General features: G+C 60.8%; 108 protein-coding genes, 3 tRNA genes and 1 pseudogene (2 of these 112 cut by a window edge). 66 read left to right on the top strand and 46 right to left on the bottom strand.

Annotation, left to right across the window (positions count from 1 at the left end):
• Both DWB67_RS03665 and DWB67_RS03660 read left to right on the top strand, forming a co-directional pair.
• Positions 1–763, top strand: the 3' portion of a protein-coding gene (locus DWB67_RS03665) for a GSCFA domain-containing protein (RefSeq protein WP_119806104.1). Its footprint begins 335 nt before the window's first position; the window shows 763 of its 1,098 coding nt (coding positions 336–1,098); its start codon lies beyond the left edge, outside the window; the stop codon is at positions 761–763.
• On the top strand, positions 747–1,490 hold the full coding sequence (locus tag DWB67_RS03660; protein WP_119806103.1) for a hypothetical protein: 744 nt from the start codon (positions 747–749) through the stop codon (positions 1,488–1,490). Before DWB67_RS03665 ends, DWB67_RS03660 begins: the two co-directional genes overlap by 17 nt.
• A gap of 50 nt (positions 1,491–1,540) precedes the next feature.
• On the opposite strand, the gene opgC is transcribed toward DWB67_RS03660, so the two are convergent.
• The 8 genes from opgC to DWB67_RS03620 form a co-directional block, all read right to left on the bottom strand.
• The gene (gene opgC / locus DWB67_RS03655; protein WP_119806102.1) at positions 1,541–2,701 is read right to left on the bottom strand and encodes an OpgC domain-containing protein; all 1,161 of its coding nucleotides are present in this window, start codon (positions 2,699–2,701) and stop codon (positions 1,541–1,543) included.
• Positions 2,698–4,791, bottom strand: coding sequence for a glucans biosynthesis glucosyltransferase MdoH (gene mdoH / locus DWB67_RS03650; protein WP_119806101.1), 2,094 nt, complete (start codon positions 4,789–4,791; stop codon positions 2,698–2,700). Before mdoH ends, opgC begins: the two co-directional genes overlap by 4 nt.
• The gene (locus DWB67_RS03645) at positions 4,767–6,335 is read right to left on the bottom strand and encodes a glucan biosynthesis protein (protein ID WP_119806100.1); all 1,569 of its coding nucleotides are present in this window, start codon (positions 6,333–6,335) and stop codon (positions 4,767–4,769) included. The genes mdoH and DWB67_RS03645 overlap by 25 nt, the downstream gene beginning before the upstream one ends.
• Positions 6,336–6,466: 131 nt before the next feature.
• A complete protein-coding gene (gene ptsP, locus DWB67_RS03640) occupies positions 6,467–8,713 on the bottom strand; it encodes a phosphoenolpyruvate--protein phosphotransferase (protein ID WP_119806099.1) in 2,247 nt (748 codons plus the stop codon).
• 67 nt (positions 8,714–8,780) lie between these two features.
• On the bottom strand, positions 8,781–10,037 hold the full coding sequence (locus DWB67_RS03635) for an aspartate kinase (protein ID WP_119806189.1): 1,257 nt from the start codon (positions 10,035–10,037) through the stop codon (positions 8,781–8,783).
• 84 nt (positions 10,038–10,121) lie between these two features.
• Positions 10,122–10,541: a DUF1178 family protein gene (locus tag DWB67_RS03630; RefSeq protein WP_119806098.1), complete on the bottom strand. Its 420-nt coding sequence runs from the start codon at positions 10,539–10,541 to the stop codon at positions 10,122–10,124.
• A gap of 35 nt (positions 10,542–10,576) precedes the next feature.
• Positions 10,577–11,770, bottom strand: coding sequence for a 3-deoxy-D-manno-octulosonic acid transferase (locus DWB67_RS03625; protein WP_119806097.1), 1,194 nt, complete (start codon positions 11,768–11,770; stop codon positions 10,577–10,579).
• Positions 11,771–11,798: 28 nt separating this feature from the next.
• A tRNA-Cys gene (locus DWB67_RS03620) sits at positions 11,799–11,872 on the bottom strand.
• 149 nt (positions 11,873–12,021) lie between these two features.
• Here DWB67_RS03620 and DWB67_RS03615 point away from each other — a divergent pair.
• Genes DWB67_RS03615 through DWB67_RS03605 form a run of 3 tightly spaced genes read left to right on the top strand, consistent with a single transcriptional unit; the run spans position 12,022 to position 14,590 of the window.
• Positions 12,022–12,675, top strand: a complete 654-nt coding sequence (locus tag DWB67_RS03615; RefSeq protein WP_119806096.1) for a protein-L-isoaspartate O-methyltransferase — start codon at positions 12,022–12,024, stop codon at positions 12,673–12,675.
• On the top strand, positions 12,663–14,057 hold the full coding sequence (locus DWB67_RS03610; RefSeq protein WP_255418536.1) for a TolC family outer membrane protein: 1,395 nt from the start codon (positions 12,663–12,665) through the stop codon (positions 14,055–14,057). Before DWB67_RS03615 ends, DWB67_RS03610 begins: the two co-directional genes overlap by 13 nt.
• 23 nt (positions 14,058–14,080) lie before the next feature.
• Complete coding sequence (locus DWB67_RS03605; RefSeq protein WP_119806094.1) at positions 14,081–14,590, top strand: hypothetical protein; 510 nt, start codon at positions 14,081–14,083, stop codon at positions 14,588–14,590.
• Positions 14,591–14,596: 6 nt separating this feature from the next.
• Here DWB67_RS03605 and DWB67_RS03600 read toward each other — a convergent pair whose 3' ends face one another.
• Genes DWB67_RS03600 through surE form a run of 3 tightly spaced genes read right to left on the bottom strand, consistent with a single transcriptional unit; the run spans position 14,597 to position 17,215 of the window.
• A complete protein-coding gene (locus DWB67_RS03600) occupies positions 14,597–15,700 on the bottom strand; it encodes a LysM peptidoglycan-binding domain-containing protein (protein ID WP_182911471.1) in 1,104 nt (367 codons plus the stop codon).
• A 37-nt stretch (positions 15,701–15,737) separates the two neighbouring features.
• A complete protein-coding gene (locus DWB67_RS03595; protein ID WP_119806093.1) occupies positions 15,738–16,394 on the bottom strand; it encodes a protein-L-isoaspartate(D-aspartate) O-methyltransferase in 657 nt (218 codons plus the stop codon).
• A complete protein-coding gene (gene surE, locus DWB67_RS03590; protein WP_119806092.1) occupies positions 16,391–17,215 on the bottom strand; it encodes a 5'/3'-nucleotidase SurE in 825 nt (274 codons plus the stop codon). The genes DWB67_RS03595 and surE overlap by 4 nt, the downstream gene beginning before the upstream one ends.
• Before the next feature lie 189 nt (positions 17,216–17,404).
• Here surE and DWB67_RS03585 point away from each other — a divergent pair, with 189 nt between their 5' ends.
• Together DWB67_RS03585 and DWB67_RS03580 are read left to right on the top strand one after the other, a co-directional pair.
• Complete coding sequence (locus DWB67_RS03585; protein WP_119806091.1) at positions 17,405–18,319, top strand: sulfite exporter TauE/SafE family protein; 915 nt, start codon at positions 17,405–17,407, stop codon at positions 18,317–18,319.
• Positions 18,319–19,212: a TIGR02186 family protein gene (locus DWB67_RS03580; protein ID WP_255418528.1), complete on the top strand. Its 894-nt coding sequence runs from the start codon at positions 18,319–18,321 to the stop codon at positions 19,210–19,212. Before DWB67_RS03585 ends, DWB67_RS03580 begins: the two co-directional genes overlap by 1 nt.
• Before the next feature lie 102 nt (positions 19,213–19,314).
• Here the strand turns inward: DWB67_RS03580 and DWB67_RS03575 are convergent, their stop codons facing one another.
• Positions 19,315–20,271: an L-malyl-CoA/beta-methylmalyl-CoA lyase gene (locus DWB67_RS03575; protein ID WP_119806090.1), complete on the bottom strand. Its 957-nt coding sequence runs from the start codon at positions 20,269–20,271 to the stop codon at positions 19,315–19,317.
• Between the two features lie 168 nt (positions 20,272–20,439).
• Here DWB67_RS03575 and DWB67_RS03570 point away from each other — a divergent pair, with 168 nt between their 5' ends.
• The gene (locus DWB67_RS03570) at positions 20,440–21,300 is read left to right on the top strand and encodes a D-amino-acid transaminase (RefSeq protein WP_119806089.1); all 861 of its coding nucleotides are present in this window, start codon (positions 20,440–20,442) and stop codon (positions 21,298–21,300) included.
• Between the two features lie 69 nt (positions 21,301–21,369).
• On the opposite strand, the gene DWB67_RS03565 is transcribed toward DWB67_RS03570, so the two are convergent.
• Complete coding sequence (locus tag DWB67_RS03565) at positions 21,370–22,110, bottom strand: N-formylglutamate amidohydrolase (RefSeq protein ID WP_119806088.1); 741 nt, start codon at positions 22,108–22,110, stop codon at positions 21,370–21,372.
• A gap of 114 nt (positions 22,111–22,224) precedes the next feature.
• Here DWB67_RS03565 and pyk point away from each other — a divergent pair, with 114 nt between their 5' ends.
• From pyk to DWB67_RS03520, 9 genes and pseudogenes are all read left to right on the top strand, one after another.
• On the top strand, positions 22,225–23,670 hold the full coding sequence (gene pyk, locus DWB67_RS03560; RefSeq protein ID WP_119806087.1) for a pyruvate kinase: 1,446 nt from the start codon (positions 22,225–22,227) through the stop codon (positions 23,668–23,670).
• On the top strand, positions 23,667–23,900 hold the full coding sequence (locus DWB67_RS03555; RefSeq protein ID WP_119806086.1) for a hypothetical protein: 234 nt from the start codon (positions 23,667–23,669) through the stop codon (positions 23,898–23,900). Before pyk ends, DWB67_RS03555 begins: the two co-directional genes overlap by 4 nt.
• 112 nt (positions 23,901–24,012) lie before the next feature.
• On the top strand, positions 24,013–24,213 hold the full coding sequence (gene rpmI, locus DWB67_RS03550) for a 50S ribosomal protein L35 (protein ID WP_119806085.1): 201 nt from the start codon (positions 24,013–24,015) through the stop codon (positions 24,211–24,213).
• Positions 24,214–24,228: 15 nt separating this feature from the next.
• Positions 24,229–24,588 (top strand): 50S ribosomal protein L20, encoded by a 360-nt coding sequence (rplT, locus tag DWB67_RS03545; protein WP_119806084.1) that lies wholly within the window; start codon positions 24,229–24,231, stop codon positions 24,586–24,588.
• A 124-nt stretch (positions 24,589–24,712) separates the two neighbouring features.
• On the top strand, positions 24,713–25,813 hold the full coding sequence (locus DWB67_RS03540; protein ID WP_119806186.1) for a calcium:proton antiporter: 1,101 nt from the start codon (positions 24,713–24,715) through the stop codon (positions 25,811–25,813).
• Positions 25,813–27,156, top strand: coding sequence for a cytochrome P450 (locus DWB67_RS03535; RefSeq protein ID WP_119806083.1), 1,344 nt, complete (start codon positions 25,813–25,815; stop codon positions 27,154–27,156). The genes DWB67_RS03540 and DWB67_RS03535 overlap by 1 nt, the downstream gene beginning before the upstream one ends.
• A 68-nt stretch (positions 27,157–27,224) precedes the next feature.
• A pseudogene (locus DWB67_RS03530) lies at positions 27,225–28,627 on the top strand (alanine/glycine:cation symporter family protein).
• A gap of 86 nt (positions 28,628–28,713) precedes the next feature.
• Entirely contained in the window at positions 28,714–29,796 is a 1,083-nt protein-coding gene (gene pheS, locus DWB67_RS03525; protein WP_119806082.1) for a phenylalanine--tRNA ligase subunit alpha, read from the top strand.
• A complete protein-coding gene (locus tag DWB67_RS03520; protein ID WP_119806081.1) occupies positions 29,793–30,083 on the top strand; it encodes a YrhK family protein in 291 nt (96 codons plus the stop codon). Before pheS ends, DWB67_RS03520 begins: the two co-directional genes overlap by 4 nt.
• 8 nt (positions 30,084–30,091) lie before the next feature.
• Here DWB67_RS03520 and DWB67_RS03515 read toward each other — a convergent pair whose 3' ends face one another.
• Both DWB67_RS03515 and DWB67_RS18250 read right to left on the bottom strand, forming a co-directional pair.
• The gene (locus DWB67_RS03515; protein ID WP_119806080.1) at positions 30,092–30,403 is read right to left on the bottom strand and encodes a TM2 domain-containing protein; all 312 of its coding nucleotides are present in this window, start codon (positions 30,401–30,403) and stop codon (positions 30,092–30,094) included.
• Between the two features lie 94 nt (positions 30,404–30,497).
• On the bottom strand, positions 30,498–31,778 hold the full coding sequence (locus DWB67_RS18250; protein WP_255418527.1) for a pre-peptidase C-terminal domain-containing protein: 1,281 nt from the start codon (positions 31,776–31,778) through the stop codon (positions 30,498–30,500).
• A gap of 205 nt (positions 31,779–31,983) precedes the next feature.
• Here DWB67_RS18250 and pheT point away from each other — a divergent pair, with 205 nt between their 5' ends.
• Entirely contained in the window at positions 31,984–34,371 is a 2,388-nt protein-coding gene (pheT, locus tag DWB67_RS03505) for a phenylalanine--tRNA ligase subunit beta (protein WP_119806079.1), read from the top strand.
• 102 nt (positions 34,372–34,473) lie between these two features.
• A complete protein-coding gene (locus tag DWB67_RS03500) occupies positions 34,474–35,331 on the top strand; it encodes an exonuclease domain-containing protein (protein ID WP_119806078.1) in 858 nt (285 codons plus the stop codon).
• Positions 35,332–35,345: 14 nt separating this feature from the next.
• On the opposite strand, the gene DWB67_RS03495 is transcribed toward DWB67_RS03500, so the two are convergent.
• Together DWB67_RS03495 and DWB67_RS03490 are read right to left on the bottom strand one after the other, a co-directional pair.
• A tRNA-Gly gene (locus DWB67_RS03495) sits at positions 35,346–35,419 on the bottom strand.
• 45 nt (positions 35,420–35,464) lie between these two features.
• The gene (locus DWB67_RS03490; protein WP_255418526.1) at positions 35,465–35,896 is read right to left on the bottom strand and encodes a nucleoside deaminase; all 432 of its coding nucleotides are present in this window, start codon (positions 35,894–35,896) and stop codon (positions 35,465–35,467) included.
• A gap of 139 nt (positions 35,897–36,035) precedes the next feature.
• Between DWB67_RS03490 and DWB67_RS03485 the strand changes: the two genes are divergently transcribed.
• Complete coding sequence (locus DWB67_RS03485; RefSeq protein WP_119806076.1) at positions 36,036–37,559, top strand: pseudouridine synthase; 1,524 nt, start codon at positions 36,036–36,038, stop codon at positions 37,557–37,559.
• A 33-nt stretch (positions 37,560–37,592) separates the two neighbouring features.
• On the opposite strand, the gene hemP is transcribed toward DWB67_RS03485, so the two are convergent.
• Both hemP and DWB67_RS03475 read right to left on the bottom strand, forming a co-directional pair.
• A complete protein-coding gene (hemP, locus tag DWB67_RS03480; protein ID WP_119806075.1) occupies positions 37,593–37,772 on the bottom strand; it encodes a hemin uptake protein HemP in 180 nt (59 codons plus the stop codon).
• A gap of 147 nt (positions 37,773–37,919) precedes the next feature.
• Positions 37,920–38,960 carry a zinc ABC transporter substrate-binding protein gene (locus DWB67_RS03475; RefSeq protein WP_119806074.1) on the bottom strand — a complete coding sequence of 347 codons (1,041 nt, stop codon included), beginning with the start codon at positions 38,958–38,960 and terminating at the stop codon, positions 37,920–37,922.
• 111 nt (positions 38,961–39,071) lie between these two features.
• Here DWB67_RS03475 and DWB67_RS03470 point away from each other — a divergent pair, with 111 nt between their 5' ends.
• The 4 genes from DWB67_RS03470 (at position 39,072) to DWB67_RS03455 (ending at position 41,526) form a co-directional block, all read left to right on the top strand.
• Positions 39,072–39,566 (top strand): Fur family transcriptional regulator, encoded by a 495-nt coding sequence (locus DWB67_RS03470; protein WP_119806073.1) that lies wholly within the window; start codon positions 39,072–39,074, stop codon positions 39,564–39,566.
• Positions 39,563–40,348 carry a metal ABC transporter ATP-binding protein gene (locus DWB67_RS03465; protein ID WP_119806072.1) on the top strand — a complete coding sequence of 262 codons (786 nt, stop codon included), beginning with the start codon at positions 39,563–39,565 and terminating at the stop codon, positions 40,346–40,348. The genes DWB67_RS03470 and DWB67_RS03465 overlap by 4 nt, the downstream gene beginning before the upstream one ends.
• The gene (locus DWB67_RS03460) at positions 40,341–41,123 is read left to right on the top strand and encodes a metal ABC transporter permease (protein WP_119806071.1); all 783 of its coding nucleotides are present in this window, start codon (positions 40,341–40,343) and stop codon (positions 41,121–41,123) included. The genes DWB67_RS03465 and DWB67_RS03460 overlap by 8 nt, the downstream gene beginning before the upstream one ends.
• Before the next feature lie 199 nt (positions 41,124–41,322).
• Entirely contained in the window at positions 41,323–41,526 is a 204-nt protein-coding gene (locus DWB67_RS03455; RefSeq protein WP_370453559.1) for a hypothetical protein, read from the top strand.
• 157 nt (positions 41,527–41,683) lie between these two features.
• Here DWB67_RS03455 and DWB67_RS03450 read toward each other — a convergent pair whose 3' ends face one another.
• From DWB67_RS03450 to DWB67_RS03440, 3 genes are all read right to left on the bottom strand, one after another.
• Complete coding sequence (locus DWB67_RS03450) at positions 41,684–42,346, bottom strand: YjbF family lipoprotein (RefSeq protein WP_119806069.1); 663 nt, start codon at positions 42,344–42,346, stop codon at positions 41,684–41,686.
• Positions 42,343–44,550: a YjbH domain-containing protein gene (locus DWB67_RS03445; protein ID WP_119806068.1), complete on the bottom strand. Its 2,208-nt coding sequence runs from the start codon at positions 44,548–44,550 to the stop codon at positions 42,343–42,345. The genes DWB67_RS03450 and DWB67_RS03445 overlap by 4 nt, the downstream gene beginning before the upstream one ends.
• A gap of 126 nt (positions 44,551–44,676) precedes the next feature.
• Positions 44,677–45,234, bottom strand: coding sequence for a COG3650 family protein (locus DWB67_RS03440; protein WP_119806067.1), 558 nt, complete (start codon positions 45,232–45,234; stop codon positions 44,677–44,679).
• A gap of 290 nt (positions 45,235–45,524) precedes the next feature.
• Between DWB67_RS03440 and DWB67_RS03435 the strand changes: the two genes are divergently transcribed.
• Positions 45,525–46,610 (top strand): sensor histidine kinase, encoded by a 1,086-nt coding sequence (locus DWB67_RS03435; protein ID WP_220475090.1) that lies wholly within the window; start codon positions 45,525–45,527, stop codon positions 46,608–46,610.
• Here DWB67_RS03435 and DWB67_RS03430 read toward each other — a convergent pair.
• The gene (locus tag DWB67_RS03430; RefSeq protein WP_119806066.1) at positions 46,607–47,989 is read right to left on the bottom strand and encodes an L-serine ammonia-lyase; all 1,383 of its coding nucleotides are present in this window, start codon (positions 47,987–47,989) and stop codon (positions 46,607–46,609) included. The two genes, DWB67_RS03435 and DWB67_RS03430, sit on opposite strands and share 4 nt — an antisense overlap.
• A gap of 242 nt (positions 47,990–48,231) precedes the next feature.
• Between DWB67_RS03430 and dusB the strand changes: the two genes are divergently transcribed.
• The 9 genes from dusB to hflX all read left to right on the top strand — a co-directional run bounded on the left by dusB (position 48,232) and on the right by hflX (position 60,362).
• On the top strand, positions 48,232–49,236 hold the full coding sequence (dusB, locus tag DWB67_RS03425) for a tRNA dihydrouridine synthase DusB (RefSeq protein WP_119806183.1): 1,005 nt from the start codon (positions 48,232–48,234) through the stop codon (positions 49,234–49,236).
• Positions 49,233–50,345 carry a nitrogen regulation protein NR(II) gene (locus DWB67_RS03420; protein ID WP_119806065.1) on the top strand — a complete coding sequence of 371 codons (1,113 nt, stop codon included), beginning with the start codon at positions 49,233–49,235 and terminating at the stop codon, positions 50,343–50,345. Before dusB ends, DWB67_RS03420 begins: the two co-directional genes overlap by 4 nt.
• Positions 50,346–50,356: 11 nt before the next feature.
• Entirely contained in the window at positions 50,357–51,808 is a 1,452-nt protein-coding gene (locus DWB67_RS03415) for a sigma-54 dependent transcriptional regulator (protein ID WP_119806064.1), read from the top strand.
• A 74-nt stretch (positions 51,809–51,882) separates the two neighbouring features.
• A complete protein-coding gene (locus DWB67_RS03410) occupies positions 51,883–54,144 on the top strand; it encodes a PAS domain-containing sensor histidine kinase (RefSeq protein ID WP_119806063.1) in 2,262 nt (753 codons plus the stop codon).
• Positions 54,141–55,532 (top strand): sigma-54 dependent transcriptional regulator, encoded by a 1,392-nt coding sequence (locus DWB67_RS03405; RefSeq protein WP_119806062.1) that lies wholly within the window; start codon positions 54,141–54,143, stop codon positions 55,530–55,532. The genes DWB67_RS03410 and DWB67_RS03405 overlap by 4 nt, the downstream gene beginning before the upstream one ends.
• Positions 55,533–55,634: 102 nt before the next feature.
• Entirely contained in the window at positions 55,635–57,011 is a 1,377-nt protein-coding gene (gene trkA, locus DWB67_RS03400; RefSeq protein ID WP_119806061.1) for a Trk system potassium transporter TrkA, read from the top strand.
• A gap of 9 nt (positions 57,012–57,020) precedes the next feature.
• Positions 57,021–58,652 carry a potassium transporter TrkG gene (locus tag DWB67_RS03395; RefSeq protein WP_255418525.1) on the top strand — a complete coding sequence of 544 codons (1,632 nt, stop codon included), beginning with the start codon at positions 57,021–57,023 and terminating at the stop codon, positions 58,650–58,652.
• A 120-nt stretch (positions 58,653–58,772) separates the two neighbouring features.
• Positions 58,773–59,006, top strand: coding sequence for an RNA chaperone Hfq (gene hfq, locus DWB67_RS03390; RefSeq protein WP_020949330.1), 234 nt, complete (start codon positions 58,773–58,775; stop codon positions 59,004–59,006).
• Positions 59,007–60,362, top strand: coding sequence for a GTPase HflX (hflX, locus tag DWB67_RS03385; protein ID WP_119806060.1), 1,356 nt, complete (start codon positions 59,007–59,009; stop codon positions 60,360–60,362). It abuts the gene before it with no gap.
• A gap of 31 nt (positions 60,363–60,393) precedes the next feature.
• Here hflX and DWB67_RS03380 read toward each other — a convergent pair whose 3' ends face one another.
• The 11 genes from DWB67_RS03380 to DWB67_RS03330 all read right to left on the bottom strand — a co-directional run bounded on the left by DWB67_RS03380 (position 60,394) and on the right by DWB67_RS03330 (position 72,805).
• Positions 60,394–61,308, bottom strand: coding sequence for a carbohydrate kinase (locus tag DWB67_RS03380; RefSeq protein WP_119806059.1), 915 nt, complete (start codon positions 61,306–61,308; stop codon positions 60,394–60,396).
• A gap of 30 nt (positions 61,309–61,338) precedes the next feature.
• The gene (locus DWB67_RS03375) at positions 61,339–62,490 is read right to left on the bottom strand and encodes a zinc ribbon domain-containing protein (RefSeq protein ID WP_119806058.1); all 1,152 of its coding nucleotides are present in this window, start codon (positions 62,488–62,490) and stop codon (positions 61,339–61,341) included.
• Complete coding sequence (locus tag DWB67_RS03370; RefSeq protein WP_119806057.1) at positions 62,490–63,599, bottom strand: SPFH domain-containing protein; 1,110 nt, start codon at positions 63,597–63,599, stop codon at positions 62,490–62,492. The genes DWB67_RS03375 and DWB67_RS03370 overlap by 1 nt, the downstream gene beginning before the upstream one ends.
• 48 nt (positions 63,600–63,647) lie before the next feature.
• Positions 63,648–64,670 (bottom strand): DUF2927 domain-containing protein, encoded by a 1,023-nt coding sequence (locus tag DWB67_RS03365; RefSeq protein ID WP_119806056.1) that lies wholly within the window; start codon positions 64,668–64,670, stop codon positions 63,648–63,650.
• A complete protein-coding gene (locus DWB67_RS03360) occupies positions 64,667–65,851 on the bottom strand; it encodes a toxic anion resistance protein (protein WP_119806055.1) in 1,185 nt (394 codons plus the stop codon). The genes DWB67_RS03365 and DWB67_RS03360 overlap by 4 nt, the downstream gene beginning before the upstream one ends.
• Positions 65,852–66,011: 160 nt before the next feature.
• Positions 66,012–68,198 carry a 3-hydroxyacyl-CoA dehydrogenase NAD-binding domain-containing protein gene (locus DWB67_RS03355; protein ID WP_119806054.1) on the bottom strand — a complete coding sequence of 729 codons (2,187 nt, stop codon included), beginning with the start codon at positions 68,196–68,198 and terminating at the stop codon, positions 66,012–66,014.
• 11 nt (positions 68,199–68,209) lie between these two features.
• Complete coding sequence (locus DWB67_RS03350) at positions 68,210–69,421, bottom strand: acetyl-CoA C-acetyltransferase (protein ID WP_119806053.1); 1,212 nt, start codon at positions 69,419–69,421, stop codon at positions 68,210–68,212.
• On the bottom strand, positions 69,418–70,059 hold the full coding sequence (locus tag DWB67_RS03345; RefSeq protein WP_119806052.1) for a glutathione S-transferase family protein: 642 nt from the start codon (positions 70,057–70,059) through the stop codon (positions 69,418–69,420). The genes DWB67_RS03350 and DWB67_RS03345 overlap by 4 nt, the downstream gene beginning before the upstream one ends.
• Positions 70,060–70,131: 72 nt before the next feature.
• A complete protein-coding gene (locus tag DWB67_RS03340; protein ID WP_119806051.1) occupies positions 70,132–71,910 on the bottom strand; it encodes an acyl-CoA dehydrogenase C-terminal domain-containing protein in 1,779 nt (592 codons plus the stop codon).
• A gap of 4 nt (positions 71,911–71,914) precedes the next feature.
• Complete coding sequence (locus DWB67_RS03335) at positions 71,915–72,313, bottom strand: MerR family DNA-binding transcriptional regulator (protein WP_119806050.1); 399 nt, start codon at positions 72,311–72,313, stop codon at positions 71,915–71,917.
• Between the two features lie 114 nt (positions 72,314–72,427).
• Complete coding sequence (locus DWB67_RS03330; protein ID WP_119806049.1) at positions 72,428–72,805, bottom strand: MerR family DNA-binding transcriptional regulator; 378 nt, start codon at positions 72,803–72,805, stop codon at positions 72,428–72,430.
• Between the two features lie 132 nt (positions 72,806–72,937).
• Here DWB67_RS03330 and DWB67_RS03325 point away from each other — a divergent pair, with 132 nt between their 5' ends.
• Genes DWB67_RS03325 through DWB67_RS03315 form a run of 3 tightly spaced genes read left to right on the top strand, consistent with a single transcriptional unit; the run spans position 72,938 to position 75,217 of the window.
• Positions 72,938–73,390 carry a PaaI family thioesterase gene (locus DWB67_RS03325; protein WP_119806048.1) on the top strand — a complete coding sequence of 151 codons (453 nt, stop codon included), beginning with the start codon at positions 72,938–72,940 and terminating at the stop codon, positions 73,388–73,390.
• A 2-nt stretch (positions 73,391–73,392) separates the two neighbouring features.
• On the top strand, positions 73,393–73,893 hold the full coding sequence (locus DWB67_RS03320; RefSeq protein WP_370453558.1) for a PaaI family thioesterase: 501 nt from the start codon (positions 73,393–73,395) through the stop codon (positions 73,891–73,893).
• Position 73,894: 1 nt separating this feature from the next.
• Entirely contained in the window at positions 73,895–75,217 is a 1,323-nt protein-coding gene (locus DWB67_RS03315) for an MATE family efflux transporter (protein WP_119806047.1), read from the top strand.
• A gap of 44 nt (positions 75,218–75,261) precedes the next feature.
• Here DWB67_RS03315 and DWB67_RS03310 read toward each other — a convergent pair whose 3' ends face one another.
• Positions 75,262–75,576 carry a DUF1476 domain-containing protein gene (locus DWB67_RS03310; RefSeq protein ID WP_119806046.1) on the bottom strand — a complete coding sequence of 105 codons (315 nt, stop codon included), beginning with the start codon at positions 75,574–75,576 and terminating at the stop codon, positions 75,262–75,264.
• A 130-nt stretch (positions 75,577–75,706) separates the two neighbouring features.
• Between DWB67_RS03310 and purC the strand changes: the two genes are divergently transcribed.
• From purC to DWB67_RS03275, 7 genes are all read left to right on the top strand, one after another.
• Positions 75,707–76,468, top strand: a complete 762-nt coding sequence (purC, locus tag DWB67_RS03305; RefSeq protein ID WP_119806045.1) for a phosphoribosylaminoimidazolesuccinocarboxamide synthase — start codon at positions 75,707–75,709, stop codon at positions 76,466–76,468.
• A gap of 12 nt (positions 76,469–76,480) precedes the next feature.
• Positions 76,481–76,720, top strand: a complete 240-nt coding sequence (purS, locus tag DWB67_RS03300; protein ID WP_119806044.1) for a phosphoribosylformylglycinamidine synthase subunit PurS — start codon at positions 76,481–76,483, stop codon at positions 76,718–76,720.
• Positions 76,721–76,813: 93 nt separating this feature from the next.
• Complete coding sequence (locus tag DWB67_RS03295; protein ID WP_119806180.1) at positions 76,814–77,614, top strand: ABC transporter ATP-binding protein; 801 nt, start codon at positions 76,814–76,816, stop codon at positions 77,612–77,614.
• A gap of 32 nt (positions 77,615–77,646) precedes the next feature.
• Positions 77,647–78,381, top strand: a complete 735-nt coding sequence (locus DWB67_RS03290; RefSeq protein WP_119806043.1) for a transporter substrate-binding domain-containing protein — start codon at positions 77,647–77,649, stop codon at positions 78,379–78,381.
• Between the two features lie 51 nt (positions 78,382–78,432).
• On the top strand, positions 78,433–79,299 hold the full coding sequence (locus DWB67_RS03285) for an ABC transporter permease (protein ID WP_119806042.1): 867 nt from the start codon (positions 78,433–78,435) through the stop codon (positions 79,297–79,299).
• The gene (locus tag DWB67_RS03280) at positions 79,296–80,120 is read left to right on the top strand and encodes an ABC transporter permease (RefSeq protein WP_119806041.1); all 825 of its coding nucleotides are present in this window, start codon (positions 79,296–79,298) and stop codon (positions 80,118–80,120) included. The genes DWB67_RS03285 and DWB67_RS03280 overlap by 4 nt, the downstream gene beginning before the upstream one ends.
• Before the next feature lie 5 nt (positions 80,121–80,125).
• Positions 80,126–81,460, top strand: coding sequence for a glutamine synthetase family protein (locus tag DWB67_RS03275; RefSeq protein ID WP_119806040.1), 1,335 nt, complete (start codon positions 80,126–80,128; stop codon positions 81,458–81,460).
• A gap of 68 nt (positions 81,461–81,528) precedes the next feature.
• Here the strand turns inward: DWB67_RS03275 and DWB67_RS03270 are convergent, their stop codons facing one another.
• A complete protein-coding gene (locus DWB67_RS03270; RefSeq protein WP_119806179.1) occupies positions 81,529–82,845 on the bottom strand; it encodes an MFS transporter in 1,317 nt (438 codons plus the stop codon).
• A 160-nt stretch (positions 82,846–83,005) separates the two neighbouring features.
• Between DWB67_RS03270 and cyoA the strand changes: the two genes are divergently transcribed.
• From cyoA to DWB67_RS03235, 7 genes are read left to right on the top strand one after another with little or no spacing between them, the layout of a single operon-like run.
• On the top strand, positions 83,006–84,229 hold the full coding sequence (gene cyoA / locus DWB67_RS03265) for a ubiquinol oxidase subunit II (protein ID WP_119806039.1): 1,224 nt from the start codon (positions 83,006–83,008) through the stop codon (positions 84,227–84,229).
• A 12-nt stretch (positions 84,230–84,241) separates the two neighbouring features.
• Entirely contained in the window at positions 84,242–86,251 is a 2,010-nt protein-coding gene (cyoB, locus tag DWB67_RS03260) for a cytochrome o ubiquinol oxidase subunit I (RefSeq protein WP_119806038.1), read from the top strand.
• 3 nt (positions 86,252–86,254) lie between these two features.
• On the top strand, positions 86,255–86,875 hold the full coding sequence (gene cyoC, locus DWB67_RS03255; RefSeq protein ID WP_119806037.1) for a cytochrome o ubiquinol oxidase subunit III: 621 nt from the start codon (positions 86,255–86,257) through the stop codon (positions 86,873–86,875).
• A complete protein-coding gene (gene cyoD / locus DWB67_RS03250; RefSeq protein WP_119806036.1) occupies positions 86,875–87,234 on the top strand; it encodes a cytochrome o ubiquinol oxidase subunit IV in 360 nt (119 codons plus the stop codon). Before cyoC ends, cyoD begins: the two co-directional genes overlap by 1 nt.
• Positions 87,234–87,959 (top strand): SURF1 family protein, encoded by a 726-nt coding sequence (locus tag DWB67_RS03245; protein WP_255418524.1) that lies wholly within the window; start codon positions 87,234–87,236, stop codon positions 87,957–87,959. Before cyoD ends, DWB67_RS03245 begins: the two co-directional genes overlap by 1 nt.
• An 8-nt stretch (positions 87,960–87,967) precedes the next feature.
• Positions 87,968–89,260, top strand: coding sequence for an ATP-binding protein (locus tag DWB67_RS03240; protein ID WP_220475089.1), 1,293 nt, complete (start codon positions 87,968–87,970; stop codon positions 89,258–89,260).
• A complete protein-coding gene (locus DWB67_RS03235) occupies positions 89,257–89,790 on the top strand; it encodes a response regulator transcription factor (protein WP_119806034.1) in 534 nt (177 codons plus the stop codon). The genes DWB67_RS03240 and DWB67_RS03235 overlap by 4 nt, the downstream gene beginning before the upstream one ends.
• A 51-nt stretch (positions 89,791–89,841) precedes the next feature.
• On the opposite strand, the gene DWB67_RS17985 is transcribed toward DWB67_RS03235, so the two are convergent.
• The 3 genes from DWB67_RS17985 to DWB67_RS03225 all read right to left on the bottom strand — a co-directional run bounded on the left by DWB67_RS17985 (position 89,842) and on the right by DWB67_RS03225 (position 90,898).
• Positions 89,842–89,997: a hypothetical protein gene (locus tag DWB67_RS17985; protein ID WP_182911469.1), complete on the bottom strand. Its 156-nt coding sequence runs from the start codon at positions 89,995–89,997 to the stop codon at positions 89,842–89,844.
• Between the two features lie 300 nt (positions 89,998–90,297).
• Positions 90,298–90,373, bottom strand: a tRNA-Ala gene (locus tag DWB67_RS03230).
• Between the two features lie 207 nt (positions 90,374–90,580).
• Positions 90,581–90,898 carry an FYDLN acid domain-containing protein gene (locus DWB67_RS03225; protein ID WP_119806033.1) on the bottom strand — a complete coding sequence of 106 codons (318 nt, stop codon included), beginning with the start codon at positions 90,896–90,898 and terminating at the stop codon, positions 90,581–90,583.
• A gap of 106 nt (positions 90,899–91,004) precedes the next feature.
• Here DWB67_RS03225 and DWB67_RS03220 point away from each other — a divergent pair, with 106 nt between their 5' ends.
• Together DWB67_RS03220 and DWB67_RS03215 are read left to right on the top strand one after the other, a co-directional pair.
• On the top strand, positions 91,005–91,691 hold the full coding sequence (locus tag DWB67_RS03220; protein WP_255418523.1) for a M48 family metallopeptidase: 687 nt from the start codon (positions 91,005–91,007) through the stop codon (positions 91,689–91,691).
• A 31-nt stretch (positions 91,692–91,722) separates the two neighbouring features.
• Positions 91,723–92,367: a GntR family transcriptional regulator gene (locus DWB67_RS03215; protein ID WP_119806031.1), complete on the top strand. Its 645-nt coding sequence runs from the start codon at positions 91,723–91,725 to the stop codon at positions 92,365–92,367.
• A 3-nt stretch (positions 92,368–92,370) separates the two neighbouring features.
• On the opposite strand, the gene DWB67_RS03210 is transcribed toward DWB67_RS03215, so the two are convergent.
• Entirely contained in the window at positions 92,371–92,970 is a 600-nt protein-coding gene (locus DWB67_RS03210) for a YSC84-related protein (protein ID WP_255418520.1), read from the bottom strand.
• A gap of 90 nt (positions 92,971–93,060) precedes the next feature.
• Positions 93,061–94,056, bottom strand: a complete 996-nt coding sequence (gene hemB, locus DWB67_RS03205) for a porphobilinogen synthase (protein WP_119806029.1) — start codon at positions 94,054–94,056, stop codon at positions 93,061–93,063.
• 95 nt (positions 94,057–94,151) lie between these two features.
• Here hemB and DWB67_RS03200 point away from each other — a divergent pair, with 95 nt between their 5' ends.
• Genes DWB67_RS03200 through DWB67_RS03185 form a run of 4 tightly spaced genes read left to right on the top strand, consistent with a single transcriptional unit; the run spans position 94,152 to position 99,940 of the window.
• Positions 94,152–94,724 (top strand): hypothetical protein, encoded by a 573-nt coding sequence (locus DWB67_RS03200; RefSeq protein WP_147385904.1) that lies wholly within the window; start codon positions 94,152–94,154, stop codon positions 94,722–94,724.
• Between the two features lie 37 nt (positions 94,725–94,761).
• Positions 94,762–98,220, top strand: a complete 3,459-nt coding sequence (gene mfd / locus DWB67_RS03195; RefSeq protein ID WP_119806027.1) for a transcription-repair coupling factor — start codon at positions 94,762–94,764, stop codon at positions 98,218–98,220.
• Positions 98,217–99,344, top strand: coding sequence for an aminodeoxychorismate synthase component I (locus tag DWB67_RS03190; RefSeq protein WP_119806026.1), 1,128 nt, complete (start codon positions 98,217–98,219; stop codon positions 99,342–99,344). Before mfd ends, DWB67_RS03190 begins: the two co-directional genes overlap by 4 nt.
• The gene (locus DWB67_RS03185; protein WP_255418519.1) at positions 99,290–99,940 is read left to right on the top strand and encodes an aminotransferase class IV family protein; all 651 of its coding nucleotides are present in this window, start codon (positions 99,290–99,292) and stop codon (positions 99,938–99,940) included. The genes DWB67_RS03190 and DWB67_RS03185 overlap by 55 nt, the downstream gene beginning before the upstream one ends.
• Positions 99,941–100,069: 129 nt before the next feature.
• Here the strand turns inward: DWB67_RS03185 and clpA are convergent, their stop codons facing one another.
• Together clpA and gloB are read right to left on the bottom strand one after the other, a co-directional pair.
• A complete protein-coding gene (clpA, locus tag DWB67_RS03180; RefSeq protein WP_119806025.1) occupies positions 100,070–102,394 on the bottom strand; it encodes an ATP-dependent Clp protease ATP-binding subunit ClpA in 2,325 nt (774 codons plus the stop codon).
• 227 nt (positions 102,395–102,621) lie between these two features.
• On the bottom strand, positions 102,622–103,368 hold the full coding sequence (gloB, locus tag DWB67_RS03175) for a hydroxyacylglutathione hydrolase (protein ID WP_119806024.1): 747 nt from the start codon (positions 103,366–103,368) through the stop codon (positions 102,622–102,624).
• Between the two features lie 58 nt (positions 103,369–103,426).
• Between gloB and DWB67_RS03170 the strand changes: the two genes are divergently transcribed.
• From DWB67_RS03170 to DWB67_RS03140, 7 genes are all read left to right on the top strand, one after another.
• The gene (locus tag DWB67_RS03170) at positions 103,427–104,251 is read left to right on the top strand and encodes a methyltransferase domain-containing protein (RefSeq protein WP_119806023.1); all 825 of its coding nucleotides are present in this window, start codon (positions 103,427–103,429) and stop codon (positions 104,249–104,251) included.
• A 213-nt stretch (positions 104,252–104,464) separates the two neighbouring features.
• On the top strand, positions 104,465–105,031 hold the full coding sequence (locus tag DWB67_RS03165) for a F0F1 ATP synthase subunit delta (protein WP_119806022.1): 567 nt from the start codon (positions 104,465–104,467) through the stop codon (positions 105,029–105,031).
• Positions 105,031–106,566, top strand: a complete 1,536-nt coding sequence (gene atpA, locus DWB67_RS03160) for a F0F1 ATP synthase subunit alpha (protein ID WP_119806021.1) — start codon at positions 105,031–105,033, stop codon at positions 106,564–106,566. The genes DWB67_RS03165 and atpA overlap by 1 nt, the downstream gene beginning before the upstream one ends.
• A gap of 10 nt (positions 106,567–106,576) precedes the next feature.
• Positions 106,577–107,449, top strand: a complete 873-nt coding sequence (locus tag DWB67_RS03155; protein WP_119806020.1) for a F0F1 ATP synthase subunit gamma — start codon at positions 106,577–106,579, stop codon at positions 107,447–107,449.
• A gap of 21 nt (positions 107,450–107,470) precedes the next feature.
• Positions 107,471–108,895, top strand: coding sequence for a F0F1 ATP synthase subunit beta (gene atpD, locus DWB67_RS03150; protein WP_119806019.1), 1,425 nt, complete (start codon positions 107,471–107,473; stop codon positions 108,893–108,895).
• Between the two features lie 9 nt (positions 108,896–108,904).
• On the top strand, positions 108,905–109,354 hold the full coding sequence (locus tag DWB67_RS03145) for a F0F1 ATP synthase subunit epsilon (RefSeq protein WP_119806018.1): 450 nt from the start codon (positions 108,905–108,907) through the stop codon (positions 109,352–109,354).
• A gap of 109 nt (positions 109,355–109,463) precedes the next feature.
• Positions 109,464–109,811 carry an H-type lectin domain-containing protein gene (locus tag DWB67_RS03140; RefSeq protein WP_119806017.1) on the top strand — a complete coding sequence of 116 codons (348 nt, stop codon included), beginning with the start codon at positions 109,464–109,466 and terminating at the stop codon, positions 109,809–109,811.
• A 15-nt stretch (positions 109,812–109,826) separates the two neighbouring features.
• Here DWB67_RS03140 and DWB67_RS03135 read toward each other — a convergent pair whose 3' ends face one another.
• Both DWB67_RS03135 and DWB67_RS03130 read right to left on the bottom strand, forming a co-directional pair.
• The gene (locus DWB67_RS03135) at positions 109,827–110,588 is read right to left on the bottom strand and encodes an alpha/beta fold hydrolase (protein ID WP_119806016.1); all 762 of its coding nucleotides are present in this window, start codon (positions 110,586–110,588) and stop codon (positions 109,827–109,829) included.
• Positions 110,585–111,184, bottom strand: coding sequence for a 2-hydroxychromene-2-carboxylate isomerase (locus DWB67_RS03130; RefSeq protein ID WP_119806015.1), 600 nt, complete (start codon positions 111,182–111,184; stop codon positions 110,585–110,587). The genes DWB67_RS03135 and DWB67_RS03130 overlap by 4 nt, the downstream gene beginning before the upstream one ends.
• Positions 111,185–111,270: 86 nt before the next feature.
• Between DWB67_RS03130 and DWB67_RS03125 the strand changes: the two genes are divergently transcribed.
• On the top strand, positions 111,271–112,290 hold the full coding sequence (locus DWB67_RS03125) for a ribose-phosphate pyrophosphokinase (protein WP_119806014.1): 1,020 nt from the start codon (positions 111,271–111,273) through the stop codon (positions 112,288–112,290).
• Positions 112,291–112,385: 95 nt separating this feature from the next.
• Here DWB67_RS03125 and purD read toward each other — a convergent pair whose 3' ends face one another.
• The gene (purD, locus tag DWB67_RS03120; RefSeq protein WP_119806013.1) at positions 112,386–113,642 is read right to left on the bottom strand and encodes a phosphoribosylamine--glycine ligase; all 1,257 of its coding nucleotides are present in this window, start codon (positions 113,640–113,642) and stop codon (positions 112,386–112,388) included.
• 62 nt (positions 113,643–113,704) lie between these two features.
• Between purD and xseA the strand changes: the two genes are divergently transcribed.
• A protein-coding gene (xseA, locus tag DWB67_RS03115; RefSeq protein ID WP_119806012.1) for an exodeoxyribonuclease VII large subunit crosses the window boundary here: on the top strand, positions 113,705–113,753 show its 5' portion. Its footprint extends 1,514 nt past the window's final position; 49 of the gene's 1,563 nt are visible here — the first part of the coding sequence; the start codon lies at positions 113,705–113,707; its stop codon lies off the right edge, out of view.

Below are 113,753 nucleotides of genomic sequence, written 5' to 3'. Positions count from 1 at the left end.
CAACCCCGACAGTCAGGACCGCGAAGTCTGGGAAGAAGATAGTGCGTTTTTCGATCCGATCCGTCCACAAATCGAACCAGGCGGCTTTGAAACGGTCGAGGAACTGTTCATGGCACGCGCCGCCACCCTCGCTGCAATCCGGCAGGGTGTCGAGAAAAGCAGTGTGTTCGTCTTCACCCTCGGGCTGACCGAGGGGTGGGTCAACAGCCGGACCGGTCTTTGCTATTCCTCGTGTCCGGGCACAATGGGCGGTCAGTTCGATGACAGCCAGCATATGTTCGAAAACCTGCAATACCCAGATGTTCTGGAAGATCTGGAAAAGATCCGCGACCAATTACATCTGATTAATCCCGATATCAAAATGCTGCTGACGGTGTCGCCTGTGCCTTTGGCCGCAACGGCCGCGCCCGGTCAGCATGTGCTGCCTGCAACGATGCGGTCTAAATCGATCCTGCATGCCGCTGCCGGTTACTTCCAGTCGTTGCATGATGACGTCGACTATTTCCCGTCTTACGAGATTGTTTCCCACCCCGGATTGAACCGACAGATGTTCGACGACGACCGGCGGTCGGTCCTGCCCGAGGGGGTGGATTTCGTCATGCAGCATTTTCTGCAAGGGTTGGGTGTTGATAATGCCCAAAATACGGCCCATGCGCCTGAAGAAGACACCCGCATCCGCGATGCGGTGTCAAAAGCTGCACATGCAGATGACGTTGTATGTGAAGAAATAGAGTTGGAAAAATACAATGAAGACCGTGATTGACGCTGCATTTGTGGGGGATTCCCACGGAACAACAATTCAGGTCGCGGGCGAACGAAATGAGATTGTTTTTCAATGCCCGATCACGGCGGCAAGCGCGATGTATGTCGGCTCTACTCTGGCGGATGACGGGGAAGGAAACATCACATTTGAAATGCAACCGTTCCGGCTGGATGAGGAACGGAATGGTGTCGCACGGGCCAAGCATCGGGCGCATAAGGCCAGCCAGCTTGGCACAGCATTCAAAAAAGCGTTTAACAGTAATCTGCCCGTATATTCGAACATCGGAATGACTGCGCGCAACTTCGTCTTGGGCATCGTTTCGGCAGCCAATGCGAACGGTCAGGACCCTGCAAATATATCTACGAAAATCGCGCGGGCCGCAGCCGAGGATTTTTTTAGCGGTTATGCAGAGTTTTATAAGTTTATGCAGGCAAGGGCGCCGCGGGTCACGGCCTTCTATGGCCCCACACGGTTTGATCCCGCTTTGCGACACATCTGGATGGCGTATGACGATGTCGTTCGTGATACGCTGAAAGGACTGGGGGTTGCTCTGATCGATCTGCGTGCAGAGTTCGGGGATGAGCAGTTGCAACTTCAGCCGCAATTCGGCCGCGAACCTTTCGATGATGGCGTTCACGCCAATGATGCATGGGGTCTACGGATACTCGAAGTGATCCAACAGGATATTGCGGAAAAATCAGCCGAAACAGAACCGCAAGAGGCCTGAAATTTTCCCTGCCCGAAAACGGAATTTCCGCTTCGGGCAGGGTGGAATGGTCACAGCGGGGGGGATGTGGTTGGCGAAATGGCGGGCTTGATGCGCGACGCCTTGCGGGCACGTTGCCATGGCGCGCCATATTCCAGCCATAGGGCAGATACCCACCAAAGCGTCACACAGGTCCACAGATCAACGGCCAGCCGCATGAAAATCGACTGTTCCTTGGGTGTCATCTGAAAAGCATCGCCGGTAACCGATAATAATACGCAGGCGATAAAAGACCACAGGCCTCCTCGTCCGATCTGCTGGAAGGCGACCCCCAGACGCGATGCCGAAAACCACTCCATCGGGCGGGCAAAGGGGACTGCCACCAGCCATGCGGCCGCGACAATGGCCAGATAGCGGGTGCCGTCCAGATTCCATTTATCAACCTCGCCATAGATGGATTTGAGGGCGGCGCGCAGAACAATTGCCGGCTCTCCGATACGGGCGGCAATGACGATAATGCAGCCAAAGATGAACATTCCCAATGCAATGACGGTCAGGGCATGACGCCACGGCATCAGGCGGGGCATCATTTCCTGCCGGAACAACCCCATTGCCGTGCCCGTAAAGAAGAGCATCTGCCAGCCGAAGGGATTGAACAGAAAGCCGTTCTTTGTGCTGAAGGTCGGGATCATGGCGTTCAATTGCGGTGCAAACCACCATAGAACCACCGATCCGACAGCTACGAAGAAGGGCCAGCGCATCATCATCGGCACAACTACGATGGATGATGCGATCAGCACGACATAGACGGCCAGAACATCAACGATATTGGGTTGCAGCCACATCGACCCGACTGCGAAGATATATCCCAGCGGGTTCTGGATCACCCAGATCGCATATTGGTTCCAGATCGCCGTATGCGGCATATCCACGGCCCAAAGCGCGGCAGAGAGCCCTGCCATCAGCAGGGCACCGATAATCATGGCGCGCCAAACCTCGAAGCTGCGGCGGGCAAAGCGGCGTTGGGCAGTGATGCGGCCTTCTTTCACCTCGACACTGCGCCAGACCATTCCGACCAGAAAACCGGAAAGAAGGACGAACAGCTCGGACGCGTCAAAGATTGAAAAGTTGGGCAAGGTCACGGACCGCATGACCGAGACGGGCATATGGTTCACCATAATGCTAAGCAGCGCATAGCCGCGCAGCATATCAAGCGTAATCAGGCGTTTCATGCGGAAAGGCTGCTCCAGCGGGTCAGCAGGACAGGGTCCATGACCAATGCGTCGATTTCGCTGCGATCCATATCATCCAATGCTTCGGCGCAGGACGTGGAATGGCCGATCTTGGCTGCCGCGGTAATGCGGGCCAGACGCAAAGCGCGCGGCTGATCATCGGGTAGGGCCATCAGCATCGCCATATGCTGTTCGCGCGATTCTTCATCGGTCGAAAGGCGCAGCAGGCTGTCACGACCCGCGATAGGTTGGGGCAGGGCGCGGGTAATGGCCGAAGCCTCGGTCAGGATGGCGGGGGTGTCACGTTCTTCGGGGGTCAGCAGCAGGCCGCGCATCCGTGCCCAACGTCCCAGAACCGGACTGGCCGAAAAGCGCGATGTCAACGGTGACAGGATCAAACCCGCCAGAATCGGAGACAGCCAGATCAGCTGTTCGGGCGAAAATGTCAGCAGGACGATCAACGTGATCAAGCCAAGTGCGACATGCGCCCAATGGTGGTTTAGCACGACGGACCAGCTGGGCATATGTCCTGCCCGCACCTGTGCGTTCCAGCCGCTGTCACGACCGCTGAGGATTTCAAAGATCTGTCGGGTTTGTACCAACATCTGGACCGGTGCGATCAGTGCCGAAAGCGTAATTTCGAACAGGGCGCTGGCCAGCAGACGCGACCGGCCACCCGCCTGACAGGCAAGGGGGCGCGACCACGCTCGGACAATCGCCAAGAACTTGGGAAGCAGCAGCAATGTCATGGCTGCAACGAACAGCCATAGCATCCGGCGGCTGTCGAATACCGGCCATTCAGGGAACAGCTGATAGGAATTCGGGAAATATTCAGGCGTCGACAGCAAAACCGTCGCAGAAAGCACCAGACCCACAAGGATCAGGGCAAGCCAAAGCGGGCTCATCAGAAAGCCCATGATACCGATGAAGAAATGTGCACCGCTGATGCCGCGCAACCCTTTCATGCCGAACAGACGGCTGTGTTGCAGGTTGCCCTGCGCCCAACGACGTTCGCGGGCGGCCATATCCAGCAGTGTCGGGGGGCAACCTTCGAAGCTGCCGCGCAGGTCATAATCCAGACGCACGCTCCAACCGGCGCGGCAGAGGGCGGCGGCTTCGACAAAGTCATGCGACAGGATGGTGCCGCCAAAGGGTGGCTTTCCCGGCAGGCGGGGCAGGCCACCGACCTGTGCGAAAGCCTCAAGCCGGATCATGGCGTTATGACCCCAATAGTTGCCGGTATCGCCCGACCAGGCCGAAACGCCACGGGCAATCATCGGGCCATAGATACGACCGGCGAATTGGGTCAGGCGGGCGAAAATGGTTTCGCCACCAACCAGCATCGGCATGGTCTGCAGCAGACCCATCCGCGGATCGGCGTTCATCCGTGCCGATAATTCGCGGACAGTGCCGCCGGAAATCACGCTATCTGCATCCAGGACGACCATCTGGTCATAGCGCGCGCCCCAGTTGCGGACGAATTCAGCAACATTGCCGGATTTGCGATCCTCGTTCGACAGGCGGCGGCGGTACCAGATAGGCAATGGCGACATCTGGCGGGCCTGATAAACGGCCAGAGTTTCGTTCACGGCAACTTCGGGATCGCGGGTGTCGGACAGGACAAAAATCTCGGCCCGGTCTGCCATGCCCTCGGCCTCAAGCTGGCGGGCAAGGGCGATCAGCAGGCCGGTACTGACCGCGACGTCTTCGTGATAGATCGGCATGACAATCACCACGCGCGCATCATTCGGCCCTTCGGGTGTCTTCAGTTCGGGGGCAAACAATCCCGCAAGCACGCCGCAGAAGGAAAAGCCGACCCAAGCGAAGGTCGGCGTGAACAGCACCAGCAGGGCGATCTGCATGGGTGTCGGATCATCCCCGAAGGCCGTCAGCATCTGGACAAAGCCGATAATGGCAATCACCAACGCGCCGCCAAAGGTCACCAGACGGGCCATCCATGTTTTCAGGCTGTTCATGCGGCGCGGATGGCTGCTGGTGGGCGCACCATTGAAATCCTGCACAGGCATGTGCAGGGGCGCGCGGGGCGGGACGCTTGGCGTAACGGTCATACGGTCCAACGGGTCAACCATGTTTCGCTTAGGGCAACGCCCTTTTCATTTGTCAGCTTCGCCTGCAATTCTGCCACCTGTTCACGACCCGGTTCGAATTCAAAAGCCAGACGAAGGGCATTTTGTTCCGGCAGAGGCTTTAAATAGGCATGCACAATCCGGCCCGCCGAGGATTCAACCTTGAATTCGGGCAGATCGTTGCGGAACAGACCCAGATCGAAGTCGATGATAAAGCTGCGGGTGGTTTCGACATTGATCGACCGGCCCGAACGGACCTGACGCACCTTTGCCAGCGGCAGATCGCTGGGGGGCAACGCGGCGAAAGACAGGCGATAGCGGAATTCATGACGCTGGCCGCGCTCTAACGGGTCCTTGGGGGCCCAATAGCTGACAACGTTGTCGTTAAACTCGTTCTCGACCGGAATTTCGACCAGACGGACCTCTCCCTCGCCCCAGTCGCCTTCGGGCTGGATCCATGCGGAAGGCCGTAGGTGATACATCGCCTCGGCGTCCTGATAGGTTTCGAAATCACGGGCACGCTGGACAAGGCCGAACCCTTTGGGGTCCTTATCGACAAAGCCGGAAATCTGCAGTGTGCGGGGGGCCATCAGACCGCGCCAAAGCGACTGGTCCGCGCCGGTCTGCATCTGCAACCCGTCGCTGTCGTGACAGGCAGGACGGTAGTCATCAACCGTACGGCGGCTGGCAGGGCTGAACCAGAACATAGAGGTCAGCGGCGCAATGCCGGTTTCACGCAGATCGACACGCGGGAACAAAGCCATGCGCGTCCGGACCATGGTCACGGCACCCGGTGTGACATCGAACTGGAAGGCAGCCGATGCGGATTTGCTGTCCAGAATTGCATAGATGCGGATGCTGTCAGCGTGTTCTTCGGGTTCGTGAATCCAGAAATCCGTGAACAGCGGGAATTCCTCGCCGTCGGGACTGCCGGTTTTGATGGCAAGGCCCCGCGCGGACAGACCGTAAAGCGTATTGCGGGCCACCGCACGGAAATAGCTGGCACCTTGAAAGACAAGGAATTCATCCATGACGCCGGGGCGATTCAGCAAGGTGCGGACACGGAAACCCGACCAGCCCATATTGCCGACCGTTTGTAGATCCGGTCCGTCCGGAAAATGCGATTCGTCGAATTCCAGCATGGTCGGATCAAAGGGGATCGGCTGCGGCATGCCGTTGCGGACCATATTGATCTTGACCGGCTCGTAGAAGATCATGCCGGGCGACAGCAGGTCGATGCCGAAACGGTCGCTTCCTGCCCAAGGATCGCGGTCACGCTTGAAGCGGATTGCACGGTACTGATCATAGTTTAGATCGGCAAAACTGCCCACCAACTGCGACACCGGTTGTGTATAGACCTGCGATGCGCGGTCTTCGGCCAGCTTGGCCACGCTTTCAAAACCGAATGGTTCGGGTTTCGGGGGACCAAAGCTTTGCGCTTCCTCGGCCGGGGCGGCTTCGGGCGACTGGGCTTGTGCGGGCACCGCCATCAGCGACCCACCGGCAGCCATGGCAGTGGCAGCATTCAGAAATTGACGACGCTTCATATCGGGGAATGTCTCGAAAAAACTAAATGATCATAGGGTGCTTACCCGTCTTGGGCAAGCATGCGCAAAGAGGGGCGCGGCTTATCGGCTGGTTACGGCTAAGACAGCAACCCGCAATCCGGCTATTTGGTTCATTGTTTAGCCAACCAAGCCGTGACAGGTCCGCGGACACTGTTCAATCCTTGGGCTTCTGCCTCGGCAATGACCTGCTGAAGTTCGGCAATCGACACCCGACGGATCAGATGCTTGACCGGCCCGATGGATGCAGGCCGCATCGACAGGCTGCGGATGCCAAGGGCAGCAAAAGTCAACGCCTCGATCGGGCGACCGGCGTCTTCTCCGCAGAAGGACACCGGCACGCGGGCTTCGTCGCAGCGGGCAATGATCTGGCGCAGCATTGCCAGAAACGACACATTCAGCGTGTCATAGCGACGGCGGACGCGTTCGTTTTCGCGATCGGCAGCAAAAAAGAACTGTTTCAGGTCGTTCCCGCCGATCGAGATAAAGTCGCACATCTCGAAAAACCGCTTGGGGGCGAAGGCCAGCGAAGGGGTTTCCAGCATGGCCCCGACGCGCACATCGCTTGGCATCTGATGACCCAGACGTTTTTCGCGCGCCAGTTCCTGCATCAATGTCCGGTGGGCAGCCTCGTATTCGGTGATGTCGGCAACAAAGGGGAACATCACATGCAGCGGACGGCCCACAGATGCGCGGATCAGTGCCTGCAATTGCATCCGAAGAATGCCGCGTTTGTCCAGCCCGACACGGATTGCCCGCCAGCCCATCGCGGGGTTGGGTTCATCCTGCGGCTTCATATAGGGCAGAACCTTATCCGAGCCGATATCAAGCGTCCGGAACATGATCGGCTTGCCCTGCGCGCTGTCCATGACCCGCCCGTATAGTCCCGCCAGTTCGGCGCGACGGGGCACATGGTTGCGGATCAGGAACTGCAATTCTGTGCGGAACAGCCCGACGCCTTCGGCCCCCGACCCCTCAAGCGAGGGCAGATCGGCCATCAGACCGGCATTCATATACAGCTGGATTGTCGTGCCGCAGGTGCCGGTCGCAGGCAGGTTGCGCAGGCTGGCATAGCGATCCTGCGCCTCGGCCTGCATGGCGATCTTGTCCAGAAACGCTTTCGCGACGCTTTCTTCGGGGCGCAGGTGGATGATGCCCTGATCACCGTCGATCAGTATGGGATCGCCGTTCAACGCCTCGGTCGTGATGCGGGTGGCGTGGATGACCAGCGGAATCGCCAGTGCGCGCGCCACAATTGCCGCATGGCTGCCAACCGAGCCTTCTTCCAGCACAACCCCCTTCAAGCGGCGGCCATATTCCAGCAACTCGGCAGGGCCGATATTGCGGGCAACCAGAATCGGGTTCATGGGCATTTCCGCGCCCGTATCGCTGCCTTGACCGGTTAGGATCCGCAACAGGCGGTTCGACAGGTCGTCCAGATCATGCAAACGGTCGCGCAGATAGGGATCGGCGGCCATTTCCAGCCGTGCACGGGCCGAAGATTGTTCCTTTTCCACCGCCGCTTCGGCGGACAGGCCAAGCCGGATATCTTCGGCCATGCGCTTTAGCCAGCTGCGCGAATGGGCGAACATCCGGTAGGTTTCCAGAACGGCAGCATGTTCCCCATCGCCGCCCATATCAGCGGCAGCGACCATTGAATCGACACGACTGCGCAGCTTTTCGACGCCCTCATGCAGGCGGGCCAGCTCTGTTTCGGGATCATCACCGACCGGATTGGCGATCACGACGCGTGGTTCATGCAGCCAGACGCAGCCCTCGGCGGCGCCTTCCTGACCCGTCGCGCCGCGCACCATCAACGGAAAGCGGTGGGCCAGCGGCATGCTATCGGCATTGCTGCCCTGAAATGCGCCCAGTTCGGTCATTTCGGCCAGAACCATGGCGACGACTTCCAGACCGTAAATCTCGTCGTCGCTGAACTGGCGGGCGGTGGCGCATTGGACGACCAGCACGCCAAGGCGTTCGCCGACACGCTGGATGGGCACACCCAGAAAGGCGGGGAAAACCTCTTCGCCGGTTTCGGGCATAAAGCGGAAACCGGGTTCTGACGGGGCATCGGCGGTGTTAACGTGGCGGCCTGTACGGGCAACGCGGCCCACCAGACCTTCGCCCAGACGCAGGCGTGTCTGGTGCACAGCCTCGGGGCGCAGGCCTTCGGTCGCGCAAAGTTCCAGCGTACTGGCATCGCGGAACAGATAGATGGAGCACACCTCGGTGCCCATCGAATCGGCGATGTGATGTGTGATCTGGTCAAGCCGGTCCTGCCCGCCGCCAGCAGCGGCAAGGATTTCCTTCAGCCGCCGCAGCAGCTTGCGCGAGTCGCTGTCCGTGCGATCCTGCATCGCATGTCCGCCTTATGCCTTGCGCATCAGCCCCGCCCGAACGGGCGAGGCCCTTGTCGAACGGGCCTTATGCCTGTTCCAATCCAAAGGCATCATGCAGTGCCTGCACGGCCAGTTCCATATATTTGCGGTCAATCAGCACCGAAATCTTGATCTCGCTTGTTGCGATGACCTTGATGTTCACATTGTCATCAGCCAATGCCTTGAACATCTTGGCCGCAACACCCGTATGGCTGCGCATGCCGATACCGACAACGCTGACCTTGGCGACTTCGGTGTCGATGTTCAGTTCGTCATAGCTGATGGTGCCGGCGGCGCGCGCCTCTTCCATCGCCTTTTTGGCACGTTCGACCTGATTGATCGGCACCGAGAAGGTCATATCCGTCACCGAACCGGGGTGATCGTCATAATCCTTTTCGGAAATATTTTGGACGATCATATCCACGTTCACGCCCGCATCGGCCAAAGGCGCAAAGATCGCCGCCGAAATGCCGGGGCGGTCCTCGACCGTCACAAGGGTGATCTTGGCTTCGTCGCGTGACGAGGCGATGCCATTAACGACTTTCGATTCCATGATTTCATCCTCATCGCAGATCAGCGTGCCTGAATTGTCATCCGTTTCCTCGAACGAGGACAGGACGCGCAGGCGCACTTTGTAACGCATGGCCAGTTCGACCGAACGGGTCTGCAGCACCTTGGCACCAAGGCTGGCCAGTTCCAGCATTTCCTCAAAGGCAATGCGGTCCAGCTTGCGCGCCTTGGAGGTGATGCGCGGGTCGGTCGTATAAACGCCGTCCACATCGGTATAGATGTCACAACGCTCGGCATTGAAAGCTGCGGCAAAAGCCACGGCGGTCGTATCGCTGCCGCCACGGCCAAGCGTGGTGATGCGGCCATCGGGGGCAACGCCCTGGAAACCTGCAACCACCGCGACCTTGAAGCCTTCGGCGAATTTCTGGTCCAGATTGTCGCGTGGAATATCCACAAAACGGGCGGCGGAATGGGCGGCGGTCGTGTTGATCGGCACCTGCCAGCCCTGCCAGCTGCGCGCCGGAACGCCCATTTCCTGCAGGGTCAGTGACATCAGACCAGCGGTCACATTTTCGCCCGAGCTGACGATGGCGTCATATTCGCGCGCATCGAACAGAGGAGAGGTCTGTTCGACCCATCCCACCAGTTCATTGGTCTTGCCCGACATCGCGCTGACAATGACGATCACGTCATAGCCACGCTCGACCTCGCGCTGCACCTTGCGTGCGGCGTTTTTGATCCGGTCCAGATCGGCCACCGAAGTGCCGCCGAATTTCATTACCAGAAGCGGCATATTCGGGCCCCCAGCCAAAGGTTGTTTGTCGGCGAGGCTTTTAGGTGTGCAATTCTGAAAGGGCAAGGGGCGGTGCGCGCAAGATCAGTTCGTCTTCTGCCGTGGCAAGAAGGGAAGGGGGGCAACGGGGATGCCATCCTCGATCAGCTTGCGGGCGTCTTCGATGCGGGCCTCGCCGTGGATGGCGCGTTCGGGGCTTGTGCCTTGGTGCATGGCGCGGGCCTCGGCCACGAAGCTGCTGCCGACGTAATCGGAATTCTTTTCCACATGCTGACGTAATTTGTCCAAGGCGGTTTCAGCAGGTGTCGCCGGCTGTGTCAGACGCGGCGTGGCCGGACGCGGTTCCGATACCGCAGGGGCCATCAATGCTTTTTCGACTTTGGTCGATCCGCATTCGCCACAAGCAATCTGACCCGCCGTACGCATGGCGTCGAAGCCGTCCGACGACCGGAACCAGCTGTCGAAGTCATGGCCGTTTTCGCAGCGCAGCGCATAGCGGATCATCTTCGGGCCCCTTATCCTATGCCGATTATATCGGGTCAGTCGTTGCGCTGTGCAAGTTCGGCCAGCCGGTCGATCAACGGTGCCGGATCGCCTGCACGTGCCGTCAGCAGATCCCGTGCTGCATGGCCCAGCTGTCGCGCCTTGGCCGCTGTAAGGGCCATATGGTCGGCCAATGTCGCCGTGGACACCTGTAACGCAGCGTCGCCTGCATGCAGGGCGTCAAAGGTTTCGACGAAATTTCCGGTATGGGGCCCATGCAAAAGGGCGCAGCAATAGGCGGCGGGTTCCCAAGGCGTATGGCCGCCATGATCCTGCAAGGACCCACCGATGACACAGGTTCCTGCCAGTGCATACCATTTGGGCATTTCACCCAAGGTATCAGCCAGAAGAACGCCGCCTGCTTCGGGCAATGCACCGCCCGCGCTGCGCCGGATAACGGCCAGACCGCGTGCCGCGATCAGGGCGGCAATATCATCACCGCGATCGGGGTGACGTGGTGCCAGAATCAGCCTGAGTTCCGGTCGTTGGCTGCGGGCGATCAGGAAGGCATCCAGAATTATCGCGTCCTCGCCCTCATGCGTAGAGGCGGCAAGGATGGTCCGGTCGCGGTCCGTGTCATCAGCCGGTGGCGTGACCGAGGCCGGATCCAGCAGCTTCAGGTCCAGACGCGGCAACAGTGACGATGCGGGCAGACCAAGGCCCAGCAAACGTGCCTCGCTGGCTTGATCCTGTGCCGATAGCGCATCGATCCGCGACAGGATTGGACGGATAATACGGGGAAAGCGCCCCCATGTCCTTGCCGAGCGTTCCGACAGGCGTGCCCCGATCAGCGCCTGCGCCACGCCGCGTTCGGCCAGAAAACGCGATCGTAACGGCCAGAACTCGGCCTCGATGCTGATCAGCAATCGGGGTTGGCAGGCTGCCAGAAAACGGTCCAGCGCGCCGGGCAGGTCCAGCGGTGCCAGCGTTGCGGGCAATCCCCAACTGGTGGCCAGATTGCGGCCAGTTTCACTGTTGGCGGTGATATGGACGGGATTTTTCAAAGACAGCGCATGGATGACCTGACGTGCCGATGTCAGTTCCCCGACCGACGCGCCATGCACCCAGATTGTTGCGGGGGCAGGGGCGGTGCCACTGACCAGACGTTCGCGCAATGTGGCCGGTCCGCCCATGGATGCGCGCAACCGCAGCGCGGCTTCTGCGATGCGGGTCGTCGTATTATAGATCATGGGACGGGAACCCTCGTGCCGGGTAAGTTGGAGGTGGGTACCGGAATCGAACCGGTCTTCACGGATTTGCAATCCGGTGCGTAACCTCTCCGCCAACCCACCGCCGTCGAGAGTGGGCATGGCTTAATAGATTGCCACGCCCCTTGCAAGCCGTGATCGGCAAGGATGTGAAACCCGTCATGTCCGGCGTTGCCCAGACAGGTGAAACATGGCAATAAGCCCTGAAAGAGGTCGAGCAGAGGTTCCCCGACATGAGCGATTTTGCCGCCCGGCGCACGACGATGGTGGACACGCAGGTCCGTCCAAGCGACGTCACCAAGTTTCCGGTCATCGACGCAATGCTGTCCATCCCGCGCGAGGAATTTGTCCCCGCCAACCGGCGCGCGGTCGCCTATTCGGGTGAAAACCTGGATATCGGGCATGGTCGCGTCCTGCTTGAGGCACGGACCTTGTCCAAGATGGTCGACGCGCTGGACATCCAACCCGATGAACTGGTGCTGAATCTTGGCTGCGGCTATGGCTATTCCGCCGCCGTCATGTCGCGCATGGCCGAGGCTGTTGTCGCCATTGAGGATAACCCCGAACTGGCCGCAGAAGCGCAGACGCGTCTGAACGACAACGGCTTTTTCAATGTTGCCGTAATCGAGGCGGATCTGACCGCGGGTGCGCCCAAGCAGGGTCCTTATGATGTGATTCTGGTCGAAGGCGCCATCGAAGAGGTGCCCGCCACGATACTGGAACAACTGCGTGACGGTGGCCGCATTGCGGCATTGTTCCGCGAAGGCGCGCTGGGCGTCGCCCGCATCGGCCACCAGTCGAACGGCAAGATCACATGGCGTTATTCCTTCAATGCCAATGCGCCGATGCTGCCGGGCTTTGGACGCGCACGCGGATTCGCATTGTGAAGCCGCTGGCCCGCCTTGCTGGCGTCACGCTGTTGGGGTTGGTTGCCGCCCTTCCGGCGCGCGCCGAATCGCTGGCCGATACGCTTGTGGCAGCCTATCGCCATTCGGCGCTGGTCGAGCAGAACCGCGCCGTCCTTCGTGCCGCGGATGAAGACGTTGCAGCCTCGGTCGCGGCACTGCGTCCGATTGTCCAATGGGTCGCCAGCCACGATATCGACAAATCGGAAGGTGAGCCCACGGGGCGCAGCACATCGCTGTATCTGTCGGCCAGCCTGACGCTGTATGATTTCGGGCGCTCGCAGCTGGCCATTGATGGTGCCAAGGAACAGGTCCTTGCGACCCGTCAGGCACTGGTCAGCATCGAACAGGATGTTTTGCTGAACGCTGCGATTGCTTATTTCGACGTACGCGAGGCGATCCAGCAGGTGGCCTTGCAACAAAACTCGGTCGAGGTTCTGTCGCGTGAACGTCAGGCTGCGCAGGACCGGTTCGATGTTGGCGAGATTACCGTAACCGATGTGGCCCTGGCCGATGCACAGCTGGCCGAAACCCGTGCCAGCCTTGCCTCGGCGAACGGTCAGCTGGAAATCGCGCGCGAGGGTTATCTGGCAGCCACCGGCAAACTGCCGGGCACGCTGTCCGCCCCGCCGCCCTTGCCGAAACTGCCGGCGAATGTCGATGCGGCGCGCGGAATTGCCCAGCGGACCCATCCGGCAGTTCTGCAATCGCAACGTCAGGCTGCTGCGGCGGAAATCAGCGTTGCGGCGGCTGCGGCCGAACGCAATCCGACACTGTCGGGAACGGCCAGTGTCGGCGTGATCCGGTCACCCTTGTCGCGGCTGAATGGCAATGACGGCAGCACGAATACCTCGGCGGTCGGTCTGGAACTTAGCCAGACCATCTATTCCGGCGGACGCCTTTCGGCATCGCATCGCAGGGCAATGGCGGAACGTGACCAGGCGCGGTCTTCGCTGTTGAACACGGCGCGTCAGGTCAGCCAGAATGTTGGCGAGACTTGGGCAAATATTGACGTTGCCCGTGCACAGATTACGGCAATCACCCAGCAAATCTCGGCGGCGCAGCAAGCCTATGACGGCGTCCGCGAAGAAGCGTTACTGGGTGCGCGCACCACCCTGGATGTTCTGGACGCCGAACAATCGCTGCTAGAGGCGCGTGCGGACCGGATCACGGCGGAATCCAACCTGCAGTTAGCGCATTATCAACTTTTGTCCGCTATGGGTTTGTTGACGGTAGAAAACCTGAAACTGGGAATTCCGACCTATGACCCATCGCAATACTATAATGCTGTGCGTAACGCGCCCGCGACCAGCAAGCAGGGCGAAAGCCTTGACCGTGTTCTGCGCGCCATCGGACGTAACTGAACCCGAAAAAGGCGGTTTGCGGCATGGTTAGGCCGCGTCGCAAACCCGCACCTCTTCCTGTCACAGGGCAATCGCGCAAGGGCCGGTTTGGCCGCACAGCCCGCGCGATGGCAGCGCCGCAGTCGGATGCACAACGCTTGTCCGCCGACATCGGAAAAACCATATTCTCGATCAGGCAGATGATTGACGGCGACCCTTCGGTTCTGGCCGACCCTGCGCCGGCATCCCCCAAAGCCGAACCGGTGATTGTGCGATTGTGGCATGCCTGGGGTGACCGGATGCTGGCACGCTTGCAGTCGCCACCTGTGGCAGCACCGCAACCGGTGATCGTTCAACCAGACCCCCTGCTGGTCCCGACATCAAAGGACGTCGCCGATATGTTGCTGGGTCACCCCGACCTGCATATGCATCTGCAATCAGCCGTCCAGCAGGAACTGAACGGAGAGTTGGGGGCCAAATTCTCGGCCAATTTGCGGGCTGTGATCCGGTCCCAGATCGCGATGGCAGTGCAGGACCGGATGATCGATGCCTGAAGGGGCCTAGTTCAGCATCTTTTCGGGGTCGACGCTTTCGAAACCACGACGGACTTCAAAGTGGACAAAGCCGGAATTGCCCGCTTTGCCCAGACTCTGGCCAGCTGTGACGGTATCGCCCTTGGCGACATCGACATTTTCAAGTCCGGTATAGACGGTCATCAGATCACCGGGATGGCGGACAACGATAATAGGTACGCCGGATGTGTCGCGGGTCAGGGCAGCAACAGTGCCCGATCCTGCGGAGGTCACCTGTGTTCCCGATGGTGCGGCAATATCGATGCCGTCATTGCGGCCTTTTTCATAAACACGGATGATCGATCCATCTACCGGCATTTTCAGCGGCCCGCCACCGGACGCCGCAGTGCGGGTTGCCCCCAGATCGGTCGAGGGCGCCGCCGGTGCGGGCGCGGATGCCGGCGCAGTTGTTTCATCAGGCAGCGGTTCGGCAGCCGAGGGCGGCTTGGGTGTCGGGCTGCCGCTGCCGGGGGCGGTGGTTGCCAAGGCATCGGGAACCTCGCCCGCTTTTGGAACGATCAGGCGTTGGCCGACCCGCAGGTCCATATCGGTGGGCAGGCCGTTCCATGCTGCCAGATCCTTGACGCTGACATTATATTTGCGCGCCACCGACCACGCCGTTTCCCCCGAGGTGACAACATGTTGCGTCGGGTTCTGGGGTGACGGGGTGGCTGTTTGTGTTTTGGTAGTCTTCGCAAAGGGATCTGTCACGATCGAAGTGATTGTCGATGGTTTCGACACGGTGCCCAGCGCAACCTGGCTGGGCAGAACCAGCACGGCACCGGCCCGCAGAACGCCATCCACCGGCAGCGCATTATGCGAGGCAAGCTGGGCAGGTTGCAGGCCGAGGCGTGTCGCGATTGTGGTTGGCGTATCGCCAGCCTGCGCCAGCACCACCTGACCGTTCGAAAACGTGATGACGCCACGGTTGTCGGGCTGGGGGCGGGGGGCCGCTTGGGCTGCGGCCTGCGTTGTATCCAGCCCACCAGCCCAACCGCGAAGGTCGGGTTCGAACGCGCCATCGGCCCCGCATGACGCCAATGCCAGCATTGCAGTCAGGCAGCCAGCGATACGGAATGTGCCAGTGTTCATGATGCTATCCTCAGCCTGCGAATTAGGGGGGCGAAGGTCAGGTCTGGCCCAACCCCTCGACCAAAGGAACGAAACGGACCTGCCGCAATTCATCGTAATCGAACCCCGTTTCGGTGCGGGTCACACGGATCAGCGTCTGCACCGCATCGGATTGGCCCACCGGAACCACCATGATGCCACCGATTTTCAGCTGTGCCAACAAGGGGCCCGGGGGGTCTTCCGCAGCGGCAGTGACCAGAATCCGGTCAAAAGGCGCCTGATCGGGCAGACCACGCGATCCGTCTGCAATCTGGGCAATGATGTTGTAAAGGCCCAGCTGGGTAAAGATTGCCTCGGCTTCCTGAACCAGACGACGGTGGCGGTCCAGCGTATAGACCCTGCGGCACAGCCCTGAAAGAATCGCCGCCTGATAGCCGGACCCCGTGCCGACCTCCAACACCGTATCGCGCGCACCGATCGCCAGCGCCTGCGTCATCAATCCCACGACCGAGGGTTGGCTGATGGTCTGGCCGCAGGGAATCGGCAGGGGGGTATCCTCATAGGCGCGGTCGGCGAACTGGCCGCGCACGAACAGCCCGCGGTCGATGTTTTCCATGGCTTCCAGAACGCGCGGGTCGGTAACGCCGCGTGTCCTCAACTGGAACAGGAAGCGCATCTTGCGTTCTGCGGTGGTTTCTTCTGGGTCGTCCGTCATTCGGCAGCCTCGCCTTGGGCGGGCAGAGTCAGATTATCCAGCGCGCCCGCCAAACCTGTCAGCGAATCATGGCATGTCAGATCCGCCCGCATCGGCGTGACCGAAACATAGCCGTCCAGATTCACGGCGACATCACTGCCGTCGCGGGCCGGTGCCTGCTGCGATCCGCCCGAGACCCACATGAACCGCCGCCCGTTCGGGGCGGTCTGGGGAACGACGCCGAAACGCGTGCCCTGACGCCGGCCCTGCGGGGCCACGCGGATGCCTTTGACACCTGCGGCCGCCAAGGGCGGAAAATTGATGTTATAGAACAGCCGGAAATCCGCATCCGAGGTCCAGTCGCCGTGGTCCAGCAACCGCTGGATCACAGCTGCCCCATGCAGGCGGGACGATTCAAACGGGTCGGCCAGCTTGGCGGTTTGCGGCCCCAGATATTGCGACAGGGCAATGGCGGGCAGGCCTTGCAAGGCCGCCTCCATCGCGCCACCGATGGTGCCGGAATACATGGCGTTCTCACCGGCGTTATTTCCGCGGTTCACGCCGGACAGCACTAGATCAGGGGGCGCATCGGCCATAATGTCGCCCACGGCGGCCAGCACGCAATCGGCGGGGCTGCCTTCGGCGGCGAAACGGCGGGGGCCAAGTTCGGCCACCATCGTCGGGTGGGAATAGCTGATGCAATGGGCAACGCCTGATTGTTCGAAGGCGGGGGCGACGGTCCAGACCTCGCCCTGCGGACCGGCAAGGCGGGTGGCGATTTCGTGCAGCACCTCAAGCCCCGGTGCGTTGATGCCGTCGTCATTGGTGATGAGAATGCGCATCCTGCCCCCATGTGATCCGGCAGCGGCAACATACGGCCGGTGCACGCGGATGTGACATGAACTGCTTAGCCCCCGCTTGGACGCGCTTCAACCCGTTCATGGAAGGTTGATGGACGGGTGGTGTAAAGCGGTTTGACCTGCCATGCCTGTCGTTGCATCCTTGCCATAAAAAAATGGGCCGCGCCGCGTATGCAAATATACCTTCCCATCGCCGAGGTCTCGGTCAATGCCTTTACCCTGATGGGGCTTGGCGGACTTGTCGGCGTCATGAGCGGCCTTTTCGGCGTTGGCGGCGGTTTCCTGATCACGCCGCTGTTGTTCTTTATCGGCATCCCCCCCGCCATCGCGGTGGCGACCGGTGCCAATCAGGTTGTCGCATCATCGGTGTCGGGCGTGCTGGCGCATATGAAGCGCAAGACCGTCGATTTCAGGATGGGTGGGGTCCTGCTGGGTGGTGGCCTGATCGGGTCGGGGCTGGGCGTCTTTGTCTTCAACATCCTGCAACGTGTGGGTCAGGTCGAACTGGTCGTCCAGCTTTGTTACGTTGTTTTCCTTGGCCTGATCGGCGGGATGATGTTGCAAGAAAGCCTCCGCGCCCTGCGACGTGCCCGCCACCCCACAGGGCGCAAGCGATTGCACCAGCACAACTGGGTCCACCGGATGCCCTTCAAGGTGAAATTCCGCACCTCGGGGTTGTATATCAGTGTGATCCCGCCCTTGCTGGTCGGGGTCGCCGTAGGTGTGCTGGCGGCGATCATGGGTGTTGGCGGCGGCTTTATCATGGTGCCCGCGATGATCTATCTGCTGGGCATGCCGACCAAGGTTGTTGTGGGCACATCGCTTTTTCAGATCACCTTCGTGACGGCCTTTACCACGTTGATGCACGCCATCAACTATAACACGGTCGATGTGATGCTGGCGCTGTTGCTGATTGTCGGCGGGGTGATCGGCGCGCAGATCGGGACGACGCTTGGGGCAAAATTACGGGCCGAACAGCTGCGTATCCTGCTGGCGCTGCTGGTGCTGGCGGTGTGTGGCAAGCTGGCGCTGGATCTGTTCCTGATGCCTGAAGATGTCTATTCCATTGTGGTCAGGGGGCAGTGATGGTCATGCGCCTTGCAGCCCTTTGTCTGCTAACCCTGCTGCCAACTGCATTGCTGGCGCAATCGTCGGGGTCGCTTTTGCCCGCTGATCCCGATGCCAACCTGCCTGTGCAGCGCGACGCCTATCCGCTGTTTCCCGATCCAGGCCGGCCGCGCAGCGCCATTCCCGAAAATCAGGGCGAACCGGCCGAACAGGTCGTCGCGGGCCTGTCGGACAATTCTGTGTCCATCACCACCAGCTTTGACGGGTCCGAGATTCTGATCTATGGCGCGATCCGCCGTGAGGTGCCGATCCCCGATGACCAACTGGATGTGATTGTCACGGTGGAGGCGCCGTCCCAGCCGCTGACTGTCTGGCGCAAGCAGCGCCGCTTTGGCATCTGGGTCAATACCGAAAGGGTCGAGGTGGGGGCTGCACCCAGCTATTACGCGGTGGCCAGCACTGCGCCGCTGGACCAGATATTGCTGCCCGGATGGGACAGCCGCTATCGTATTTCCCTGTCGCAGGCGCTGCGGGCCTTTTCCGGAGCCCCCGAGGTTCAGGACGTGACCGCATTTACCGAAGCGATGATTCGCCTTCGCGAAAACGATGGCCATTACCGTCTGGACGAAGCGGGCGTCGAACTGGCCGAGGATACGTTGTTCCGTGCCGATATCCGTCTGCCTGCCAACCTGCTAGAGGGGGATTACAAAACCCGCATCTTCCTGCTGCGGGACGGTCAGGTGGTCGATGTCCATCGTGCCGCAATTCAGGTCCGCAAGGTCGGGCTGGAACGCTGGTTGTATAATCTGGCATATGACCAGCCGATGCTTTACGGGCTTATGTCGCTGGCGGTGGCGGTTTTTGCGGGCTGGGGGGCCTCGGCTGCGTTCCGCAAGCTGCGCCGCGCCTGATGCCTTGAAATGCGGCAGGCCTTGCGACAATGCGCAAGGCCTGCTCTCCTCCCCCTGTTTGCGGTCCTGACCCCTCCACTGGTCTGGTCCGCGGGGTGTTCATTAGCCGGCGATCAGTTCGGCCTGACGGACGATCACCTGCGCCTGTTTCATCGAGGCGATATCGACCAGACGTCCCTTATACACCGTTGCCCCTGCGCCGTCTTTCTTTGCCTGCTCCATCGCGGCAAGAATTTCGCGGGCTTCGGTAATGGCGGCTTCGTCGGGTGAAAAAACATCATTGCAGAGGGCGATCTGGCTGGGGTGGATGGCCCATTTGCCGACCATTCCCAAGGTTGCCGAGCGGCGGGCCTGAGCAATGAAGCCTTCCTGATCGCTGAAATCCCCATAGGGACCATCGACCGGTAACAACCCATGCGTCCGGCAGGCGGCAACAATGGCGGTCTGTGCCCAATGCCACGGATCGGGCCAGTATTTCTGGCCGTCGCGCAGCATATAGTAGTTTTCCTGCGTCCCGCCGATGCCGGTGGTGGCCATTCCCATCGAGGCCGCAAAGTCGGCAGCGCCAAGGCTGATGGCCTGCATGCGCGGAGAAGAAGCGGCAATGTCTTCGACATGACTGATGCCAGCGGCGGATTCGATGATCACCTCGAAGGCGATGGGTTTGGTGCGGCCCTTGGCGCGTTCTATCGCGGTGACCAGCGCGTCCACGGCATAGATATCAGCCGCATTGCCCGCTTTGGGGATCATGATCTGGTCCAGCCGGTCGCTTGCCTGTTCCAGCAGATCGACCACGTCGCGATACCAATAGGGCGTGTCCAGCCCGTTGATCCGCACCGACAGCGTCTTGTCGCCCCAGTCCACATCGCCGATCGCCTGAATGATATTGGAACGGGCGCGGTCCTTGTCATCGGGGGCAACCGAATCCTCGAGGTCCAGATTGATGACATCTGCCTGTGACTTTGCCATCTTTTCGAACAACGCCTCACGCGAGCCGGGGCCGAAAAGCTGGCAACGGTTCAGGCGGGCAGGTGGCAGAGGCTGTGACAGAAAGCTCATACAAAAGTCCAGTTCGTAAAGATGCGGGACTTCTTTGGTAATAATGTTTCGCCGCGCGTGCATCAAGTGTTTTTCCTGCATTGCAGCATGAAAGGCCGATCCGCTTGACCTGCGGGGGTATTTGGGCGCAGGACCGCCACCACAGATGCGACGCCTCAGGAGGATCAGATGACGCGGACGGTTTATGTGAATGGCGATTATGTCGCCGAAGATCAGGCAATGGTTTCGGTTTTCGATCGCGGCTTCCTGATGGCAGATGGCGTTTACGAGGTGGTCAGTGTTCTGGACGGAAAGCTGATCGATTTCGACGGCCATATGGTCCGCCTGAAACGGTCGCTGTCGGAACTGGCCATTCGCAACCCGCTTGAGGATGCGGCTTATCTGAATGCGCACCGCAAGCTGATCGCGGAAAACGGCATCACCGATGGGATGATCTACTTGCAGGTCACGCGCGGCAATCCGGGCGACCGCGATTTCGCCTATCCACCCGCGGATACGGTGCCGACGGTGGTGATGTTCACGCAATCCAAACCCGGTCTGGCCGATGCCCCCGCCGCCAAAACCGGCTGGAAGGTCATCAGCGTCGAGGATCTGCGTTGGGGCCGCCGCGACATCAAGACGGTGCAGCTGCTATACCCCTCAATGGCCAAGATGGAGGCCAAGGCGCGCGGGGCCGATGATGCGTGGATGGTCGAGGATGGCAAAGTCACCGAGGGCACCAGCAATAACGCCTATATCGTCAAGAACGGCACGATCATCACCCGCGAACTGAGCCATGACATCCTGCACGGCATCACCCGTGCCGCCGTCCTGCGCTTTGCCGCCGAGGCCCAGATGAAGGTCGAGGAACGGTCCTTCACGATTGCCGAGGCGCAGGACGCGGATGAGGCGTTTATCACCTCGGCTTCGGCATTCGTGATGCCGGTGGTCGAGATCGACGGCGCAGCGGTAAATGGTGGCACGGTCGGACCGGTCGCAGCACGTTTGCGCGAGATCTATCTGGAAGAGACGATGAAAACCGCCGTCTGATTGCGTCCCGCGACGCCGGGGGGCTGCGCGCCCCCCGGACCCCCGCGTGGGGCGGTTCGAGTTATCGGGTCAGAGACCGCTGTCCGCCAATGTATTGGCAATAACCGGCGCAAGGCGGCTGGCCCATTCGGCCTGACCTTCGGGCGTGGCGATCAGATCGTTGCGCACTTCGATCAGCAGGTTTGGGCGGTTGTGGGCCAAAGCGTGGCGGTCGATCGAATCGCCTTGCAGATGTCCGGTATAGGGCTGGTTTTCGCCCGTCACCCACCCCTGATCACGGCAGGCCTGCACCATTGCGTGGCCAAGCCGCGCATCGTGATGCGAATAAAGAATGCCGATCTGCCAGGGGCGCGGCGGGCGGCCCCGCAATTGCGGGGTAAAGCTGTGGATCGCGCAGATGCAGCGGTCGGGATGTGTGTCGGCCAATTCGCCCAAGGCCGCATGATATGGGCGATGCAACCGCGTCAGGCGGCGTTCGCGTTCATCGGCGTCCGCATGTTTATTAGCGGGAATAACTGTGCCGTCATAAAGGCGCATCAGCAGCGTGGGGTCATCCTCGCCCCGGTTGGGGTCGATCACAAGGCGTGAGAAATTGGACAGGATCGCAGGCGCGTCCATCAGTTCGGCAAGCTTCTGGGTCAGCCCCGCAGCGCCCGGATCAAAGGCGATATGGCGTGCCATATCGGATGCCTGAATGCCCAGATCACCATCGGCAACCCAGTCGGGCACGTGATTCGTGGCGTGATCGCAGGTGATCAGCCAGCGCGAGGGGCGTGTCGCCCCTTCGATATGGAAGGGTGGGGGCGTCATGGTTCGGTCATCACTGTTGCTGCAGCCTGTCTACGACGAAAGCTGGCCAGACGCCAGTTGCCGCCACGCTGCAATTGCGGCATAGATAGCGCTAAACTTAGATGGGGCGGGATGATGAGACGACATCGCAACGTGAAAATCGTGGCAACGCTTGGGCCGGCATCGTCGACCAAGGAAGTAATCCGCGATCTGTTCGAGGCAGGGGCCGACGTGTTCCGCCTGAACATGAGCCATGGCAGCCATGACGACCACCGCGAACGTTACAACACGATTCGCGAGATCGAAGCAGATACGGGCCGGCCGATTGCCATTCTGGCCGACCTTCAGGGACCAAAGCTGCGTGTGGGTTCGTTCGGGTCGGGTCCGCAGGATCTGGCCGTGGGCGACAAGTTCCGCTTCGATCTTGATGCGGCCCTTGGCGACAAGACGCGTGTCCAGTTGCCGCATCCGGAAATCTTCGCGGCATTGGTCGAAGGCAGCGAACTGCTGGTCAATGATGGTAAGATCCGCCTGACGGTCGAAACCTGTGGTTCGGATTACGCCGAATGCGTCGTGACGGTTGCCGGTACGATTTCGGACCGCAAGGGCGTGAACGTCCCCGACGTGGTGCTGCCGCTGGCGGCATTGTCGGATAAGGACCGCGCCGATCTGGAATTCGCCTGTGAACTGGGCGTGGACTGGCTGGCCCTGTCCTTCGTGCAGCGCGCCGAGGACGTGGAAGAGGCCAAGACGCTGGCCAAAGGCCGTGCCGCGGTTCTGTCCAAGATCGAAAAGCCCGCAGCTGTGCGTGCATTCGACGAAATTCTGGCAGCCTCTGACGGGATCATGGTCGCACGTGGCGATCTGGGCGTCGAATTGCCGGTCTATTCCGTGCCGCCGATCCAGAAGCGTCTGGTCCGTCTGTGCCGCAGCGCCGCCAAGCCGGTGATTGTTGCGACCCAGATGCTGGAATCGATGATCGACAGCCCGATGCCCACCCGCGCCGAAGTCAGCGACGTCGCCAACGCCATCTATGAAGGCGCTGATGCGGTCATGCTGTCGGCTGAAAGTGCGGCAGGCAGCTTCCCGATCGAGGCTGTGCGGACGATGGATAACGTCGCACGCTCGGTCGAGGCGGATAAGAACTATCGCTCGATCATCGAGGCGGCGCGCAAGGCCAGCCTGTCTTCAGTGACGGATGCCATCGTGACGGCGGCGCGTGAAATCGCCGAAACCACGGATGTTGCCGCGATCTGTGCATTCACCCAGTCGGGCAATACCGTCAGTCTGGTGGCACGTGAACGTCCGCGCGTTCCGATCATCGCGCTTAGCCCGCTGGAATCGGTGACCCGCCGTCTGGTTCTGACATGGGGCACGCATTGCGTCATCACCCCGCGTCTGAGCCGCTTCAAGGAAGCCGTGGTCAATTCGACCCGCACGGCACGCGAATACGGTTTTGCCGATGAAACGCGGCAAATCGTGTTGATGGCCGGTGTGCCGTTCAACGTGCCCGGATCGACGAACATCCTGCGCATCGCCCCTTGCGATGACCGCCTGATCTTTGCGTCTGATCCCGAATGATGCTGCTGCCCGATCTTTTGCTGCTGGGCGGCATTGCGCTGTGCCTGCTGTCTGCGGTTCTTGCCGTGGTGCAGCTGGTGCAGACACAGCCGCCCCGCGCGGCAATTCTGGTTTTCATGGCCGGTATTCTTGTGCTGGTCATCGGGGCCTCGGTCGATCCTGACACGTTCCATCCCGACGATATCCCGTCTGCATTCGCGCGGGTTACGGGAATCCAGATCGGGAACTGAATCGGCTTGCCAAACAGGGGGCGTCGTCTTATACGGCGCCCTTCCTTACACGTGCGTCCGGCCAGTCTTGGCATTGCCGAGGCGCACGATCACTCTGACGAAGGAGACGAAAATGCCGAAGATGAAGACCAAATCGGCCGCGAAAAAGCGGTTCTCGATGACGGCCTCGGGCAAGGTCAAAGCAGGTCAGGCCGGCAAACGCCACGGCATGATCAAGCGTACGACCAAGTTTATCCGCGACGCACGCGGTACGACGGTGCTCTGCGCAGCAGATGCGAAAATCGTCAAAAAATACATGCCCTACAACCGCTGATCCGAGGACTGAAATATGGCACGAGTTAAATCCGGCAAGGTTACCCACGCCCGCCACAAGAAAGTTCTTGGTCAAGCCAAGGGCTATTACGGCGCACGTTCGCGTAACTTCCGCACCGCAACGCAGGCTGTCGACAAGGCGAACCAATACGCCACGCGCGACCGCAAGAACCGCAAGCGCAACTTCCGCGCCCTGTGGATCCAGCGTATCAACGCAGCCGTTCGTATGGTTGACGCTGAAATGACCTATTCGCGTTTCATCAACCTGCTGTCGAAAGCCGGCATCGAGGTTGACCGCAAGGTTCTGGCCGATCTGGCCGTGAACGAGCCCGAAGCATTCGCGGCAATCGTGACGCAAGCAAAAACTGCCGCCTGATCTTTTTAGCGCGACATGACTTCGAAAAGGCCTGCCCTTGCAAAAGGGGCGGGCCTTTTTCGTGCCGCTAACGTGATGGATTGTGCGGATTGTCGGCGCAAATGACACAGCGTATCGTGACCGCGTGATAAGAACCCTGACCAAACTGTCGCACGAAGGTGCGATTCTTGCCGTGATCGCCAGCTTGGCGGTCTTCAACCTGTTCGGCCACGGGGTTCTGGCCCCCACGGCGGGGGCTTTCGCGATCCTTTCCTTTTTGTGGCTGTTGGGGGTCATGGTCTGGGGCGCATCCGCCGTTGTCCGCCACGCCGAGGCGCTGGCCGAACGGCTGGGCGAACCCTATGGCACGCTGATCCTAACATTGGCGGTCGTTTGCATCGAGGTGGCCTTGATCGGATCGGTCATGCTGTCGGGCGACGGCGGCCCCACATTGGCGCGCGATACGATGTTCGCCGTGGTGATGATCGTGCTGAACGGTCTGGTCGGCTTGTCCTTGTTGCTGGGGGCGCTGCGGCATGGGGAACAAAGCTATAATTTTGCCGGCGCTTCTTCGTTCCTGACGGTGTTGGTGCCTTTGGCGGTCTTTGCGCTGGTGCTGCCCGATTACACAATCTCCAGCCGCGATGGCAGTTTTACGACGGGGCAGGCGCTGTTTTTTTCGGTGATTACCTTCGCGCTGTATCTGGTGTTCCTGTCCATCCAGACCGTGCGACATCGCGGCTTTTTCACCGAGCCTGAAGAACCTGCCGCGCCGCAGCATTGCGAGGCCCGCTATGCCACCTGGGCGCACGGGTTGTTGCTGATGGCGACCTTGCTGCCCATCGTGCTGCTGTCGAAAAAGATGGCGGGCTTTGTGGATCACGGCATCAATGTGATGTCCTTGCCTGCGGCACTTGGCGGCGTTGTCATTGCCACCATTGTTCTGGCATCCGAAGGCATGTCGGCGGTTCGTGCCGCCATGGCAAACCGCCTGCAACGCGCCGTGAACCTGTGTCTGGGGGCGGCCTTGTCAACCATCGGGTTGACGGTGCCTGCCACGCTGATCATCGGCATGGTGACGGGGCAGGGGGTGATTCTGGGGCTGGGGTCGCAGATGCAGGTGCTGCTGGCGCTGACCTTGCTGACCTGCGTGCAGACCTTCGGCGCGCGCCGGACCAATGTGCTGCATGGTGCGGTGCATCTTGTGCTGTTTCTGGCCTATCTTGCCCTGATATTGGAGCCGTGATGACATCAGAACCCGTCAAAGTGCCGCTGGCTGTCAAGCCCTTGGGGGCTTTGGGGACGGTTCTGACTGCGCGGCGCAACCTTCTGGAACTGATTCCGGCGATTGCCGTGCGCCAGCCCATCGTCTCGGGGAAGACGGGGTTGCGGTGGCATATGGTGATGGACCCCGCCGCCTTGCGCCATGTCCTGAAGGATCGGGTCGATGATTATCCGAAATCCGTGACGACAAAGCTGGTTCTTGAACCTGCTATCGGTGACAGCATGTTCATCGCCGAAGGGGCGCATTGGCGCTGGCAGCGCCGCGCTGCCGCCCCCGCCTTTGCCCACCGCCATATCGAGGCCCTTGGCCCTGTCATGACAGCCGCCGCCGAAGCATCCTGCCGTCGCCTTGCCGCCGCAACCGGACCCGTCGATCTGTTCGAAGAAACGGTTGCCGCGACCTTCGATGTCATTTCGGATGTGACATTTTCAGGCGATGGTGTGTTTGACCGTGACAATGTGCATCGTTCAATCGATGCCTATATCGCGCAGACGGCCAAAGTCTCGCTGCTGGATGTTCTGGGACTGCCCGCATGGATTCCGCGTCCGGGGCGGCTGTTTTCAGGACCGGGCTTGCGGCGCATGAAGGCGATGGCAGATCAGGCCATTGCCGCACGGTCGCGGTTGCCCAAAGACGGTGCGCCCGATCTTCTGGACCTGCTGCTGGATGCACAGGACCCCGAAACGGGCCGGGCCATGAACCGTGACGAATTGCGCGACAACCTGCTGACGTTCATCGTGGCGGGGCATGAAACCACTGCATTGACGCTGGCGTGGGCGCTGTATCTTTGCGCCTTTGATCCGGCGATTCAGGAACGGGCCGCATCCGAGGCGCGGGACGTCCTTGGCGACCGCGCCGCCACCGCTGCCGATTTCGGGCAATTGCCGCTGATCCAGCGCATCGTGAATGAAACCCTGCGCCTCTATCCCCCTGCGGCGTTCCTGTCGCGGACAGCCCAAGCCAAGGACATCTTATGCGGGCGGCAGGTCAACGCGGGCGATACCGTTATGCTGCCGGTCTATGCGCTGCATCGCCATCATCTGCTGTGGGACCGGCCCGATGCCTTCGATCCCGACCGTTTTCTGACCGCGCCGGACCGATACGCCTTTCTGCCCTTCGGTGCCGGACCACGGATCTGCATCGGGGCCAGTTTCGCCATGCAGGAAGCGGTGATTATCCTTGCCACCCTGCTGGCCCGTTTCCGGTTCAAGGCAATCGCGGGGCGCGATCCACAGCCGCAAATGATCCTGACTCTGCGTCCCCAAGGGGGCGTCTGGCTGGATGTGGAAGCCCGTCAGGGCTAAGCGCCAAGCTTGCTTCTGCGCGTGCGGCTGTTACAGACTGCGGCAATATATAGCAGTTGGGGCCTAGGATGAGCGCGATCATCGACTTTCTGAACACGATCTTCTGGGGGTACGTGCTGATTTATGGCCTGCTGGCTGTGGGCATTTACTTTACCATCCGCCTTGGATTGCTTCAGTTTTTGCATTTCGCCGAAATGTGGCGATGCATCCGCGGATCGAACGCCACCGATCGCGACGGCATCACACCGTTCCAGGCGCTCAGCGTATCGCTGGCCAGCCGCGTGGGGACGGGCAATATCGCCGGTGTTGCCGTCGCGTTGACCGCGGGCGGTCCGGGTGCGATTTTCTGGATGTGGATGGTCGCACTGGTCGGAATGGCCACCGCCTATGCCGAATCGACACTGGCGCAGCTGTATAAAATTCACGGCAGCGACGGCATGTATCGCGGCGGTCCGGCCTATTACATTTCGCGCGGGTTGAAGATGAACTGGCTGGCGGGGCTGTTTGCCGTGTCGCTGATCATTTCGTTCGGGTTGGTCTTCAACGCGGTTCAGGCCAATTCGATTGCCGAGGCTGTCGATGTCGCCTTTGGCATCAGCCCGATGCTGGTCGGTGTGATTCTGGCCATTCTGTCGGGCCTGATCATCTTTGGCGGCATTCCCCAGATCGCGCGCACCGCACAGATGATCGTGCCTGCGATGGCGGGTCTGTATCTGCTGGCGGCGATTATCGTGCTGGTGATGAACATTACCGTCGTTCCGGGCATTCTGGCCGGCATCGTCAAATCGGCATTCGGCCTGCAAGAGGCTGTCGGCGGTGTCGCAGGCGGCGTCATGGCGGCGATGATGAACGGCATCAAACGCGGCCTGTTTTCCAACGAGGCCGGTATGGGGTCGGCCCCCAATATCGCCGCTGTGGCCGTTCCGGCACCGCATCACCCCTCCAGTCAGGGGTTCGTGCAGGCATTGGGCGTGTTTATCGACACCATTCTGGTTTGCACCGCCACTGCGGTGATGATTCTGCTGGCGGATGTCATTCCGACCGAGGAGCTAACCGGCGTGAACCTGACACAGGCGGCCCTAGCTGACCATTTCGGCGGCTTCGGGCATATCTTTGTGGCGGTGGCGATCTTCTTTTTCGCCTTTACGTCCATCATCGGCAATTACAGCTATGCTGAAAACGCGATGGTGTTTCTAGGCGCGGGCAAGCCGGGCATCATGGTGCTGCGCGTTGTTGCACTGGCCATGGTCATCTGGGGATCGCTGCAAACCGTGCAGACTGTGTTCAACTTTGCCGATGCCAGGGCCTGATGGCCAGTATCAATCTGGTCGCCATCGTCGCGCTGTCGGGCACGGTGGCGCATGTCACGCGCGACTATCTGCGCCAGCGCAAGGCGGGGCAGGAACCGCAATTCCACATCGCAGATCACCCCGGAATTGCCCCCGGTGTGAAAAGCGATATCTGGAACTGACCGATCTTGGGCCGTGCGGGTGGGGCAAAGGCTTCCCCCGCGCGGCCCTGCATGCTAACGCGGGGCCAACTGGAATGAGGCCCCCGATGGACGATCTGACCCCGCTGCGCCAGCTTTGGCTTGACCGCATCAATACTGCCGCCGATCCCGCTGCCATCGAAGAGGTGCGCCTTGCCGCCCTTGGCAAGAAGGGCGAGATCAGTCTGAAAATGCGCGAACTGGGCAAAATGACGCCCGAAGAACGCCAGACGACCGGTCGCAAACTGAACGAATTGCGCGACGAAATCGACGCCGCCCTGCGCGCGCGCAAGATCTCGCTGGAAGACGCAGCACTTGAGGCGCGTCTGGCCGAAGAATGGCTGGACGTCACCTTGCCGGGACGCCCGCGTCCGCAAGGCACGATCCACCCGATCTCTCAGGTGACCGACGAAATCACCGCAATCTTTGCCGATATGGGCTTTGCCGTGGCCGAAGGGCCGCAGGTGGAAAGCGACTGGTATAACTTCGATGCGCTGAACATCGCGCCCGAACATCCCGCGCGTCAGGAACATGACACCTTCTTCATGCACCGCGCCGAAGGCGACGACCGCCCGCCGCATGTGCTGCGTACCCATACCAGCCCCGTGCAGATCCGCGCGATGCAGGAACAGGGCGCGCCCATCCGCGTCATCGCGCCGGGTCGCGTGTACCGCATGGATATGGACCAGACGCATACGCCGATGTTCCACCAGATCGAAGGTCTGGCCATCGGTCGCGACATCAGCATGGCCCAGCTGAAATGGACGCTGGAGGAATTCTGCCGCGCCTTCTTCGAGGTGGATGAGGTCGAGCTGCGCTTCCGCGCCAGCCACTTCCCCTTCACCGAACCCTCGGCCGAGGTGGACATCCGCTGTTCATGGGATGGCGGCCAGCTGAAGGTTGGTCAGGGCAATTCATGGCTGGAAATTCTGGGTTCCGGCATGGTCCATCCCAAGGTGCTGCAAGCCGCCGGAATTGATGCCGACGAATGGCAGGGCTTTGCCTTCGGTCTGGGCATCGACCGTCTGGCAATGCTGAAATACGGCATTCCCGACCTGCGGGCCTTCTTTGAAAGCGACCTGCGCTGGCTGCGCCATTACGGCTTTGCCGCAGGCGATGTGCCCAGCCTCAGCGGCGGCCTGACCGCATGAGCCTGTGGCGCGGTCTGTTCCAGCATCACCGGCGCGAGGCGACACCCGCCGCGCGCCAGACCTTTGCCCGGTTCGAGATCGCCCACACCATCGTCGATTTCCTTGCAGCGCTGTTTTTCATCATCGGATCGATCATGTTTTTTTCCGAAGCATGGCAAACCCCCGCCACATGGTTCTTCACCGTGGGGTCATTCCTGTTCGCGGCCAAGCCGACGCTGAAACTGTGGCGCGAGGTAAAGCTGTATCGTCTGGGAAAAACGCAAAAGCTGGCTGATCGGGTCGACTGATCTGCCGGTTACGGCCAGCTTGCCGCGACCCTGCGCCGGATGTCCGCCTTGTCGCTGGCGATCATGCCCGGAATCAGGAACAGGTCGATCACACACCACAGCGCGACAAAAGCCAGTGGCACCCAACCGATCAGGATGGGTGTGGTCAGCCAGCCGACGCCCCAGATGGCCAGCATGATCAGCCCGCTGATCCAGCGGCCCAGATACATGCGGTGGACACCAAAGCCCCACAGCAGGATCAGCAACAGATAGGCCACAAAAGGTGATTTGGCGTCATTCGTGACGCGCATCTCGATCAGCAATTGCTTGTCGGTGTCCATCTGTAACCTTTCAGGTGCCGGACCGGCGCGGCCCGTTCCCCTATCAGTTAGGCATTCCGCAGCGCCGGACAAGACCGGCGCTGCGCGGCGAAGGTTACTGGACCTTCTGATAGGTTTCGAAAACCAGCGAAACGGGACGCATGGTGCGGCTGTCACCATCATTGTTCAGATCGGTCAGCGCCATGCGATAGGTATCTGCCGTCAGCACAATCGGGCCAAGCTGTGCGTCGGTGCTGTCATTGGCATCATCATTGGTTTCTACGGCGGCGCCATTGCTGCCAAACAGCGTCAAACGGGTATCTGCCCCCGTATTGGCCCCATAGGCATAGACGATCAGCACGCTTTTCTGGTCCAGATCGAAGGTGAACCACTGCGCGTCGCCTTGGCTAAGGGTGACAATGCTGGGCTGGGATTGCAGGTCCAGTTGCTCCATCGGATAGTCCGAGGGATCGGCGGGGGGCAGATCGCCAGCGCGATAAGCCTCGGCCAGCACCGTGGTCGGGTCCAGATAAGAGGCCGAGACGTTGATCACCCCGTGGCCGGGGCTGACCGGAGCCACGCCGACGCAATATTCCCCCGCAGCCAGACCGGACGCGAAATCCAGACGCGAATTCAACCCGTCAGCGTCATCGTTTTCCGCGATCTGCACACCGTCGGCGTCGAAAACCTCTATTGTGGGGTCCAGCGAACCGCTTTGCGCGCGCAGGGACAGCGGTGTGTTTTCGGCAAGAGACAAACGGAAGTAATCGACACCGCCCTCGGTCTGGATCGTATTGGGCAATCCGGTCTGGGGATCACCTTCGAACAGGGCGGGCATTTCGGGGGTCGGCCTGCAGGATGCGATGCTGACATCCTCGGGTTCGGCGATCAAAGGCTCCATCTCGGCGGTGGACAGCTGCATGGTCGCTTCGACCTCGGTTCCCTGAACGGGAACCAGCTGCAGACAGTAATCACCGCGCCGCATGAATTCGTTTATCTGCGATGACAGGGTGCCATTGGCGTCATCATTTTGTGCCAACCGGCGTCCATCCATGGTCGACAGGACAATCGAGGGGTCACCGTTGCGTTGCTGCGCTTCGGCACGGATGTTTTCGGTATCGCCGCTGATGCGGAAGGCAACATAGGGGTTGTCGCCATCCGTTGCCTGCAAGACCATCCTGATCGGGTCTTCGGCGGTCGAGATATCCGAACTTTCAGCCGTGCCCCCCAGCCATCTTGCAGGCTGTCCGCTGCAGACGGGGCCTTCGGTCTGCGGTGCTTCTGTCTGCTGTTCGGCTTGCGGGGCGGTGTCGGCGCTGTCCTGTGCAAGGACCGGCGCGGGCAATATGCCCAGCAGCGCAAAGGGCAGGACAAGGGATTGGCGAAGGTTGGACATTGTTTTTCCTTGAAATGTAAGGCTGGTGCAACCTGTCAGGACCGGACCCGACCTTCAAGCGCAGGGTTTGGATGCCTGCAAAACCCGCCGATAGGCGCCAAAAATCCGACGATGCGACTTGACCCTTGGCCCCTTGCGCGGTTCAAGGCACAAAACACAGACCCGCCACATGCCTGCGCGGGCCGGAACCCGGAAAGCCACAGTCATGAAGTTCACCCTGTCCTGGCTCAAAGAGCATCTTGAGACCACCGCCACCGTCGATCAGATCGCCGAGGCCTTGACCGATCTGGGACTTGAGGTCGAAGAGATCGTCGATCCTGCAGCCAAGCTGGGCAGTTTCACACTGGCCTATGTCGAACATGCCGAACAGCATCCCGACGCCGACCGCCTGCGCGTGTGCCGTGTGATGACCGACGAAGGCGAAAAGCAGATCGTCTGTGGTGCCCCCAATGCGCGCGCTGGTATTACCGTCGTGCTGGCCAAGCCGGGTGATTATGTGCCGGGGCTTGATATCACCCTGAGCGTTGGCAAAATCCGTGGCATCGAAAGCCATGGCATGATGGCATCCGAACGCGAGATGGAGTTGTCAGAAGAACATGACGGCATTATCGAGCTGCGCTCGGGGACGGTCGGGCAGCGTTATGTCGACTGGCTGGCGGAAAATGCGCCGGAAAAGATCGACCCGATGATCGACATCGCGATCACGCCGAACCGTCCCGATGCGCTGGGCGTCCGTGGCATCGCCCGCGATCTGGCGGCGCGTGGCTTGGGTGTGCTGAAGCCGGTCAAAACTGCTGATATCACGACGGCGTTCGATTGCCCCGTCAGCGTGTCGATTGCCGATGATGTTGCCGCCAAGGCGCCGTTCTTTTCGGGTCGTATGGTGCGTGGCATCAAGAACGGTCCCAGCCCCGAATGGCTGCGCAAACGTTTGACCGCTATTGGTCTGCGCCCGATCAACGCGCTGGTCGATATCACCAACTTCTTCACCTTTGATTTGAACCGCCCCCTGCATGTTTTTGACGCGGCCAAGGTGCAGGGCAACCTGACCCTGCGCGGCGCGACAGCTGGCGAAGAACTGATGGCGCTGGACGATAAAACCTATGCCATGCCCGAAGGCGCGGTTGTCATCTGTGACGATAACGGCATCGAAAGCATCGCGGGGATCATGGGTGGCGCTGCGTCAGGCGCACAGGATGATACGGTCGATGTGTTCATCGAGGCTGCCTATTTCCACCCCATCGCCATCGCGACCACGGGCCGTGCGCTAAAGATCAACAGTGATGCACGATATCGCAACGAACGCGGCATTGATCCGGCCTTTACCCTGCAGGGCCTGGATCTGGCGACGCAGATGGTGCTGGACCTTTGCGGAGGCGAGGCTTCGACCGTCGTGACCGCAGGCGCGATCCCCGACACCGGACGCGCCTATAAGCTGGACCCCGAACGCACCACGCGTCTGGTCGGCATGGATATTCCCGCCGATGAACAGCGTGCGACGCTGACTGCGCTTGGCTTCCGTCTGGAAGGCGATATGGCGCATGTGCCATCATGGCGTCCCGATGTGTTGGGGCAGGCCGACCTGGTCGAAGAAATCGCCCGCATCGCTAGCCTGACCAAGCTGCAGGGCAAGCCCTTGGCACGTCTGAATGTCGGCGTCCCCAAGCCGATTCTGACGCCGTTGCAGATGCGCGAAAAGACTGCGCGCCGGATGGCTGCGTCCTTGGGTTACAATGAATGTGTCACCTACAGCTTTATCGACCAAGCCTCGGCCACGCTGTTTGGCGGTGGTCAGGATGCTGTGCGCGTCGAAAATCCCATTAGCAGTGAAATGTCGCATCTGCGTCCCGATCTGTTGCCGAACCTATTGGCTGCTGCCGCCCGCAATCAGGCGCGCGGTGCCGCCGATCTGGCCCTGTTCGAAATGGGGCCGGTGTTCAGCGGGGGTGAACCTGGCGAACAGACCGTGCGCATCAGCGGCCTGCTGGTCGGTCACAACGCCGCCCGCGATCCGTTCGGCAGCCGCCGCAAGGTTGACCTCTATGACGCCAAAGCCGATGTCGAGGCGATTTTGCAGGTGATCGGTGCCCCCGCCAAAGCACAGATCAACCGCAAGCTGGACGGCTGGTGGCATCCGGGCCGTGCGGGCAATATTGCCTTGGGTCCGAATGTCCTTGCCAGCTTTGGCGAGGTTCATCCCAAGGTGCTGCGCGAAATGGGCGTCAAAGGGCCTGCGGTGGCGTTCACGATCAACCTTGCCTCGGTTCCTTTCCCCAAATCCAAGACGCCGACCCGCGCGGCGCTGGATCTGGCCGGATTGCAGGCCGTCGATCGCGATTTCGCCTTTGTCGTAGACCCGCAGGTCGAGGCGCTGACGCTGGTGAATGCCGCCGCAGGTGCGGATAAGGCGCTGATCCAGAATGTTTCGGTCTTTGACCAGTTCACGGGGCTTGAGGATGGCCGCAAATCCATCGCCATCACTGTGCGCCTGCAGCCGCGCGACAAGACCCTGACCGACGCCGATATCGAGGCTGTCGCCGCCAAGATCATCCAGAAGGTCCAGAAGGCCACCGGCGGCACCTTGCGCGCCTGATCTTCTAATGGTCACATGACATGAAAAGGGGCGGCGCTGCTGCCCCTTTTTCATAAGGCGCACCGGCTGTTTGCAGGGCAGGGGCCAGATACAGGATCACTTATGCAGTTTCTTGACCGCGATTACCGATTTGTTGCCATTGATGTCGAAACCGCCAATGGCAACCGGCACAGCATCTGTCAGGTCGGGATGGCAATGGTGGCCGATGATGGCACCATCGACACGCATGGTTTTCTGGTCGATCCGCGCGAACCCTTCCAGACCTTCAATTCCCAATTGCATGGCATCGACGCCGATATGGTGCGCGGCAGCCCCGGTTTTACCTCGGCCCTGCAACCGGTGCGCGGCTTTCTGGAACGCCACATGCTGATCCAGCACAGCAATTTCGACAAAATGGCCTTCGATTCCGCCTGCGCCCGTGAAGGCGTGGTCGGACTGGCCAGCACATGGTTCGACAGCGTGCGTATTGCCCGCAAGGCATGGCCGGAACTGCGGGCCTATGGCGGGCACGGGTTGGGTAACCTGAAAAAGGTCCTGAAACTGGATTTCAAACATCACGACGCGGTCGAAGACGCATGGGCCGCCGCCCGTGTCGTCATGCTGGCCGAGGAACGCACCGGTCAGGGCTTTGCCGAACTGGGGGCCACCGCCGCATCGCGGTCGCGCTATCCGGCCAAGATCGGTTTGCCGGGCAATGAACAGGGCGCTTTCTTTGGACAATCGGTCTGCTTTACAGGTCGCTTGGGGCTGGACCGGATGAAAGCATCGCAAATCGCCGCCGAGGCCGGATTCGAGGTGCGCACCGGCGTGACCAAGGCCCTGACCCTGCTGGTCGTCGGTGATCAGGATGCCGAAGCGGCGGTTACCACCAAACAGCGACGCGCCATGGATCTGATCCAGAAGGGCGCGGATCTGCGGATCATGACCGAAACCGAATTCGGTGATCTGCTGCAGGATTGATGCTGTCAGTATTTTGGAGCGGGCGGCGGGAATCGAACCCGCGTCTCTTGCTTGGAAGGCAAGGGTCTTACCATTACACAACGCCCGCGTCGGGGTGACTTATATGCGGCCCTGTCGCGGGGTTCAAGCGGCCCTAGCGTCGTATGGCAAAGAAAATACGCAAAATATCACGCGCGGCCTCTGCATCCAGTCCGTCATAGATTTGCGGACGGTGATGGCACTGTGCATGGTCGAAAACCCGTGCTCCATGGGCCACGCCGCCCATCCGCTGGTCGCCCGCACCGTAATACAGCCGGTTGATGCGGGCGGCCGAAATGGCTGCTGCACACATGGGGCAGGGTTCCAGCGTCACCCACAGATCATATCCGATCAGCCGTTCGGACCCGATGGCCGCGCAGGCCGCGCGAATCGCCAGAACCTCGGCATGGGCGGTGGGGTCGGACAGTTCGCGTGTCCGGTTCCCTTCCGCCGCAACGACCCGGCCTTGCGGATCAACGACGACAGCGCCCACCGGCACTTCCCCGCGCAGGGCTGCGGCACGGGCCTGATCAAGGGCTTGGGGCATGTGACTTAGGAAAGACGGCATGATATGCTTGTGACAAGTCCGGCCTATCCGCGCAAGACGTGGAAAGAAATGCTTTCCTTGCACGGGTTCCGGGCGTAGAAGCCCCTCTTTGCCCCGCAGAGATGCGAAGGAGACGCGCATGACCGACGACAACACCCCCAAAAAAAACGAACTGGCCAAGGCTGACGGCACCGACCGTATCGCCAAGGTCATGGCACGCGTAGGCGTCGCCAGCCGCCGAGAGGCCGAGCGCATGATCATCGAAGGTCGTGTCACGGTGAACGGCAAGAAAATCAACAGCCCTGCGCTGGATGTCACTGCCTCTGACCTGATCGTCGTCGATGGTAAGAAGCTGGACGAACCGCAGGAAACCCGCCTGTGGCTGTATTACAAGCCGCTGGGTCTGATCACATCGGAATCCGATGAATTGGGCCGCCAGACGGTGTTCGACGCCCTGCCGCGCGATTTGCCGCGCGTGATGACGGTCGGCCGTCTGGATTTGAATTCCGAAGGCCTGCTGCTGCTGACCAATGACGGTGATCTGAAGCGCCGTCTGGAACTGCCTTCGACCGGTTGGCTGCGCCGTTACCGTGTCCGTGTGAACGGCACGCCAAGCGACCAGACCTTCGATCCCCTGCGCCGTGGCGCCAAGATCGAGGGTGAGGATTTCGCCCCGATGGAAATCAAGCTGGACAGTCAGGCCGGTGCGAACGCATGGATCAGCGTTGGCATCCGCGAAGGCAAGAACCGCGAAATCCGCCGTGCGATGGCCCATATCGGCTTGCAGGTGAACCGCCTGATCCGTATCGGTTATGGCCCGTTCAAACTGACCGGCATGGACAAAAACGAAGTGACCGAGGTCAAGCGCCGCGTCCTGCGTGACCAGCTTGGCGGTCTGCTGACCGGCGATATGGACGAAAAGCCCCGTGAAATGCGCCCCCGCGGCGCCGAGGGAAACCGTTTTGGCCGTCCCGACGATCGTGGCGATGCCCCGCGTCGCTTTGGTGACAAGCCGGGTGGCAAGGTCTTTGGTGCGCGCAACCGCGATGATGATCGTGGCGACCGTCCGGGCCGCAGCTTCGGGAACCGTCCGGCACAGGACGGCGGGGCTGATCGTCCGCGCTTCGCAGGCAAACCGGGCGATTCGCGCCCCGATTACGGCGATCGTCCGCGCCCCGCTGCCGGTGACAAACCACGGTGGAGCAAATCCGCCGGCGACGACCGCAAACCCTATGGCAAGCCGCGTGATGGCGATGACAGCCGCCCGTCGCGTTTTGCCGGAAAACCCGGCAGCGACCGCAAGCCCTACGGCGCGCGCGACAATGCTGATGGTCCGCGCAAGCCCTATGCGCCGCGTGATGGTGGCGATCGCAAGCCCTACGGCGCGCGTGATAACGCTGATGGTCCGCGTAAGCCCTATGCGCCGCGCGATGGTGGCGATCGCAAGCCTTACGGTGCGCGTGACAACGCTGATGGTCCGCGCAAGCCCTATGCGCCGCGCGATGGCGGTGACCGCAAACCCTATGCGCCGCGAGGAGAGGGGGGTGGCAAGCCACGGCCCGCTTCGGGTGGTAAGGGCTTTGGAGGCGCACGGCCTTCGGGCGGTGGCTTCAAGCCGGGCGGCAAGCCCGGCGGGAACAAGCCCCGTGGATCACGGGACTGAAAAGAAAAAGCCGGGCGTTAGGCCCGGCTTTTTTCATTTCGTCAGGATCAGTTTGCCTGCCCGCGTGATCCGCAACTGATAGACCTGTTCGTCCAGAACGATCAGGGCCTGATTGCCGCCCTTGGTCAGTTGGGCCGCGTCATGCAGCGGCAGATGTCCATAAACCGAAGTGGTTCCGGGGCGGGTGAATTCCGAAGGGCGCGTTGCGGTCATGGTCAGCCTCTTGATGTGGCGTTTGTATGCCTAAAGCTGACAAATTCGTTCAGGTTTGTCAAAGTAAAATAGTCAGGATTTGATGTGATTCAATAGATTCACTCGAAACTTATTGAAAAGGCAGCCTTTTACAGCTGCCTTTGTCGCTTACTTATCTTCAAAGCATGTGATCAGGGTCTGTGCCAGCCCATTGAACGTATCATCGAAAAGGCCGATTCCACCGTCGGCACCTTCGGGGGACAGTTCGGCACCGATGCGCGTGTCGGTGCCTTCGGTTACGGTATTCAACAGGGCCGGATCATGGGCGTATTCCGGGAAGGCGCAAACGGCTTGCGTTTTTACGACCTTGTCACGCACCGCCTGCACCCGCGCAGCCGATGGCGTTGTCGCGTCACCCAGTGACACCGCCACAGCCGATTTCAGCCCGTAGTGGCGGGTGAAATAGTTATAGGCGTCGTGGAAAACCACAAAGCTGGTTTCGCTGAAGGGGGCCATTTGGGTCTTCAGATCGGCATCCAGCGCAGCGATACGATCAGCGGCGGTTTCTGCATTCGCGCGATAGGTTGCTGCGTTTTCGGGGTCCTGTTCGGACAGGGTATCCGCGATGATCGCCAGCCAAGGGGCGGCATTTTCCGGATTCAGCCATGCATGGGGGTCGATACCGCTGTGGTCGTGGCCTTCGTGATCGCCTGCATGATCGCCATGGCCTTCGCCGTCATGGTCGTCGTGACCATGTTCATCGTGATGTTCGTGATCGTCGTGACCTTCATGGTGGTCATCGTGGTCATGCCCCTCATGTTCGTCGTGGTCGTCATGCGCTTCGTGGTCATGTCCTTCGTGATCATCATCCGCATATTCCTGCAGGATCGTGCCTTCGACGGTCAGCAGGCGCAGCTGCTGCGTATCGCCGCTTAGATTGTCAGCGGAACGGTCCAGCCACGGGGTCAGCTGGGGGCCCATCCAGACCAGAAGATCGGCGTTCTGCAGTGCCCGCGCATCCGAGGGGCGCATCGTATAGTGGTGGGCACTTGCGCCCTTGGGCAACAGCACATGGACCTGACCCAGATCGCCCATCACCTCTTGCACCAGCGCACCGGTGGGGGACATGTCGGTGACGACATTCGGGGCCGCAAAGGCGGGGGCGGCGGTCGCTGACAGAATCGCCGCGATGGATACCAAGCTGCGCATGGTGATCTCCTGATTGGGGTTTATTGCGATGCGCGGGTTTTCTGTGTTATGAGATAACAAGTCAATCAAAATGTAATAAAGTAACGCTATGCGTGAAAGGCTGTCATTCCTGTGACCGATGATGCAATTGCTGCGGCTTTCGCGCCGCATGACCACCGGCTTTGCGCCCATCGTGCGCTGGACGAAGCCGCCGACCGGTTGAAAAATCAGGGCGCCCGACTGACCCCCGTGCGGCGTCGTACGCTGGAAATCCTGCTGGAAAGCCACCGCGCGATGGGCGCCTACGAGGTTCTGGACCGTCTTGCCGCCGAAGGTTACGGGCGCCAGCCGCCCGTCGCCTATCGCGCGTTGGAGTTTCTGGTCCAGCATGGTCTGGCCCACCGGTTGCAACGGCTGAACGCCTTCGCCGCCTGTCTGGACCCCGGCCATGACCACCAGCCGGTTTTCCTGATCTGCCGCAGTTGCGACAAGGTCGCCGAGGCGATGGCCACGCCCGTGCGCGATGCTTTGGCCGATGTGGCCCGTCAAGCGGGCTTCCAACTGGAACGTGCCACGATCGAGGCGCTTGGCCTTTGCGCGACCTGCGCCGGAAACGGTGTGCAATGACCATGCTGATTCAAGCCGATCGCATGACCATCAACCGGCCCGGTACATCCGAACCCGTGCTGGCCGATGTCGATTTCCAGATCGCCGAGGGCGAGATTGTCACCGTCGTCGGTCCGAACGGGTCGGGTAAATCGTCCCTGATTCGCGCCTTGTTGGGGCAGATGGTCCTGTCGGGTGGCAAGGTGGATCGCAAGCAGGGGCTGCGTATCGGTTATGTGCCGCAACGGGTGCAGCTGGATACCGCCATTCCGATGACCGTCCGTCGCTTTTTGTCGCTGCCCACCCGCGTCACCGACGCCGAGGCCGCGGGCGTGTTGGAACGGACCGGTGTGTCCGGATTGGGCCCACGCCAGTTGACCCAGCTGTCGGGGGGGCAGTTCCAGCGCGTTCTGCTGGCCCGCGCCTTGTTGCGGGCACCGCATTTGCTGGTGCTGGACGAACCGACCCAAGGGTTGGACCAGCCGGGCATCGTTGCCTTCTATCAGCTGATCGAGGAAGTGCGCCGCCAGTCGGGGGCAGCCATTCTGATGGTCAGCCACGATCTGCTGGTGGTGATGCGGTCCTCGGACCGTGTGATTTGTCTGAACGGGCATATTTGCTGCGAAGGAACACCACAGGCGGTCAGCAGCGCCCCCGAATACCGCGCCCTGTTCGGCGCCGAGGCACAGGGGATGCTGGCTCTCTATCGTCACCAACATGACCATGATCACGATCATGGTCCCGCATGTGGCCACAGCCATGATGCTGCAAGCCCACAAAATCCGGAAACCCAGAATGCTTGATGACTTCTTTGTTCGCGCCGTGCTGGCGGGCCTTGGGCTTGCTTTGGTGGCAGGGCCCTTGGGCAGCTTTGTTGTCTGGCGACGCATGGCCTATTTCGGTGATTCGACCGCCCATGCGGCAATTCTGGGCGTTGCGATGGCGCTGGCTTTCGACATGTCGATCTATATCGGGACCTTGGTTGTTGCGGTGTCTATGGCGTTTCTGGTGTCGTCGCTGGTGGCGCGCGGGCAGGTGATGGATACGATGCTGGGCGTGCTGTCCCATTCGGCGCTGGCCTTCGGGTTGGTGGCGATCAGCTTTGTCCCCAGCGCGCGATCCGACCTGAGCGGATATCTGTTTGGTGACATCCTTGCGGTGGGGCGTCCGGATCTGGCGCTAATCTGGACGGGGGCGATTCTGGTCGTGGGTTTGCTGGTTCTGCGGTGGCAACGTCTTGTGACCAGCAGCCTGAACGAGGAACTGGCCATGGCGGCGGGAATCAATCCGAAATTCGAACGTCTTGTCCTGTCGCTGGCCTTGGCCGTCGTCGTCGCCCTTGCGATTCGTGTGGTGGGATCCTTGCTGATTTCCGCCATGTTGATCGTGCCGGCGGCGGCAGCCCGCGTATGGGCCCGATCCCCCGAGCGGATGGCCGCCGTCGCCGCCCTGATCGCCGCTGCATCTGTGGTTGCAGGATTGTTTTCCAGCCTGCGACTGGACACGCCGGCCGGTCCGTCGATTGTGACCGCCGCCGCGCTGATTTTCCTAGTGTCGCAAGGCGTTCGGCGTACCTAGTGCCATAATGTCACAGTTTTTTCCGTCGTTTATTGGGCGAGGGAACGAAGCGCCGGAAAGCGGGTTGGCCAATATGCAACAGTGCATGCAGCCCTAGGATTGATTCAATTCAATCCAGCTTTTCAAGTCTCGGGCTTTATGTAAGTGTCGCAGCGATGTTGCCGGAAACGGCAGCCTTCAATCGAAACGGAGCATGATCATGACCAAATTCGCTACTTTCGCTGCCGCCCTCGGCCTGACCGCAACCTCGGCTCTGGCCGGTGGTTACGTCGCACCCGTCGTCGAAGTTGAGCCCGTCATCGTCGAAGAGCAAGCTGCTTCTTCGAACGCTGGCCTGGTTGTCCCCGCCCTGCTGCTGCTGGGCGTTATCGCTGCAGTCGCTTCGGACGACGACGACAGCTGATCTCGAAGCGGATCTATTTGATCCGTTTCTAAAAGGGCTGGCCATTGGCCGGCCCTTTTTCTATTTGCGGACCAGCTGTTATCTTTGAAGCATTCGCTGAATACGCATGAAAAAACCGGCCCTGAAGGCCGGTTTTTCGCATTTTTACAGGCAACCCTCAGGGGCGAAGCGTTTGCACCGTGATATAGCCCAGTGCCGGTCCGACCCACTGCCGCGATACGGGGATCTGTCCGCCCGATACCGCATAGCTGTTCTGGAAGCTCAGGCCATGACCTGTGCAATCTTCGACCATGACGCCCGCATTGGGGCCGGGGCCGGTGGTGCAATCGAACTGCAAGGGGCGTTCCAGCCCGTCGCCGCCCAGATAGCGCATGATGCGGGTGCCACGGCCCGACTGGCCCGCGCGGATCAGCCCTTCGGTGCCCGGTTCGGCCACGGCCAGATCGTTGCCAAATCCCTTGGTGCCGACCAGCATGCCATTGCGCAGAATCACCGCCTCTTCTGCGGGGGTCATATAGGTGCGCATCGTGCCGTTCTGGCCCGTCAGCGCCAGAACCTGATTGCGACCCAAGGATTCGAAGCCGACCTGGATCAGCGGTCCGGCATTGACGCGCAACGCCTCGGTTGCCTGTTCCTGCGGCGTGCGGACAGGCGCTGGCGTCTTGGCCTGCTGACGGGCGGTGATTGCGTCCCGCGCCGTCTGCACCAGAACCGATGCAGCCGATGTCGGGGTGCTATCGGCGTCCTGATTGGCACAGGCGGACAGCGTGGCCAGCAGGGTCAGCGCCATTGCGCCGTTACGTGCATATGCAGTGATCATCGCCAGAAGCTCCCCCAGCCTTGGTAAAGTTTGACGGTCTGGCTGTCGCGGACCTTGTCATACAGGCGGTCGTTGACCTCCAGCTTGGCGCCGCCGTCGCGCGACAGGGACTTGATGGTCGTGGATGCACGGTCCCGCGTTGCGTTGCCGGTGGCCCAGCCGATCGGAATGGACAGGGTGATACCCTTGTCAAAGCTGCCTTCGCCGAATTCTTCGGCGCTCAGGTCGGTTTTGGTGGCATAGGCCCCGACGCGCCAGCCGTTTTCGAATTCGCGGGTCAGGGTAAAGGTCGCACCCTTGTCGCCTGCCAGATACTGGCCAACGTCAAGTTGCGCGGTAAAGCCCTGACTGAATTCGTAATAGGCCGACAGGAACCCCGTAGTGACCTCGTAATCGCGGAAATCCAGAAGCATGTCGAAATCACGCTTGCGGACGCGGTTCACCTCTGCCCCGAAAGCAAGGGGGGAATTCGCGGGCTTCCACAGGACTTCGGCGGAAACGCCGCCGTAAGCTTCCTCCAGCAGGCCGACGGTAACGCGGCTATAGATCTGTTCGGTCGGACGGGCAAACCACGCAGCGGTCAGTTCCGGAATGGTCGGGCTGGTATTGCCGGTATACATCCGCGCATCCGAACGCACCCGTGGAACGCCTTCCGATGTGGTTTCAAGGCTTGGATCGGCCAGATATTCTTCGGCGGTATAGTTTTCACCACGCACGCCGTCATTGTCTTCCGCGTCGATGCTGGGACCGCTTTGTTCCTGATTGCCAAAGGCCCGCTGACGCAGCGTTCCCGACAGCACCAGTCCCGGCACAATCTCATAGCTGCCGCTGGCTTCTGCACCGACCTCGTATCGGGCGGGTTCATCGGCGTCGAACAGGCTGATGTCCAGATAGGGGCCGATGTTCCACTGCAGGCGCGGGAACAGATCTTCGGTCGGGGTCAGATCACCCTGACGCAAGGGCGCATCCGACAGGGCGGAAACGGCCGCGATCTTGCCGGCCTCGGTGTTTTCCAGACGCTCGACATCCGAACGGCGCAGTGTCACCGAAGACGCCGCCACACCATCCGCCGAGGAGGTGATGACGAAGGTTTCCACGGATGGCGGCAAGGCGCGGGTCATCAGGCGCGCTGCGCGACCGATGGCCTGCGATTGCTGGATATAACGCTGGTTGCGGATGCGAACCTCGGCGCGGGTGGCGGTCAGCGACATGCTTTCCAGCAGCTGGCCTTCATCTTTCAGCGCATTGGCCAGCACCTTCTGGATGGCGGGCTGGGCGGTGGGGTCCTGCGACCACTGGCCGGACCAGCCTTCGGGATCGGCATCGCGCGACGGACGCGGGCGCACCGGTGCGGGGGCCGATTCCAGCCCCGACGGATAGGCCGCGTCGCGGTGGTTCAGGGCGACGGTGAACTGCGCGCCGATGGTTTCGGTGCCAATGGTATAGACGCCGACCTCATAGGTGCGGCCGAATTTATAATTGGCGCCAAAATTCAGGTTGCCCGGTTCCTCGTTTCCCTGCTGATAGGAAATGGTGCCGCCGTTCGACAGCGAATAGGTCGAGCGATAGATGTCGTTCGAATATTCCGCCGTCAGGCTTAGCTTATCATTGACCTGCCAGTTGACCGAGGCAAAGGGTTTCGCCCCGCCGCTGAACCAGTCGTCGATATTCGATGTTCCGCCTTCGGATGTGGCATCGATGACCCGTGGCTTGCCCGCAAGCGTACCCCATCCCAGACCCACACTGGCGCGGATGGTCGGGGTGATGTCGCGCGTGGCAACGATATATTCGCCCGAATAGACGCCGGTGCCCAGAAAATCCTGAACGCCGACAGAGACGGCGGGACGCCATCCATCCTGATCGACGATCTGGTAACGCAGATCGAAAGACCGGTCATAGATAAAACCGTCATTGCGGTAATCGTTGATTCCCTCGACCCGGGAATACCGGAAGGCGGTGGTCAGCTTGGGCAATGGCTGGAACACCAGATTGCTGCGCAGCGCATAATCGGATTGCGACACCGTCGCGGCCAATGTGCCTTCGGGCAGGGCTTCTGCCGTGGGGGTGTCGATGCCCCCGGGCATGCCATAGGTCGACATGTTCCGGGCCAGCATCGGGTCGGCGATGGCATAGCCTGCGCCGACCACAAGGGCGACAGGCAGTGTGGTGGCCATAAGCTGGCTTGTCAGACGCGAGCGGCGCATCGGCGGCATCCTTTCGGCGGGCGGGGCGATAAGAGTGTCACGGATCAATTGTCGGGGACCAAGGTTGGCCTTGGCAGGCTTTGCGGCGCGTGTCGACACAGGAATGCCGATCGCGCCGCATTTGTCTTATCCGGCAGCGGGGGCCGCTTGGGGCGCTTGTGCCACGGCACCGCAGCCTTGCTGGGTCTTGCCACTGATGGTCAGGCGCGCCGTCAAGGGCGAGGTTCTATCCGCCATCGTGTCCTGACATTCGGTCGCCGTCAGGTTCAGGACGAATGGCCGGTCGTTCAGGACGCCAATATATTCGACACCGCGGTCAAAGACCAACCGGTTGACCTCGATCTTGCGTCCCGATTGGTTTTCCGGCGTCCGGTAGGTCGCGGTATTTCCCGAAATCTCGACGTTCCAGAACGGTTCGTTTCCACCGGCGACAAAGCTGGTCGCGCGATAGGTCAGCGGCTCGGCGGTGGGGACGGCGCGGGCGCTGGCGGTTCCGGTCTCGATCGGTTCGACCAGTGGCGATACGGCGGGCGGGCGGGGGCCTGCCGGTTCTTCGGGTTCGGTTTCCGCCTGATCGATGCCGACGGTGCGGCGCAGATCTGACATGGCTTGGGTATCACAGGCGACAAGCGGCAAGCTGATCAGGGCAAGAAGCGCAAGGCGCGCGGGCAGTTGCGGGAACATGGGGCTTTGGCCTTCCGGTTCGGTCGTAATCACTGTTTGTCCAGCGTTACCAATCACGCGACCGTGGGGCAAGCGTCACGCCCGATCACGGGCAAGTGCTTGCCGCCCTGTTGCAAGAACCACCTCATGTCGTCGTGAGATTTAACAAAAGATAACAGGGACTAGCCGGTAAAGCGGAAAACCGGCTTCAAACCGCTTAATATTCTGGAATAACGATGTTCATCATTGATCCCGCACGCAAAGCGGGAATAGTGGGCAGATAACTTCCTTGTTATCGGGTTTCGAAAGCTATGTCCGCGCGCGTCGGTCACCACATCTCCGAGATCCTGCCCGAGGCCCATTTTTCCTGGGATGACGGTATCATGGCACGCGCGATCGAGGCTTTCGACTGGGCCTCGACCCCGCTTGGTCCGATCGGCACATGGTCCACGTCGCTGTTAAGTGCGGTGCGTATCATGCTGGGACAGCGTCACGCGTCCTGCATGTTCTGGGGCCCCCAGCTGACGATGCTGTACAACGACCGTTATATTCCGGCCCTTGGCAAAAAGGAATCTCGCGCCCTTGGCCAGCCGTTCCGCCAGATCTGGTCGGATGTCTGGGAAGACGTGCGTCCTCTGGTCGAGGAAACATTGGCGGGCCGCGGCACCTATTCCGAAGAAATGCGTCTGGTCATGACCCGTAACGGCTTTGACGAGGAAACCTTCTGGACCTTCAGCTACAGCCCGCTGTTCGACGATGACGGCACCGTGGCCGGTCTGATCAATATCACTGTCGATGTGACGAATGCCGTGCAGGCGCGTCTGAACCAGCAAATCATGCAGCAAGAATTGCTGCACCGGATCAAGAATATCCTGTCGGTCACCTCGACCGTGGTCTCGGCCAGCCTTCGCAATGCCGAAACCATCCAGCAGGCGCGTGATACGGTCGGTGCCCGCATCATGGCACTGGCCCGCGCCCAGGGGTTGTTCACCGGCCTTGGCGACAGCGCCGATATCACCGAAGTAATGGGCCGCTCGATCGGGGCACATCTTGACGGGGGGGATCGCATCCGGCTGGATGGCCCTTCGGTCAGGCTAAGTTCGCAGCAGGCGGTCGGTCTGTCGCTGGCGCTTTATGAATTATCGACCAATGCCGCCAAATATGGTGCGCTTTCCACCCAACAGGGTGCCGTCGATCTGGTCTGGTCGGTTCAGGGGGATGATTTCGCACTGGATTGGGTCGAAACCGGCGGTCCGCAGGTCCAGCCCCCCGCCCGCGAAGGTTTCGGATCAAAGCTGGTCAATATGATCGTGCCTGCCTATTTTGACGGCGAAGGGCAGGCCGATTACCGCCCCGAAGGTCTGCATTACAGCTTGCGGGGGCGGTTGACCGCCTAGCAATTGGGAACATTCACGGCCAATCCGCCAAGGGATGTTTCCTTGTATTTATCCGACATATCGCGCCCCGTCTGGCGCATGGTTTCGATCGCGACATCCAGCGACACGATGTGATGGCCATCGCCGCGCATCGACAGGCTGGCCGCGCTGATCGCCTTGATCGCCCCAAGACCGTTGCGTTCGATACAGGGCACCTGCACCAGCCCCGCCACGGGATCGCAGGTCATGCCAAGGTGATGTTCCAAGGCAATTTCGGCGGCGTTTTCGATCTGGCGGGGGGTGCCACCCAGCACGGCGGCAAGACCGGCTGCCGCCATGGCCGATGCGGCGCCCACTTCGGCCTGACAGCCGCATTCGGCACCCGAAATCGAGGCGTTATGCTTGATCAGCCCGCCGACCGCCGCCGCCGTCAGCAGGAAATCGGGCAGGGACCGTTCCGACGCCCCCGGCACATGGTCCAGCCAATAGCGAATTACTGCTGGCATGGTGCCTGCCGCGCCATTGGTGGGGGCGGTGACGACCTGACCGCCGGCGGCGTTTTCCTCGTTCACGGCCATGGCGTATGTGGACATCCAGTCGTTGATGATATGCGGGGCGGCCATGTTCAGGCCGCGTTCGGCCACCAGCTTTTCATGGATGGCCTTGGCGCGGCGGCGGACGTTCAGCCCGCCGGGCAGAATGCCGTCGGTCGTCAATCCGCGCTCCATACAGTCGCGCATTACCTGCCAGATCTGCATTAGCCCGTCGTGCAATTCGGGGCGGGACCGGAAGCATAGCTCGTTTTCCTCTTTCATGCGGGCGATGGATTTACCCGAGGTTTCGGCCATTTCCAGCATCTGGTCGGCGGTGGCAAAGGGCCATGGCACACTGGCGGTGGCATCGCTGCGCCCTTCGGTCTTGCGCTGTTCCAGTTCTTCGTCGGTCATGACGAAGCCGCCGCCGATCGAATAATAGATCTGGTGGAAGATAACATCACCCTGCGCGTCGGTCGCCGAGATTGTCATCCCGTTGGCATGTCCCGTCAGCGGGGTGTCGTAATCAAAGACCAGATCGGTGTCGGGATCGAATTTCAACACCTCCAACCGCGGAGGGGTGATCTGGCGGCTGTCACGGATGTCCTGCAGGGTTGTTTCGGCGGCCTCGGGGTCCATATTGGCGGGGGTAAAGCCCGCAAGGCCCAGAATGGTCGCGCGGTCTGTGGCATGACCCTTACCGGTAAAGGCCAGACTGCCATGCAGACTGGCGCGCAACCCATGCGCCTTGAACGGTTGCAGCCGCAGCGCGTCCAGAAAGCGGGATGCCGCCACCATAGGCCCCATCGTGTGTGAGGATGACGGGCCGACCCCGACCTTCAACAGATCGAACACTGACAGAAACATGCTACCCCCCTTGCAATTACCTGCCCATCTAATCAGGACATGCCCGACCCTGCCATGGCCGGACGCGACCTTTTCCCGTTCCGGTTGCGACAAGCAATCGCTGTCGCATGTGACGCGGCTTCTGTTTAAAAATATAGCATTGTGATACTAATATAGGCAACAAACTCGCGCCTGCGAAATAGGCAAGGTAGGGATTGCCTGCCGTTCTTGCAGGCGGCCTGCCCGAGGTGAAGGAACAGGATATGTATTTACCAGACCCGATCATGCTTGGTGACACGCGCTTGGGGCCTCCGGTTTTTCTGGCCCCGATGGCTGGTATCACCGACGTGCCGTTCCGGCGGGCTGTCGCACGCTTTGGTGCGGGATTGCTGGTCAGTGAAATGGTCGCATCCACCGAAATGGTCACGCCGCGCCCCTCGAACCGTGCATCCGTGCGGGCCAAGGCCCTGACCGAAGGCGCCTTGCCCGTCAGTGTGCAGATTGCCGGACGTGAACCCGAACCCATGGCCGAAACGGCGCGTATCGTCGAAGGCATGGGTGCCCGCGTGATCGACATCAATATGGGCTGCCCCACCAAAAAGGTGACGGGCGGTCTATCCGGTGCTGCTTTGATGCGCGATCTGGATCTGGCATTGTCGCTGGTTGATGCGGTTGTGGGTGCGGTCGATGTGCCGGTGACGCTGAAGATGCGGCTGGGGTGGGACGATGAGTGCCTGAATGCGGCGGAACTCTCGGCGCGGGCGCGTGATGCCGGTGTTGCCATGCTGACAGTGCATGGCCGTACGCGGTCGCAATTCTATAAGGGGCAGGCCGATTGGTCGGCCATTCGCGCCGTCGCCGATCTGGCAGGTCGTCCGCCGCTGGTGGCCAATGGCGATGTGGTCGATGCCGAAAGCGCCCGTCAGGCCTTGGCGCAATCAGGGGCAGAGGCCGTGATGGTCGGACGTGGCGCCCAAGGTGCGCCCTGGCGTCTGGCGCAGATCGCGCATGAACTATGGGGCACGCCTGCGCCGGTCATTCCGCGCGGTCACGCTTTGGCCGATCTGGTGCAGGACCATTACGAAGACATGATGGATTTCTATGGCCCCGAACTGGGCCTGCGCGTCGCCCGCAAACATCTGGGCTGGTATGCCGATGCCAATGACGCACCGCTGCGTGCCCAGATGCTGCGCGCCGAAACACCTGCGGCCACCATCGCGCTGATCCGCACCGCTTTTACCGACGCCCCGGGGCAGGAGGCTGCATGACCCACCGCCCCAAGGATTTCATCCAGGCCACTACCGGCCCCGGGCTGGACGCGCTGCCGATGCCGGCGCTGGTTCTGGATGACAAGGGGCGTGTTGCCGCGATGAATGATGCGGCGGAAATCTGGTTGAACATCTCGCGCACCTCGACTTTGGGGAAGGCGCTGGACGGCGATGATATGGCGACGCGCCTGCGGATCGCCCCCAGCCTGCGTCCGCTGATGGGCCGCGTTCTGGCCAGCGACGAGGCATTGTATCAAAACGCTGTCCGGTTCGAGATCGGCGACCGCGCAGGTGGCCATCAGGCCCGCCGCGCTGCCGTTCATGCCGCCCCCGCACCTGATACCGGCGGTGCAGTGATTTTCCTGATCATTCCGCAAGATGATGACAGCATGCATCAAAGCCGCAGCGTCCGCAGTGCTGCGCGCAGTGCCATCGGCATGTCTGAAATGCTGGCCCATGAAATCAAGAACCCGCTGGCGGGCATCCGTGGTGCCGCACAACTGATGGCAATGAACGCGACACCCGAAGATCGGGAAATGGCGGAAATGATCGTCAGCGAATCGCGCCGCATCGTTGCCCTGCTGGAACAGGTGGAACGCTTTGGCGACACCTCGGCGCCAAAGCTGGCGGCGCTGAATGTGCATGACGTGCTGGAACAGGTGCGCCGGTCCTCGACCGTCGGGTTCGGGCGCGATGTGGCGATTGTCACAGATTATGACCCTTCGCTGCCGCCCGCGCTGGCGGATGCCGACCAGCTGACGCAGGTCTGTCTGAATCTGGTAAAAAACGCATCCGAGGCGCTGTCGGGCAAGGCAGGGGGCTGCATCAAGCTGCGCAGCTTTTATGACCACACGCTGCGCCTGCCGCCCGATGACAACGATCCCACAGGCCGCCCCTTGCCCCTGCAGATCGAGATCGAGGACAACGGACCGGGCTTTCCCGTCAATATCGCCGATCAGGTGTTCGAACCCTTTGTGTCGGGTCGTGAAAACGGCACGGGACTGGGTCTGGCACTGGTCAGCAAAATCATCACCGACCATGGCGCGCTGATCCGCGTGGACAGCCGCCCCGGTCGCACTGTGTTTCGCATTTCACTGCCCAAGGCATAAGGACCGACCCCATGGACGGAACCGTTCTGATCGCTGACGATGACCGCACAATCCGCACCGTGCTGACGCAGGCGCTGACACGCGCGGGGTGTCGCGTTCATGCAACGGGCAGCCTTGCCCAATTGTCCAAATGGGTCGAGGAAGGCCGCGGCGATCTGGTCATCACCGACGTGATGATGCCCGACGGTAATGGTATCGACCGCATCCCCGCCATCCGCGAGGCACGCCCCGACCTGCCGGTTATCGTCATTTCCGCGCAGAACACCATCGTCACCGCCATCCGCGCGACCGAGGCAGAGGCTTTCGAATATCTGCCCAAGCCCTTTGATCTGCCGGACCTGATGACCAAGGCCAATCAGGCCCTGTCGCGTCGTCCGCGCAAATCGGACCCGCTGCCCGAACCCTTGCCCACCCCGCGCGAGGCGGCTGATCCGGCCATGCCGCTGATCGGTCATGCGCCCTCGATGCAGGCGCTGTTCCGGATGGTGGCACGGGTGCTGAACGCCGACCTGCCGGTGATCATCGCGGGCGAGGCGGGGGTCGGCAAAACCACCATCGCGCGGTCTTTCCACGAACTTTCGGACCGCCGTGATCAAGGGCTGGCCTTCCTGACCTCGGCCGATGCGGGCGAGGATGCGATTGCCCGCGCCGTCGACAAGGCCCGTGGCGGCACCATCATCATCGAAAACCCCGCCGGTTTTGACCCTGCCGCACAAGCCCGTCTGATCGGCATGATCGAGGTGATGGAATCAGGTCCCGACCGCACCAGCGCCCCGCGGATCGTAACGACCACCGGTGCCGATCCGCAGGCCGATGTCAGCAGCGGACGGTTGCGGTCGGATTTGTATTACCGTCTGGCCGGTGTCACCGTCAGCGTGCCGCCTTTGCGCGCCCGCGTCGATGACATCCTGCCGCTGGCCGCGCATCTTCTGGCACGCGCGGTGGCACACGGGTTGCCCGAACGCGAACTGTCGGATGATGCGGCATCGATGCTGCGCGCCCATCCTTTTCCCGGCAACGTGCGCGAACTGGAAAACATGATGCGCCGTCTGGCCCTGACCGCCAGCGGCCTGACCATCAACAGCGCAGAAATGCGCGAAGCCCTTAGCCAGCAATCCAACAGCGGACGCAGCGCAAGTCCCGCGCCCGTCAGCATGTCCGCCCCGCCCATGCCCGAACCTGCGGGGGCAGCGCCTGCACCCTCGAACAGTTCGCGTCTGTCGGATTCGGTGGAATCACATCTGCAGCGTTACTTCGATCTGCATGGGGACGCGCTGCCGCCTCCGGGGTTGTATGACCGCATCCTGCGCGAGGTCGAGCGGCCTTTGCTGCAGGTCGCGCTGGATGCGACCGGCGGAAACCAGCTGCGTTGCGCCGATCTGCTGGGAATTAACCGCAATACCCTGCGTAAGAAACTGACCGAGCTGAATATCGAGGTGACACGGCGTCGCAAACTGATGTAAAACCGCCACATGGCGCAGCGCAAAGGTCACGCGCTGCCCGCCAATCAAAGCCGCGCAGACGGCGAGTGGGGGTTATGACAGGCCTGATATCAGGGCTTAGCTGGGACAGGCTGGCCCGTATCCGATTGCCACGCCAATGGCGATGGTCTTTGACTTTGGGCATTACCCTGACCGGCGTCGTGCTGGCCATTGCCACATTGATTGTCATGGGACCCTTCGACCGCAAGATGCAGGGCGAAACCCTGCGGATGATCCTGCTGGCCGATCTGTCCTATCTGCTTGTCCTGATCGGTTTCATCGTCGCCCGTATGGCCCGCCTGATTTCGGTGCGCCGTAGGTCGGGTCCCGCTTCGAAGCTGCATGGCCGTTTGGTGCTGATCTTTGGTGGACTGGCGCTGGTGCCGACGGTTCTGGTCGCGCTGTTCGCAGGCTTTCTGGTCAATATCGGGCTGGAGGGTTGGTTTTCCGACCGCGTGCAGCAGGTCGTCACCACATCGCAGGCCGCAGCCGAGGCCTATCAGGCCGAACACCGCAGCGACCTGTCGCAGGATGCCCGTGCCTTGGCCGGTGTTCTGACACAGGCCGGTCGGGCGAACCCGCTGATTCAGGACGGCGAAATGCGCCAGTTGCTGGCGCAGGGTCAGGGCCTGATCCAGCGCGGCCTGCGCGAGGCTTATATCATCAACGGCGCCGGTGAAATCCGCGCCCGCGGCGAACGAAGCTATCTGTTCTGGTACGAAGCGCCTACCAGTGACCAGCTGGACCTTGCCCAATCCGAAGGCCTGACCCTGATCGAGGATTGGGATAACGACGAATTCCGCGCCCTTGTCGCACTGCCCCCTTTGGCCGACCGCTATCTTTATGTGACGCGCGATGTCGACGGCAGCCTGCTGGGCCTGCTGGATGACACCCGCGCCACCGTCGGCGATTACCGCCAGCTGGAGGAGATGCGTTCGCAGGTTCTACTGGAGTTTTCGCTGGTCTATCTGGGATTTGCGCTGCTGCTGGTGGCGGCGGCGATCTGGCTGGGCCTTTGGTTTGCCAGCCGCCTGTCGCGCCCGATCGGGCTGCTGGCGCGGGCCAGCGAACAGGTCGGGCAGGGCAATCTGGACCTGCAAATCCCCGAACCCAAAACCGGCGATGAAATCCAGACGCTTGGGCAGTCCTTTAACCGCATGACCCGCCAGCTGAAAACGCAACGCGAGGAACTGATCGAAAGCTATCGCATCAGCGACGAACAGCGGCGGTTGTTCGACAACGTTCTGACCTCGGTCACATCGGGGGTCATCGGGCTGGATGCGGCGGGGGAAATCGACTTCGTCAACCGCTCGGCCTCTCGTTTGTTAGGGCTGGATGCCAAGGGCGATATTGACGCACTGTTGTCACAGGCGGTGCCGGAATTCGCCCCCTTGTTCGACCGCCTGTCGGGATCGGTTGCCGAGACAATTCAGGACGAAGTCCGCATCATCCGCGAAGGCCGCAATGAAAGCCTGCTGGTCCGCATGGCTGTGCGTCGCACCGCCGATGGCGCATTGGAGGGTTTTGTGGTCGCCTTTGATGATGTCACCGAACTGGTCAGTGCCCAACGCATGGCCGCATGGGGGGATGTCGCCCGCCGCGTGGCGCATGAAATCAAGAACCCGCTGACCCCGATCCAGCTGTCAGCCGAACGCATCCGCCGCAAATTCGGACCATTGGCACCGGATGCGGAACGGGCCGCGCTGGAACAATACACCGATGTGATCATCCGCCAGACAGGCGATCTGCGTCGCATCGTCGATGAATTCAGCCGCTTTGCCCGCATGCCCGAACCCGACCGCGCCGAGACCGATATGGCAGCACTGCTGCGCGATGTCGTGCTGTTGCAGCAGGATGCGCTGAACGACGCGCTGATCGTCGATATCCCCGACGAACCGGTCATTGTCGATTGCGACGGCGGCATGCTGCGTCAGGCTCTGACCAACCTGCTGAAAAACGCGGGCGAGGCGGTCGAGGAACGCGCCAAGGCCGAAGCCGGCACCTTCCAGCCGCGCATCCGTGTGCAGATGGAATTGCAGCCTGAACTGGTGTGCATGCGGATCACCGATAATGGCTCGGGGTTGCCTGCCGACCGGACGCGGCTGTTCGAACCCTATGTCACGATGAAAAGCCAAGGCACCGGCCTTGGCCTGCCCATCGTCAAGAAGATCGTCGAGGAACATGGCGGCAGCCTGTCCCTGACGGATGCGCCCGACAGGCCGGGCGCCATGGCCGAGATCCGGCTGCCACGGGAGCGGCACCCGCTGCGCGCGCCCCAACGCAAGAGCAGACAAGAAAAAGACGAGGCGACACTATGAGCGATATTCTGATCGTCGATGACGAACGGGACATCCGCGAACTGATCGCGGACATTCTGAAAGACGAAGGTTTCGAAACCCGACTGGCTGCCAACTCTGACGAGGCGGTGGCGGCCATGAACGAACAGGAACCTTCGTTGATGATTCTGGACATCTGGCTGAAAGACAGCCGCATGGACGGGATCGACATCCTGAAACAGGTCAAGCGCAACAATCCCGATGTGCCGGTGATCATCATTTCGGGGCATGGCAATATCGAAATCGCGGTCGCGGCCATCAAGCAGGGCGCCTATGATTTCATCGAAAAGCCGTTCAACATCGACCAGTTGATGGTCGTCATCAATCGCGCAATGGAAACCAGCCGCCTGCGTCGGGAAAACAGCAGCCTGCGCCGTGGTGGTGACAAAGCCACCGAAATGCTGGGCCATTCGGTTGCCTTCAAACGGTTGCGCGACGGGTTGGATAAGGTGTCGCGGTCGAATGGCCGCGTGATGCTGGCGGGCGAACCGGGCACGGGCAAGGAAATGGCCGCGCGCTATATCCACGCCCACAGCCCGCGTACATCGGCCCCGTTCATCACCGTGCCCTGCGCCACCATCGAACCCGAACGGATGGAGGAGGTCCTGTTTGGCCGCGAATCCCCTGAACGCGGGATCGAGCCTGGCCTGCTGGAACAGGCGCATGGGGGCATCATCTATTTCGACGAAGTGGGCGATATGCCTCTGGGCACCCAGCCCAAGATCCTGCGCGTGCTGACCGAACAGCAATTCGTGCGGGCAGGGGGCGCGGATCGCGTGCGCGTCGATCTTCGTGTGCTGTCATCGACCAACCGCGATCTGGTGGCCGAAATCTCCGCAGGGCGCTTCCGTCAGGAATTGTTCGACCGGCTGAACGTAGTGCCCTTGGCCGTCCCCTCGCTTGCCGAACGGCGCGAGGATGTGGCGATTCTGGCGCGGCATTTCATCGACCAGTTCCACACCACACAGGGTCTGACCCCGCGCGATCTGCCCGAAGATACGGTGGCCGCGCTGCAATCCATGCGCTGGCCCGGCAACATCCGCCAGCTGCGTAATGTGATCGAACGCGTGCTGATTCTGGCCGAGGAAACCGGCCCGATCCAACCCTGCGAGCTGGAACCCCAAGGTGCCACCCCCGACAATACCGAGGCGCTGAGCCTTGGCCCCCAAGTCACCGCCATGGCCCTGCGCGAAGCCCGCGAGATGTTCGAACGCGAATATCTGGTGGCCCAGATCAACCGCTTTGGCGGCAATATCAGCCGCACCGCGCAATTCGTCGGAATGGAACGCAGCGCATTGCATCGCAAGCTGAAATCCTTGGGCGTTGTCGGCGGCATGCGCAGCGATGAAGACATGATCATGGGCAAGTAATGCCGTGATGCTTCGGGGCAGTGGTGCTTGCATGCGCCACCGCCCCGTCATAGGCAGGGGATTGCGCCCCCAGATCGGGCGCGGACGGCAAGAGGGCTGTGGATGAAAATCATCATTTGCGGGGCCGGACAGGTCGGCTGGCAGATTGCGCGGCACCTGTCGGGTGAACGGAACGATGTCACCGTCATCGACAATAACCCCGACCTGATTCGCCGCGCGACCGACGCGCTGGACGTTCAGGGTGTGACCGGTTTTGCCAGCCACCCCGATGTGCTGGACCGTGCAGGTGCGCGGGACGCCGATCTGATCATCGCCGCGACCCATTCGGACGAGGTGAATATGGTCACCTGTCAGGTGGCCCATTCCGTGTTTCAGGTGCCGCGCAAGATTGCCCGCCTGCGCAGCGGGGCCTATCTGGATGCGATCTATTCCGATCTTTACCGCACCGAACATCTGCCCATCGACGTTGTCATCAGCCCCGAACGCGAGGTGGCGCTGTCGGCGCTGCAACGCTTGTCCGCGCCCTCGACCTTTGATGTCGAAACCTTCATGGACGGCAAGATCCATATGCTTGGCATCGACCTTGAACCCGATTGTCCCGCACTGAACACGCCGCTGCGCCAGCTGACGGAACTGTTTTCCAGCCTGCGCGCCATTGTTGCCGGTGTTCGCCGCGAAGGACGCTTGTTCGTTCCTGTAGCGGGCGATCAGCTGTTCGCCCATGACCAGATCTATATCTTCAGCCATGTCGATGACGTGGCCCGCACGCTGGATATCTTCGGCAAGCCACCACAAAAACAGGAACGCCTGACGATCATCGGCGCGGGCAATGTCGGTCTCGCGGTGGCGCAGGCGCTGGAAAACCGCCCCGACCGGATTCGTGCCAAGCTGATTGAACGCGACCGTTATCGCGCCGAATTCGCCGCCGACAGGTTGGAGCGGACAATTGTCCTGAACGGTGACGGCTTGTCGGCAGAACTGTTGGAAGAAGCCGGCGTGCCGCAGGCGGATGCCGTGCTGGCTGTAACGGATGATGACAAGACAAACATCCTTGCCTCGGTCCGTGCCAAACAGGCGGGGGCCAAGATGGCCATCGCGTTGATCAACGACCCGACGCTGGTGCCTTTGATGGGCGCGCTGGACATCGACGCCTATATCAACCCGCGTGCCACGACGGTGTCGACCATTCTGCGCCATATCCGCCATGGCCGTGTGCGCGACATCTATTCCGTCGGCGATGCCGAGGCTGAGGTGATGGAGGCGCAGGTCCTGTCCACCAGCCCCATGTCGGGCCGCGCGATCCGTGATATCGAATTCCCCGAAGGGGCGCTGCTGGGCGGTGTCCGCAAGGGCGATAAGGTGATCAGACCGATGGCCGATACCCGCATCGAGGAAGGCGACATCGTCCTGATCTTTGCCATGACCAAAGATGTCCATGAGGTCGAACGCCTGCTGCAAGTTTCGATCGATTTCTTCTAGGGGCGCGCCATGATCCGCATCCTCCAACGCCTGCCGCTTATGATTCTGCTAAGCGGGATTGTCGCGCTGACGATGCTGGTTCCGGCCTCTTTCGCGTCGGTGACGGGGGATGCGGCCATCGCACGGACGTTTTTCTATGCGGCCCTGTTCATCCTGACTTTCTGCGGATTGATCGGGGTCGCAACCCATGCCAACCCCCGCCCGCAGCGGTCGCGCGAAACGCTGTTGACGATGCTGGGGGTCTTCGGGCTGCTGCCGCTGCTGATGGCGCTGCCCTTTGCCGAAAGCCTGCCCGACACCGGATTTTTCAACGCATGGTGGGAAATGGTGTCGTCGCTGACCACGACGGGGGCCTCGCTCTATTCGGCGGATCTTTTGCCTGCACCGCTGCATCTGTGGCGGTCTGTGGTCGGCTGGATGGGGGGATTTTTCGTGCTGGTGTCGGCTGTGGCCATTCTTGCGCCCCTGCGTGTCGGCGGGTTCGAGATTATGTCCAGCCCCTATGGCCGCGACGAATTCGTGCAGCAATTGCCGAAATCATCTGACCCGCGCGGGCCGGTGTCGCATCTGTCGGACCCGCGCCATGCCAGCCGCACCTCTGACCCCAGTGTGCGTCTGGTCCGCGCGGCCATGCAGGTCGGCCCGCTTTACGGGGCGCTGACGCTGGTTCTGTGGATCGGCCTGCTGTTGCTGGGCGACCCCGCATTTGTGGCGCTGACCCGCGCGATGGGCACCCTGTCCACATCGGGTATTTCCCCTGTCCTTGGCCAGACCGGCGAACTGTCCGGCGTTGCGGGTGAAATGCTGATTTTCGTCTTTCTGCTGCCCGCCCTGTCACGCCGTTTCTGGCCGGGGGGCAGTGAATTGCGTGCCACCGAAAAACTGCGCGAGGATCCCGAACTGCAACTGGCCGCAGCCATGGTGCTGGTGGTCACGGTGGTGCTGTTCCTGCGCCATTTTCTTGGGGCGATCGATGTGGCCAGCGCAGGGCCGCAGATGCCTTTGGGGCTGCGTGATATCGCCAATGGTCTGTCGGCGATGTGGGGGGTGATGTTCAACGCCCTCAGCTATCTGACGACGACGGGGTGGAATTCGGTTGATTGGCAGGGTGCGCGGGCGTGGTCGGGCCTGGGTGCACCGGGGTTGATCCTGGCGGGACTGGCGATGATGGGCGGCGGGATTGCCACCACGGCAGGCGGCGTAAAATTGCTGCGCGTCTATGCCCTTGCCCGCCACGGCGAACGCGAGATGGAACGGATCATCCACCCCAGCTCGGTTTCGGGCGGGGGGCGGATTGCCCGCCGTTTGCGCCGCGAAGGCGCCTATCTGGCGTTTATCTTTTTCATGCTGTTTGCTATGTCGATTGCTGCGGTTGTCACCTTGGTGTCGATCCATGCCATCGAATTCGAAACCGCGACCATCCTGTCCATTGCTGCCCTGACGAACACCGGCCCGCTGGCCGCGGTCATCCCCCTGACGCCCGCGTTCGAGGCCAGCGCAGGCATCGCATCGGCCCCGTGGGAAGGATGGTCAGGCCTGCCTGCCTTTACAAAAGTGGTACTTGCCTTTGCCATGATCCTTGGCAGAATCGAGACTCTGGCCGTTCTGGCGCTGTTTTCACCGGAATTCTGGCGGAAATAACGCGGGGGTGTGGCCTAAATGTTGACCTTGGCCGTCAGCAAAATGTCACGCGCTTGCATGGGGTGTCACAACGCCCTAGATGTTGTCTGGACGGGGACAGTGAAAAACGGACGAAAACAAATGGCTGGCGACAAGCAGAACCTGCAGGACGCATTCCTGAACCATGTCCGCAAGGCAAAGGTGCCAGTCACCATTTTCCTGATTAATGGCGTCAAACTGCAGGGCGTCATCACCTGGTTCGATAATTTCTGTGTGCTGCTGCGCCGCGATGGGCAGTCGCAGCTGGTCTATAAGCATGCGATCAGCACGATCATGCCCGGACAGCCCATCAGCCTGTATGAAGGCGAGGATTGATTGGCCGAACTGACACCTACCGAAGAAAAGCCGACCCGTGCCTATGTTATTCATCCCGATCTAGGACGTGCCCGCACCCAGCGGCGCATGCCGGAACGGTCGCTGGCCGAAGCTGTGGCACTTGCCGAAGCTTTGCCCGGAATCGAGATGATCGGGCAAGAGGTCGCCAACCTTCGTGAACCCAACCCCGGAACATTGTTCGGGAAGGGTAAAGTTGCTGAAATCGGTGAACGTCTGAAGCAGATCGAGGCCGAGCTGGTCCTGGTCGATGGCAACGTCACGCCCGTCCAGCAACGCAATCTGGAAAAGGAATGGGGCGTCAAGCTTCTGGACCGGACCGGACTTATTCTGGAAATCTTTGCCGACCGCGCCCGCACCCGCGAAGGTGTGTTGCAGGTAGAACTGGCTGCGCTGTCCTATCAACGGACGCGGCTTGTGCGGGCATGGACCCACCTTGAACGCCAGCGTGGTGGTCTTGGCTTTGTCGGTGGCCCCGGCGAAACCCAGATCGAGGCTGACCGTCGGGCCATTGACGAACAGATGACCCGCCTGCGCCGCCAGCTGGAACGTGTGGTGAAAACCCGCACGCTGCACCGTGCATCGCGGGCCAAGGTGCCTTATCCGATTGTGGCCTTGGTCGGCTATACAAACGCCGGTAAATCGACCCTGTTCAACCGCCTGACGGGGGCCGAGGTTTTCGTGAAAGACATGCTGTTTGCGACGCTGGACCCGACCATGCGCTCGATCAGCCTGCCTGACGCATCGGGGGGCAATTCGGGCCGCAAGATTATCCTGTCGGACACCGTGGGGTTCATCAGCGACCTGCCAACCGAACTGGTCGCCGCATTCCGCGCCACGCTGGAGGAGGTTCTGGAAGCCGACCTGATCCTGCATGTCCGCGACATCAGCCACCCTGAAACCGAAGAACAGGCCGGAGACGTGGCCGAGATTCTGGACAGTCTGGGCGTGGATGAAGACGTCGCTGCGATCGAGGTCTGGAACAAGATCGACGCCCTAGGCGAAGACACCCGTTTGGCGTTGCGCCGTACGGATGCCCGCACCGAAGGCGTGCAGGCGGTCAGCGCATTGTCGGGCGAAGGTCTGGACGATCTGATTGCCGCCATCGACCAGCAACTGGCCGAGGTTCTGGACGAAGCCAAGACCGAAGCCGATCTGACGCTGGCCTTCGATGATGGCCGTCGCCGTGCATGGCTGCACGAGGCGGGCGTGGTCGAAAGCGAAGGTGCCTCGGAGGACGGCTTGGTGTTCCATGTCCGTTGGACCGAACGCCAGAAAGCAACATATGAGGCGATTGGCCGGACAAGCCGCCCCAAACGCGATTATCTGGATGATTGAAAAAGAGCGCCCCTTCGGGCGCCTTTTTTAATTACGCGGCTGTCATCTCTTTTTCCCACGGCGGGTTTGCACCCGGACGCGATACGGTGATCGCGGCGGCCTTGGCCCCCAGCGTCAGTGCGACATGGATCTGGTCTTCGGTGATTGCCGCGATCCCCGATTTCGACAAGATACCCTGACGGTCAAGGCTGGCCAGCACGCCCGCGTTGAAGGTATCGCCCGCGCCGATGGTATCGGCCACGGTCGTCCGCACGGCAGGTGCGCTGACCGTCGGGCCGTCCCAGATCGCTTTGGCACCGGATTCGCCACCCGTTTGCAGAACCATCTTTGCACCAGCGGCCAGAACCTGACGCGCGGCATCTTCGGGGCTAAGGCCCGGGTGTAGCCATTCCAGATCATCCGAGGACAGCTTGACGATATCTGCCATCGGCAGCAGGCGTGCCAGACGGGCGCGATAGGCATCGGGATCGGTGATAAAGAACGGGCGGATGTTGGGGTCGATCATGACGGGCAGGCGGTCATGGTGTTCGGTGATCAGCGCCTCGATCGTGGCACCGCAGGGATCGGGCACCAGACTGATGCCGCCCGCGAACAGCGCCGTCACCGTATCGGGCAGGGGGGCAATGTCTTCGCTGTTCATCATGCGGCCAGCCGATCCTTCGTCATAAAAGGAATACTGCGCCTCGCCGTTGGTCAGGGTGACAAGGGCCAGCGTGGTCAGACGGTCGGTGCGCGGGCACAAGTCGATATTGACGCCTGCCTCGGTCAGGGGGCGCATGATCACATCCCCGAACGGATCGCGGCTGATGGGCCAAAGATAGCCGGTATCACGGCCCAGGCGGCCAAGCGCGATGGCAGTATTATAGACCGCACCACCTGCCAACGGACGGAAAACGCCGTCTTGCGGCACCATATCGATCAGCGATTCACCTGCACACAAAATCATGACGCGCCCCTTTTCAGCCTGTCAGCCCTGTTATGATCTGGCCAGATACATGAAAACTGCTAACGCTACCAGCGCCACGACCACAGCACCGGTGATTTTCCAGATCGACCACGGACGTTCCCCCGACACACGCCCCGATTGGCCGTTCACTACAAAGCGATAGCTTTTTTTGTTATAGCGATAGGCGGCGGTCCAGATGGGCAACAGGATATGCTTGAACGTCTCGGCGCGGAAATCGCTGCTGATATTGTCGATACGCTGGTGGTCGCCGCCGATATCGCGCCGCGCGTCCGAGGCGATGACCTGTGCCATCTGTCCCCGCGCCGATTGGTGCCCGGTGGCAAGGGGGGTGGTATAGCCCTCGGCCTCGAACCCCGACAGGAAGGCGGGGCGGTAATCGGCCAGTTGCGCCAGATCCCACGGCATCAGGGCTTGGGTCATTGTGGCGGGAAGGGCCGTCGAGGCGGGCACCAGAACATCGTTGAAATCCCGCGCGACCTGACCCGACACATTCCGCCAGCGGATCTTGGGCACCTGTTTGGCCACACGTTGACGGCGACCGTTGATTTCCTGCGTGACATAGACGGTTTCATAATAGGTATCGCCGCGCTGACCGCGATAGCTGCTGCGCGTGCTGGCATCAAAGGTCCAGAACGGCGAATAGATACCGGTCAACCGTCGGTCCTTGCGGGCATAGGCGGTCAGTCCTGATGGCGCGAACCACAGCCCGCCCAGCCAGTTTTTCATCGCCTGCTTGGCCTGTTCTTCGGTTAGTGCAAAGGGCAGCACGCCTTGCGGTTTGATCCGGCGGGTCGCGCCTGTATCGGTGACCACGGGTGTGGCGCAGAACGGACAGGTGCTGGCATGATGGTCATCGTCCAGATCGACCCGCGCGCCGCAATTGGGGCAGGACAGGGTGCGTACGGTCTGGGTGATATCGCTGGAAGCGGCATCAAGATGCAGACCCTTTTCCAGCGGAATTTCCACCAGTTGCGGGGCCTTATGGCTGGCGTCCCATTGCAGGTCGCCGTGCTGTGTCTGGCTGCCCGGTGCGCGGGCAGGGCCCGGACCGATGTCCTGTTGATGCCCGCAGTAATCGCAGACAAGCACCTGCTGGCCGGGTCGGAAGCGCAGGCTGGCCCCGCATTGCGCGCAGGGAAAACGATGTTCGGCGTTTGACATCAGCCGGGCAGGGGCGGCGGCATCATGGTGAACAGCTGCGCCAGTTCGGCGACATCCTCGGCGGGCAGCCAGCCGTCCTGACCGGGTGTCCAGACCAGCGTTTCACGGGTAAAGCTGCCCTCGGCCACCAGACGTCCCAGGTGGCCGCGACCGTAAGGCCCCTGTGCCTGACCCGATATGGCAACATGCCAGACGGTTTCCACAGCGCGGTTGGGCAAAAGCGGCGGTGCTGCGGGGGCGGCTTGTTGCTGGGGCACAGCCCCCCAAGGGCCGCTGCGTGCCATTCCCATCGCAGCACCCATGGCCGCGCCGAAACCGGCCCCCGCACCGCTTTGGTTCTGGGCAGCATTCATCATCGCCTCCGACACGGCATATTGGCCGAACCGGTCCAGATCGCCGATGATTCCCATCGAGGTCCGCTTATCCAGCATTTTTTCAACCTCGGCGGGCAGGCTGACGTTCTCGATATAGAACTCCGGCAGGGTCAGGCCATAGGTTTCGATCACCGGCTGGATAGCTTTGGCGACCAGCGTGGCCAGCTGGGCCGTATTGGCCGCCATATCCAGCACGGGGATGTTAGCCGACGCGATTGCCCGCGAAAACTCCTGCACAATCACATTGCGGATCTGCAAAGTTATCTCGTCTTTGGTGAAATCACCATCGGTGCCGACAATTTCGGACATGAACCGCGCAGGGTCGGTCACGCGCATCGAATAGGTACCAAAGGCCCGCAAACGCACCGGCCCGAATTCGGGATCGCGGGCGATAATTGGATTGCGGGTGCCCCATTTCAGATCGTTGAAACGGGTTTTATTGACGAAATACACCTCGGATTTGAAAGGGCTGCGAAAGCCGTGGTCCCAATGTTGCAGCCGCGTCAGGATCGGCAGGTTGTTGGTTTCCAACAGATACAGACCGGGTCCAAAAACATCGGCCAGCTGGCCTTCATGCACGAAAACCGCCGCTTGCCCTTCACGCACGGTCAGCTTGGCACCGTATTTGATGGCATGGCCAACCGTGTCGAAACGCCAGACCATCGTGTCACGATTGTCGGCGGTCCATTCGATGACGTCGATAAATTCGCCGCCAAGAATGTCGAAAATGGACATGGGCATATTCCCTTCGTTTCACCGTCCCCGAGGGTCCGGCTTTGCAGTTTAAGCAGCTTCGCCCAACAGCTCTGACGCGATCTGGCGGACAATCGGGGCGGCCTGCGCTTCGGTCATGCCGGGGCGCAAGCGACGGTCATAAAGGATCTGCAACAGCAATTCGTCGTGTCGCGTCAGCAGGGCGAATTCTTCGTCATCGTTGAAAATGGACGGACGCGCCGCCGGACTGTCATTTGCCAGACCCATGCCTTGGGCGATTTCTTCGTGGATGCAGGATGTCCGCAGCAAGGGGGGCAGCTCGGCGCGGATAATGGCAACCGCATGGGCATATTCGCTGGCATTCCCTTTGGAATAGGCGAACACCGTGCAACTGATCGCGGGCGGAAGATCGGCCAGAATGGCAATGTCGCTGGCAGGAATACCAGGCACCAGTTCGGCCAGTCGGGGACCGATGGCGCGACGTTCATCCTCGGATAGGATCAGCACGGGGAAATTACCACGATCGGCGGTCATGGTCACGGGGTGACGCGTGGCACTGGACAGGCGGTTGGCAAAACCTGCCACCTCGGACCGCCACGCTGGGCGGGCGGCGATTTCGGTCGAGGCACCGAATTCCAGTTGCACGCGCACCGGCTGTTCCCAGCGGCGCAGGGGGGCAGTGCGCGCTTGGGACACCAGACCGTCACCGCTGCGGCTGTATTCATCGCGCAGGGCAATGGCGATAAAATCGCGGGTCAGGGATTCTGCGGTGATCGGCGCGTCTTGCGGCACGCGGTCGCGGCGCAATTTGCCCTGCGCGATCAAACGCCGCTGCATGGCACCGTAATAATCGCTTTGCGTCTGGCTTGCTGCACTGGCCGAGGTTTGTACTGCATTGGCCGCGCGATTGCGTTCGGCACGTGCCTTGCGCAATTCGGCCTGCGTCGGTTGATTGGGTTGTTCGATCGCCGGACGCGGGTCGGGGCGGTCCGAAGTGACAGCCTCGGGGGTGGGGTCTTTGGCGCAGGCGGTCAGCAAGACAAGCGCACCGGATGCAAGCAGGCTGCATCCGGAAATGGCGGATCGGATCATCGCGGCCCCCCGTCGGAAACTGCCTTGTCCAGACGCGGGGCCGATGCGGCTGCCAGCGTGTCACGCAGTTCGGCCTCCATCTGGGTCAGGTCGTTTTCGGCGGCGGCGCGGCGGGCGCGGCCTTCGTCGGCGATCCGCAAGCTGTCTTCGATGGTGGCGATCAGCTGGGCATTGGCGGTTTTGACGGATTCGATGTCAAAGACGCCACGTTCGGTTTCCGCGCGGATGGTGGCATTGGCCTGACGCAGGTTGTCGGCGTTGCGGGTCAGCAGTTCATTGGTCAGATCGCTGGCCTCGCGCACGGCGCGGGCGGCTTCGGCACTGCGCTGGATGGTGACAGCTTGGGCCAGCTGGGTTTCCCACAAGGGCACGGTGTTCACCAAGGTCGAGTTGATCTTGGTCACCAGCGACTTGTCGTTTTCCTGCACCAGCCGGATGGATGGCAGCGATTGCATCGTCACCTGACGGGTCAGTTTCAGGTCATGAACGCGGCGTTCCAAATCATCGCGCAAGGCACGCAGGTCGCGCAGTTCCTGCGCTTCGATCACCTGATCGGTCTGGGGCTGGGCTGCGACCTCTGCCTCCTTGGCAGGAATGACGTCACTGTCCAGTTCGTGCAGTTTTTCAGTGCCCGCCGCGATATACAGCGCCAGTTCGTCATAAAAGGTCAGCGTGCGATCATACAGCAGATCCAGCGATTTGATGTCTTTCAGCAGGGTCTGTTCATGGGTTTCCAGTTCGACCGAGATGCGGTCGATCTGCGTCTGCACATCTTCGTAATTGGCCACGAATTTGGCAAAGGGCGCGGAACGGCCCAGCAGTTTTTCCCACCAGCTGCGGGTGCGGCGGACGTCCAGTTCGGATGTGGAAAAGCCGCGGATGGTGGTGACCACTTCGCGCAGACTGTCACCGGCGGGGCCCGCTTCTTTGGACTTTACGTCGGCCAGCATCTGTTGGCTGATCTGTTGCAGACCCGACTGGGCGCGCGTGCCGAACCGCAGGATTGATCCTGAATCACGAATGTCGATTTCCGCCATACGGCTGCGAATGGCTTTGGCAGTGGCCTCATCGGCTTGGGTCAGGGCGACGGGCGCCTCGGCCGGTTGGGCCGGAAGATCCGAGGTGAGCGTCTCGATCTCTTTCTGGGTCGCTTCGGCGCGGCGGCGGGTATCGTCGGTCATCAAAATGTCCCCTTGTCAGCGATCCGTTTGGTAAAGCTGTTTTCTGCACAGCAGCATAAGTCGGAATCGCTGCACTTCAACGGCATAGCACAGGGAAAGTTTCCCGTCATTCTTGCCATAAAGGGGGAAAGGGCCGCGAATAACGCGACCCTTAAGATCATCAGGCGGCTTTTTTGCCTGCACCAAAGCGGGAATAGAAGCTGTCGCCCTGTTCAGCCATCTGACGAAGCAGGGCAGGGGCGGCGAAACGGCTCCCATGTTCCGCCGTCAGACGGTCACAGATTTCGACCGCCCGTGCCGCACCCAGCATGTCCAGCCAGCCGAATGGCCCACCCGACCACGGCGCAAAGCCCCAGCCAAGGATCGCGCCCACATCGCCTTCGCGGATGTCTTCTAGCACGCCTTCTTCCAGCGCACGGACCGCTTCCAGAGTCTGTGCAAACATCAGGCGTTGCTGGACATCATGCAGGTCGGGCTGGTCGGGGCTGCGCGGGTATTGCGGGTCCAGACCGTCCCACAGGCCCTGACGTTTGCCGTCATCGCCATAGGTATAAAAGCCGGATTTCGACTTGCGGCCCATGCGGCCCTGATCGGCCATCCAGAACAGCACATCATCGACCGCGCCATCGGGATAATCCTCGCCCATGGCGGCGCGGGTGGCCTTGGCGATTTTAACGCCCAGATCGATGCTGGTTTCATCGACCAGTTGCAGCGGACCCAGCGGCATACCCATCAGCTTGGCGGCATTTTCGATCAGCGTCGGGTTCACCCCTTCGCCCACCATGCGGATGCCTTCGTTGATATAGGGAATGATACAGCGGTTGGCATAGAAGAACCGTGCATCGTTCACCACGATCGGCGTCTTGCGGATTTGGCGCACAAAATCCAGCGCCTTGGCGACGGCGACGGGGCCGGTCTGCTTGCCCTTGATGATTTCCACCAGCAGCATTTTGTCGACGGGGCTAAAGAAGTGGATGCCGATATACTGTTCTGGACGCGCGCTGGCCTTGGCCAACTGGCTGATCGGCAGGGTCGAGGTGTTGGTCGCAAAGATCGCGTCCTGCGGAATGACCGCCTCGGCCTTTTGGGTGACGTCGGCCTTGACCGAGGGGTCTTCGAACACCGCTTCCACGATCAGGTCACAGCCGTCCAGCGCGGCATAATCGGTGGTGGCGGTGATGCGGGACAGAACCTCAGCCTTTTTGTCCTCGGTCGATTTCTTGCGGCTGATGGCCTTGTCCAGCAGGGTTTCGGAATAGGCTTTGCCCTTATCCGCGCTGTCTTGTGCCGCGTCGATCAGCACGACCTGAATACCTGCCATGGCGCTGACATAGGCAATGCCCGCACCCATCATGCCAGCACCAAGGATGCCGACCTTTTTGACGGTCTGGTCAGGCGCGTCAGGACGGTTCGCGCCTTTTTCCAAGGCTTCCTTGTTGATGAACAGGCTGCGGATCATCGCGGCACTGCTGGGGTTCATCAGGATATTGGTGAACCAGCGCGCTTCGATCTTCAGCGCAGTATCAAACGGCACCATCGACCCTTCGTACACCGCTGACAACAACGCCTTGGCCGCCGGATAGACGCCCATCGTCTTGCCATGCACCATCGCCGATGCACCGACAAAGGTCATGAATCCCGCCGGATGAAAGGGTTCCCCGCCGGGCATTTTATAGCCTTTGGCATCCCACGGCTTGACCAGATCGGCGTCCGATGCGTTCAGCACCCATTCGCGGGCGGCGGCCATCGGGTCTTCGCTGACCTCGTCGATCAAACCGGCGGATTTGGCTTTTTTAGGGTCTGACAGCTTGCCTTCCAGCAGGAAGGGGGCCGCCATCATCGCGCCCAGCTTGCGGGTCAGACGGGTGGTGCCGCCCGCGCCGGGGAAAATACCGACCATAATTTCCGGCAGGCCGATCTTGGCGCGGGGATTGTCGGCGGCAAAGATGCGATGCGTCGCCAGCGGCAGTTCCAGCCCGATGCCAAGTGCCGTCCCCGTCAGAACCGAGGCGATGGGCTTGCCACCCTTTTTGGTCTTGCGGTCCATACCTGCCAGCTCGATCTTGCGCAGCAGGTGGTGCAGCGTCATGACGCCGTCAAAGACCCCCTGCGCGCCGCCATTTTCTTTCATGCCCGCAATGACATTCAGGTCCATGCCGCCGGCAAAGTCTTTTTTACCGCTGGTGATGATGATGCCTTTAACCGCCTCATCCGCCAGCGCGGTGTCGATCAGCCCGTCCAGTGCGGTCGCGCCGTCCATCGACAGCACGTTCATGGATTTTCCCTGAACGTCCCAAGTGATAATCGCAACGCCGTCGGCGTCTGTCTGCATCGTGAAATCGGTCATGTTTTGGCTCCTCACACGCGCTCGATGATGGTGGCCGCGCCCATGCCGGACGCGATGCACAGGGTGGCAAGGCCGATCTGCTTGTCCTGACGTTCCAACTCGTCCAGCAGCGTGCCGATGATGATTGCGCCGGTGGCACCCAAGGGGTGGCCCATGGCGATGGCACCGCCGTTCACGTTGACCTTGGCGTGATCGACATCGAAGGCCTGCATGAAGCGCAGCACGACGGATGAAAACGCCTCGTTTACTTCGAACAGGTCGATGTCGCTGATCGACATGCCGCTGTCTTTCAGGATTTTCTCGGTCACGGGCACGGGGCCGGTCAGCATGATCGTGGGATCGGTGCCGATCTTGGCGGTGGCGCGGATGCGGGCGCGGGGCTTCAGCCCGTGCGCCTTGCCGAATTCCGCATTACCGATCAGCACGGCGGCTGCGCCATCGACGATGCCGCTGGAATTGCCCGCGTGGTGGATGTGGTCGATATGGGTCAGATGCGGGTATTTCAGCATCGCGACCTTATCAAAGCCGGGCATCATCTCGCCCATTTCCTTGAAGGCGGGCTTCAGCTTGGCAAGATCGTCCATACCGGTGCCGGGGCGCATATATTCGTCGCGGTCAAGGATGGTCAGGCCGTTCTGGTCCAGAACCGGCACGATGGATTTGCTGAAACGGCCTTCTTCCCATGCACGGGCGGCGCGGCGCTGGCTTTCGACGGCCAGCTTGTCGGCATCGTCGCGGCTGATGCCGTATTCGGTGGCGATGATATCGGCACTGATCCCCTGCGGCACGAAATAGGACCGCATGGCCAGACCGGGGTCGACCGCAATGGCAGCGCCATCGCTGCCCATACCAACGCGGCCCATCATTTCAACACCGCCGGCGATATAGGCCTGACCTGCGCCGCCCTTGATCTGGTTGGCGGCCAGATTGACAGCCTCCATCCCCGATGCACAGAAGCGGTTGATCGACAGACCGGGGATGCGTTCATCCAGATCCGAGGCCAGAACCACGGACCGTGCCAGACAGCCGCCCTGTTCCTTGACCTGGGTGACATTGCCCCAGATCACATCCTCGACCGCGTGGCCTTGCAGGTTGTTGCGCTCCTTGACGGCGTTCAGCAAACGGGCTGACAGCGCCAGCGAGGTGACCTCGTGCAGGCTGCCATCGGGGCGGCCCTTGCCGCGCGGCGTGCGGGCGGCGTCATAGATATAGGCGTCGGTCATATGTCCTCCTTGGGTGCCCGGTCGGATGGTTTGCCAGGCATCAGATCATAGGGGTGTTTCCAGCCGGGCAGGGCGGCGATGCCATCCAGCCAGCGGTCGATATTGGGCCAATCCGCGCGATCAAAGCCGTAAGGCTCGGGGTAATACAGATAACCGCACAGCGCGAAATCGGCGATGGTGGGGTCGCTATCGGCCACCCAGTCGCGTCCGGTCAGATGGGTGTCCAACACCTGCAATGCGCCCTTCAGGCGGCCTTGCAGGAATTCGGCGGCACCCACCGGGCGTTTGTCCGCAGGGATCAGGTTCAGCAAGAACCGCGCCTGACCCGCCGAGGCCGATACTTTATGGTTGTCGAACATCAGCCAGCGCAGGGTTTCGTTACGGTCGCGGCCCATGAAACGGCCGGTTTTTTCCGCGACATGCATCTGGATGACCGCCGATTGCGTCAGGCTCAGGTCGCCATCGCGAAAAACCGGAACCTCACCCATGGCATTGATGGCCTTGAATTCGGGGCTGCGGGCTTCGCCGTTGAAGAAGTCGACGAAGACCGGCGACCAGTCATAGCCAGCCAGTTCCAGCGTCAGCGCCGCCTTATAGGCATTGCCCGATTCACCAAAGCACCAGAGTTGAGCGGTCATATATGTTCCTTACGCAGGGCCACAGCCAGAACCGGACAGGGGCGCAGGTCGCGCCCCTGTGGTGATCGGGGATCAGAAGGCGTTCTGATCCAGCTCCATCACGGTTTCCGAACCGGACTGGATGCGGGCCAGATGGGTCGCGGTCATCGGTAGCTGACGCTTCATATAGTAACGGCCCGTGACCAACTTGGTCTTCAGGAAGTCCGCATCACCGGTTCCAGCATCCAGACCCTCCTGCGCGGCAACGGCCATTTTGGCCCACATGAAGCCTAGTGTGACATGGCCGAACATATGCATGAAGTCATACGAACCGGCCAAAGCGTCATTGGGGTTCTTCATCCCGCGTTCCATAAAGAACATGGCCGCCGATTGCAGATCCTTGGAGGCTGCTTTCAAAGGCGTGATGAAATCGGCATCCAGCTTTTCGTTGGCCGCATGTTCCTTGCAGAAGGATTTGATCATGTCAAAGAACGCCATGACATGCTTGCCACTGTCCTGTGCCAGCTTGCGACCGACCAGATCCAATGCCTGCACGCCATTCGCGCCTTCGTAAATCATGGTGATGCGCGCATCGCGGACGAATTGCGACATGCCCCATTCTTCGACATAGCCATGACCGCCAAAGACCTGTTGGGCCTGAACCGCAGTGTCAAAACCCTTGTCGGTCAGAAAGCCTTTGATGACGGGGGTCATCAGCGACACCAGACCTTCGGCCTCGGCGTCATTGGCCAGATGGCTGCGGTCAATCAGATGTGCGCCCCAGATGGTCAGCGCACGGGCACCTTCCAGAAACGACTTCTGGTCCATCAGGCTGCGGCGGATGTCGGGATGCACGATCAGCGGATCGGCAGGCCCCGACGGGTTCTGTGCGCCAGTGACAGCACGACCCTGCAGGCGGTCTTTGGCATAGGCCACCGCGTTCTGATAGGCGGGCACCGCGCAGGCATAGCCTTGCAGGCCGACGCCGATCCGTGCCTCGTTCATCATGGTGAACATGGCGCGCATGCCTTTGTGCAGATCGCCCAGCAGCCAGCCCTTGGCGCTGTCATAGTTCATGACGCAGGTGGCATTGGCATGAATGCCCATCTTTTCTTCCAGCGATCCGACCGAGACGCCATTGCGTTCCTCGACCGAGCCGTCGTCCTTCACAAGGAATTTCGGGACGATGAACAGGCTGATACCCTTGGTGCCCGCGCCACCACCGGGGGCTTTGGCCAGCACCAGATGGATGACGTTTTCCGCCAGATCGTGGTCGCCAGCCGAAATAAAGATCTTCTGGCCAGTGATCAGATAGCTGCCGTCATCCTGCGGTTCGGCCTTGGTGCGCAACATGCCCAGATCGGTTCCGCAATGCGGTTCCGTCAGGTTCATGGTGCCGGTCCAGTCACAGCTGACCATCTTGGGCAGATAGGTCTGCTTCTGTTCGTCGGTGCCATGGGCATGGATGGCCGAATAGGCGCCATGCGTCAGGCCCTGATACATGTTGAAGGCCATGTTCGCCGATACGAACATCTCGCCCGTGGCGACGCCCATGGTATAGGGCATGCCCTGACCGCCATATTCAGGGTCGCAATCCAGTGCGGTCCAGCCGCCCTCTTTCATGGCCTTGAAAGCTGCGTCGAATCCGTCGGGGGTGCGGACAACGCCGTTTTCCAATACACAGCCCTGCTGGTCGCCAGACAGGTTCAGCGGTGCCAGTACATCGGCGGCCAGTTTGCCTGCCGCATCCAGCACGGCCTCGGTAAAATCGCGGTCCAGTTCGTCGTGACCGGCAAGATCGCTGTTCGACAGTTTCAAGACGTCGTGCAGCACGAATTGCAGATCGCGGATCGGCGGGTTGTAGATCGGCATGGCGTTATCCTGTTGGCTGTTCGTGGGACGCGGCGGCAAGCCGGATTTCAGCGTCGGAGATCTGCGTCTTGAGGTCGGCAATCGCCTCGCTCAGTTCCGCAAATTGCTGTTCCATGTCGGACAGACGCGCCCTTCCAACCTCGATCGTGGCCGCGATCTGGGTGCTGTTGGAGCTGCCGTGGGCATAAAGCTCCAGCAGTTGGCGGATCTGTTCCAAGCTGAACCCGAAACGCTTACCCCGCAGGATCAGCGTCAGCCTTGCTCGGTCACGCCGGTCATAAAGGCGGTGCTGTCCCCTGCGTTGGGGAAAGATCAGCTCGCGCGCTTCGTAAAAGCGAAGCGTGCGGGGCGTCACCTCGAATGTGTCGCACATCTGGCGAATGGTCATCAGCTCTTCGGACATGGTGGGCGGCTCCTCCTCCTGAAAACCCGGCGTTCCGTCCTTGTCCTGAAGATAGGCGCAAGTTGACGCGAACGTAAGCAAGACGCGGCGTCACGACAGGCATCTGCCGTGGCGTCATTCCATACGGGACAGTTCACCGGCACTGGTCTGTCGCAGTTGCGCCAGATCGGCGCGGGCGGCCTGCATATCCTTGATCTGCTGGTCCAGAACATCCAGCTGGCGCTGGGCCATTTCAATCCAGACCTGATATTGTTCCCTGGACCCTTTCTTATCATAGATCTGCAGCCACTGGCGGATATCTTCCAGACTGAACCCGAAGCGCCGGCCCCGCAGGATCAGCGTCATGCGGGCCACCTCGCGCGAGCCATAGAAGCGGGCGCGGCCTTCCTTATGCGGCTTCAGCAGTTCGATATATTCATAATAGCGCAGCGTTCGCGGTGTGACGTCGAAACGCGCGCACATTTCCTTGAAGCTGATCTGGTCTTCGGGCATCTGCGCCTCCTCGACGAATTCCCTTTGCGTAAACTTAAGTGCTGTCCGTGCTTTTCTCAACCGAATCGCGCATGAGGGTTGAGTGCGCCCCCCCGCGACGGCTAAGCATCAGGAAACACGCAGGAGACATGGATGTCCGACCCGACCGAGGCCAGCAGCGATGCCGATAAGGCAGATCGCACACGCATTGCCCAGCAGTTCATCGAGGCAATCCCCCATGCCCGCGCCCTTGACATGCGCGTCGATGATCTGGGCGAAGGGCGGGCCGTGATCAGCATGCCATGGGCCGAACATCTGGTCGGTGATCCGCGCACCGGTGTCATCCACGGCGGTGTTGTCTTCACGCTGATGGACACCTGCTGCGGGGCGGCGGTGATCCTGCACCCCTCAAACCCGAAATCCACAGCGACGATCGACTTGCGCATTGATTACATGCGGACCGCAACGCCGGGCCAGCGCATCTCCGCACGGGCCGAATGTTACCATATGACCCGAAGTGTGGCGTTCATGCGTGCCGTCGCACTGGATGAAGACAGCGACAACCCCGTGGCGACCGCAACCGCCGCCTTCACGGTAGAGAGGTGATCATGGGCGACCGCAACGAACCGCTGCAACAGATCAAGGCGCGTCGTGATTCGGCGCTGAACGCGCTGGTCAAAGGCGTTCCCTATATCGGCTGGCTGGGCATCCAGTTCGACCGGCGCGGGGACGAACTGACCGCGACCATGCCCTATGACGGCAAGCTGATCGGCAACCCCCGCCTGCCTGCCATCCACGGCGGCGTGACAGCAGCCTTTCTTGAGGTTGCGGCCATTATCGAGCTGTCATGGGCCGGCATGTGGGAGGATCTGGAATCGGGACGTATCGCCCCCGATGCCGCCATCCCCGACAGCCTGCCGCGCCTGCCCAAGACCATCGATTTCACCGTCGATTACCTGCGGTCGGGCCTGCCGCGGGATGTCTATGCCCGCGCCCGCGTCGTGCGGTCGGGGCGGCGCTATGCTTCGGTTCAGGTCGAGGCGTGGCAGGACAACCGTGCCCGCCTGATCGCACAGGCGACCGGCCATTTCCTGATGCCGCAGCCATAAGATGCAAGGCCCCGTGTTGACGCATCGACGCGTCCTGAACATCGCCGTGCCGATCGTGCTGTCGAACCTGACCGTCCCATTGCTGGGGCTGGTCGATACCGGCGTCGTCGGCCAATTGGGACTGCCCGAGGCGATTGGCGCGGTCGGCATCGGTGCGGTGATCCTGACATCCATCTATTGGGTGTTCGGGTTCCTGCGGATGGGCACATCGGGGCTGGTGGCGCAAAGCCACGGTGCCGGTGATCAGGCGGAGGTCGGGGCACATCTGCTGCGTGCATTGGCCATTGCTGCGGTGGCGGGGCTTGTCTTTATCGCGCTGCAGGTGCCGATTTTCTGGGCCGCTTTCCAGCTGGCCCCTGCGTCCGATGCGGTGGAAACGCTGGCCCGCGACTATCTGGCCATCCGCATCTGGGGGGCGCCTGCGACCATCGGGCTTTATGCGATCACCGGCTGGCTGATCGCTGTGGAACGCACCCGCGCGGTGTTGGCGCTGCAATTGCTGCAAAACGGGCTGAACGTGGGCTTGGACATCTGGTTCGTGCTGGGCTTGGGCCTTGGGGTCAGCGGCGTTGCATGGGCCACGCTGGCGGCGGAACTGGCGGGACTGGCGCTTGGCCTGTGGCTGGCGCGGCATGTGCTGGCCCGTGCCATCAGGTCGGCCCGCGACACCGCCAGCCTGTTTGCGCGCGCCAAGATCGACCGTCTGGCGCGGGTGAACACCGATATTATGATCCGGTCCGTGCTACTGCAGGGTTGCATGACCAGCTTTCTGTTTCTGGGCGCGGGGCAGGGCGATGTGCCGCTGGCAGCCAATCAGGTGCTGTTGCAATTCATGGCGCTGACGGCCTTTGCGCTGGACGGCTTTGCCTTTGCCGCCGAAAGCCTTGTGGGGCAGGCGGTCGGCGCACACCGCCCCGACCGCGTGCGACGGGCATCCATCCTGACCTCGCAATGGGGTCTGGGTGGGGCGGTCGCGCTGGGGCTGGTGTTTATCATCGCGGGCGGACCGATCATCGACATCCTGACCACATCCCCGCAGGTGCGGGCCGAGGCGCGGGTCTATCTGCCGTGGCTGGGGCTTGCGCCGTTGATCGGGGTGGCGGGTTGGATGCTGGACGGGATCTTTATCGGCGCGACGCTGACACGCGATATGCGTAATGCGATGGTGCGATCGGTGGCGGTTTTCGTGGTGGGGGTGCTGGTCCTGCCGCCGATCTGGGGCAACCACGGGCTGTGGGCGGCGCTGATGGCGCTGAACACCGCGCGGGCCGTAACCATGATGCGCCGCTATCCCCGCGCCGAGGCGGCGGCACAGCAGGCATGAAAAAAGGGGCGTCGCCGCCCCTTTCTAGCGAATTTCCATCGACCTCAGGCTTCGTCGACGACCTGATGGCGTGCCGTGTCCATCAATTCGGCCATTTTGGCGCGGATTGTGGCCTCGTCAGTTTTGCCGTCCAGATCGGTCTGGATCTTGCGGAAGACATCTTCCTCGCCCGGTTCCTCGAAATCCGATGCAACAACGGTCATGGCATAGGTGCGGGCATCATCGCCGGATTTTCCCAGCAATTCCGCGGCCCATTCGCCAAGCAAACGGTTGCGGCGGGCTTCGGCCTTGAAGCGCAGATCGGCGTCATGGGCGAATTTCGCCTCATAGGCGCGCTCACGGTCGTCAAACGTGGACATGTGTCCCTCCTGCTGTGACTTGCTTTTGATATGCCTATTCGCACGCCATCTCGCAAGCCTCGTATTGCCCCCAGATGCCTTTCTGCGCTAAGCCGCGTCTTTGAGAGACATCCGAAAGGACGGTGGGGCAATGGCACCGCGGCGCAAGAAGGTTTACGAAGGCAAAGCCAAGGTTCTGTACGAAGGTACGGAACCGGGGACGCTTATCCAGTACTTCAAGGATGATGCGACAGCCTTCAATGCCCAGAAAAAGGCAACGATCGAGGGCAAGGGCGTGTTGAACAACCGCCTGTCCGAGTTCTTTATGCAGGGCCTGACGAATGTCGGCGTCCCCAACCACTTCATCCGGCGCCTGAACATGCGCGAGCAGCTGATCCGTCAGGTCGAGATCGTGCCGCTGGAAGTGATTGTGCGTAATTTTGCGGCAGGCTCGATTTCCAAGCGCCTTGGTCTGGAAGAGGGCACATTGCTGCCCCGTCCGATCGTCGAATACAGCTTCAAGAACGACGAGCTGGGCGATCCGATGGTGTCGGAAGAATATATCATCGCCTTCGGTTGGGCCACGCAGCAGGATCTGGACGACATCGTGTCGCTGGCCCTGCGCGTCAACGATTTCCTGTCGGGCGTCTTCTACGGCGCGGGCATCAAGCTGATCGACTTCAAGATCGAGCTGGGCCGCGTCTGGGAAAACGACTTCATGCGTCTGATCGTGGCCGATGAAATCAGCCCCGACAGCTGTCGCTTGTGGGACGTCAAAACCGGTCAGAAGCTGGATAAAGACGTGTTCCGTCGTGATCTGGGCAACCTGACCGACGCCTATACCGAAGTGGCGCGTCGGCTGGGTCTGATGCCCGCCAATACGACCAGCCTGAAACCGACCGAGATCAACTGAAGGAAGCCTGCGATGAAAGCCCGTGTCACCATCCTGCTGAAAGACGGTGTTCTGGACCCGCAGGGCGAGGCGATCCGCCACGCACTTGGCGGTCTTGGCCATGACGGCGTTACCGGCGTCCGTCAGGGCAAGCTGATCGAACTGGACCTGACCGCAACCGATGCCGAAGCCGCCCGTGCGGAAGTGGCGAAGATGTGTGAAGGCCTGCTGGCCAATACCGTGATCGAAAAATACTCGATCGAGATTGTATAACAGGCTGCGATGACGCTGCGGCAACTTGGTCTTATGATCAAGTTGCCGCAAGTCCCCGTTGCAAAATCGAGGCGTTTGACGCCCAATGCGCGGATGATGAACAAACTTACCACCCCCTCCGACACGACCACGCCGGTCATCCAGATCAACGGACTGCACAAGTCCTATGGCCAGCTTGATGTGCTGAAGGGCGTGTCCATGACCGCCCCGCGCGGTCATGTCATCAGCCTGATCGGATCATCGGGTTCCGGTAAATCCACCCTGCTGCGGTGCTGTAACCTGCTGGAAAACAGTCAGGCCGGCGATATCCTGTTCGACGGAGAAGCGGTGCGCTGGAAAGGACAGGGCCTTGACCGCACGCCCTCCGACCGCGCGCAAGTCACGCGGTTCCGCACCAATCTGTCGATGGTCTTCCAGCAGTTCAACCTGTGGGCCCATATGACGATCCTGCAAAACGTCATGGAAGCGCCGCTGACGGTTCTGGGCGAAGACCGCCCCAAGGTCGAGGCTCGCGCACGCGCCCTGCTGGACAAAGTCGGCATTGGCGACAAATGCGACGCATGGCCCGCACAGCTGTCGGGCGGACAACAGCAGCGCGCCGCCATTGCCCGCGCTTTGTGCATGCAGCCGACGGCGCTGTTGTTTGACGAACCGACCAGTGCGCTGGACCCTGAATTGCAGCAGGAAGTCGTCAAGGTTATAAAGGATTTGGCCAGTGAGCATCGGACGATGATACTGGTCACGCATGACATGCGGCTGGCCGCCGATGTCAGCGATCACGTCGTGTTCCTGCATCAGGGCGTGATCTGTGAAGAAGGCCCGCCATCTCAGTTGTTCGGCAACCCGCAGACCGACCGTTTGCGCCAGTTTCTGTCCGCCACGATGGTTAACTAAAAAAAATAATACCAACAGGAGACTATGTCAGAATGAAACCTCTGATCATCGCAGCCACCGCCTTGGCCCTGACCGCAGGTCTGGCCCAAGCCGAAACGATTCGCATGGGCACCGAAGGCGCCTATGCCCCCTATAATTTCATCGATGACGCGACCGGCGAAGTCACCGGTTTCGAAATCGAGCTGGGCAACGAACTTTGCGCCCGCGCCGAGCTGGACTGCACTTGGGTCCGCAACGACTGGGATTCGATCATTCCGAACCTGGTGTCGTCGAATTATGACACAATCATGGCCGGCATGAACATCAACGAAGAACGCAAGGCGGTCATCCAGTTCACCCAGCCCTATACCCCTGCGATGCCTTCGGCCTATGCGGCACTGGCGGCGGATGTGGATGTCGAAGGCGGCATCATTGCAGCCCAGACCAGCACCATTCAGGCCAGCCATATTGCCGAAACCGGCGCGACGCTGCTGGAATACCCGACCCCCGACCAGACGGTCGCTGCGGTGCGTAACGGCGAAGCCGATGCTGTTTTCGCCGACCGCGACTTCCTTGCCCCCATCGTCGAGGAATCGGGTGGCGAGCTGGTCTGGGTTGACGGTTTCGACAAGGTCACCCTTGGCGAAGGCATCGGCATGGGCCTGCGCCAGTCCGACAACGAACTGAAAGACACCTTCGACGCCGTCATCACCGAAATGAAGGAAGATGGCAGCCTGAACGAATTGATCATCAAGTGGTTCGGCGACGACGCCCTGACCTTCGAGTGACATGACCCGCCGCTGCGGTTTCCGGACCGCAGCGGCCATCCGGGATATCAGATGTTTTCCTATTGCACCGATCCATCCTTGCTTGAAGGGTCTGCCTGGCTGTCATGCTATCTGACATCCGGCACCCATCTGCTATTCTATGGCAGCTTCGGAACGGTGCTTTTGCTGCTGGCAATTACCGCGCCCGTCGCCTTGCTGTTCGGTTTTGGCGGTGCCATGGCATCGCGGTCGCGGATCTGGCCAGTGCGGATGTTTGGCAAGCTGTACACCTCGATGGTGCGCGGCATTCCCGACATCCTGTTTTTCCTGTTCGTGCCGATCGCGCTGGATCAGGGCTTTGAATGGATGCGTGCCAAGGCACTTTGTGCCACCGACGCGCCGATCCGGCAGGGCAATGATTTTGTCGTCTGCGCTGCGGCGAAACTTCCGCTCAGCTCCAGCCCGCCTTGGGTGCATGACACCTATGGGATCTTCCTGGCCGTTATCGCTTTTTCAGTGGTTTTCGGTGCCTTCGCGGCGAATGTGCTTTACGGCGCGATGCGGGCGGTGCCCCGCGCCCAGCTGGAAACAGCCGAGGCTTATGGCATGTCCCCGCGTCAGGTCACACGCCGCGTGCTGATCCCGCAGATGTGGACCTATGCCCTGCCGGGGCTGTCGAACCTGTGGATGATCCTGATCAAGGCAACGCCGCTGCTGTTCTTGCTGGGGGTGGAAGACATCGTCTATTGGGCGCGTGAATTGGGCGGGTCCAAGACCAGCGCCTTCAGCTATCCGCATCCTGACTGGCGGTTGTATTATTTCCTTGGAATTCTGGTGTTCTATCTGCTGATGACCTTTGTTTCCGAACGCGTTCTGGGGCGTGTCGCGCGGCGGCTGTCGCGCGGACAGGCCATGATGGGCGCGGGGGGCATCGCATGACCTGCGCGCAGACAATCACCGATTACGCCTTTCGCTCGATCGGCATGGGCGAACGCCTGTTGCCGCGTGCCGATTATACCCTGTGCCAGCAATTCACGCTGATCGGGTCCGGTCTGATCTGGAACCTCTATTTCGCGTTTCTGGCCTTGGCCTTCGGCTTTGTGCTGGCAAATGCGCTGGCCGTCGCCAAAGCCAGCCGCAACCCCTGGGCGCGCGGTCCGGCGAATGCCTTCATTTTCGTCTTCCGCGGCAGCCCGCTTTTCATCCAGTTCTTCATCGCATACGAGGCGCTGGTCCTGCTGCCACGCGCTGGCATCGATATATTTGGCATTACCATCCAGACCAGCTGGCTGACGCGGGCATGGGCGGGTGGCTTGTTCGTGCTGATCCTGAACACCGCCGCCTATTCCGCCCAGATCTTCCACGGCGCCTTGATGTCGGTCCCCAAGGGTGACGTCGAGGCGGCGGACGCTTACGGCATGACCGGCTGGACGCGTTTTCGCCGGATCATCTGGCCGACAACGATGCGCCTTGCATGGCCGTCCTATACGAACGAGGCGATCTTTCTGTTCCATGCCACGACGCTGGTCTATTTCAGCGGCTTTCCCGCGTTCCAGCAACGTGGTGATGCACTGTATTACGCCAGCTATTTTGCGGATAAGACCTTCAACCCCTTTGTGGCCTATCCGATTGCTGCCGCTTATTTCATTGCGGTGACCTTGCTGCTGATCTGGCTGTTTGGCAGGGTGAACAGGCGTCTGAACCGACATCTTCCGGGACAGGTCCGACGCGTCAAATACCGTCCCCAAATCATGAGATGACACCGATGGAATGGCTGCGTGAACACCCCGAGGTCAAGACGATCCGCGTCGCGGCTGCCGATCTGAATGGCGTGGCAAGGGGCAAGCGACTGCCCGCCAAATACGCCGACAAGCTGGTGGATGAGGGGACGAAATTTCCCTATTCGGTCCTCAATCTGGATATCTGGGGCGAAGACGTCGAAGACAGCCCGCTGGTCTTCCAGTCGGGCGATCCCGACGGCCTGCTGCTGCCGACCGAACGCGGCTTTGTCCCGATGCCGTGGCTGGAGGCTGCGCCGACCGCGCTGCTGCCCTTGTGGATGTTCCATCCCGACGGCACCCCCTATGACGGCGATCCGCGTCAGGCGCTGGCCCGCGTGGTGGAACGCTATGATGCCGCGGGTCTGGTCCCCGTCGTCGCGACCGAGCTGGAGTTTTTCCTGATCGACGACAGCGGCCGCCAGCTGCGCGTGCCGCCCAGCCCCCGTTCCGGCAAGCGCCGCACGGGCGGTGAGGTTCTGTCACTGCGGGCGCTGGATACCTTCGACCAGTTCTTCACCACGCTTTATGACGCCTGCGAATCGATGGATATTCCCGCCGATACCGCAATTTCGGAAGCAGGCCCCGGTCAGTTCGAGATCAACCTGATGCATCAGGCCGATCCGCTGAAGGCCGCCGATGACACATGGCTGTTCAAGACATTGGTCAAGGGTGTTGCCCGCAATTACGGCTTTGCCGCCAGCTTCATGGCCAAACCGTACGAGCAGTTTTCCGGCAACGGGCTGCATATGCATTTCTCGATCCTGACCAAGGATGGGCGCAACATTTTTGACAATGGCGGCGATGAAGGCACCGAGGAATTGCGTCAGGCCGTTGCCGGTTGCCTGCGCGCCATGCCCGGTTCGACCCTGCTGTTTGCGCCGCATGAAAACAGCTATGACCGTCTGGTGCCGAATGCCCACGCGCCGACCGGCATCGGCTGGGCCTATGAAAACCGCACAGCGGCGATCCGCATCCCGTCATCGGGACCCAAAGCACGCCGGATCGAACACCGCGTGGCGGGGGGCGACGTGAACCCCTATCTAACGGTCGCCGCCATCCTTGGCGCCGCGCTGAACGGCATTGAAGACAAGCTGGAAGCACCGGCACCCTTCAAGGGCAACGCCTATGACCAGAACCTTGCCCAATTGCCGGGTGATTGGGGCGCCGCCATCGAGGCCTTTGACAATTGTTCGGAAATCCGTCGCATCCTTCCGGCGCATCTGGTCGACAACTATCTGATGACCAAACGCCAAGAGCTTCACTATATGGCGGAACTTTCGGATGAGGAAACCGTCGAGCTGTATCTGGATACTGTCTGATCCGGACAAGCGGACATGAAAAAGCGGCGGGGCGATGATCGCCCCGCCGCTTTTTTGTGCCGCCAATCTTAGCCTTCGAAGTCCAGATGCTTGGTCACGCGCAGGGCGATGAAGGTACAGACCGCGCCCGACAGCAGATAGGCGCCGCCACTCCATAGACCCAAGGTGCTGGACAGCAGCAGTGCCACGACAGGCGCAAAACCCGCGCCGATTAGCCATGCGATATCCGAGGTCAGCGCCGAACCGGTATAGCGGTATTTCTTCGAGAACCGCGCCGCAACCGCACCCGAGCTTTGGCCGAAGGACAGGCCCAGAATTGCAAAGCCGGTGACCATATAGATGATCTGACCGATCGTGCCGCCATTCAGCAACAACGGTGCGAAAAGGGCAAAGACACCGATGGCGATGGAACATCTGGACAGCAGGCGCAGACGACCGATGCGGTCGGCGATGATGCCCGACACCATGACGGCAATCAAACCGACAATCGCGCCCAGAATCTCGATCGTCAGGAAGCGGGCAGGGCTTTCATCCGTGTAAAGGAAGACCCACGACAGCGGAAACACCGTCACCATGTGGAACAGCGCAAAGCTGGCCAGCGGGGTGAATGCGCCCAGCAGCAGGTTACGACGTTCGCTGACCAGAGTTTCGCTGGCACGAACCGGCGTCAGTTCCAGATTGGTGAACTGGCGTTCGTATTCGGGGGTCGCGATGATCCGAAGGCGGGCAAACAGGGCCACGACGTTGATCGCGAAGGCCACAAAGAAGGGATAGCGCCAGCCGAAATCAAGGAAGTCACGCGCGCTGAGGCTGCTGACCAGAAAGACGAACAACCCGCTGGCAACGATCAGGCCAAGCGGTGCGCCCAGCTGCGGGATCATGGCATACCAGCCCTGACGCCGCTTTGGTGCATTCATCGCCAACAGCGATGCAAGGCCGTCCCATGTGCCGCCCAATGCAAGGCCCTGACCGATCCGCAACATGGCAAGGAATACGATGGCAAACCCGCCAACCTGTTCATAGGTCGGGATAAACGCCAAAGCCGCCGTCGAGATACCCAGAAGGAACAGCGCCGAAGTCAGCTTGGCCCCGCGGCCATAGTTCTTGTCCACTAGCGTGAAGATTGCCGTGCCGAAGGGGCGGGCAATAAAGGCCAGTGCGAAAATACCGAAGGAATAGAGTGTCCCGCGCAACGGGTCGGTAAAGGAAAAGACCAGATTGGGGAATACCAGCACCGAAGCGATGGCATATACGAAAAAGTCGAAGAACTCGGATGTGCGTCCGATAATGACGCCGATGGAAATCTCGTCCGGTTCCAGCGGCACACCGTCGTCGTGCAGTGCGCGCGCGTCCTGTTCGGCGATGGTCGAGGCGTTGCTGGTCATGCCGCTGATGCTCCGTTCGCGATTGTGACTGATTAGGGCGCCGTCCTGCGCCTGTTTGATGATCATGTGCATTGGGCAAATTGTCCAATGTCGCATGTGCAGCATGGGGCGTATCTCTGCGGCCCTGACGCACCCGTGGTCGTCTTTAACCCGTCATTTCATGGACTATCGGACTGGAAACGCCTTGAAACGTTTACGCTTGATCGCTCTGTTGACCATCCCGGCTTTTCTGTCCGCATGTAAGGCGGTTGTCTTGTCGCCTGCAGGTGATGTCGCAGCGCGGCAAAGGGATGTTCTTGTCATATCAACCCTGCTGATGCTGCTGATCATTATTCCGGTGATCTGCCTTATCGTGTTCTTCGCGTGGAAATACCGCGAATCGAACAAGGACGCGACCTATGCGCCCGACTGGAACCATTCGACCAAGTTGGAACTGGTCATCTGGTCCGCGCCATTGCTGATCATCATCTGCCTTGGTGGTCTGACATGGGTCGGCACGCATCTTCTGGACCCTTATCGCAAGCTTGACCGGATTTCGCAGGATATGGTCGTCACCGACGAACATACCCCGCTTGAGGTCGAGGTGGTCGCGATGGACTGGAAATGGTTGTTCTTCTATCCCGAATACGGCTTTGCCACGGTGAATGAACTGGCCGCGCCTGTTGATCGTCCGATCGAATTCAAGCTGACCTCATCCTCGGTGATGAACGCGTTCTATATCCCGACGCTGGCCGGTATGATCTATACGATGCCCGGTATGGAAACCAAGCTGCACGGGGTGATCAATTCCGAAGGCGTCTATGACGGCTTTTCCTCCAACTATTCCGGTGCAGGCTTTTCGGGAATGCGCTTCAAGTTCCACGCGTTCGACGATGCGGGTTTTGACGAATGGGTCGCCAAGGTCAGCGCCGATACCGATACGCTGGACGATGCCGCCTATCAGGAACTTGTGAAACCGACCGAGAATGTCGCCCCGACCTATTTCGGCAGCTATTCCGACGATCTGTACCACGACATCCTGAACATGTGCACCCAAGAGGGCCAGATGTGCATGGACGACATGATGATGCGGGATATGCAGACCCAAGCGGGGGGCATGGATATGGCTGAAGGACATGGCATGGGCCATATGGATCATTCGGGCCATGATATGGGTCAGATGGACCACGCCGGTCACGACATGGATCATTCCGGCCATGATATGGGCCAGATGGATCACAGCATGGGGCAGGGCATGGATGATGACATGCAGACCGATACCCCTGAAGCCGAAAAAACCGCAACGCCTGCCGACCGGCAAGGTCTGCGCGGGCATGGATTGGGGCGTGATGTCACGCCGCTCTCCCCGCCCCAGACCGACGCCGACACCCCTGCCACAAAGTAATCGGACCGAAACATGACAACGCCTGTCTCAGATCCGGCCACATCTTTTCTGTTCGGCCGTTTAACACTTGAATCACTGCCGCTGCATGAACCCATTCTGGTGGCCACCTTCGCAATGGTGGCACTGGGCGGGATCACATTGGTGGCGGCGCTGACCTATTTCCGCCTTTGGGGCTATCTTTGGTCCCAGTGGTTCACCTCGGTCGATCATAAGAAGATCGGCATCATGTATATGATTCTGGGTGTGATCATGCTGTTGCGCGGCTTTGCCGACGCGATCATGATGCGCCTGCAGCAGGCCATGGCCTTTAACGGGTCCGAGGGTTATCTGCCCGCCCACCACTATGATCAGGTCTTCACGGCGCATGGCGTCATCATGATCTTCTTTGTCGCCATGCCGATGGTGACGGGTCTGATGAACTATGTCGTGCCGTTGCAGATCGGTGCGCGCGATGTGTCCTTTCCGTTCCTGAACAACTTCTCGTTCTGGATGACGGCAGGTGGTGCGATCATCGTGATGATGTCGCTGTTCATCGGTGAATTCGCCATGACCGGCTGGCTGGCCATGCCGCCGCTGTCCGGGGCCGAGGCGAACCCGGGTGTCGGGGTCGATTACTATATCTGGGGCCTTCAGGTCGCGGGTGTCGGGACGACCTTGTCAGGCATCAACCTGCTGGTGACCATCATCAAGATGCGCGCGCCGGGCATGACGATGATGCGGATGCCGATCTTTACCTGGACCTCGCTTTGCACGAACGTGCTGATCGTTGCATCCTTTCCGGTGCTGACAGCTGTCATGGTGCTGCTGACGCTGGACCGTTACATCGGAACCCACTTCTTTACGAACGACATGGGCGGTAACCCCATGATGTATACGAACCTGATCTGGATCTGGGGCCACCCCGAGGTTTACATTCTGATCCTGCCGGCCTTCGGCATCTTCTCCGAAGTCACCTCGGCGTTTTCGGGCAAGCGTCTGTTCGGTTATACCTCGATGGTCTATGCGACCGTCTGTATCACCATCCTGTCCTATCTGGTCTGGCTGCACCACTTCTTCACGATGGGGTCGGGCGCGTCCGTTAACTCTTTCTTCGGGATCACGACGATGATCATTTCGATCCCGACGGGGGCCAAGCTGTTCAACTGGCTGTTCACAATGTACCGCGGCCGGATCCGTTTTGATCTGCCGATGATGTGGACCATCGCCTTCATGATCACCTTTACCGTGGGTGGTATGACGGGCGTGTTGCTGGCTGTTCCGCCCGCCGACTTTGTTCTGCACAACTCGCTGTTCCTGATTGCCCACTTCCACAATGTGATCATCGGTGGCGTGCTGTTCGGTCTGTTCGCAGGCATGAACTATTGGTTCCCCAAAGCCTTCGGGTTCAAGCTGGATGAATTCTGGGGCAAGATCTCGTTCTGGTTCTGGGTTGCGGGTTACTGGTTCGCCTTTACGCCGCTTTACGTGCTGGGCCTGATGGGCGTGACGCGCCGGATGCGGGTGTTTGACGACCCCAGCCTGCAGATCTGGTTCCTGATTGCCGCCTTTGGTGCGGGTCTGGTGGCCATCGGTATTGCAGCCTTCCTGATCCAGATTGCCGTGTCGGTCCGTGATCGCAAGAAAAACCGCGATGTGACGGGCGATCCATGGCAAGGCCGGACGCTGGAATGGGCGACCTCTTCGCCGCCGCCGGATTACAACTTTGCCTTCACGCCGGTCGTTTACGACATCGACGCGTGGCATGACATGAAGACGCATGGATACGAACGCCCCCTGTCGGGATACGAGGCAATCCATATGCCCAAGAACACCGGTGCCGGTGTCATCATTGCCGGACTTAGCGTAGCCCTTGGCTTTGCCCTGATCTGGTACATCTGGTGGCTGGCTGTGGTGTCCTTTGTCGGCATCCTTGCTGTGGCAATCGGCCATACCTTCAACACCAAGCGCGACTTCTATATTCCGGTCGAAACCGTGATCGACAGCGAAGCCAAGCGCACCAAGCTTATCGAAAGCGGGGCATAAGCCATGTCATCGACCGTCACCAACGCCGAGCCGCGCCGCTTCCATCTGGATCACGAACCCCATCTGCCCGAAGGCGACAGCACCATGCTGGGGTTCTGGATCTATCTGATGAGCGACTGTCTGATCTTTGCAGTCCTGTTCGCTGTCTATGCAGTGCTGGGCCAGGGTTTCGCAGGCGGCCCTGGTCCCAAAGAACTGTTCGAGCTGCCACTGGTGGCTTTGAACACCGCAATGCTGCTGCTGTCCTCGATCACCTATGGCTTTGCCATGCTGGAAATGGCGCAAAAGCGTCAATCGCAGATGATACGCTGGCTGATCATCACCGGCCTGTTCGGTGCAGCCTTCCTGACGATCGAACTCTACGAGTTCTATCACCTGATCCACGAGGGCGCGACGCCCGGCAGCTCGGCCTTTTTGTCGTCCTTCTTTACGCTGGTGGGGACCCACGGTCTGCACGTGACTTTCGGTATCATCTGGCTGATCACGCTGCTGGTGCAGGTAACGCGCACGGGTCTGACCCCATCCAACATGCGCCGCCTGATGTGCCTTAGCCTGTTCTGGCACTTCCTTGACGTGATCTGGATCGGCGTCTTCACCTTCGTCTATCTTATGGGGATGATCTGATGAGCACGGATGACATGCACCACGCGGACAACCATGATCATGGCAGCGTCCGGTCCTATACTACGGGCTTTATCCTGTCGGTCATTCTGACGGCGATTCCCTTCATTCTGGTCATGGCAGGCGGCTTTTCCAGCCGCATGCTGACAGTCATGGTCGTTCTGGGAATGGCCGTGATCCAGATTGTCGTCCATATGATTTACTTCCTGCATATGAACAGCAAATCCGAAAAAGGCTGGACGCTGATCTCGCTTGTTTTCACGATTGTCGTGCTGTTCATCATGCTGTCAGGCTCGGTCTGGGTCATGTATCACATGAACACCAATATGATGCCGATGCCGCAAGGAATGACGGGGCAATAGTGACACAGGCCCGCCACAGCCGCAGACATCGCGTCGCCCTTGCCCTTATGGCAGGGGCGGCGTTGCTTTTGCTGGGCTTGTTCCTTTCGCTTGGGGTCTGGCAGATTGAACGTCTTGCGTGGAAGCAGGATCTGATTGCGCGTGTGGACGCGCGCCTTGAGGCCGACCCCGTGGCAGCCCCTTTGCCCGCCGCGTGGGACGACATCACCCGCGACAGCGACGAATACCGCAAAATCACCGCTCAAGGCCGCTTTGATCATACGCATGAGGTTCAGGTGCAGGCCGTGACCGAATTGGGCGCGGGCTATTGGGTGGTAACGCCCTTGGTGACGACTGATGCGACCTATCTGGTCAATCGCGGATTTGTGCCGACCGAATTGCGCGACCCTGCAAACCGGCCTAATGGGCAGGTGGCAGGGCAGGTCACCGTCACCGGTCTGTTGCGGATGTCCGAACCCGACGGGGCCTTCCTGCGCAGCAACGACCCTGCCAACAACCGCTGGTATTCGCGCGATGTTGCAGCGATTGCTGCCGATCAGGGGCTGGCCACTGCGCCGTTCTTTATCGATGCCGATGACGCACCCAATGCGGGCGGTTATCCGATTGGCGGACTGACGATTGTGGCCTTCCGCAATTCGCATCTTAGCTATGCGCTGACATGGTTCGCCCTTGCGGTCGGTGTGCTTGCGGCTGCATTCTTCGTGTGGCGACACGAACGAAAGTAAATCTGCGCGTGATCCGAAGCGGTGCTACCCATGATGCGGCCCTTAGCGGGGCCGACACCGATCTGAAGAACCTGCGCCTGCTTGTGCAACTGCGCTGGCTGGCGATCGCGGGGCAGCTGGTCACCATGCTGGTGGCCGAACTGGCGTTGCACATCGATCTGCCCTTGCCGCGGATGGCGATGGTTCTTGGCGCTTTGCTGGCGCTGAACCTGTTAAGCCTGCACTGGTTGCGGCGCAAGCGGGTCCCAAGCCTGTCTTGGGTGCTGATGGTCGACATGCTGTTGCTGACCGCCCAGCTGGGTCTGACAGGCGGCGGGCGCAATCCGTTCATCGCGCTTTATCTGTTGCAGGTCACACTGGCGGCGGTCCTGTTGCGACCATCCGAATGCTGGCGCTTTGTCGGGTTGACCGCGCTGCTAAGCGCCTTCCTGTCGGCCTTTCACCTGCCTTTGCGCCTGCCGGAATACGAGCCGTTCTTTACCACCTATCTGGCCGGTATGCTGGTGGCACTGCTGATCAACGCGGTGTTGATCGTGACCTTCGTGACCCGCATCAACCGCAACCTGCGCGACCGCGACGCCCGCCTTGCCGCCATGCGCCAGCAAGCCGCCGAAGAAGACCACATCGTCCGCATGGGCCTGCTGGCATCGGGGGCCGCGCATGAATTGGGTACGCCGCTGGCCTCGATCTCGGTGATCCTCAGCGATTGGCGGACAATACCCGCCACCTCGGGGGATGCGGAATTGCAGTTCGACATCGCCCAGATGCAAAAGGCCGTGGACCGCTGTAAATCCATCGTCAGCGGTATTCTGATGTCATCGGGCGAATTGCGGGGTGAAACGTTAATTCCCAGCAGTGTCCACGGCTTTATCGCTGATGTGGTGAACGAATGGACCTCGATCCATGCAACCGCGACACTGGACCATCAGAACCGCTTTGGTCCCGATATGCCGATCCTGACAGATACGGCGCTCAGGCAGCTGGTCACAACCGTGCTGGACAACGCGCATGAGGTATCGCCCCAATGGGTCGGCCTGACGGTCCTGCGCAAGGACGGTAATCTGGTTTTACAGGTCGAGGATCGCGGTCCCGGTTTTCGACCCGCCGTGCTTGCCGATTTCGGCAAACCCTATAATTCGACCAAAGCGGGGCAGGGGCGTGGCCTTGGCCTGTTTCTGGTCGTCAATGCGATCCGCAAACTGGGCGGAGATGTCACAGCCTCGAACTTGTCCGGCGGGGGGGCGTTGGTCACACTGACGCTGCCGCTGAAAAAACTGTCGGTCGCCCGAGGATACATATGACACCCGATGCAAATATCCTGATCGTCGAGGATGACGACGACCTTGCCTATACCCTGCAGCGTTCGTTGGAACGTCGCGGATATAAGGTGAATCGCTGCGCTTCGGCGGAACAGTTGCGCAAAGCGACGTTTTCGCCGCTGCCGACCCATGCGGTTGTCGATCTGAAGCTGTCGGGGGAATCAGGTCTGATCTGTGTGGATTACCTGCACAAGCAGGACCCCGACATGCGGATCGTCGTCCTGACCGGTTTTGCCAGCATCGCCACAGCGGTCGAGGCAATCAAGCTTGGCGCGTCGCATTACCTGACCAAGCCCTCAAGCACCGATGATATTCTGGCCGCCTTTGATCGCGGCGAAGGCGACGCCGAGGTTCAGCCTGCCAACCGACCCACAACGATCAAGACGCTGGAATGGGAAAAAATCCACGAAACGCTGCTGGCCACCGATTTCAATATTTCGGAAACAGCGCGCAGGCTGGGCATGCACCGCCGCACCTTGGCCCGCAAGCTGGCCAAATGGCAGGTCCGTTAGACTGGTGACGGCTTGCCGGACGCTTTGGCGATGCATTATGCCAAGGTAGGCTTAGTGACCTTGGGCCAGCTTGTTTTGCGATTTCTTGCTGGGCCGTTCCACATGCTGCGCGGCGGGGCCGTTCAGCGCCTGATACCACGCAGGTTTCTGCACCGGATTCGCGGCGGGGCGTTTCACCTTGGCCTTGGGCTTTTTGGATTTGGGCATAATGGCTCCTTTCAGGAATTCGAAACTGCACATAGGCGCTTTTCAAACCATTTGATACCAGCCAATGCATTTATGCCGATACAACTTATGATGACATAGATGGGAACAATGACTTGCCGGGCCGACGATAAAGGTTTTGATCGGGAAAGCACGATGTTGGAATAAGCAGAATACGTGAAACTACCGGACGGTTTTCCCGAAGGGTCTTGCAAGGCATGAGTGATTTATAGTGTTGTTGCGCGGACAATATCCGCCAAAAATTCCTATTGGACAGAAAGATATAATCTTTAATAGGAAATCTGGTGGAGCCAAGGGGAATCGAACCCCTGACCTCTTGCATGCCATGCAAGCGCTCTACCAACTGAGCTATGGCCCCACTCTGGATCCGCTGTGACACCGTAGCGTCGCTGCGTGTGGGGTCTATAGGGGTGGGCGGTTGGGGGTGCAAGCGGAAAATTTACGCAATCCGGAAAAATCTTCGGATCAACTAAAACGGAACGGAATCGGGGTGTGAAAGGCATCTGCCCGACCGTTTTCAGAGGGCGGAAAATGAAAGGCCGCGCTGGGGGCGCGGCCTTTGGGATTATTCGTCGTCGTCGCTTGCGACATCGGCGATTTCGTCCAGCGATACGTCGCCGTCATCATCGTCGTCTTCCAGCAGATCGTCGTCCAGATCGTTGGAATCATCGGTGATATCTTCATCATCATCGTTGACGGTCTGGTTCGCACTGCGGGCCGAGTTCTTTTCAGGCGTTACCGCCTTGCCGCGACTGTCGGTCAGACTGTCGATGGTGAACTGGTTGTCACAGACAGGGCAGATCATCGGATCGGCCTTCAGGTCGTAGAAACGCGTGGCGCAATGTGGGCAAATGCGTTTGGTGCCCCATTCCTCTTTGGGCATGGTATTCTCCTTCAGCCGCGATTAGGGAAAATCGGACGATCCCCTGCCATAGAGGCCGGGATGTGTCAAAGGCTTTATCTGGCAGGCTAAGGCTGGCATGGCAAGCATGGAACAACGTATCATTCTTTCGGACGGGCTGGAATTGCGGCTGAAACGGTCATCGCGGGCCCGCCGGATGACATTAAGGGTGCCGCGCGACGGCTCTGACCCGCTTTTGACACTGCCTGTTCACGTTCCCTTGCACGAGGGGCGGGCCTTTGCCGAATCCCGTCATGGGTGGTTGCAGCAGGCCTTGGGGCGGGTTCCGGCGCGTCAGACAGTCATTCAGGGGGCGCGCTTTCCGGTGGGCGGCGCGCATCTGCTGATCACGGCGGCGGATATAAAGCAGGTTCAGGTGCAGGACGACCTGCTTCTGGTCCCGCAGAACCGCCCCGCAGGTGTCGTGGTGTCGGCATGGATGCGACAGATCGCATTAGCGCGGCTGCGTCCTGCCTGTGACAGGTTCAGCGCAGACTTGGGGCGACCCTATCGTGCCATTGCGCTGCGCGATACGAAATCGCGCTGGGGCAGTTGCACCCATGACGGGCGGCTGATGTTTTCATGGCGGCTGGCCATGGCCCCTTTGCCCGTCCTGACCTATGTCGCAGCACATGAGGTCGCGCATCTGGCGCATATGGACCATTCATCACGTTTCTGGGCACAGGTGCAGGATCTGATGCCGGACCATGCCCCCCATCGTGCGTGGTTGAAGGCGCATGGCGGCGATCTGATGCAATGGCAATTCCGCAATTGACGATGTCGCGATTTGTGATCACATACGGCATATGACCACAGCCCGCACCACCGAGATTGCCGCCCATGAACGGCTATACCGCAGTCTTCGCAGCCAGATCATGCTGGGTGAATTGCCGCCCGGCAAGGCACTGACCCTGCGCGGGATTGCCCATGATTACCATATGTCGATGACGCCGGCCCGCGAAGCCGTACGCCGGCTGGTGGCCGAAGGTGCGTTAACCCTGTCGGGGTCGGGCCGTGTGGCCACGCCAGCGCTGTCGGATGAGCGGATCGAGGAACTGGCCGCCCTGCGTGCACTGATCGAACCCGAACTGGCGGCCCGCGCCCTGCCACGGGCGCATTTTGCGCTGATCGACAGGCTGGCGCTGATGAACGGGCGGATTGCCGATGCGGTCGATCGCCATGATGCGGTCGGCTATATCCGCTGTAATCTGGAATTCCACCGCATGCTGTATCTGCGGGCGCAGGCCCCCGCGATGCTGGCGATGCTGGAAACCATCTGGCTGCAACTGGGTCCGACGATGTGCGCGCTCTACGGTCGCGTCAAACGGAACGAGCCGCCGCGCCATCACCGCATGATCCTGTCGGCGCTGCGCGCGGGGGATGAACCTGCTTTGCGGCTGGCCGTGCGTGCAGATGTCACCCACGGCCTACGGCATCTGACGTCTGCTTAGAGGTCAGCTGGCAGGGGGCTGGCCGACATTGCCAAAGCGCAGCTCTGGCAGGGATGACGGGATGATCCGGTTGTATTTCGTGCCCTCGATTGCGGCACCGGCGATCAGGCCGGACTGGCCGAAGATCATGGCAACCACTGGAAATTGCGCGCTGAAGGTATCGGCACCAACCGCCATGCCGCCCGCAGGCACGGCATAGAACGCGCCAGCGCCTGCCACCCAGCCCGGGGCCGCACGGAAGGCAGCCAGCGACTGGTCGGTCTGGAAGATCAGCACATGGGCGTATTGCTGGGCACCGGCCTGAAAGCCGACGGTCGCCCGCGTTGCGGAATAATAATCGACCGTCTGACCGCCGATCCGCAGCGCGCCTTGGCCATAGGCCCCGCCGACGCCCAAAGCGGCCTCGGTCATCAGGGGCATATAAAGAACGCCGCGGGCATTCTGGATCAGCGGCGCCGAGGCGGGATAGGTCGTTGTCAGATATTGATGCGTCTGGTCGACACGCCCGTCCAGCTGGGCAGACCCGTTGGTGCCCACGGCATTGGTACAACCCGCGGCCAAAAGGGCGGCCCCGCCCGAGACCAGCAGGCGCCGGCGGGACATATTTGCGAAATTGGTCATCTGTCGCCTCGTTCTGGGTATCAGGGACTTATTCTGTCCCAATTGCGGGAAAGGATACGTCAGGCGTCCCCGTCACGCCAGCATCTCGGCCACGGTGGGCGCGAAATAGCTGAGAACTCCGTCGCATCCTGCCCGCCGGAACGCCAGTAAACTTTCCACCATCGCGTCGCGCGACAGCCAGCCGTTGCGGATGGCACCTTCCAGCATCGCGTATTCACCGCTGACCTGATAGGCGAAGGTCGGCGCGCCGAAACGGTCCTTTACCTCTCGGCAGATGTCCAGATAGGGCATGCCGGGTTTGACCATAACCATATCGGCACCTTCGGACAGATCACGCGCGACACAGCGCATCGCTTCGGCACGGTTGGCGGGATTGACCTGATAGGTTTTCTTGTCCCCGACCAGACGTCCCGATGCACCGACCGCATCACGGAACGGGCCATAGAACGCCGACGCGAATTTCGCCGCATAGGACAGAATCGCGGTGTTTTTGTGCCCCGCCTGTTCCATCGCCGCCCGCAGCGCCGCGATACGCCCGTCCATCATGTCCGATGGTCCAAGGATATCGGCCCCGCATTCGGCCTGCACCAAGGCCATACGCACCAGCGCCTCGACCGTTTCATCGTTCAGGATTTCACCGTCCACGACCAGCCCGTCATGGCCATTGGCGTTATAGGGGTCCAGCGCGATATCGGTCATCACGACCAGTTCGGGAACGGTTTCCTTGACGGCGCGAATGGCCTGATTGCCGATGTTATCGGGGTCCCACGCACGTTCGCAGCCATCCGTACGCTGATCGCTGTCGGAATGCGGGAAAATACAGATGGCAGGAATGTTCAGCCGCGCGGCACGTTCGGCGGCACGCTTGGCCCCGTCGATGGTCAGGCGCTCGACACCCGGCATAGAGGCAATTTCACCCTCGGCCCCCGCAACTTCGGTGACGAAGATCGGCCAGATCAGGTTAGCGGGTGTCAGGTTCACCTCGGACACCATGGCGCGGATATTGGCGCTGCTGCGCAGGCGGCGCAGGCGGCTGGCGGGGAAGGGGGCGATGATCGGGTTGGCCATTGGGCGCTCCTGCCTTGGGGTGGGACAACCGGGCGGCTTTCCCTTGGGTTGAACCCGTTCTAAGGTCGCGCGCAGATAAGGACAAGGAACTGCCCGTGCCGCACGTCAACAGCCTGATCGGCCTTCTGGATAGCCGCTCTTTCATGACAATCTGGTATTGGTTCGCGCTGGTCGGCATGTGGTCGGCAACCGGTCGCAATATCATCGGCGTCCCGACCGAGGCGGTCAGCCGTGCCCGTTCGGCGCTTGTTGCCGGACATCCGGATCATCCGGCTGCGATGACACTGCTGGACTGGCTGTCGCTGGTTCTGCCCCGCTGGAACCTTGGCACCACCGAAGGCGCGGTGTTTCTGGGTGTGACCTCATTTGCGCTGACATCGCTGATGATGCTGGGATTCGTCTTCTGGCTGGAACTGGCGCAAGCCGTCTTTCTGTTGATGTTTCCCTTCTGGTTGCTGTTCTGGATGCGGGTCCGGCTGGCCCGCCGGCTGACACCGGTGATCGAGGCTGCACAGACGGGCAGCACGACACTGGATCAGGCGGCACAGGATGCGGCCCGTATGATGACATGGCACCGCCGCTGGGTGACGGTGCTGTCGATGGTGTCGGTTCTGCTGACGGTTCTATGGGGGTCCGCATGGGCATTGATGCATCCCAACGGCTTGTGATGCTTGACTTCACCGCTGCGCGCTATACCTGACCATCATGTCCCAGCAGTTGATCCTTTCCGGCGCGCCCGAAGGTTATGACGCGGCGCTGATTGCCCGCGAAGCCGCGCGACCCGACAATCACGGTGCCCCCGTGATCCATGTGGCCCGTGATGACCGGCGTATGGCCGCGACCCGCGCCGCACTGGCCTTTATGGCCCCCAAACTGGTCGTGCTTGATTTCCCTGCCTGGGACACGACCCCCTATGACCGCGTGTCGCCCGCGCCCGAAATCCAGGCCGCGCGCATGGCCACGCTGGCCGCATTGGCGCAAGGGGCCATCAAGGGGCCGTTTGTCTTGCTGACATCGCTGAATGCAGTGCTGCAACGGGTGCCGCCGCGCGATCTGGTCAAGGCAACGGCCTTTACCGCCCGCGTTGGCGATCGCATCAACGAAGAGGCCTTGCGCAACTTCCTTGTCCGCATGGGATTCGTGCAAAGCCCGACGGTGACCGAACCGGGTGATTACGCCATTCGCGGTGGCATTATCGATATTTTTCCCCCCGGTGAAAGCGGCCCGATCCGGCTGGATCTGTTCGGCGACGTGCTGGACGGCGCGCGGCGTTTCGACGCGGCCACGCAGCGCACCACCGAAAAGCTGAACCGGATCGAGCTGGCCCCCATGTCCGAGGTGGTGCTGGACGAAGACGCCGTCACCCGCTTTCGCCAGAATTACCGCGCCGAATACGGGCTGGGCACGAATGACCCGCTGTATGAAAGCGTCAGTGCCGGTCGCAAGACCAGCGGCATGGAACATTGGCTGCCGTGGTTCCATGACCGGATGGAGAGTCTGTTCGACTATATACCCGATGCCTCGGTCGTGCTGGATGACCACATCGGGCAGGTGATCGATGCCCGTCGGACGATGATTTCCGAACAGTTCGAGGCGCGTTGCGCCGCGATGAAAGCCAAAGGGCGCAGCGATTCGGTCTATAAACCGGTGCCGCCCGATATGATGTTCCCCCCCGAGGCGGAATGGAACGCATGGCTGTCGCCGCATCGTGTGCTGCGCCTGTCGGTTCTGAACCAGCCCCCCGGTCCGGGCGTGCTGGATGCCGGCGGTCGGGCAGGGCGCAATTTCGCCCCCGAACGTCAGGCGGAATCAATCAACCTGTTCGGCGCATTGGCCGACCACCTGAAGGCCCTGCGCAAGACCCACCGCGTTGTCATCGCCAGCTTTTCGGAAGGGGCGCGCGAACGCCTGTCCGGTTTGATGAAGGATGAAGGGCTGTCCGACATCAAAGCCATTGGCGATCTGCGTGATCTGCCCGACGCCAAAGGCACCATCGGTCTGGCCGTATGGCCTCTGGATGAAGGCTTTATCGCCAAGGGTCAGGCGATTGGCGATATCGCGGTGATCTCGGAACAGGATGTGCTGGGCGACCGGATGATCCGTGGCGCGAAAAAGCGCCGCAAGGCCGACAACTTCCTGAAAGATACCCAGACCCTGTCACCCGGCGATCTGATCGTCCATGTCGAACATGGCATTGGGCGCTATACAGGGATCGAGACGATCACCGCCGCCAAGGTGCCGCATGACTGCGTGGCGCTGGAATATGCGGGCGGGGACCGGCTGTATCTGCCGGTCGAGAATATCGAACTGCTGACCCGCTATGGCCATGAAGAAGGGATGCTGGACCGTCTTGGGGGCGGTGCATGGCAGTCGCGCAAGGCCAAGCTGAAAGAACGCATCAAGCTGATCGCCGACAAGCTGATGCGTATTGCCGCCGAACGCCTGTTGCGCCCTGCGCCCGTGCTGGAACCCGAAGAACACGAATGGCAGCAATTCGCCGCCCGCTTCCCCTATAGCGAGACGGACGATCAGGCCTCGGCTATCGAGGATGTGCAGGAGGATCTGGCCGCAGGTCGCCCGATGGACCGTCTGGTCGTCGGCGATGTCGGCTTTGGCAAGACCGAGGTGGCGATGCGTGCCGCCTTCATCGCCGCCAGTCAGGGCATGCAGGTCGCCGTGGTCGCGCCGACGACCCTGCTGGCGCGTCAGCATTATCGCAGCTTTGCCGAACGCTTCCGTGGCACGGCCATCAATGTGCGCCCGCTGTCGCGTTTCGTCACCGCCAAGGATGCGACGGCCACCCGCGCCGGTCTGGCCGATGGCAGCGTCGATATCGTCGTTGGCACCCATGCCGTGCTGGCCAAGCAGGTGCGGTTCAAGAACCTTGGCCTGCTGGTCATCGACGAAGAACAGCATTTCGGCGTCGCCCATAAGGAACGCTTGAAGGACCTGCGCAGCGACATCCACGTGCTGACCCTGACCGCCACGCCCATCCCGCGCACCTTGCAGCTGTCGCTGACCGGCGTGCGCGACCTGTCGGTCATTGGCACGCCGCCCGTGGACCGGCTGGCGATCCGCACCTATGTCAGCGAATTCGACGGCGTTTCCATCCGCGAGGCTTTGCTGCGCGAAAAATATCGCGGCGGGCAAAGCTTCTTTGTCGTGCCGCGCCTGACCGACCTACCTGATGTGGAACACTGGCTGGCGGAAAACATGCCCGAAACCAGCTATATCGTCGCGCATGGCCAGTTGGCTGCGGGTGATCTGGATCAGCGGATGAACGCGTTCTATGATGGCAGCCACGATATTCTGGTCGCCACGACCATCGTGGAAAGCGGTTTGGACATTCCGACCGCAAACACGATGATCGTCTGGCGGTCCGATATGTTCGGCCTGTCGCAGCTGTATCAGATACGCGGACGGGTCGGGCGGTCCAAGACCCGTGCCTATTGCTATCTGACGACGAAACCGCGCAGCCCGCTGACCCCGCAGGCAATGCGGCGGCTGAAGTTCCTTGGGTCCATCGACAGCCTCGGGGCGGGGTTCAATCTGGCGTCGCAGGATCTGGACCTGCGCGGCGCGGGCAACCTGCTGGGCGAGGAACAATCCGGCCATATCAAAGAGGTCGGGTTCGAACTGTATCAAGCCATGCTGGAAGAAACGATCGCCAAGCTGAAATCCGGCGAAATCGAAGGCACGCCGGATGATGAATGGGCGCCGCAGCTGAACCTTGGCGTGCCGGTCACCATTCCCGAAAATTTCGTGCCCGATCTGGACGTGCGGCTTGGCCTCTATCGTCGTCTGGCCGAACTGACCACCAAGGTCGAGCTGGAGGGCTTTGCCGCCGAACTGATCGACCGTTTCGGCCCGCTTCCGCGTGAGGTGAACACCTTGCTGCTGGTCATCCGCATCAAGGCAATGGCCAAGCGGGCCAATATCTCGCGGCTTGATGCAGGACCAAAGGGCGCAACGATCCAGTTCCATCAGGACCGCTTCCCGAACCCCGCCGGTCTGGTCGATTTCCTGACCGATCAGCAAGGTCAGGCCAAGGTCACCGACAACAAGATCTTTGTGGGCCGCACGTGGAATTCCGACGCCGACCGCATCAAGGGTGCCTTTGCCATCGCGCGTGAACTGGCCGCCAAGGTCAAGGCCGCAAAGTGAGCGGGCTGGTCCGCTTTGACCACGGGCCTTTGGCGGGCGGCACGGCATTCGTCGCGCCGCAGACGGTGATCCGCGCCGATACCATCGCAGGCGTTGGCCCCGCGCTGGCCGCCATGCAGGCGGCGCAGGCGCGGGGGGCGTGGCTGGCAGGCTATCTGTCCTATGAGCTTGGCTATGCGATGTCGCCCAAGCTGGCGCCGCTGATGCCAAATGACCGGCAGATGCCGCTGATCCTGATGGGGGTCTTCGACCGGCCCCGTGCCGCGGATGCGCTGCCCGATCCGGCAGGTGTGACCATCGGTGCGGCGCAGCCCCTGTGGGACCGGGTGCGCTATGATGCGGCGATTGCTGCCGTGCATGACTATATCACTGCGGGTGACACCTATCAAATCAACCTGACCTTCCCGATGGAGGCAAAGGTCACAGGCGATCCACTGTCCATCTATTCCGCCCTTGCCGCCCGCCAACCGGTCCCCGAAGGTGCATTCGTCGATCTGGGTGGTCCGCAAATCCTGTCCCGCAGCCCCGAACTGTTCTTCGCCATAGACGATCAGGGCGTCATCCGGACGCGCCCCATGAAAGGCACCGCCGCACGCGGCGCGACACCGGCGCAAGATGCCGCAGCGGCAGCAGGTCTTGCAGCATCGGAAAAGAACCGCGCGGAAAATCTGATGATCGTTGACCTGTTGCGCAATGATATCAGCCGCATCTGCCTGCCCGGCAGCGTGCGTGTCCCGCAGCTGTTCCACGTCGAGGAATATGCGACGCTGCACCAGATGACCTCGACCGTTGAAGGACAGCTGGCGTCCGGCGTCGGGCTGGCGCAGGTTCTGGGGGCGCTGTTTCCCTGCGGGTCAATCACCGGAGCGCCGAAAATCAGAGCAATGCAGATCATTGCCGAACTGGAGGCCGCGCCCCGCGAGGTGTATTGTGGCGCGATCGGCTGGGTTGATCCGGCAGGGCCGATGCGGTTTGGCGTGGCGATCCGGTCGCCTTGGATGATTGTGCCGGACCGCTTGTGGCTGAACGTCGGGGGCGGCATCGTCCATGACAGCGAAACCGGATCCGAATGGGAAGAAGCACTGTGCAAAGCCGCATTTCTGGACCTGTCCCGCAAGGTCTGACCCTGTTTGAAACAATGCGGGTCGAGGCTGACGGGCGTATCGTTCTGTGGCCGCTGCATTTGGCGCGACTGGAACGCGGCTGTGCGGTTTTGGGCTTTCCTTTCGATCTGGCGCTTCTGCAGGATGCTTTGGCAGGCTTGCCAAAGGGGCAGGCTTTGCGCGCGCGTCTGTCTGTGGACGGGGCAGGGCAGGTTGGTTTGACCCATGCATCTCTGCCGGAAAATCCGCCGTTCTGGCGGGTGGTGATTTCGGACCAGCGTCTGCAGGCTGGTGATCCGTGGTTGATGATCAAAAGCTCGGCGCGTGGGGTTTATGACGCGGCGCGTGCGGCCTTGCCTGAAGGGGTAGATGAGGCTTTGTTGCTGAACCAGCACGGGCAGCTGTGCGAAGGAAGTATCACCAATCTGTTCCTGAAGTACGGCGATCTTCTGCTGACCCCGCCTTTGAGTTGCGGATTGTTGCCCGGTGTATTGCGGGCGGGTTTGCTGGCAAAGGGGCGCGCGGTCGAAGCCGAGTTGATGCCAAATGATCTGGCCAAGGGCGATCTGTTTGTCGGGAATGCCCTACGCGGGCTGATCCCCGCGCGTCTGGCCTAAATAAAGAAGCGCAGCAGCCCCCCATCGAAGGGGGCAGCTGCGCTTTTGGCGCAGACCTGCTGACGTGGGATGAAATGCAAAACGCCCCGCCATCTGAAATGGCGGGGCGTTTAACTGGCAAGGGCGGCTTTATTCGGCGGTCAGCAAGGGGGTCTTGGATTTGCTGATCCGCGGCGCGTCAGGTCCGGTGATGTCGAACGCGGGTTTGTCATCCTCGATCTTGACACGAACGAAGCCACCTTTGGTCAGGCGACCGAACAGCAGTTCCTCGGCCAGTGGCTTCTTAATGTGTTCTTGGATCACGCGTCCAAGGGGACGCGCGCCCATCCGGTCGTCATAGCCACGTTCTGCCAGCCAGTCGGCTGCTTGGGGCGTCAGCTCGATATGGACGTTGCGGTCCATCAGCTGGGCCTCCAGTTGCAGGACGAATTTTTCGACCACATGGATGACGACATCGCGCGACAACGGTGCAAAGCTGATGATCGCATCCAGACGATTGCGGAATTCGGGCGTGAAGGTGCGCTCGATGGCGGCAGTATCTTCACCTTCACGGCGGTCGCGACCAAAGCCGATGGCAGCTTTCGCCTGATCGGCCGCACCTGCGTTCGAGGTCATGATCAGGATCACGTTGCGGAAATCGACCTGACGACCGTTGTGGTCGGTCAGACGGCCCGCATCCATGATCTGCAGCAGGATGTTGAAGACATCCGGATGCGCTTTTTCAATCTCGTCCAGCAGCAGCACACAATGGGGGTGCTGATCGACGCCATCGGTCAGAAGACCGCCCTGATCAAAACCGACATAGCCAGGAGGCGCACCGATCAGACGGCTGACGGCGTGCTTTTCCATGTATTCCGACATGTCAAAGCGCAGTAATTCCACCCCGAGGGTCGAGGCAAGCTGCTTGGCGACTTCGGTTTTGCCAACGCCCGTGGGGCCTGCAAACAGATAGTTGCCGATGGGCTTTTCAGGTTCACGCAGACCGGCCCGTGCCAGTTTGATGGCCGAAGACAGCGTGTTGATGGCTGTATCCTGACCGAACACGACCCGCTTGAGCGAGGTTTCCATATCACGTAGAACCTCGGCGTCGTTTTTGCTGACGTTCTTGGGCGGAATACGGGCGATCTTGGCGACAACCGCCTCGATCTCTTTTGGACTGATGGTTTTGCGGCGTTTGCTTTCCGCGACCAGATGCTGTGCGGCGCCGGCTTCATCGATGATGTCGATGGCGCTGTCGGGCAGCTTGCGGTCGTTGATATAGCGCGAGGCCAGTTCAACCGCCGATTTGATTGCATCATTGGTATAGCGCAGATCGTGGTGCTTTTCGAAATGCGGTTTCAGACCCATCAGGATCTTGATGGCATCCGGAACCGTCGGTTCGTTGACGTCGATCTTCTGGAAGCGACGCGCCAAGGCCCGGTCTTTTTCGAAATGCTGGCGGTATTCCTTATAGGTGGTCGACCCCATGCACCGCAGCTTGCCACCGGCCAGCGCAGGTTTCAGCAGGTTCGAAGCATCCATTGCCCCGCCCGACGTTGCACCCGCACCGATCACGGTGTGGATTTCATCGATGAACAGGATGGCATCGGGATGCGCCTCAAGTTCCTTGACGACTGCCTTCAGGCGTTCTTCGAAATCACCGCGGTAACGGGTGCCTGCCAGCAGCGCGCCCATATCGAGCGAGAAAATGGTCGCCCCTGACAGCACGTCAGGCGTCTGCCCGCGCGTGATCTTCAGCGCCAGACCTTCGGCGATGGCGGTTTTGCCGACACCGGGATCACCCACCAGCAGCGGGTTGTTCTTGCGGCGGCGGCACAGGACCTGGATCGCGCGCTCGACCTCGGTGTCGCGACCGATCAGCGGGTCCACGTCGCCCTTTTTGGATTTGACGTTCAGATCGACGCAATATTTACCAAGCGCGGTTTCATCCTTGGCTTCGGCACTGCCTTCGACCTTGTCATTGTCGATCGGATCGTCCGAACCTTCGACTTTGCGTGGTTCGTTAAATGACGGGTTCTTTGCAACGCCATGGGCGATGTAATTGACCGCGTCATAGCGGGTCATATCCAGTTCCTGCAGGAAATAGGCCGCGTTGGATTCGCGTTCGGCAAAAATCGCGACAAGCACGTTCGCGCCCGTCACTTCCTGCCGGCCCGAGCTTTGCACATGGATGGCAGCGCGCTGGATCACGCGCTGGAAGGCAGCTGTCGGCACAGCTTCGGAGCCTTCGATTTCGGTGATGAGGGTGGACAGGTCATCCTCGATGAATTCAACCAGCGACTTGCGCAGCTCTTCCAGATCGACATTGCAGGCACGCATGACCTTGACCGCTTCGGGTTCTTCGGTCAGCGCAAGCAACAGATGTTCCAGCGTTGCAAGTTCGTGTTTATGTTCATTCGCCAGGGCCAGTGCCTGATGAATAGCCTGCTCAAGGGAGGTCGAGAAACTTGGCACAATCGTCTCCTGTCAGTCGGCTGGCGGTATAGGCCCATCGTTGGCCCACCTGCCCAGACTGTCACGATACAGTTAAGATTTGGTGGAATTCGATCAACATCAAGGTCTTTTTCTGACAGATGCCAAGTTTTTCCCACGGTTGAGGCAGATGTGATGTCACAGGGCGCGCTTTTCAAGCGCTGCCCCGGACCTGCGTCATTCCGCCTTGGCGAAAAGCCCGATGGGGATTAGAATTCGTCCTTCATCTTGCGAAGTGCGGCAAAGACCTGTGCGTCATCCTTTCCCTGCATGTCCAAGGGACCACGCAGGGCATTCACGCGCAGGAAGGGATTCGTTGCGCGTTCGGTCGCCAGTGTTGCCGGAGCGCAGGGCGCGCGTGATTCCTGCAAATCGGACAGGCGCTGGTGCAGATCGGCGTTGTCAGGGTCGACCGAAAGGGCGAATGCGCCGTTCGCCGCGCAGTAATCATGGCCCGAACAGATCAGCGTGTCATCGGGCAGGTCATAAAGCCGCGACAGGCTGGCCCACATCATTTCGGGATCGCCCTCGAACAGGCGGCCACAGCCCATGGCCATCAGGCTGTCGGCGGTGAAAGCATAGCCCGATTGCGGGAAATGGAACGCGACATGACCGATGGTGTGGCCGGATACGTCGATAACATCGACCTGTTCACCCAGAACCTGAATGCTGTGATCGGGGCGGACCTGTTCATCCAGATGCGGCAGGCGGTGGGCATCCGCGGCAGCGCCGATGACCTTGGCGCCGGTTTTTTCAACGATGGCGGGTACGCCCTGAATATGGTCGTCATGGTGGTGGGTCAGCAAAATGGCATCCAGCCCCCAGCCGCGGGCCTCCAGCTCGGTCAGGATCGGCATTGCCTCGGGGGCGTCGATCAGGACGGTTCCCGTGGGGCCATGCAGCAGATAGGCGTAATTGTCCTGAAGGCAGCGCAGCGTGACCAATTCCAGCGGCATTGGCAAATCCCTTTCCATGTGTTCACCTGAAGCCTGACAAAAGCCGGACACCAGTGCAATGCACCATGATATCCACCAATTGCGACGCTTCTATTACCAGCGATCCCTAGGCCGCGTTGTGCAACGTATCCTGCGCGACCGGCTGACAACGCGGTGGTTGCCCGAAGGTTGCAGCGGCATGACTATGGCGGGCTTCGGTTTTGCCGCGCCCTTGCTGCGCCCCTATCTGACACGGGCGCGACGGGTCACGACCTTGATGCCCGGTCAGCAAGGGGTGCTGGCATGGCCTGCGGGGATGCCCAATCACAGCGTTTTATGTGACGAAACGGCATGGCCGATCGAAACCGGCAGCCTTGACCGGCTGGTGATGATGCACGGGCTGGAAACCAGTGACCATCCGCGCGAATTGCTGGCCGAGGCGTGGCGCTGTCTGGGACCGGGGGGGCGGATGATGGTGATCGTGCCGAACCGTGCGGGGCTGTGGGCCGCGACCGATCGCACGCCGTTCGGGTTCGGGCGGTCCTATACCACCGGCCAGTTGCAATCGCAGATGCGCGGCGCAGGTCTGATGGGTGAATGGAGCGGCTCTGCCATCTATATCCCGCCGTCGGACCGGCGCTTCTGGTTGCGCAGTGCGCAATTCTGGGAACGCACGGGCGCACGTATCAGCCGTGTGCTGGTCGCCGGTGTGATTCTTGTGGAACTGTCGAAACAGACCCGCGCGCCTGTCGGTCCGGCGGTGAAAATCCATGTTCCCAGTCCGTTGGAAATTCTGGAAGGGGTCCGCCCCCGTCCGGCGGGTCCGCAGTTGGGGCGGGCAGGGCGTCACGGACCACCGGATTCGTCAATGCAGACGAAGGATTGCTGCTGTGACGGGCGGTAAGGGGTTGGTGTCGTGTCCTTCCTGCGACACAATGCCACCTCGGATGCAAAGGGCACGCTTCCGTGAGCTAGAAGGTTGCCGCGAAGTGAACGACCTGCTAGAGACAGCCCAGATTTGCGCACGACCCTCCATAAGCCGTGCGCCGCGACCCGCACCCCGTGACAGACCGGATGGAAATCCGGCCCGCCAACGGGGTTTGCGCAAACGTAAAGGATGACCGTGGCCAACTCTGTTTCCATGTCCCAGAGCATCGCCGGACGCTATGCGCAGGCCGTCTTCGAGATTACGAAGGAAGATGGAGGGCTGGATGCCCTAGCCCAGCAAGCCGCCGATCTGGATGCCGCGCTGCAAGACAGCGCCGAGCTGCGTGATCTGATCACCAGCCCCATCTATTCGCGCGACCAGCAGGGTCGGGCCATCGCCGGCATCGCCGATAAGATGGGCCTGTCGCCGGTCCTGAAGAACACGTTGCAGCTGATGTCCAATAATCGGCGCCTGTTCGTTTTGCCGCAGCTGATCAATGCGCTTTTGCAGATGATCGCCACGGAACGCGGAGAGATGACTGCCGATGTCACCAGTGCGATCGCGCTGGATGATGCGCAGCTGGAACGACTGAAGACGACTCTTGCTGGCAAAACCGGCAAGAAGATCAAGCTGAACACGCGCGTCGATGAAACCCTCATCGGCGGCATGATTGTCAAGTTGGGCTCGCAGATGATCGATGGTTCGGTCCGCTCCAAGCTCGCTTCCCTGCAGAATGTCATGAAAGAGGTCGGATAATGGGAATCCAGGCTGCCGAGATTTCGGCGATCCTCAAGGAGCAGATCAAGAATTTCGGTCAAGACGCCGAAGTTGCTGAAGTCGGCCAAGTGTTGTCGGTCGGCGACGGTATCGCGCGCGTCTACGGTCTGGACAATGTCCAGGCCGGCGAAATGGTCGAATTCCCGGGCGGCGTCCGCGGCATGGTGCTGAACCTCGAAACCGACAACGTCGGTGTCGTGATCTTCGGCGATGACCGTCAGATCAAGGAAGGCGACACCGTCAAGCGCACGCGCTCGATCGTGGACGTTCCTGTCGGCAAGGCCCTGCTGGGCCGCGTCGTTGACGGCCTTGGCAACCCGATCGACGGCAAAGGCCCGATCGAAACGACCGAGCGTCGCGTTGCAGACGTCAAGGCCCCCGGCATCATGCCGCGCAAATCGGTTCACGAACCGATGGCAACGGGTCTGAAGTCGGTTGACGCCATGATCCCGGTCGGCCGTGGCCAGCGAGAGCTGATCATCGGTGACCGTCAGACCGGTAAAACCGCCATCGCGCTGGACACCATCCTGAACCAGGCGAACTATAACGGCCGCGAAGAAGAAGGCATCAAGACCCTGCACTGCATCTATGTTGCAGTCGGTCAGAAGCGTTCGACTGTTGCGCAGCTGGTGAAGAAGCTGGAAGAAACCGGTGCGATGGCCTATACGACTGTCGTCGCGGCAACCGCCTCCGATCCCGCACCGATGCAGTTCCTTGCCCCCTATTCGGGCACGGCCATCGGTGAATATTTCCGCGACAACGGCATGGACGCCCTGATCATCTATGATGACCTGTCCAAGCAGGCTGTTGCCTACCGCCAGATGTCGCTGTTGCTGCGCCGTCCGCCCGGACGCGAAGCCTATCCAGGCGACGTTTTCTATCTGCACTCGCGCCTGCTGGAGCGTTCGGCAAAGCTGAACGACGAATACGGTGCCGGTTCGCTGACGGCCTTGCCGATCATCGAAACACAGGGCGGCGACGTTTCGGCCTTTATTCCGACGAACGTGATCTCGATCACTGACGGCCAGATATTCTTGGAAACCGATCTGTTCTTCCAGGGCATCCGCCCTGCTGTGAACACTGGTCTGTCGGTGTCGCGTGTTGGTTCGGCAGCCCAGACCAAGGCGATGAAATCCGTCGCAGGTCCGGTCAAGCTGGAACTGGCGCAGTATCGCGAGATGGCAGCCTTTGCCCAGTTCGGTTCCGATCTTGATGCCGCGACCCAGCGTTTGCTGAACCGTGGTGCGCGTCTGACCGAACTGATGAAGCAGCCCCAGTACAAGCCGCTGACCACTGCCGAGATCGTTATCGTGATTTATGCAGGGACCAAAGGCTATATCGATGCCGTGCCGGTGCGCGACGTTGTGGCTTGGGAAGATGGCCTGCTCCAGTTCCTGCGCAGCCAGAAGTCGGACCTGCTGGACGACATGACCCGTAACGACCGTAAGGTTTCGGGTGACCTGGAAAATGCGATCAAGGCGGCGCTGGACGAATACAACCGCACGCGCGCCTGAGGGGGGATAGATGCCCAGTCTCAAGGATCTCAAGAACCGGATCGGAAGCGTTAAGAACACGCGGAAGATCACCAAGGCGATGCAGATGGTCGCCGCAGCAAAACTGCGTCGTGCGCAGGATTCTGCGGAGGCCGCCCGCCCCTACGCCGACCGCATGGCCGCAGTGATGGCCGGACTGACCGCGAATGCCGCGGATCAGGCCGGCGCACCGCGCCTGCTGGCCGGTACGGGTGACGACAAGCGTCATCTGCTTGTGGTCATGACGGCGGAACGCGGCCTTGCCGGTGGTTTCAACAGTTCGATCGTCAAGCTGGCGCGCCAGCATGCCGAACGTCTGCGGGGCCAAGGCAAGGAAGTGGCCATTCTGACGGTCGGTAAAAAGGGTCGCGAACAGCTGAAGCGTGAATACGGCAGCCTGTTCGTGCATCACGTCGATCTGTCCGAGGTCAAGCGCGTCGGCTATGAAAACGCGCGCTCGATTACGGATGACGTCTTGTCGCGTTTCGACGCGGGCGATTTCGACGTTGCCACGATCTTCTATAACCGGTTCGAATCGGTGATCAGCCAGATCCCGACCGCCAAGCGGATCATCCCTGCCGAGGTGCCTGAAAACGCGCCTGCCGCGAATGATCTGTACGAATACGAGCCCGGAGAAGAGGCCTTGCTGGCCGAACTTCTGCCGCGGTCGGTTGCGACGCAGATCTTTGCGGCGCTTCTGGAAAATGCAGCGTCCGAGCAGGGCGCGCGGATGAGTGCCATGGATAACGCCACGCGCAACGCAGGCGATATGATCGACCGACTGACGACCGAATATAACCGTTCGCGTCAGGCTGCGATCACCAAGGAACTTATCGAAATCATTTCGGGCGCCGAGGCGCTTTGACCGTAACGCAGAGGTAACAACATGGCAGAGGCCACTGGTAAAATCACGCAGGTGATCGGCGCCGTCGTTGACGTGCAGTTCGAAGACCACCTGCCCGCGATTTTGAACGCGCTGGAAACCCACAACAATGGCAAGAAGCTGGTGTTGGAAGTTGCACAGCATTTGGGCGAAAGAACCGTCCGTACGATTGCTATGGACGCGACCGAAGGTCTGGTCCGTGGCGAAGCGGTTGCCGACACCGGCGGCCCGATCACCATTCCCGTGGGTGACGTCACCCTGGGTCGCATCCTGAACGTCGTGGGCGAGCCTGTTGACGAAGGCGCGGCTTTGGAAGTGACCGAGCGTCGGGGCATCCACCAGCCTGCGCCCGATTTTGCGGCTCAGGCCACCAGCTCGGAAATTCTGGTCACCGGCATCAAGGTCATCGACCTGCTGGCACCCTATTCCAAGGGCGGTAAAATTGGTCTGTTCGGCGGTGCCGGTGTGGGCAAAACCGTTCTGATCATGGAATTGATCAACAACATCGCCAAAGTGCACTCGGGCTATTCCGTGTTCGCAGGTGTTGGTGAACGGACCCGTGAAGGGAACGACCTCTACCACGAGATGGTTGAATCGGGCGTTATCAAACCCGACAATCTGGTCGATTCCAAAGTGGCGCTGGTCTATGGCCAGATGAACGAGCCTCCGGGTGCGCGTATGCGCGTTGCACTGACCGGCCTGACCTTGGCCGAACAGTTCCGCGACAGTTCGGGCAGCGATGTTCTGTTCTTCGTGGACAACATCTTCCGCTTCACGCAGGCCGGTTCGGAAGTGTCCGCATTGCTGGGTCGTATCCCGTCTGCAGTGGGTTACCAGCCAACGCTGGCCACCGACATGGGCGCGATGCAGGAACGCATCACCTCGACGAAGAACGGCTCGATCACCTCGATCCAGGCTGTCTACGTTCCCGCAGATGACCTTACCGACCCTGCACCGGCAACGACCTTTGCCCACCTTGATGCCACGACCGTTCTGTCGCGTGCCATTTCGGAACTGGGTATCTATCCGGCCGTGGACCCGCTGGATTCCAACAGCCGTATCCTTGATCCAGGTGTTGTCGGCGAAGAGCATTATCAGGTTGCGCGCGACGTGCAGGGCATCCTGCAGAAGTACAAGTCGCTGCAGGACATCATCGCCATTCTGGGCATGGACGAATTGTCGGAAGAAGACAAACTGACCGTGACCCGTGCGCGTAAGATCCAGCGCTTCCTGTCGCAGCCCTTCGACGTTGCCAAGGTCTTTACCGGTTCAGACGGTGTTCAGGTTCCGCTGGAAAAAACCATTGCTTCGTTCAAAGCTGTTGTGGCTGGTGAATATGATCACCTGCCGGAATCGGCTTTCTATATGGTCGGTGACATCGAAGACGTGAAAGCCAAGGCCGAGCGTCTGGCTGCCGAAGCCGCGTAAGGGGGCATTATGGCCGATACCATGCAGTTCGACCTTGTGTCGCCGGAACGGAGCTTGGCTTCCGTTCCCGTGCGCGAGGTGCGCTTGCCGGGAACCGATGGCGATCTGACCGCCATGCCCGGACATGCGCCGACGATCGTGACCCTGCGTCCCGGCATGGTCATCCTTGTTGGTGCCGACGGTTCGCAAAGCGAATTCGCCGTCACCGGTGGCTTTGCCGAAATCAATGCCGATTCCGTCAGCTTGTTGGCGGAACGTGGTCACCCGCGCGAAGAAGTCTCGCAGGATGTCTTTAACGACATGATGCATGACGCCCACCGTGCCCATCGCAGCGCACAGGAACGCCGCGACCACGTTGGTGAAGAATTCGTGACGGCAACCGTCAAGATGCTTGGCGATATGCAGGCAATCGGGACGCACATCGGTCTGGATCCGAACCAGTCGACCGTGCCTGACTGATCTGGCATCATGCCCGAATAACACGCATGGAAAAGCCCCGGCCAAAAGCCGGGGCTTTTCTTTTGGCCGGACGGGCGGCTAAAACCAAGGCGCGGGGAGGGATATGATAATGCAAAGATTTAATGCGAATGAGGTCGGAATCGATCAGGGCGAACTGACCCTCGTGACCGACTTTGACACTCAGGGGCCGATGTGGACCGAACAGGGGGACCGGACAGCACGTCAGCGCGTCGAGTTTTCCGAGCGGTTTCTAATGCCACCGGCTGTGCAATTGTCGCTTGGCATGTGGGATCTTGATGTCAGCAGCAACCAGCGCGGCGACCTTCTGGTCGAGAATGTCACCTCGGCGGGGTTCGATCTGGTGTTCCACACTTGGGGCGATACACGGGTTGCGCGGATGCGTATCCAATGGATGGCGATCGGTGCCTTGCCGGACGAACAGGATTTTATCCTGTAACGTCCGGCGATGGACTTATGCCCTATCCAGATTGACCGCGATCAGACCTGCGACCTGTTCAGGATGGGTCAGGGGCAAGATATGACCGGCATCGGGCACCTGTGCGCGTCCGACATCGGGCAAGCGCACGGCCAAGGCGTCGGCAATTGCGCCGATCACAGGCGGGCTTTTCTGGCCCGAAATCAGGAGAACCGGCGCATCAATCGCCTCTAGCCCACCGTCGCGCAGGATATTGGCGCGATCATGGCGCAGGGTCGGGCCGGTGTCCGCAACAAGCCTGATCTGGCGCAGCATGGCCGGTGACAGGTTGGCGGGGACAGCACCCCAGACAGACAGAAAGGCTTGGGCTGCGGCCTGATCATTGCCTGCATCCAACGCAGCCCGCATTTGGTCATCCAGCACATCCTGTGCGGCGTCAGGGGCTGCGGCGAACAGCACCGGTTCGATCAGGGTCAGACTGCGGACAGCCTCGGGGGCGGCGACAGCGATGCGAAGGGCGACGGTTGCCCCAAGGCTATGGCCGATCAGGTCCAATGGCCGCTCGATGAAGCTGGCAGCGATCCTTGTGACCGCAGTGTGGTAATCGGGGTCATCCCTGGCGGGCAACCAGTCATCGCTGCGTCCGTGCCCCGGCATGTCGAAGCCTTGCAGATCGACCCGCCCTTTCAGCGCGGTTGCAATCGGCCCCCAATAGGACCCGCTGCCCATCATGCAATGCAATGCAAGGGCGGGACGATCAGGATCGCCCGCCCAATGTCGTTTGTGGACAGCCGTCATAGAGAGGCCAGATGCCGGTCAAGCAGGTCAAGGCGGTCCTGACCAAAGAAGCGCTGACCGGTTTCGCGCACAATATAGAAGGGCGAACCGAAGGCGCCCGATTGCACTGCTTCGTCCAGATTGCGGGAATAGATGTCGGCACCGGTCAGCAACCCGCTGTCGGCCAGCTTCGGGTCAAAGCCGTGTTTCGTCAGCAGGTCGCGGATGACGTCATCATCAGCGATGTTGCGATCCTCGACCCAGCAGGCATGCAGGAAACCCTGCACCAGACCGGCGATATTGCCACCACCCGCCTGTTGCGCCGCAATGACGGCATAGGACGAAGGGGCCATGTTTGTCGGGAAAAACGCGGGCTTCATCTGCATCGGCATGTTCAGGAATTCTGCCCAACGCGGAATTTCCTGATTGCGGTATTCATTGCGGCTGGGATGGCGGTCGGCGGGGCGCGCGCCGCCGGTGCGGTCGAACAGCTGCATCAGGTCAAGCGGTTTATAGGTAATCGTCGCACCATGACGGGCTGCAATTTTTTCCAGCCGGTCGCCTGCCAGATAGGACCACGGGCTGATCATCCCCAGATAATAGTCGATATTCGCCATTGCTACGTCCTTCTAGGTTTGCCCGCAGGCTAGCTGGGTGCTAAGGCGGTTGCAATCTGACGCAAACCGCCAAAGGCCATTCTCACATGCCCGTCATGACCGAACCCAAGCTGATCTCAGGTAATTCCAACCGACCGCTGGCAAGTGCCATCGCGCGCCGCATGTCCATGCATCGCGGCATGAGCGTCGGCCTTCTGGACGCACGTGTCGAACGCTTCAACGATCAGGAAATTTTCGTCGAAGTCTACGAGAATGTCCGTGGCGAGGATATGTATATTATCCAGCCGACATCGAACCCCGCCAATGACAACCTGATGGAGTTGCTGGTCATCACCGACGCGCTGCGCCGGTCGTCGGCTGCACGTATTACGGCGGTGATCCCCTATTTCGGTTATGCCCGTCAGGACCGCCGCGCGAAGGCCCGCACGCCCATCAGTGCCAAGTTGGTCGCCAACCTGCTGACCGAGGCCGGTGTCGACCGCGTTCTGACGCTGGACCTGCATGCGGCCCAGATCCAGGGGTTCTTCGATGTGCCCGTGGACAACCTTTATGCTGCGCCGGTTTTTGCACTGGACGTGCAGCACCACTTCAAGGGCCGCATGGATGATTTGATGGTCGTGTCGCCCGACGTTGGCGGTGTGGCCCGCGCCCGCGAACTGGCGACCCGTATCGGCGCACCTTTGTCCATCGTCGACAAGCGCCGCGAAAAGGCCGGCGAAATTGCCGAGATGAACGTGATCGGTGATGTTTCGGGCAAGGCCTGTATCATCGTTGACGATATCTGTGACACCGCAGGCACGTTGTGCAAGGCCGCACAGGTTCTGACCGACAATGGCGCGACCGAGGTTCACGCCTATATCACCCATGGTGTGTTGTCGGGCCCGGCGGTCGAGCGTGTCAGCAACTCAATGCTGAAGTCGCTGGTGATCACCGATTCGATCCAGCCGACCGAGGCGGTGAAGAATGCGCCCAATATCCGCATTGTGCCAACTGCGCCGATGTTCACGCAGGCGATCTTGAATATCTGGAATGGTACTTCGGTCAGTTCGTTGTTCGAAACCGATACCTTGCTGCCGATCTATGAAGGTCTGTACCAGACCAGCTGATCGTTGTTCCCGCCGGGAAGGACAGGTGCCTCCGGCGGGGATATTTGGACACGAATGAGGGACCGGCGCGGCAATGGCTGCGCCGGTCTTTTTAGTTAAAGCGCGCGCCAGCCGATGTCACGGCGGCAGAAGCCCTGTGGCCAGTCGATGGCATCGATCAGGGCATAGGCGCGTTCATGTGCCTCGGCCAGGGTCGCGCCGCGACCGGTGCACCCAAGGACACGACCACCTGTGGCGACGGTCTGGCCATCTTTTTCGGCAGTGCCAGCGTGAAAGGTCATCTGGAAGCTGGTTTGGGGCAGATCGGACAGACCCTTGATGGCCGTGCCTTTGACATAGCTGCCCGGATAGCCCTCGGCGGCCATCACTACGGTCAAGGCATGGTCGTCGGCCCAATTGGCACTGACGCTGTCCAGACGGTTTTCCGCGCAGGCCAGCAGCAGATCAAGGATCTGGCCGCCAAGACGCATCATCAACGCCTGACATTCCGGATCGCCGAAGCGGACGTTGTATTCGACCAGACGCGCCTGACCGTCCTTGATCATCAGCCCTGCATAAAGCACGCCTTGGAAGGGCATATCCTGACGCGCCATTTCGGCGATGGTCGGACGGACGATAAGCTCCATCACCTGATCCTGCAGGACTTGGGTCAGGACGGGGGCGGGGCTATAGGCGCCCATGCCGCCGGTATTGGGGCCGGTATCGCCATCGCCGACGCGCTTGTGGTCCTGCGCTGTGCCGACGGGCAGGCAGTTCACGCCGTCGCTGAGGATGAAGAAGCTGGCCTCTTCGCCGTCCATGAATTCCTCGATGACGACGGACATTTCGCCGAATTCGCCGTCGAAGATCAGGTCGATGGCGGCATGGGCCTGTTCGATGGTTTCGGCAACCGTGACGCCCTTACCGGCGGCCAGACCGTCAGCCTTGATGACGATGGGTGCGCCTTGGGCGGTGACGTAATCGCGCGCTGACGGGCCATCGGTAAAGCGGGCCCATGCGGCGGTGGGCGCACCGCAGGCGTCGCAGATTTCTTTGGTGAAGGTTTTCGATGCTTCCAGCTGGGCAGCGGCCTGACTGGGGCCGAAGACAAGGAAGCCCGCGTCGCGCAGGGCGTTGGACACACCGGCGGCCAAAGGGGCTTCGGGACCGATGACGACAAAATCGATGGCGTTTTCTTGGGCGAATTCCAGCACCTCGGCGCGGGACTGGATGTCCAATGCGGCGCATTCGGCCACCTCGGCGATGCCTGCGTTGCCCGGCGCAACGATCAGCCGGTCGCATTTGGGGTTTTGCCGGATCGCCCATGCCAGCGCATGTTCGCGCCCGCCACCGCCCAGGATCAGGATATTCATCAGCCGCCCTTTCGCTTGATCTTGCGGCGTTCTAGTCTGGCAGGCGAAAGGGAACAAGCCGCATGGATCTGATCGACGACGACCCCCAGCCCGGCAGCAACGCGCATGAGT

Origin of the sequence: Paracoccus sp. JM45 (assembly GCF_003590715.1) — a bacterium.
In the GTDB taxonomy this organism is placed as follows: Bacteria; Pseudomonadota; Alphaproteobacteria; order Rhodobacterales; family Rhodobacteraceae; genus Paracoccus.
The sequence above is the reverse complement of the archived record's forward strand: the minus strand, read 5'-3'. Positions and strand labels throughout refer to the sequence as shown.

Excerpts from the sequence above, each read along its gene's own strand:
- DWB67_RS03660 (WP_119806103.1), top strand. The coding sequence starts at position 747 with ATGAAGACCGTGATTGACGCTGCATTTGTGGGGGATTCCCACGGAACA.
- opgC (WP_119806102.1), bottom strand. The coding sequence starts at position 2,701 with ATGAAACGCCTGATTACGCTTGATATGCTGCGCGGCTATGCGCTGCTT.
- mdoH (WP_119806101.1), bottom strand. The coding sequence starts at position 4,791 with ATGGTTGACCCGTTGGACCGTATGACCGTTACGCCAAGCGTCCCGCCC.
- DWB67_RS03645 (WP_119806100.1), bottom strand. The coding sequence starts at position 6,335 with ATGAAGCGTCGTCAATTTCTGAATGCTGCCACTGCCATGGCTGCCGGT.
- ptsP (WP_119806099.1), bottom strand. The coding sequence starts at position 8,713 with ATGCAGGATCGCACGGACAGCGACTCGCGCAAGCTGCTGCGGCGGCTG.
- DWB67_RS03635 (WP_119806189.1), bottom strand. The coding sequence starts at position 10,037 with ATGCCGCTTCTGGTAATGAAATTCGGCGGCACTTCGGTGGCCGATCTG.
- DWB67_RS03630 (WP_119806098.1), bottom strand. The coding sequence starts at position 10,541 with ATGATCCGCTATGCGCTGCGCTGCGAAAACGGCCATGACTTCGACAGC.
- DWB67_RS03625 (WP_119806097.1), bottom strand. The coding sequence starts at position 11,770 with ATGATCTATAATACGACGACCCGCATCGCAGAAGCCGCGCTGCGGTTG.
- DWB67_RS03615 (WP_119806096.1), top strand. The coding sequence starts at position 12,022 with ATGAGCGATTTTGCCGCCCGGCGCACGACGATGGTGGACACGCAGGTC.
- DWB67_RS03605 (WP_119806094.1), top strand. The coding sequence starts at position 14,081 with ATGGTTAGGCCGCGTCGCAAACCCGCACCTCTTCCTGTCACAGGGCAA.
- DWB67_RS03600 (WP_182911471.1), bottom strand. The coding sequence starts at position 15,700 with ATGAACACTGGCACATTCCGTATCGCTGGCTGCCTGACTGCAATGCTG.
- DWB67_RS03595 (WP_119806093.1), bottom strand. The coding sequence starts at position 16,394 with ATGACGGACGACCCAGAAGAAACCACCGCAGAACGCAAGATGCGCTTC.
- surE (WP_119806092.1), bottom strand. The coding sequence starts at position 17,215 with ATGCGCATTCTCATCACCAATGACGACGGCATCAACGCACCGGGGCTT.
- DWB67_RS03585 (WP_119806091.1), top strand. The coding sequence starts at position 17,405 with ATGCAAATATACCTTCCCATCGCCGAGGTCTCGGTCAATGCCTTTACC.
- DWB67_RS03580 (WP_255418528.1), top strand. The coding sequence starts at position 18,319 with ATGGTCATGCGCCTTGCAGCCCTTTGTCTGCTAACCCTGCTGCCAACT.
- DWB67_RS03575 (WP_119806090.1), bottom strand. The coding sequence starts at position 20,271 with ATGAGCTTTCTGTCACAGCCTCTGCCACCTGCCCGCCTGAACCGTTGC.
- DWB67_RS03570 (WP_119806089.1), top strand. The coding sequence starts at position 20,440 with ATGACGCGGACGGTTTATGTGAATGGCGATTATGTCGCCGAAGATCAG.
- DWB67_RS03565 (WP_119806088.1), bottom strand. The coding sequence starts at position 22,110 with ATGACGCCCCCACCCTTCCATATCGAAGGGGCGACACGCCCCTCGCGC.
- pyk (WP_119806087.1), top strand. The coding sequence starts at position 22,225 with ATGAGACGACATCGCAACGTGAAAATCGTGGCAACGCTTGGGCCGGCA.
- DWB67_RS03555 (WP_119806086.1), top strand. The coding sequence starts at position 23,667 with ATGATGCTGCTGCCCGATCTTTTGCTGCTGGGCGGCATTGCGCTGTGC.
- rpmI (WP_119806085.1), top strand. The coding sequence starts at position 24,013 with ATGCCGAAGATGAAGACCAAATCGGCCGCGAAAAAGCGGTTCTCGATG.
- rplT (WP_119806084.1), top strand. The coding sequence starts at position 24,229 with ATGGCACGAGTTAAATCCGGCAAGGTTACCCACGCCCGCCACAAGAAA.
- DWB67_RS03535 (WP_119806083.1), top strand. The coding sequence starts at position 25,813 with ATGACATCAGAACCCGTCAAAGTGCCGCTGGCTGTCAAGCCCTTGGGG.
- pheS (WP_119806082.1), top strand. The coding sequence starts at position 28,714 with ATGGACGATCTGACCCCGCTGCGCCAGCTTTGGCTTGACCGCATCAAT.
- DWB67_RS03520 (WP_119806081.1), top strand. The coding sequence starts at position 29,793 with ATGAGCCTGTGGCGCGGTCTGTTCCAGCATCACCGGCGCGAGGCGACA.
- DWB67_RS03515 (WP_119806080.1), bottom strand. The coding sequence starts at position 30,403 with ATGGACACCGACAAGCAATTGCTGATCGAGATGCGCGTCACGAATGAC.
- DWB67_RS18250 (WP_255418527.1), bottom strand. The coding sequence starts at position 31,778 with ATGTCCAACCTTCGCCAATCCCTTGTCCTGCCCTTTGCGCTGCTGGGC.
- pheT (WP_119806079.1), top strand. The coding sequence starts at position 31,984 with ATGAAGTTCACCCTGTCCTGGCTCAAAGAGCATCTTGAGACCACCGCC.
- DWB67_RS03500 (WP_119806078.1), top strand. The coding sequence starts at position 34,474 with ATGCAGTTTCTTGACCGCGATTACCGATTTGTTGCCATTGATGTCGAA.
- DWB67_RS03490 (WP_255418526.1), bottom strand. The coding sequence starts at position 35,896 with ATGCCCCAAGCCCTTGATCAGGCCCGTGCCGCAGCCCTGCGCGGGGAA.
- DWB67_RS03485 (WP_119806076.1), top strand. The coding sequence starts at position 36,036 with ATGACCGACGACAACACCCCCAAAAAAAACGAACTGGCCAAGGCTGAC.
- hemP (WP_119806075.1), bottom strand. The coding sequence starts at position 37,772 with ATGACCGCAACGCGCCCTTCGGAATTCACCCGCCCCGGAACCACTTCG.
- DWB67_RS03475 (WP_119806074.1), bottom strand. The coding sequence starts at position 38,960 with ATGCGCAGCTTGGTATCCATCGCGGCGATTCTGTCAGCGACCGCCGCC.
- DWB67_RS03465 (WP_119806072.1), top strand. The coding sequence starts at position 39,563 with ATGACCATGCTGATTCAAGCCGATCGCATGACCATCAACCGGCCCGGT.
- DWB67_RS03460 (WP_119806071.1), top strand. The coding sequence starts at position 40,341 with ATGCTTGATGACTTCTTTGTTCGCGCCGTGCTGGCGGGCCTTGGGCTT.
- DWB67_RS03455 (WP_370453559.1), top strand. The coding sequence starts at position 41,323 with ATGACCAAATTCGCTACTTTCGCTGCCGCCCTCGGCCTGACCGCAACC.
- DWB67_RS03450 (WP_119806069.1), bottom strand. The coding sequence starts at position 42,346 with ATGATCACTGCATATGCACGTAACGGCGCAATGGCGCTGACCCTGCTG.
- DWB67_RS03445 (WP_119806068.1), bottom strand. The coding sequence starts at position 44,550 with ATGCGCCGCTCGCGTCTGACAAGCCAGCTTATGGCCACCACACTGCCT.
- DWB67_RS03440 (WP_119806067.1), bottom strand. The coding sequence starts at position 45,234 with ATGTTCCCGCAACTGCCCGCGCGCCTTGCGCTTCTTGCCCTGATCAGC.
- DWB67_RS03435 (WP_220475090.1), top strand. The coding sequence starts at position 45,525 with ATGTCCGCGCGCGTCGGTCACCACATCTCCGAGATCCTGCCCGAGGCC.
- DWB67_RS03430 (WP_119806066.1), bottom strand. The coding sequence starts at position 47,989 with ATGTTTCTGTCAGTGTTCGATCTGTTGAAGGTCGGGGTCGGCCCGTCA.
- dusB (WP_119806183.1), top strand. The coding sequence starts at position 48,232 with ATGTATTTACCAGACCCGATCATGCTTGGTGACACGCGCTTGGGGCCT.
- DWB67_RS03420 (WP_119806065.1), top strand. The coding sequence starts at position 49,233 with ATGACCCACCGCCCCAAGGATTTCATCCAGGCCACTACCGGCCCCGGG.
- DWB67_RS03415 (WP_119806064.1), top strand. The coding sequence starts at position 50,357 with ATGGACGGAACCGTTCTGATCGCTGACGATGACCGCACAATCCGCACC.
- DWB67_RS03410 (WP_119806063.1), top strand. The coding sequence starts at position 51,883 with ATGACAGGCCTGATATCAGGGCTTAGCTGGGACAGGCTGGCCCGTATC.
- DWB67_RS03405 (WP_119806062.1), top strand. The coding sequence starts at position 54,141 with ATGAGCGATATTCTGATCGTCGATGACGAACGGGACATCCGCGAACTG.
- trkA (WP_119806061.1), top strand. The coding sequence starts at position 55,635 with ATGAAAATCATCATTTGCGGGGCCGGACAGGTCGGCTGGCAGATTGCG.
- DWB67_RS03395 (WP_255418525.1), top strand. The coding sequence starts at position 57,021 with ATGATCCGCATCCTCCAACGCCTGCCGCTTATGATTCTGCTAAGCGGG.
- hfq (WP_020949330.1), top strand. The coding sequence starts at position 58,773 with ATGGCTGGCGACAAGCAGAACCTGCAGGACGCATTCCTGAACCATGTC.
- DWB67_RS03380 (WP_119806059.1), bottom strand. The coding sequence starts at position 61,308 with ATGATTTTGTGTGCAGGTGAATCGCTGATCGATATGGTGCCGCAAGAC.
- DWB67_RS03375 (WP_119806058.1), bottom strand. The coding sequence starts at position 62,490 with ATGTCAAACGCCGAACATCGTTTTCCCTGCGCGCAATGCGGGGCCAGC.
- DWB67_RS03370 (WP_119806057.1), bottom strand. The coding sequence starts at position 63,599 with ATGTCCATTTTCGACATTCTTGGCGGCGAATTTATCGACGTCATCGAA.
- DWB67_RS03365 (WP_119806056.1), bottom strand. The coding sequence starts at position 64,670 with ATGATCCGATCCGCCATTTCCGGATGCAGCCTGCTTGCATCCGGTGCG.
- DWB67_RS03360 (WP_119806055.1), bottom strand. The coding sequence starts at position 65,851 with ATGACCGACGATACCCGCCGCCGCGCCGAAGCGACCCAGAAAGAGATC.
- DWB67_RS03355 (WP_119806054.1), bottom strand. The coding sequence starts at position 68,198 with ATGACCGATTTCACGATGCAGACAGACGCCGACGGCGTTGCGATTATC.
- DWB67_RS03350 (WP_119806053.1), bottom strand. The coding sequence starts at position 69,421 with ATGACCGACGCCTATATCTATGACGCCGCCCGCACGCCGCGCGGCAAG.
- DWB67_RS03345 (WP_119806052.1), bottom strand. The coding sequence starts at position 70,059 with ATGACCGCTCAACTCTGGTGCTTTGGTGAATCGGGCAATGCCTATAAG.
- DWB67_RS03340 (WP_119806051.1), bottom strand. The coding sequence starts at position 71,910 with ATGCCGATCTACAACCCGCCGATCCGCGATCTGCAATTCGTGCTGCAC.
- DWB67_RS03335 (WP_119806050.1), bottom strand. The coding sequence starts at position 72,313 with ATGTCCGAAGAGCTGATGACCATTCGCCAGATGTGCGACACATTCGAG.
- DWB67_RS03330 (WP_119806049.1), bottom strand. The coding sequence starts at position 72,805 with ATGCCCGAAGACCAGATCAGCTTCAAGGAAATGTGCGCGCGTTTCGAC.
- DWB67_RS03325 (WP_119806048.1), top strand. The coding sequence starts at position 72,938 with ATGTCCGACCCGACCGAGGCCAGCAGCGATGCCGATAAGGCAGATCGC.
- DWB67_RS03320 (WP_370453558.1), top strand. The coding sequence starts at position 73,393 with ATGGGCGACCGCAACGAACCGCTGCAACAGATCAAGGCGCGTCGTGAT.
- DWB67_RS03315 (WP_119806047.1), top strand. The coding sequence starts at position 73,895 with ATGCAAGGCCCCGTGTTGACGCATCGACGCGTCCTGAACATCGCCGTG.
- DWB67_RS03310 (WP_119806046.1), bottom strand. The coding sequence starts at position 75,576 with ATGTCCACGTTTGACGACCGTGAGCGCGCCTATGAGGCGAAATTCGCC.
- purC (WP_119806045.1), top strand. The coding sequence starts at position 75,707 with ATGGCACCGCGGCGCAAGAAGGTTTACGAAGGCAAAGCCAAGGTTCTG.
- purS (WP_119806044.1), top strand. The coding sequence starts at position 76,481 with ATGAAAGCCCGTGTCACCATCCTGCTGAAAGACGGTGTTCTGGACCCG.
- DWB67_RS03295 (WP_119806180.1), top strand. The coding sequence starts at position 76,814 with ATGATGAACAAACTTACCACCCCCTCCGACACGACCACGCCGGTCATC.
- DWB67_RS03290 (WP_119806043.1), top strand. The coding sequence starts at position 77,647 with ATGAAACCTCTGATCATCGCAGCCACCGCCTTGGCCCTGACCGCAGGT.
- DWB67_RS03285 (WP_119806042.1), top strand. The coding sequence starts at position 78,433 with ATGTTTTCCTATTGCACCGATCCATCCTTGCTTGAAGGGTCTGCCTGG.
- DWB67_RS03280 (WP_119806041.1), top strand. The coding sequence starts at position 79,296 with ATGACCTGCGCGCAGACAATCACCGATTACGCCTTTCGCTCGATCGGC.
- DWB67_RS03275 (WP_119806040.1), top strand. The coding sequence starts at position 80,126 with ATGGAATGGCTGCGTGAACACCCCGAGGTCAAGACGATCCGCGTCGCG.
- DWB67_RS03270 (WP_119806179.1), bottom strand. The coding sequence starts at position 82,845 with ATGACCAGCAACGCCTCGACCATCGCCGAACAGGACGCGCGCGCACTG.
- cyoA (WP_119806039.1), top strand. The coding sequence starts at position 83,006 with ATGGACTATCGGACTGGAAACGCCTTGAAACGTTTACGCTTGATCGCT.
- cyoB (WP_119806038.1), top strand. The coding sequence starts at position 84,242 with ATGACAACGCCTGTCTCAGATCCGGCCACATCTTTTCTGTTCGGCCGT.
- cyoC (WP_119806037.1), top strand. The coding sequence starts at position 86,255 with ATGTCATCGACCGTCACCAACGCCGAGCCGCGCCGCTTCCATCTGGAT.
- cyoD (WP_119806036.1), top strand. The coding sequence starts at position 86,875 with ATGAGCACGGATGACATGCACCACGCGGACAACCATGATCATGGCAGC.
- DWB67_RS03235 (WP_119806034.1), top strand. The coding sequence starts at position 89,257 with ATGACACCCGATGCAAATATCCTGATCGTCGAGGATGACGACGACCTT.
- DWB67_RS17985 (WP_182911469.1), bottom strand. The coding sequence starts at position 89,997 with ATGCCCAAATCCAAAAAGCCCAAGGCCAAGGTGAAACGCCCCGCCGCG.
- DWB67_RS03225 (WP_119806033.1), bottom strand. The coding sequence starts at position 90,898 with ATGCCCAAAGAGGAATGGGGCACCAAACGCATTTGCCCACATTGCGCC.
- DWB67_RS03220 (WP_255418523.1), top strand. The coding sequence starts at position 91,005 with ATGGAACAACGTATCATTCTTTCGGACGGGCTGGAATTGCGGCTGAAA.
- DWB67_RS03215 (WP_119806031.1), top strand. The coding sequence starts at position 91,723 with ATGACCACAGCCCGCACCACCGAGATTGCCGCCCATGAACGGCTATAC.
- DWB67_RS03210 (WP_255418520.1), bottom strand. The coding sequence starts at position 92,970 with ATGTCCCGCCGGCGCCTGCTGGTCTCGGGCGGGGCCGCCCTTTTGGCC.
- hemB (WP_119806029.1), bottom strand. The coding sequence starts at position 94,056 with ATGGCCAACCCGATCATCGCCCCCTTCCCCGCCAGCCGCCTGCGCCGC.
- mfd (WP_119806027.1), top strand. The coding sequence starts at position 94,762 with ATGTCCCAGCAGTTGATCCTTTCCGGCGCGCCCGAAGGTTATGACGCG.
- DWB67_RS03185 (WP_255418519.1), top strand. The coding sequence starts at position 99,290 with ATGGGAAGAAGCACTGTGCAAAGCCGCATTTCTGGACCTGTCCCGCAA.
- gloB (WP_119806024.1), bottom strand. The coding sequence starts at position 103,368 with ATGCCGCTGGAATTGGTCACGCTGCGCTGCCTTCAGGACAATTACGCC.
- DWB67_RS03170 (WP_119806023.1), top strand. The coding sequence starts at position 103,427 with ATGCACCATGATATCCACCAATTGCGACGCTTCTATTACCAGCGATCC.
- DWB67_RS03165 (WP_119806022.1), top strand. The coding sequence starts at position 104,465 with ATGACCGTGGCCAACTCTGTTTCCATGTCCCAGAGCATCGCCGGACGC.
- atpA (WP_119806021.1), top strand. The coding sequence starts at position 105,031 with ATGGGAATCCAGGCTGCCGAGATTTCGGCGATCCTCAAGGAGCAGATC.
- DWB67_RS03155 (WP_119806020.1), top strand. The coding sequence starts at position 106,577 with ATGCCCAGTCTCAAGGATCTCAAGAACCGGATCGGAAGCGTTAAGAAC.
- atpD (WP_119806019.1), top strand. The coding sequence starts at position 107,471 with ATGGCAGAGGCCACTGGTAAAATCACGCAGGTGATCGGCGCCGTCGTT.
- DWB67_RS03145 (WP_119806018.1), top strand. The coding sequence starts at position 108,905 with ATGGCCGATACCATGCAGTTCGACCTTGTGTCGCCGGAACGGAGCTTG.
- DWB67_RS03140 (WP_119806017.1), top strand. The coding sequence starts at position 109,464 with ATGCAAAGATTTAATGCGAATGAGGTCGGAATCGATCAGGGCGAACTG.
- DWB67_RS03135 (WP_119806016.1), bottom strand. The coding sequence starts at position 110,588 with ATGACGGCTGTCCACAAACGACATTGGGCGGGCGATCCTGATCGTCCC.
- DWB67_RS03130 (WP_119806015.1), bottom strand. The coding sequence starts at position 111,184 with ATGGCGAATATCGACTATTATCTGGGGATGATCAGCCCGTGGTCCTAT.
- DWB67_RS03125 (WP_119806014.1), top strand. The coding sequence starts at position 111,271 with ATGCCCGTCATGACCGAACCCAAGCTGATCTCAGGTAATTCCAACCGA.
- purD (WP_119806013.1), bottom strand. The coding sequence starts at position 113,642 with ATGAATATCCTGATCCTGGGCGGTGGCGGGCGCGAACATGCGCTGGCA.